Raw genomic sequence first — 115,343 nt, forward strand, 5'->3', positions numbered from 1 at the left:
ATTTATAATGCGGCTTCTGTTGATGGTAAAACGGCAGACAAGGTAAGTTGGCAAGATTTGGTTAATGACCCTACCAGCAGTGGCGTGCAGCTTACCGATGAGCAGCGTCAACAACTGGCTAATTCACTGAGTGCATCAGATGGTGAAACACCTTACGATTTTGGTCACAATGGCTTAATTTCACCAATGGCAAAAGATAACGAAGGTGAAGAGTTACGTTTCAAACTGACTCACAACATTTACTTAACCGATAACCTGTTTTTAAACCAACAATTGCAATACCGAAATTATGAAACCAGTTTTGCTCGCCAAACTGGCGCGTATAACTACGTGTATTGGGAACGAAATGGCATCATTAACCAAGACCCACGCGCGCCGTTAGTTGAAGATGAAGTGTTATATCCTTACGCCGCTCGCCGTCAGGAGTATCGTAAAGTTTCTGCCGATGAACAATCTTGGCAATACTTTGCTGACTTACGTTACGACTTTGACATTGGCAATATCGAAAACGAACTACTGATTAATGCTAACTTTGAAGACCGCACAATTCGCTTCAAACAATACTCAATTTGGGATGCCGATTACGTATTAAAAGACAGCAATGGCGATGTATCTTACCAAGGTACCCTGCCATACATTTACGATATTCGTAACCCCAACTGGGCCGAAGGCGAATTTGAAGATTACGATCCATTACTGACCAGTAATTACAATAAAACCGTCACCGCATGGGGGTTAGGCGTACAACATGTCGGATACCTTGGTGCTGGCTTTACCAGCCGTATTGGGGTGGCATTTAATGAAATTAAGCAAACCTATGAACATCTCGGTGTTGATTCCCGTTACAGCTCAAGCTTAGCTGAGCCACAACCAGAAGCGGACACAACAGATAACGGAATTACCTTCAATCTTGGCTTAACGTATATGCCAACGGATGATGTTTCAATTTTCGTTAATCACTCTAAAGGTCGTACAGCCTACAGTGTGTTGGGCGATGTTACCGGCAATGAAGCCGACCGCGAAGACTCAGAATCGGTCAGTAATGACTTAGGCGTGCGTTTCAAAGCGTTTGATGATCAACTATTAGCCTCATTAGTCTTTTTTAAATCATCACGGACTAATATTGCCTACAGTAACCCTGACTACGACAGCAGTGCGGTAACCTCTACAATAGACCCTTATTTTTACGACGGCAGTGAAGATACTAAAGGCGTCGAGCTCGATTTAAATGCCAATTTAAATGAACAGTGGAAAGTGAACGTTAATGGCGTTTACCAAGATGCTCGCGACAATCAAGATCCTAATAGCAGTGATTATGGTCAACACCAGAAAGGCGTGCCATACCTTACAGCAAGTGCCTGGGTGACTTATGCAGCAGAACTGAGTTTACCCGCGCCAGTATCGGTAAGCTTAGGGGCTGAATATGTCGGTGAACGCAGCACCAACTCAAGCTCATTTGGTATTCCAGACGGTTATGTGCCAAGTTACACCGTATTTGACACGGCCATCAGCTATGATGTTGAACGGTATAAAATTCAGCTCAATATTAATAACTTACTTAACAAGTCATATTACGACAAAGCCATGTTCCTAGGCGGTTTACCTGGCGAAGAACGTAACGCTAAGTTAACGGTAACCTACCGTATCTAATCAACACCACTCAACACAACACAACACACTGCCAGCACGTGACCGTGCTTGGCAGTGTTTTTGTTTATGGGGGTATTACTTTATGATGACGGGCATTAATCAACCTGAACTCAGGTTAATCAATAAAGAGGGATAATCTACTCCCCTTCATTAAGGACAATATTTAATGGCCGACAGTTTAGTTAACTCATATACCTTGCCTAACGGTGGCATCATCCCTAACCGTGTTGCCAAAGCCGCCATGGAAGAAAATCTTGCCAATGCAAAACAACAACCTGATAGCGCGCTGCTTGCACTTTACGATGCGTGGGCAAAAGGTGGCGTGGGTTTAATGATTACCGGTAATGTCATGGTTGACCGTTATGCCATGACAGGTCCTGGTGGCGTCGCGTTAGAGGCCGATAGTGATATAGCGCCATTTACACAGTGGGCCAGCATTGCTAAGCAAAAACAGGCCCGAGTGTGGATGCAAATAAACCACCCTGGCAGACAAGTGTTTAAAGCCATGGGCGGTAAAAACCTAGCGCCGTCGGCTATCGCATTAGATTTAGGCAAGCATTCATCGATGTTTTCACAGCCTAAAGCCATGACTCATGATGATATTTATGATGTGATTAACCGCTTTGTGACCACAGCGAGTTTGGCCCAACAAGCAGGCTTTGATGGTGTGCAAATCCATGCTGCCCACGGTTATTTACTCGCACAATTTTTGTCACCGCTCACTAACAAGCGCAGCGATGAATGGGGCGGCAGTCTTGAAAATAGATCAAAGTTACTGCTTGAAGTGGTTAAGCAAGTCAGGCTGCGCTGCGGAGATAAATTTGATATCGCAGTTAAGCTTAATTCAGCTGACTTTCAACGAGGCGGTTTTGATATTGACGATGCCGAAAAAGTCATTGCTATGCTGGCGCAATATCAGGTTGATATGGTGGAATTATCTGGCGGCAGTTATGAAGCACCGGCCATGCAAGGCAGAAGTGCAGACGAACGAACCCTCGCCCGCGAAGCTTATTTTCTCAGTTTAACCAGCCAATTAGTGGCAAGTTCGCCCATTCCATTAATGTTAACCGGAGGCATTCGGCGTAAAGCCGTTGCCGAACAAGTGCTCGATGCAGGCTTTGCATTATGTGGCATTGCCAGTGCACTGGCATTTTACCCTAGCTTAGTAAACACCTGGCAAACTCAGCCCGACTTTACGCCAGAGTTACCGAGAGTCGACTGGCAAAGTAAGCCGTTGGCGGGATTAGCGACGATGGCCATCATTAAACGTCAATTAAGACGTATGAGCCAGGGACACACACCACAAACCGATGATTCACCAGTGTGGAGTTTATTGGTCGATCAATTTAAAACCAAACAACGGACAAAACGTTATCGCAAGATGCTCGGGATCACTCACGGGTAAATCGATGCACAATCTGATTACTGCTTCCGCGCCACAATAGCGCGGGATCAGCATTTTCTTGCTCAAACTTACCGTCAATCAATACATCAACAAGTGCAACCACAGCTTGTTGCGCCTCGCTTAACTCATCAAGCTGATAACCGCTCCACAGCCAAATGTCTTTGTCTGGACATTCTTGCCTAACCCGTTTAACTAATTGGAGTATGGTTTCAACATTAACAGGATGCAGTGGATCGCCACCGCTCAACGTTAAGCCTCGACGCTTTATGCGGTTATCATTTAAATCTGCAATAATTTGATCTTCAAGCGCTTGAATATATAGGTGGCCAGCATCAGGTCGCCAGGTGTTTTGGTTATAACACCCTTTACACGCATGTTCACACCCACTGACAAATAACGTACAGCGGGTGCCCTCGCCATTGACTACATCAACACTGTGATAAGCACTGTAATGCATTACAAATGTTTCACTCTGCGTTTAACTTCTTCTTGTTTACCAAAATTAAATGGTCTTGCATCTGGGCTGCCTAAATAGCCACATACCCGGCGAGTCACCGACACACGGCTCGGCTCATGGTTGCCACACTTGGGGCAAACAAAACCTTTGCTGGTACAATTAAACTCACCAATAAAGCCGCAATCATAACATTCATCAATGGGAGTATTGGTGCCGTAATAAGGCACTCGGTTGTAACTGTAATCCCACACGTTTTCTAATGCTTCAATGTTATGTTGCATATTGGGGTATTCGCCGTAGCAAATAAACCCACCATTAGCGATTGCCGGATAAGGCTGTTCAAAATCAATTTTATCGAACGGGTTAACTTTTTTCTCAACATCTAAATGGAAGCTATTAGTGTAATAGCCTTTATCGGTCACGCCCGCAACGACGCCAAATTGTGCGGTATCAAGCTGACAAAAACGGCTGCATAGATTTTCGCTTGGGGTGCTGTATAGGCTAAAACCATAACCGGTTTCTTGTTTCCAGGATTCGGTAGCTTGCTTGAGCTTACTGATAATCGCCACCGCTTTATCGCGAAGTGCAGCATCATCAAACACATGTTTATCAGCACCATAAATGGCATTGATGGTTTCGTGCAAACCAATAAAGCCTAATGAAATAGACGCGCGGCCATTTTTAAAAATTTCACTGACATCATCATCCGCTTTTAAGCGAACGCCACACGCACCTTCCATATATAAAATCGGTGCAACACGGGCTTTAACGCCTTCTAAACGGGCAATACGGGTATCGAGCGCTTTACGAGCGATTAATAAACGTTTTTCAAGTAACTGATAAAAACGTTGCTCATCGTTATCTGCCTCTAAGGCAATACGCGGTAAGTTTAAGCTCACCACGCCGAGGTTGTTACGCCCTTCATGCACCAGTTGCCCGTTTTCTTCATAGGCGCCTAAAAAGGAGCGACAACCCATTGGAGTTTTAAACGAACCGGTGACTTTGACCACTTGCTCATAATTTAAAATATCGGGGTACATGCGCATACTTGAACATGTGAGCGCCATTTTTTTAATGCCGTAATTAATGTCAGTTGCTTTATGGTTAACGCCATCTTTAATCGCAAATACCAATTTAGGGAACACTGCTGTTTTGCGGTTTTTTCCAAGGCCAGCCATGCGCACTGTGAGCATCGATTGTTGGATTAACCGCGATTCCCATGAGGTCCCTAATCCAAAGCCAAAGGTCACAAAGGGTGTTTGTCCGTTAGCGGTATGTAAGGTGTTGACCTCATACTCTAAAGACTGGAAGGCATCGTGACATTCTTTCTCGGTTTGCGTCATCGCAAAACCTTCTTCATCGGCTACTTGCCACTTTTTCGCCACTGCAAGGTGTTTTTGATAACTTTTTTGCACAAACTCAGCTAACACTTCATCGATGCGATTAATGGTTGTGCCACCATAAATATGGCTCGCCACCTGGGCAATAATTTGCGCCGTGACCGCTGTCGCAGTCGAAATGGATTTAGGCGTGTCAATTTCAGCATTACCCATTTTAAAGCCATGAGTTAACATGCCTGCTAAATCAATCAACATACAGTTAAACATCGGGAAAAATGGCGCGTAGTCTAAATCGTGATAATGGATTTCGCCTTTTTCATGGGCGGCGACCACATCTTTTGGGAGCAAATGCGTTTTGGCGTAATGCTTAGCCACAATTCCGGCTAACAAGTCACGTTGAGTGGGAATCACCTTGGCGTCTTTATTGGCATTTTCGTTTAAAATGGCACTGTCAGACTGTTCAACTAAGCCACGAATAGCGCAATTTAATTTACTTTGTGCTTCACGGTGTTTATCGCGATCATGGCGATATTCAATGTAATGGCGCGCAACAGATTTGAATGGACCCGACATTAACAAGACTTCAACGGCATCTTGTAAGTCATGAATATCTACCTGGGCTTTATCAGCCATTTGCGCTTGTACCGTTTCAGCCAATTCAAGTGCATATTTGTGATCTGCTTGCCCCGCAGAATCCATTGCAGCCACTACCGCATCTTTAATACGACTTGCGTCAAACGCAGTACGGCATCCGTCCCTTTTCACCACAACAAGCATACAATCCACCTTTTCAGAATGCCGCAACAAACACCATATATCGGCGCAGCAGTATCAATAAACACTATATGCTGTGTATTAGGCGCTATATTGGGCGAAGCTTCTTTGATCCAGATCATAAGAAAGCAGACTGATGGGTATAACATTAAGCGAGGTAGTCAAACACTAAATTGGCGAGAGGCAGGCCACCTCACTACCTGTGGCCTGCTGTAAGAAATTAATGTCCTGCTAACGTTGCTTTAAGTAAATGGGCAATATCGTGTACCGCGGCCTCACCCGCTTTAATGGCTTCTTTAGCACGATGAAACTCCATTGTGCCAATATCAAACACTTCAGGCACGATGCAAATATCTGGTGGCTCACCCATTAAACGAGACCGTTTATGGCGCTGCTCTAAAATGTCCATCGACTGTGACATCACCGCGATCATTCCTGGATGAGACTTGCCTCCTCCGAGCGAAAATTTATCGGTCAAGCCGCTCATATAATCTTTGCCTTTGCCCCACAAATCCATAAAGCCTGATTCTAACTGCTTTTTCTCTTCTATCGGTTCAGAAGGTTTAGGCACGCGGCTTTTGACTTGTTCAGGCAACATGTGCATATGGCCGCGGCGATGACCATTTAAGTCAACTGCAATAACAATATCGACGCCCATGGCACGGCACAAAGACACCGGCACAGGATTAACCACCGCACCGTCGACTAACCAGCGGTGGTCTTGTTGTACTGGTGGTAAAAAACCCGGCATCGAGCACGATGCTCGCACGGCATGGCGTAAATCTCCTTCTCTAAACCAAATTTCCTGACCAGAATATAAATCAGTCGCCACTGCGGCAAAGGGCCGCTTGAGCTGTTCAATGTTAAGATCGCCAATACGGCCCGCTAAAACATCAAACACTTTTTCACCACTGATTAAGCCGCCTTTACGCCAACCTAAATCCATTAATCCGAGCACATCCCAACTAGAGAAACCGCTCACCCAGGTTTCAAGTTCGGCTAAATGATCATTTGCGTATGCCGCGCCCACTAATGCGCCCACAGAGCAACCGGCTATTTTATCTGGATAAATATCTAATGCGGCTAAGCCTTTTAAGACCCCAATATGCGCCCACCCTTTTGCGGCGCCGCTGCCTAATGCTAATCCTACAGTCAGCTTTGTCATCGTTAATCCTTTCAAGCGAGGAATTTATTCACACGTCATTACTCATTGAATCACTTGTTGATGTTCAAAATCAAAATTTCAACCTAAATGAGTGATGTCAAAAAATAGCATAACCAAAGCGACTCTTGTTGGCTATAGCACAGTGAAACCGCTATAATCCGTGGCTATCATTTTTTAGGGGATTTACCTTTGCAATTTACCGATTTTCAATTGGACAAGCGTCTGCTTGACAGTTTAAAGCACCTTGGCATTACCACGCCTACCGATGTTCAAGCGCAAGCACTGCCCATTGCCTTATCTGGTAAAGATTTAATGGCCTCGTCTAAAACGGGTTCAGGTAAAACCTTAGCGTTTTTATTACCCGCTATGCAACGCGTTATCTCGACTCGCGCCTTGTCTAAAAAAGACCCACGCGTATTGGTATTGTTACCCACTCGCGAATTAGCTCAACAAGTATATGGTCAACTGCGTTTATTGGTGGCCAACACCCAATACAAAGCAATCAGTGTATTAGGCGGCGAAAACTTTAACGACCAGGCTAAAGCATTGGCTCGCGATCCGCATTTTATTGTCGCTACGCCAGGTCGTATTGCCGATCACTTACAGCAACGTCACCTCTTTTTAAATGGGCTTGAGCTGCTGGTACTTGATGAAGCAGACCGTATGCTCGACTTAGGTTTTGCGCCGCAGTTAAAAGCCATTAACGATGCTGCCGATCATAAGCGTCGACAAACGTTGATGTTCTCTGCCACGCTAGATCACGACAGCATTAACGAAATTGCTGCTACGTTGCTTAAATCACCGAGCCATGTGGCCATTGGTGAGTCTTATTCTGAGCATAAAGACATTGAACAGCGCATTATTTTGGTAGACCATTTAGACCATAAACAAGCATTGCTGCAGCATATTCTGAAGCAAGAACAACACAAGCAAGTGATTGTGTTTACTGCAACACGCTCTGATACCGACCGTTTAGCAACATTATTAGCTGCAGAAGGTTTTGCCACCTCTGCATTGAGCGGTGACTTAAAGCAATCTGCACGTAATCAGATTATGGACAAGTTTGCTCGGGGACAGTCACAAATATTGGTTACTACTGACGTCGCGTCTCGCGGTCTTGATTTAGTCAACGTGTCATTAGTGATTAACTTTGACATGCCAAAATTTGCTGAAGAATACGTACACCGTATCGGTCGTACTGGCCGTGCTGGTGCTAAAGGTGATGCGATATCATTTGTTGGCCCTAAAGATTGGGACAGCTTTAAAAAAGTGCAGCTATTTTTACGTAAAAACTTTGATCTGACTGTCATTGAAGGCATGAAAGCTAAGTTCAGTGGCCTAAAAGACAAACCTACCACAGGCAAAGCGGACAGCGTACAACCTCGTGATGCGGTGAGCGGTAAAGCAAAAGTGGCGAAAAAGGCCAAAGCAGCACCTAAGCGTGATAAACGCTTTATTACCGGTGTTGACGTAGGTGATGCGCCAATGCGCCGTAAAGCCAAACCCATTCAAATTATTGAAGAAGACAACAGCTCAGAAGACTAACTATCTTAAACTTGGGATAATAAACGTCTTTTAAGTAAACAACATTAAGGGTTGCGCATCACCATTTGTGCAACTCAATGCATAACGACACGTTCGCTATACGCCTACGTGCAGTACAAAACAGTAAGGATTAACATGAAAATTTGTGGTGTAGAATTAAAAGGCGGCGAAGCCATTATCAGTATGCTGACCTATGAAGGTGAAACCTATAACGTGCCAGCATGCCGTAAAATCTCATTTAGCGTATCAAACTCTAGCGAAACAGAATCTATCCGTGAATTTCACTTTGCTTTTCATAAGTTGATGGAAGATTACCGAGTCGATCAAATTGTGATTATTGAGCGTGAACAAAAAGGAAAGTTTGCTGGCAGTGCGACCAGCTTTAAACTTGAAGCGTCAATTCAAATCACTGACCTTCCAGTACACCTTATTTCACCTGTTGCCATTAAAGAACAGTTAAAGCGTAATCCACCGCAGGTTGATTTTGAATCGTTAGACTTAAAGCGTGTACAACAAAACGCATTCGATGTGGCTTATGTACAACATAACCGCATTATTTTTGGTAAAGCGTAAGCCTGTCACATTATGGCGTTACTGCAAATTGATCAGTAACGCCACTATCATGCCTTTATCATTCGCTGCTCATTTCATTTAATGACTCGCACCATTTAATTAGCACCCAAGTTGCCCTCATGTCAGACAGCAAACCCAAAAGCCGCCAAGCTCCGCCAAAAATGCCACTTAACGCTGCTAGTCAAGCATTAAAGCCCAAAACAGATATGAGCAAGCTCATCACCAGCGCCGACATTAAACAGCGTCAAAGTGAACTTAGTGCATTACGCTTTTTGAGTGGTTATCGCGCTGACATCGTCGAGCAAATACGACAATTGGTTGATACCAATGCATTAGGCGCACACTTTTTAAGTCGCTACCCGCGCGTGCACGATATCCGTACTGACAAAGCCTTGTATGATATGACCATCGAGTTGAAAAACACTTATATGCGTCAATCAGATCCATTAGCAAAAGTAATTTTTGATGAAAAAATTAATGTCAGCCATCACGCACTTGGGTTGCATTCTTATGTCAATCGCCGCCAGGGCAACAAAGTTAAAGCTAAAAATGAAATCCGCATATCTTCACGTTTAAAGCACATCCCTTTTGAACTGCTGCAAATGGTGGTGGTGCATGAACTCGCTCACCTGCGTGAAAAAGACCACAATAAGGCCTTCTATCAATTATGTACTTTTATGCTGCCAGACTATCACCAGTATGAGTTTGATATGCGGGTATGGCTGGTCGCCGAAGAAGCGGGGCAATCTCCTTACGCGTAAGCCTCGCGTATTAAGCACCCCTTCACACCTTGTAAGGCCAACTGCCTGCTAACAATAATCCTCTCACTAACACCTATCTCTTATTTGCACACTTAACTCTAATGAGTGACATCTTCGCTTAACATTTGGTTATAAATACCCTTGTTGCTGTGTCGTTAGACAGCTTATTGTGGAGCTATTTATCCATAATGATTGGACGATATGAATATGTCTATTCGGCGTGATGACCTTTATTATCCACACAACTTAGAAAGCAACAGGCTTTAGTTCGCTATCACTATTCGTTTATAAAACATCAAAGTGTGTGCTTAAATATTAATGTGGAGAAAAACATGTCTCATCAAATCATTCAAGATCTTAACAACCGCTATACTGCAAAAAAATATGACCCAAGCAAACGTATATCTGTTGAAGATATGGACGTGCTAAAAGAAGCAATGCGTTTATCTGCCTCTTCAATTAATGCACAACCATGGAAATTTATCATTATTGAAAGTGATGAAGCCAAACAGCGTTTTCATGACACATATGCCAACATGTATCAATTTAACCAACACCATGCAAAAGCGGCATCACATATTATTTTATTTGCTTACAATCCTCGTTTTACTAAAGAACAGTACAAAAAAGTAGTGGATATCGAAGTCAGCTCAGGCCATTTACCGGCAGAGATGTTTGATAATATGCTCAATGGTGGGTTTACCTTTGCAGAGGTAAATACTGATGAAAGTGGTTATAACGGCTACTGGACTAAAGCACAAACCTACATAGCCTTAGGTAATACTTTGCATGTACTGGCACGTTTAGGGATTGATTCAACCCCGATGGAAGGTGTCGATGCCACCTTAATTGGTAAAGAGTTTGAACAGGAATTAGAGGGTTATGTATGTGACGTGGCCTTAGCAATGGGTTACCACATGGATGGCGAAGACTATAATCACGGTCTACCTAAAGCACGTTTAGCACTTGAAGATATCTTCATCGAGTTATAACTGATTATGATGGGGTTAATGCGACAACACATCGCTTAGCCCCTTATTAACATCACGATAACGTCATTACACCTAACCACAACGCATTATAGTAAACTCTGGTAGTGGCTCGCTCCGGTTTATGAATTAACTCGCCAAGGCGGATTTAAACGATTTTCACCCGCCCAATAAAGCTTTAGCTTATTGCCACTCGGGTCAAACAATATCGCCTCACGCCATAAATAGGCTTCATCTTTGGGTAACTGAGCAAACTCAATGCCTTTTGCTAGCAAGTCATCTACCCAGCTATCTAACTCAGCATGTTCGAAGTAAATCACCGCGCCATTCATCGTCGATTCAGGCGCTAATGATAACGAAAACGAACTCTGCCCCATCGGGCATTCAAAGCGCGCATAATGTGGCGTATCAACGATTAAGGTAAACCCCAATAATTGATAAAACGCCACCGCCTTATCCATATTTGACACAGGTAATGTCACTTGATTGAGATTCATAGCTTCCTCAAATTAATTGTTTTTTGTAAGATGAAGGTTAGGTAGACATCTGTAAACCAACAACTTCATAATGGTTACTTCATGACTATCGCACCTTAATAAGCAGTAGTTCTAAATGCCATTATGGTTTGATAATCGCATTCATAACCGGAACAAAATGCAGTTGTCCACCAATGAAAATCACTCTCTCTTTATTCGCAAGTGCCGTTTTAAGCTTTGTCACAGCGTTAAGATCTCTAAACTCATTTATACGGTCTTTAATTGCTTGGAACTTCGAGAACTCAATAGTGTTAAGTTGAGCATCGAAAATATCAGCCGTAGTAAACTCATTCCATGAAATCGTTTTACCAACCATTGACGATAACATACTGTTTAGCTGTTCAATTGAATGTGGCTTCGAAAGGATTTGATACTCTTGAGCAGGAAAACCAGACTCTCCCAATAATGACGTCATTTTCTCAGTCGCCTCAGCAAGGTTAGCATGGTTAAATAATTGAGGAGCCTGTCTTAACAGATAAAAAATCTTCACGCTTTCACTATCAAATTTATCCAAGATAAACCGAGCTTCACTTAGACTATCACCTTCCCAAGTTGATACTTTGACATTATTATTTTTCGCTAAAAACTGTATAAAACCCATTTCACCACAGCACTCAACTGCGGCTGACTGGCTCGCTTTATCTGGCCAAAATCCGCCCTCTAAAAGGATTAACGAAGGATTAAGTTCATAAAATAAGTTTTCGATATCAACTAATTGAAGATCATTGATATTGTTTGTATGCGTTGTACCAATAATCATATACCCAGCATCTAATGACCTTAACAACGAAATATTTGATTGTGGTTTATAGTTATCTCCCGCTAAAGCCGGTCCAGTCAATATCCAAAATACCCATAAAATTAATGATTTTCTCACTTTCACTTCCCTGTACATAAAACGACTCATAAAAGGTTTTTGATAAACCATCCTACTGGTTAATATCGCCGCTATAAGCTTCAATTTCAATAACCAATGTTCATATTCCCTGGCTTAAATGATTCATTATGCGTGTGACTATATTGCTCAATATAAGTGCAATATAAATAAAATCCCTACCGAGTTGGTGCTATGAAGTTAATCTCATCGTGATAGTCAAAAACTAATCGTCTGATAATATTAAATAAAAAGCAATCCCAATAGTTGGCATAAATCTTCCAACCTTAATGAAGCTGATAAGCTCATCTAACAGTAGCAGTCGCTTATTAGCTCGCTAGTCATAGTCGAGTTGCACAACAATAGCATCAACATAGCAACACACAGGATTAAAATCCGCTTAGAAAAACCTGAATTTAATACTACAAATATTGGCTCACCGTATACCAGTGTATATGCCATAGCAGCCTTTGGAGTAACATGTTAAACGCGTTAATCCCAATTTCAGCGTTACTGATATCGAATGCCTTCCTATTACTGGGCCATGGTTTATTACTTACTTTACTGCCCATTGCAGCGAGTGAATTAGGATTCAGCGATACGCAAGTGGCATTAACCGGTTCTGCTTACTTTCTAGGTTTTGTCTCAGGTTGCTTAGCAACACCGTACATGCTGAAGCGAGTGGGCCATATACGTAGCTTTGCAGTGCTCGCAACATGCTACTCCGTGGTCATATTAGTATTCCCTTTATTACCAGAGTTTTATAGTTGGATGTTGTTACGATTCCTGATTGGAGTGGTGATTTCTGGCTTGTATATGATTATCGAAAGTTGGTTAAACGGTACATCTACAGCAAGTAATCGAGGTTCAATACTGTCTATTTACACCACATTAAATTTAGTCATGGTGATGTGTGGTCAGCAGTTGTTTAACTTGGGCAGTGCAAGGGAATCCATGCTGTTCGGTTTAGCGGCTATATTCATATCCATTGCGATAATCCCAGTATCATTGACTCGTTCATCTGCGCCCGCGGTCGTAAAACAAGTGACCTTAAATATGGCCAAAGTGTGGAAACACTCTCATGTCGCGCTGATTGGCGCCGTAGTAGCGGGGTTTGTTACTGGTGCATTTTGGGCTTTGGCCCCTATTTACGCTAAAGATAATGGTTTTGACAGTATTCAATTAGGCGCATTTTTATCCGCTACCGTGCTTGGTGGGGCCTGCTTTCAAGTGCCATTAGGTAAATTATCTGACCGTTTTGATCGACGAAGTGTATTGATGTTTACCGCGCTAGCCGGTGCTTTTGTGTCATTATTATTTATCGGTCTTCCCTATGTTGTCAGTACCTTTGGCGGCTGGCCGGCAGCTATTTCGGCCTTTTTTTGGGGAGGAACCTGTATGACGTTGTACGCGATATGCTTAGCTCACGCTAACGACAACGCGACCTCAGAAGACTTTGTTGAAATAAGCAGTGCCATGCTCATCACACTTGGCTTATCGTCTGCCATCGGGGCACCAATCGCATCACTTGCTATGGGGCTAATAGGTGCTCAAGGGTTATACGCCTTTACCAGCATATGCCTCGCCACCTTTTTTATCATCGTGTTATTGAGACGCCGTAGCCACACACTCTCTTCAACGCTCGAAACCAAAGAAAGCTTTCGCGCTGTGACAGATATGGCCAGCCCAACGGCTTATGAAATGGATCCAAGAACAGAAGCAGATGCAGAGAATGTTAGGCCATAAATGCAGCGGATAAACCCGTAATCTGAAATGACAATGTATGAATAATATTGTAGCAAGAACAATGGATAAATAGCATTACAGGTTACAGGCAGCAATCAGTTGATACCTACCTTTTTGCCATTGGATGATCAGGATTTAGCTGAAGTAAATCCCATAAATTGCCGTATAAATCTTCAAACACCGCAACGGTACCGTAGTCTTGTTCTTGCGGCTCACGCACAAAGTGAATACCAATCGATTTCATCCGCTTGTAATCGCGCCAAAAGTCATCGGTATTCAAAAAGATGAACACACGGCCGCCAGTTTGATTACCAATAAAATCCTGTTGTTCAGGCTTTGAAGCCTTAGCCAATAATATCGCAGTGCCATGTGAGTTTGGCGGCGCGACAACAACCCAGCGTTTATCTTGTTCCGGCTGATAAGTATCTTCGATAAGCTCAAAGTTTAATTTGTTTACATAAAAATCGATTGCGTCATCGTAATCTTTTACCACGAGGGCAATATGAACAATATTCTGTTTCATTGTGTTACCTAACGTTGCCCTTTAGGGACGAGTATTGAAATATTCACACTAGAACCGTTCTGCTATTGCGACAATGTTAGCCCACAAGAGTTACCGCTATATTTGGGGTCTGCTTTGTTCTTTGTTCTTTGTTCTTTGTTCTTTGTTCTTTGTTCTTTGTTCTTTGTGCACTAACATAAATCGCACTCTGGCTTTTGTCGATACTAATACCGAGCCGATGGCGGCAGTGTGAAAAACCGACATAAAAAATGCAGCACTTAGGCTAATGCCGTTCACTTAAGGTGAGCGGCATTTTTTCTTTTTGCCACCGGGTAGCCATTTTTACTGACTTTTAGGCACCTCGGATAACTTCTTTCTCGTCTACCTTCTAGCTTAAACTGTTTAGCATTTCTCTCTATGTCTAAAATAAATCTCGGGACATTTCCTGGGGCATATAACGGCATATTGGTGAGCTGATTGATAATATGAGATGAGGCATCTCGAAAGCTCAGTTGATTTGGAAATACGCTTTTAAGCGACTTGGCCATTAAAATCATTTTATAACGTATTAAATTATAAGCTAATAATAACCCCCATAACTCCTGGTGTATCAGCTCTGGAAGGTTGCTTCTCAGCGTAAATCGACTTTCAAGCATATACTGCTTCATCTCTCGATATCCTAGCTCTATTTCCCAGCGGTGAGCATATAAATCAACAATTTCAGCACTAGGATAAGCCATCGGGTCAAGCATTGAACTCAGGATACTGACCTGTTTACCTTTTATCTGACGAGTCGTTAATCTGGCTTCGATTGTGAATGGTAAATCAGGACGCTTCTTTCTCGATTGGGGTGTTGTACTTAGCCTGACAAGCTTATCGTGTTTACCTAGACTGCGGATTTCTTCGTATTGAGTGCCTTTTTTTAACGGTAATAACCAATGGCAGTTGACGCCTTTAGCGCGCCAATCGTGTAATAAACCCAGCGAGTAAAAGCCTTTATCAAACAAGGTTAAGCTGTTGTCGGGCACGCTTTTGATAAGCTTAGCGGCTAAATTCATTTCATTTTCAGCCACACTGTCAAATACACTATCAACAAGCAAGTGACTACTCAGTTCCATCATACAAACCATGCGAACTTGAGGGTAACCTGATTCACTCGCTTTGTTTGCCGTACGTGCAAAAGCCGCACTATTCTCTTTCGTTTCAGGAGTCCTCCAGACTACACCGTCAACGCCATATAGGTTCAAACCACACCAATGAGGATGTTCAGCACGTTGATGCCAAGTGGCGGCAGAACGATGGAATATATCGCGAACGACATCACTTCCCAGTTTTTTTCTGGCCTGTGTGACTGCACTTCTTGCGACATAATCAACCTCTTGTGGCAGGACAATATCAAGCTTATTAATCAATTGACGAACGGATTCATTGCGAAATAAAGACATACCAATAACAGCCCAAACCATAGCGTCCATAGGGAGTTTTCGTCGTCTTAATGTGGCAACACCGTTAGAGTCTAGGCAAGATTGAATAATATCGGGCTCAAGGACATCAGCAAGGCATGAGAACTCTGTTAGGCGGTTAATTGAAGTGCGGGCTAATGCTTCTGAAAGTTCCATAAAAAAATCCGATAATGAAGATTATCGGATTTTGGCAGACTAAAAAGATCGGTCAATAGATCGGTATATTTTTTATAACTTCAGTTCTTAACTGATCGGCATTAAGCACTTAGGCTGCATTTTTATATTGTTTTCATCATGATAATAAACAGCAGAGTTATTGAGGATTCATTAACCCAGGTCCATCATCATAGTGCGGCTACGCACTAGCGCCTGAAACTCTTGTAATTGCTTTTTCGGCAACACTTTTGCTTCTGCAATATTGGCTTTCATAGCATCAACTGGGCGACCATTTACAATGAACTCATAATGTAAATGTGGGCCAGTAGATGCGCCGGTATTACCCGATAATGCAATAACCTGTCCGCGAGTGACTCGTTGACCTTTTTTGACTAAAAACTTCGACAAATGCAGGTAGCGAGTACGCACCTTGTTGTCATGCTCAATCACAATGTAGTTACCGGCGAACGCATGTTTGGTGACCATAGTGACAACTCCCTCACCAGGAGCCACAACTTTAGTTCCGATAGGTGTCGCGAAGTCAGTACCATTATGAGGACGAATACGACCGGTAATGGGATGCTTACGTGTTGGATTAAAGCGCGAACTTAAGCGTACTTTGCGATCTAAAGGAATACGTTGGAATGCAGGGGCTAAGCTTTGACCATTAATATCGTAAAAATTACCATCAACATTTTGAAACGCAGTAATGTCTCGACGGCCCGTATTGATGCGAATGCCTTCAATAGAGGTCATGCCTGTTGGCTCGCCTTCTACAAATTGATCATTAACCAATACAGAAAACGTATCGCCAGCACGAAGCTCACGAGAAAAGTTTAACTTGGCTTTTAAGAGTGATTCAACTTTTTGAATTTCGCCGGCACTTAAGCCTGCATTTTTTGCAGAAACATAAAAAGAGCCGTTGATTTCACCACCGACAATACGATTTTGCCAAATACCATCAATGTTGATGTCTTTTACTTCAAAGCTACCGTCTTCAAAACGGGTGAACACCACTTGATGTGCTGGATTAAAATATAATTCTAATTTTTCTAACTCGCCGTTAGCGTTATCCCAAAACTGGATGCGGTTACCTGGCAATAATGTATCTAACGCTAACACTTCTAAGTCGGCTTCTAGCACTTTATACATGGTGCGCTGGTCGATACCGGCAAGCTGAAACAAATGACTTAAGGTGTCACCCGTTTCGATAACACGGTCTAGAATAGGGGTAACTTGATGAACAGCAACTGGGGATTGATCCTGTAGAGCGATGTGTGGCAATAACGAATCGATATCAATTGCCACTGGAATACGTTGTGATGAAAACTCTTGTTGGGTGGGCCATAACAATGCGGCTCCAACAACAAACACACTTGCAAGCAATAGCTTCTTGTGCAAGTTAGGTAAGTTCAACGAACTTACGTCGGGCCTTTGAAAGCCCATAATTTTACTCGTTAGCAATGTCTAATCCACCCTAAAAGATGACGCTTTATATTTTTTGTTTTTCTTTTACTGCAAATTGTTATTGCGAGGCAGAGATTAAACGGATTAATACTGTGCCTACACGTCGTTTTTGTTATCAATATGACCCAATATTTGATACTACGGCGTCCGGTAAAACTGTTTAAAACACGGACTTTTGCACTCAAATTGCATATCAACGCTCTTTTATATCAAAAAAAAATCATATTACAAATATAAAATGATATTTATTTAATAATTTGTTTGAACTCGATTGCAGTTATCACGGGAGCTTGAAGCAGATCAAACTCAATTAACGGCATATTCATTCGGTAATTTGCTAATTCCAAGCCCGTTCATTTTATTCACTTTTATCTGTACGCTGATCCGCTCTTTCATCGCTTCGATATGGCTAATTACACCAATCATTTTGCCTGATGCATTTAAGTTATCGAGTGCATCTAATGCGGTATCTAAGGTTTGGCTGTCCAACGTACCAAAGCCTTCATCTAAAAACAGTGAGTCAATGCTCGTTTTATGACTAACAAGGTCAGAAAGTGCTAACGCAAGGGCTAAGCTGACTAAAAAGCTTTCGCCGCCAGACAAGGTTCTGGTGTCACGCACAGCGTCGCCCTGCCAGGTGTCGAGCACTTGTAGCTCCAATGCATCGGATTCTTTACGCTCTAATAAATATCGACCTTGCAGCCTATCTAGTTGACGATTGGCTAAAGCAACCAAATGATCCAAAGTGAGGCCTTGAGCAAATTTGCGGAACTTATCGCCTTTTTGTGATCCAATTAACGAATGTAAGTAGGCTAAGTCATCGTAATCTTGTTGCATTTGAGCTTGTTCAATCAGCAGTTGCTGCTGCCCTGCTCGTTTACTTGCATCTTGTTCGAGCTCGTGAGTTAAGCGCCACAGCGTTTGTTTATCTTGTTGCTGCTGTGCGGTTAATGTTTGATGTTGTTGCTCTGTGTCACTATAACGTTGGGCATTATATTGTTGCTGCTCACCAAGTTCCATGAGCTCGGTTTGACGCAGACTGGCTTGCTCAACAATTGTGCTTGCTTTAACAATGTCATTGTCGAGTTGTTGCTTAAGTTGTTGTAACCTTTGGCGCTCTTGTGGAGTGAGTCGTGCTTGTTTAAACGCCGCTTCATCGGCAAAAGGACTGTCTTGCAGTGCTGACTGCCACTGTTGCAGCAGGTGTTGGTAATCTGCAGTGGCTTCATTGGCCTGCGCCGTAATGCTTTGCTGCTGTGCTTGTAAACTGGCAAGTTGTTTATCGGCAAGTTGTAATTGCTGTTCCACCGCCAATAAAGCCTGTTGGCGCTGTGCTAACTGATGCTGGCTGCGTGACTTTTCATCTTCTATCACTTTGTCAGCAAAAACGGATTGGCGCTGTGTTTTAACATTATCCAGCTGAGTTTGCGCGTGAGACACCTGCTCTGTTATCGACGCCAACTGCGTTGTAACTTCTGTCATATGCTGTTGGCTTGCGGTGAGTTTTTCACCGGTGATGGTTAACTGCTGTTGATTATCAACCGCTTGCTGTTGCGCTTGTGTCCATGCATCAAGTTGTTGTTGTAATTGCGTTAACCACTTAGTGGCATCCGTAATATCCGGCGCTGTCAGCCCGCTGGCGTTAATTTGCAAGGCAACGGATTCAAGCGTGTCTGCTTGTTGCTGGTTAAGCGTATCAAGTTGTAGCTCCTGCTCTTGCAATGTTTGCTGCACATTATTGCGTTGTTGCTGCAACAAACCTTGTTGGTTAACCCATTTGCTTAACGCTTGCTCTGCTTGCACACAAACTTGTTGATGTTGATGTAAGGTTTTTTGGCTTTGATTTAGCTGACTCAAGGTTAACGCGAGTTGCTGTTGCTTATGTTCAATCTCAGCGATATAAGTGGTTAATGCGTCTTTGTATTGTAAATCTAATTGCAGCGAGATGGATAACACTTGTGTTTGTTGCAGCCATTGCTCATGGGTTGCTTGTAATTGGGTTTGAGTCTGGCTTAGTTGTTGCTGCGCATGCTCAAGTCTAACGTGTAAAGCCGTTTGCTGGTTTTTAAGCTGCTCACCCTGCTGTTTAATTGCCTCTAATTCCGTTTGCAATTGCAGCGCTCGCTGCTCGGTTGCTGATACATTAAGCGTTTCATAACGCTCAACTAACGGATGCTCCGTTGAGCCACACAAAGCACAAGGCTCGCCGGCGATTAACTTGGCTCGCTCCAAGGTCAAATTGGCAATTTGTTGTTCTTGCTGCAACAGCATTTGCACGTCTTTGACCTGCTGACTTTTCTCACTCCACTGCGCCCTTACCCTTGTTAGCGCTTGTGCTAATGCCTGTAATTCTGTCTCACATTGCGTGGATTGTTGGGTTAGCGCTAGGCATTGCTGTTGTTGCTGCTCAAACTGGTTAAACAACTGACTTAATTGATAGCGGCCAGTTTGCTGCTCCAGTAATAGCTGATACTCAGCATTAATCTGCGCCTCATCTTGACCCGCTAGCAAGGTGGTTAACGCATCTTGACTGGTTGCTTGTTGCGCAGTTGCTTGGGTTAGCGATGCCTGAGCCTGACTTATTTGCGGAGTAAGCTCGCCTAAGGTTGCGTCTGTTTGGTTTATCGTGAGCCGTTGTTTGGCAACATGTTGATTAATGTGTTCACGTTGCTGGTTTAATTGCAGTACCTGCTCATATTGACTCTGCCAAGCAGCGAACTTTTTAGCCACTTCCCCACCTTGTGGCAGGCTATCGAGCTGTTGTTGAATCTGTTGTTTAGTTAAGGTCAGAGACTCTTGCTGCACCTGTAATTGTTGCTGCTGTTGAACCGCGTTTTGTTGCTGTTGCTCAGTATGTTGATGGGTAGAAACCACCTGCGACAATTGATAACTCAACTGTGCGATTTGTTGGTCTAACGGCTGCACTTGTTGATCAATTAACGTGAGTAAGGCTTGGTGCGCCTGAGTCACCTCGTCAAGCTGTTGCTGACTCGCACTTTGCTGTTGTTTGTGGCGGGTTAACACCGTCTCAGCTTGTTGCGTTTGTTGTGTCAGCGAAGTCATTTGCGCGGTTAAACTCACCACTTTGGCTTGGGCCGTTTGTTGTTGTTCAAACAAAGGTGATATCTGCTGGGCAGGTTCGCTGTGCTCTAATTGAATAAGCTCAGCAAGATGACGTTGTTGTAGCAACAGTGCTTGCTGATGTTGCTCACTCGCCTGTGTGAACGCGTTTTTTGCTTGCGCACTGTTATCAGCCCAGCTTAAAAATGCACTTAATTGCGCTAGCTGCTGTTGCTGCGCGTCTAATGCCTGGTTAAGTTGTTGTATTTGCAGTTCCTGAGTGGCGCGCTGAGAGTCATCTAATAGCTCAACGCTGCCTAATTTGGCCTCTAACACTTTTAAGTTGGTTTTAGCCTCACTAAAGTGTTGGTGCACTCGCGCCGAAATTAAGCCATAAATTTCGGTGCCAGTCAGCTCTTCTAATAGTTCGGCTCGATCATTGGCATCGGCATTTAAAAACGCCGCAAATTGCCCTTGAGACAACATCATCGATTTAGTAAAACGCGCAAAATCAAGGCCAGTGATTTCTTCGACTAATTCGGTTTTACGTTTAATTTGGCTGGCGAGGATTTTACCATCGCTTAATAATGCCAACTCAACTTGTGCATCTTGCAAATTACCGTCGGCTTTATCACGCGAGCGACGTTGGCTCCAAAAAGCGCGATATGCCACGCCTTTGACTTCAAACTCGACTTCAGCTAAACATTCTGCTGTGCCGCGTGTCATCAACTCATTAGTGGTTTTAGAGATATTATTTAATCTTGGTGTACGATGATAAAGCGCTAAACAAATGGCATCTAAAATGGTGGTTTTACCCGAGCCAGTTGGGCCAGTAATCGCAAACAAGCCATTTTCGGCAAAAGGTGATTGAGTAAAATCAATTTTCCACTCATTTTTCAGTGAATTAATGTTTTTAAAGCGAAGGCTTAAAATCTTCATGCTTGCTCACCTTCTTGCGCATCATCTATTGTGTTCGCGGTCATGTGTAGTTTGTGAGTAGATTCTTGCATTACATGGCTTGCTGAGGTTTCAGGACGATTACGCTCTGACTCAATCTCGGCGACCACTTGATTAAAGCAATTGTGAATCCGGCTAAGCTGCACTTGTTGAGCTTCACTATCAAATTGCTCTTGAGCTAATCTGCGAGCAAACACCTGGCTGACACTAAGCTCTGATAAGGTTTCATTATCAAGTTGTTTAATATGCTGCTGACGTTGACTGCGGGCACGTTTTAACTGCAATACCTCAACGGCTTTATCTTGAGTGAGTTCGGCAATGCGCGATTGCAGATCAGATAAGTAGTCTTGCTGCGATATCTCAATACTTAACCATATCGTTTGCTCGCCTGTAAGCTTGTCATCAAACGCAGATAACTGCTGTTCAATACTGGCCAAATCACCTTTTAGCACTTGCATAGCTTGAAACATTGGCACCATTAATGGCGTAACGGTGCTGAGTTTTGCATCAGTAAACTCAACGAGAAAAACAGATTTATTGCCTTGATGTTGACTCGATAATTCATCAAAACTTAATGGAATAGGTGAACCGCTATAACGAATATGTTCAGACTTAGCCACCACTTGAGGGCGATGAATATGGCCCAGGGCAATATAATCAGCTGGCGGAAAATGCGAGGCGTTAAAAGCATCTAAACTGCCGATATAGATATCACGTACCGACTCAGATGTGCTGGCACCGACTGTGGTTAAGTGGCCAGTTGCCACTATTGCCACCGGTGTTGCTAACGTTGCATTTAATGCACAGGCTTGCTCAAAACACTGCTGATATAAATCACTAATGGCGTCACCCAGTTTGCGCTGCTTGTCTAAAGACGATTCTCCTGACTCACTGAGCACCATGTCGCGCGGTCGCAAAAACGGCAGTCCACACAAGATAGCACCCACTTCACCTTGACGGTTTTTAAGCGGAATAACATGCTCACTTATACTGTCAAATGCCCCGGGGATAACGGTGGTGTTAAGGCAGGCTAACAGGTGTCTTGACTCATTGAGGGTCGACACTGAATCATGATTTCCGCCCAAAATAATCAGTTGGCAACCGGTTTGTTGAATTTGCACAATAAATTGATTGTAGAGCGCACGGGCATAGCTAGGCGGTGTGCCAGTATCGAAAATATCACCTGCAATAATCAGCGCATCGACTTGATGCTGCTCAATTTGGCTCAGTAGCCAATGCATAAATGCTTGATGCTCTGCAGCGCGGCTTTTGCCGTAAAAATATTGGCCTAGGTGCCAATCTGATGTGTGAATAATGCGCATAACATCCCTTTAATTTGAAGTATTGCTTAATGCTAAATAGATTGACGTTTTACCGCTTACAACAGTGCATTTACATATATTGTGACCACAACAATTTGATGCTCATGCCCAATGACATAATCACCACCAGCGGCTTAATAATTTTAACACCTTTGGTGACCACTAAACGTGAGCCCAGTGTTGCGCCAATAGATTGCCCTACCAGCATAATTAGCCCTAAAACGATAACGACTTGACCACCAATTAAAAAAAAAATTAATGAAGCAATGTTGGTAGCAAAGTTTAGTAATTTGGCGTGAGCCGTTGCTTTAGCAAGTCCAAAACCGGCAAGTGATACAAAGGCTAAGGCAAAAAAGCTACCGGTACCTGGGCCAAAAAAACCATCATAAAGGCCAACACCTAGCGCAGCAGTAAAAGCAAACATAGTAGGCGTAAACACTTGCTGGCGATCATCTTCACTGATCTTTTTAGAAAACAAAAAGTAACAGCCAATCGCTAAAATTAAAAATGGCAGCACTAACTCAAGAAGCTTTGCATCAATCATTTGCACAAAGATAGTACCAATGGCCGCACCAACAAAAGCACATACTAACGATAACTTAATGCTGCTTAAATCAACCATGCCTTTGCGGACAAAATACAAGCTGGCAAAAAAGCTGCCACCACAGGCTTGGAGTTTATTGGTGCCTAACGCAGCGGCAGGAGGTAACCCGGCCCACATTAAGGCAGGTATAGTGAGTAACCCACCGCCACCAGCTATTGAATCAATAAAACCCGCAATTAAAGCAACAGCAAATAAAATAAGCGCAAGTTGGAGCGTGAGTTCAAACATGGAAATTCTCGTTATTAGCGACAAATGTACTGTCTGTATGACAATAAGCAAGGCAGTATTAGACAATCTTTAACGTCAAAATACAAAGCGTTCCGGTAATTTATTCTCGTTGGCTTAACTCACGCCATGATTGCGGTTTAGCACTGCATTGGTATAGTGACCAGCTTAGTGAATATTTGCCATAAGGTTTATTATGATTGTTATTACTGGCGCCAGCAGTGGCCTAGGTGCAGCCCTGACTCAACAATATGCAGCAGATGAATGCTCACTGCTCATTAGCGGTCGCAGCGAACAAAAACTGGCAGCGGTAACCGCTAAGCTTACCCCTACTCAGCAAGCTAATGTGGTAACCCAAGTCGCAGACTTATGCATAGCAGAAGATGTGCATCATTTATTTTCGAAATTGTCAGCACCACCAACAACGGTAATTCATTGCGCGGGTAGTGGTTACTTTGGCCCTATTGAACAACAAAGCCCGCAAGCGATTAATCAACTCATTAACAACAACCTGACATCAAGCATTTTGGTATTACGCGAGCTCGTCAGTCGTTATCGTGAACATAAGGTTAATGTGGTAGTGGTAATGTCAACGGCAGCACAAGCGGGCAAAGCCAATGAGTCAACGTACTGCGCTGTAAAATGGGCAGTAAAAGGTTTAGTTGAATCATTGAGATTAGAGTTAAAATCAAGCCCAATGAAGTTGATTGCGGTTTATCCTGGCGGAATGGCAACCGACTTTTGGTCAACAAGCGGTAAGGACATCGACACATCAAGTTTTATGACGGCCGATGAAGCAGCACAAATGCTAAAAAATGCTTTAGTCGCAACTCAGCACGGCTATGTATCTGATTTAACCATTAACCGTGGTTAACTTGCGTCAATATTAGCGCAACATCCTTACGGATTTGCCACTCACGAGTGCGCGAGGTTTATTCTTTAGGCAACATTGGCTTTGTTGACCAATACCAGCAATATATCCAACCAGCTGGCGCAAAAATAACATTGAGCAAAATGGCATAAAAGCCAATTAACGGTAAGTTTGTCGTTTTGCCCTTGGCAAATCTCAAGGTAAAAAATACCATGATAACGGTGATAACAAATATAATTTGGCCAATTTTTGTGGCATTAACATCCATGGTATTCCCTTAATTTTTCCCTGTATCATCAAGATTATTATCGTTAAAGTAAGCAAATGATACGTTTAGCACTCATTTATAACAGGCTACTACAATGTATAAAAAAGTCATCTTAATATTAGTCCCATTGAGTATTATGCTGTGCTTATCAGCATGCGCAGAATTAAAACAAACGGGCAAAGAAATAGGTCACACGACAAAAAAAGTCACCACCGCCATTGGGCACGGCACACGCGACACAGTGAAAGCCATTGGCCGAGAAACCAAAGAAGTCGTTGAAGAAATCAAAGAATAGCTTGTTATACTATTTCCATTAATCCATCAGTTGGTTAGTCGATTGATGAGCTGACAAGTTAAAAATAAAAAAGCCGTTAATGCTGGGCATTAACGGCTTTTTTATTCAATGAGGGATGACTCAATGAATAGGTAAAACGCGGCTGTACTAGTGGTGGCAATGCTCACTGCATTCGTGATCATCTTCATCATCAGCAAACTCGTCGTCGCCATGTTGATGCTGCATAACACCCCAACCGTCTGAAACACCATCAAACTCTTGTGCAAACGTATTCAATTCGGTTTCTTTGGCAACAAGTGCTTTATATTCTGGCACCATGTGAAGGCATACAATCACTTCCCACTTGGTACTTTCTTCGTCGAAATTAAGCTCTAGCTCACCGTTCATGTCGGTTTTACTTAACGCTTCGATAGCGGATTCAGCATCACGTTGATCGTCAAATACCAAAAAGAAATCAACTTCGAGTGATTGAGTTAAATCAATACCGGCTTCAGCCATAGCCGCCAGCATTTGGCCGTTGTCATCATCTGGGAATTGCATGTATTTGTCCTTTATTGAGCAGCAACAATTTCAATGTTTGCACCGTTAAACGAAATAATATCGCCAACAACGCATTTTTTACGTTTACGCGTATCAACGTCACCGTTAACGGTCACTTGTCCTTCAGTAATGACGTGCTTGGCATCGCCGCCGCCATTGACTAGGCCTTGTACTTTTAATACTTTGTACAGTTCTACGAATTCATCACCTGGAAGTAATGCAAACGCTTGAGTTTGAGTCGTCACAATAATTGCCTTTTATTCAAAATATGCCGGCTATTATAGCCTATGCTTGTTTAGCAAGCATCAAGCATTTTGAGTGGATTGGGTTGACGATACACATAACCTAAATCACGACAAATTAACTGGCCATCAATCACTTTACTCGGTTGTGATTGTTGATTAAATTCTGGCGCAGTTAACCCAAGATGCTTTGCCGCTGCAACATAAAACTCACCACGAGTAGGATGAATTGGCGCCGCTAGATTATAAATGGGTAATGTATCCTGTGTTGATAAAATTAAACTAACGGCAGCGATACAATCCTCAAGATGCACTAAATTAACCGCGACATTCGCACCACTGACATCAGATTTACCAGCAAAGAAACGTCCTGGGTGACGCTTAGGACCAATCAAGCCAGAGAATCGAACAATACAACTGTTAGCCATTGAAGCAAACATCGACTCGGCTTGTAATAACGTCTCACTCATGCCATTAAATGCACTGGCATCATCTTCGTTCGCTGTTTGGTCAAGCGAGGGATAGACACCCGTAGTGCTAATAAATATCACCTTTTGATACTGCCTCGTACCCATTAGCGATTTAAGCTCGGTTAAATAAGCAATGTAGTCAGATTCTCCACGGCGTAACCCAGGAGGAATATTTATCACAATGGCGTCGGCATCAAACAATGATGAAGCTTTAGCATCAAGGGTGACATTGGCTAAATCTAGCTGATAACCTTCAATACCCATTTGCGGTAATGAAACTAAATCATCAACATGACGTTTTGAGGCTTTAACCTGAAAACCTTGGTTTATGAGGTGCTTTGCCAAAGGAAGCCCAAACCATCCACATCCAATAAGGGTTATTGTATTCATTGAGCCTCGAGCCGTTTTAGTGATTAAAATGATTAAAATAAAAGCTAATTGAATTATTGGCCTGGAGTGTTTTAATTGCACCTTCCGATAACTCTTCTAACTTAATGACTTCTTTAACCTGCACATCTTCGTTAATTAAAAACCGAAAACTGGCCTCGCCGCCAGTGATATCACAAGACCATACATGCGGTTGTTTAACGTCAGCGGTGGTCATCATGACTTTAGCGATGCTGTCATCGGTTAAGCGCACTATGGTACCTGGCGGATAAATACCTAATATTTTGACCAATACCGAAATGAGTTTATCACTGTGCTTACTACTGTGATTTTTAAATAAAATCCCCAGTGCTATTTGTGGCGTGTGGTATTTGGACAATAACGTTTCGTAATCGTTGGCCAATGACACGACTTGGGTAGTGATTAACAATTTGACTTCATTTAAACCATCGGGATAGCCGCTGCCATCAATAAACTCATGATGATGCAAAACAATATCGAGCATCGCATCTGGAAACAACCCGCTTCGTTTTAACATTTCAAAACCAAAGTTCGGGTGTTTTTTGAGAAAGTTAGCTTCAACATCCGTTAATTCACCGCGCTTACGCCTAATGTCTTCTGGCACTTTAAGCTTACCGATGTCGTGAAATAAACTGCCTAATGCAATGTCGCGCACTTCGGCTTTTGACAGCTCCAGAGCATGGGCAATCATCATGGCCAATACTGCCACTGAAATGCCATGATGTGTGACACTCTTATCGGCTTCGCCACTGCCTACAAGAGTTAAGTGCGGGGTTTCACTCTCGTATAAATGTTCAACTAAGTCTTCAACTAAGGTTGCCGCTTCACGATAAGTGCCTTCAGGATCGCTCACCACTTTTCCAAACACGGTACGACTGTCATTGACCGATTTAACAAAACGTTGTTGGCTAATTCGCATACTTTTTTTAACCAGCGGGCGGTAATCCACTTCTTGAACGGGTTCTTCTTGCGGTTGTTCTATTTCGATAGGGGTTTCAATGACAGGCAATAAATCATGGCCAGCAATCACATAAACAAAATCAACATCGAGACCTTTAATCATCTCAATTTGTACTTGTTGTTCTAATTTCACTTTACTGCGGAAAAATGGATGGCTGGTCCACGACAAAGGCAGCTTCACGGTTAAACCAATAACCATTTGAGAAACAGGTATTTGTGTTAATTCTGCTTTAGCCAAAGTCGTGTTCCTTTCACATTCGCCAAGTCGGGCCTGAGTGATAATGTCATTATTACACTAACATTGTCGTTATCTATGTCGTTTATATCTCATAATTTGGGTGCTGACATTGCATATAACTCCGTCATTTCACTGCTAAATCGCTTACAACGACGTGTTTGTATCAGTGTCGGTTTTCGATGCATGAGCCACATCGCTATCTTCTAAGCTCCAATCTGCAAAGTAATAATGCAACCGCTTTGATTTTAGTACATAAATCACAGACCAAAATAAAAAAAGTGCATCAAGCGAGTAACCCACTTTAAATAAGTAATCGTCATGTACTATCCGTTGCATTAAAAACACCGCATCTAAAATGAGTAAAGCCCATAACAACCAAATACTTCGGCTAAATAAGGGCCTTAACATTACCCAGCTGCGTTTTCGCTCTGCTATCACTAATCCATAGAGTAATACTGCACCCACTCCAGCAATTAATGCCAGAATAAAATCGCTTTTTTCTGGGTAAAACAAACGCACTAAACCTGAACGGTCATTAAATTGAGTCAGTGAAGCAATAAAGATACACCAACCACGCGCTAAAAAGACCAAAATCAAATATAAAAATAATGGCGGTTTAATGTGGCCGCGCTCATCGAGCCAGGTAATATGACTAAAATTCACAATAAGCTCTTATCGGCAGCCAAAGACATCAATACAGTGATCATCTTGAGTAAATTAATTGCTTGCATTGAGTAAGTCTAATAACCCTTGCTCATCGATCACTTTAACACCTAACTCTTGCGCTTTAGCCAATTTTGACCCCGCGGCTTCACCTGCAACTACGCAATCGGTATTTTTAGACACACTGCCAGCCACTTTGGCTCCCAAAGCTTGTAGCTGTGCTTTAGCATCATTGCGGTTAAGTTGCGTCAAAGTGCCCGTTAACACCCACGTTTGGCCTTTAAGGCTTAATTGTGATTCATCTGCTTTCTCTATCGCTGGCCAGGTAATGCCCGCGGCAAGTAATTGTTCAATGACTTCAATATTGTGTGGTTGTGCAAAAAACTGGCTAATGTGTTTTGCCACAATATCACCGACATCGCTCACTTCCAGTAGCTGTTCAACATTGGCGCTGCGGATACGTTCAAAATCGGCAAAATGTTGAGCTAAGTTCGCAGCGGTGGCTTCACCAACCTCACGAATGCCCAAACTGTATAAAAATCTCGCCAGCGTAGTGGCTTTGGCTTCTTTAATGGCGGCAACTATGTTAGTGGCCGACTTCATGGCCATGCGGTCAAGCATAGTGATAGCCGATGCAGTGAGTGAAAATAAGTCCGCGGGGGTTTTAACGAGCTCTTTATCAATCAGTTGTTCAACAATCTTATCGCCCATACCATCAATATTAAGCGCTTTACGCGAAGCAAAATGTTTAATCGCTTCTTTGCGCTGCGCTTCACAGAATAAGCCGCCACTGCAACGCGCAACCGCTTCACCTTCTAATCGTTCAACAATACTTTGGCACACCGGGCAATGCAGCGGAAATACAATCTCTTTGGCATCTTCAGGACGTTGTTCTAACACAATCGCGACAATTTGTGGGATAACGTCGCCTGCACGGCGAATGATGACTGTGTCGCCAATTTTGACCCCAAGACGGGCAATTTCATCTGCGTTATGTAATGTTGCGTTTGACACGGTTACGCCACCAACAAACACCGGTTTTAACCGTGCAACCGGTGTCACTGCGCCCGTTCTGCCAACTTGAAAATCAACGGATTCAAGTAAGGTCATTTCTTCTTGTGCAGGGAATTTATAGGCAATGGCCCAACGCGGTGCTTTAGCAACAAAACCTAAAGACAACTGCTTAGTAATGTCATTAACTTTGATGACGACGCCGTCGATTTCATAATCAAGCTGACTGCGACGAGTCATAATATCTTGATAATAAGCAAAGACTTTTTCAACACTGTCACAAACTTTCACTTCTGAGCTCATCGGTAACCCCCACTGCTTGAGTTGGGTTAACTGGCCAAAATGGGTCATTTGCATTGGTTGCGATTCACCTTCAACAACCCCAAGCGCATAGGCGTAAAACCCCAAGGCGCGTGACGCGGTGATTTTGCTGTCTAATTGGCGCAAACTGCCTGCTGCGGCATTACGCGGATTAACAAAGACTTTATCACCTTTGCTCATTTGGCGTTGGTTGAGTGCCTCAAATGCGGCTTTAGGCATAAACACTTCGCCGCGCACCTCGACTAATTCAGGAAAACCTTCGCCGCGTAGTTTTAATGGGATAGAACGAATAGTACGCAAGTTTTCGGTAATATCTTCGCCAACTGAACCATCGCCACGTGTCGCGGCCCGTTCAAGCATGCCGTTTCGGTAGGTAATCGATACCGCTAAGCCATCTAGTTTAGGTTCGCAAACATAGTCAACCTGGTCGACTTTATCGGTAATGCGTTTATTGAAAGCGTCAAAATCGCTTTGCTCAAAGGCATTATCTAAACTCAGCATGGGCTTTAAATGGGTGATTTGAGCAAATTTTTGCAATGCTACACCGCCCACTCGTTGGCTAGGCGAGTCTGGCAAAGTCAATTGCGGATATTCACGTTCAAGCGCGATCAAACGTTGCATTAATCTGTCGTATTCAGCGTCAGGGATCGAGGGGGCATCATCAACATAATAGCGAATATTGTGCTGATTGATGGTCTGAGTCAGTTGATCCATTTCGGTTTGAATTGCGTGCATTTGGGTATCCGTCGTCATACAAGTTGAACGTAAAGTCGTTTTATCACATAGCGTGAGATGTTATGCCAATAAAGGGGTAAAACAATTAAGGCCGCTGCTGCGGCCTTAAAGCGGTGTTAACACAACAAATTCCGCCTTATTTACGCGGCGTTAACACGTCTTATATAGTCTTTTTTAATGGCATCTGACCAGGGTTGACGTTGGCCATCGAGTAACTCAGCGCCTAGGTCATCAGCAATTTGATAGGCCGAGTTAAGCATAATGGTAAAGTTCATCATTGGGTCGCCAAAAGCGGGTAATGTCATAAATAATACCACCCCCTGGGTGACAAATTGCTCCATGTTGTCTGGGTCAAATATGCCAGGTTTTAACATGTTGGCTAATGAAAATAACACCTTGCCAGTCCCTGCATTATCAATATGACGATGGAAGATATCCATATCGCCAAACTTAAAGTTAAGTGACAACAAACTAGGTAATAATTCTGCGCCATGAATTTGCTCACCCGGCTTTGCCACAATGTGCAGCACTAATACATCGGTAGGTTCAATAGGCTCATCGGTTACCGTGGCTTTGGGCTCAGCGTTTACCTGTACAGCTTCAGTAGGCTTAGCCTCAACGCGAGGTGACTGCGTTACGGGTTCAGCTGTTGCGTTAACGGCTGGTTGGCTTGGCGTTTGTACTCGTGGCTTAGCAGGCTCTGCGTGAACAGGTGCAGATTTCACTGGTTCTGTTTTTGCTGGCAAGGGTTTACCGGTATAACTTTCTAATTTTGCCGTGCTGGTTGAGGTATTAAAAATCTTTTTCGGTAAACTCATGGCTGAGCTCACGCTTTGGGCCACGCTAGGCGGTGTAGGTGTTGGTGCATCATTTTCAACATTTAGCGTTGGCTGAACAGGTTGTGTCACTGTGACGGGTTCTGGTTGGCGTAAAGAATCCTGTAACGGTGTGTTACTTTGAGTCATCTGGGGTGAGTTAAGCGGTTTTTGGCTTAAATTAGTTTTCAGAATAGGCTTATTCACCGTTGCTTCAACTTCGTCAGCATTGCGTACGCGAACTTTGCCAATACCATCCGCATCGAAACCTTCAGTGTCACGACGTTGAGCTTGGTTTTTATAAAATCCGGCCATCGGACTTTGCTTCATTGATTTAGGTTGTTGTTTTCTAATTGACCAAAAACCATGCACTAACACCGCAATAATTGCGATCGCGCCTAATACAAACAACACCAGTTGTAGATCTTTCATTAGTATCCCTGTCTTTCTAATTTATACCGCATCGGCTAAGGCAACTGCGGCTTCAATGTCCACTGCGACTATCCTTGAAACGCCCGGTTCATGCATAGTAACGCCAATGAGTTGATCAGCCATTTCCATCGTTATTTTATTGTGACTGATATAAATAAATTGCACGCTTTGTGACATTTCTTGCAATAAACGACAAAAACGTTCGACGTTAGCGTCATCCAAAGGTGCATCAACTTCATCTAACATACAAAAAGGTGCTGGATTTAGTCTAAAAATAGCAAAGACTAATGATAAAGCGGTTAACGCTTTTTCTCCACCACTAAGTAAATGTATGGTGCTATTCTTTTTACCCGGTGGTTGGGCCATGATAGTGACCCCCGTTTCGAGTAAGTCATCATCGGTGAGCGCCAAATACGCTTTCCCCCCACCAAACACTTTAGGAAATAATTGCCCTAAATCGTGATTTACCGCTTCAAATGTTGCTTTAAAGCGGGTTTTCGTTTCTTTGTCGATTTTTCTGATTGCATCTTCCAGCGTAGACAATCCTTTATTTAAATCATCATCTTGACTGTCTAAATAGTCTTTACGTTCACGCTGGGTTTCAAATTCTTCAATTGCTGCAAGGTTAATAGCGCCTAAGCGAACAACTTTTTGTTTAACCTTTTCTAGCTGTTCTGCCCACACGTTTGCACTCGCATGTTCTGGCATATCGGCAACCACCTGCTGCAACTGAATTTGTTGCTCTTGCAGCAATTGTAGCTGTGCATTGGCCTGCCCTTTTAAACCCTCACGACGTAACTTTAACGCGCTTATCTTTTGAGTCAAGTCCTGTAACACTACAAGCTGTTGTTTTTGCATCAATACTGAGCTATCTACACTGGTTTGCAACTCGGATTGCTGAGCACGATTTTGTTGCAATTGTCGCTGCAGGGCTTGCTGTTGCTCAAGTGCGTCAGTCAGTTGAGCGGATAATTGTGCTAATTGATGCTCACCACGCTGATGTTGATTGTCTTGCAACATTTGTTGTAACTGAGCGTACTGATTTGATAATTCAGTCTGTTTTTCAGTTTGTTGTTGTAATTGTTGCAAGCTAAGCGCTTGTTGAGTGGCATGTTGTTGTCGCTGAGCTTGTTGCTGTGTTAATTGACTTAGGGCTTCTGCACGCTTACTTTTGGTTTCTCTCAGCTTTGCCTGGCTGTTTTGCCATGCATATTGCGCGACTTCATGTTGATTAATGGCAGTCGACAACGCATCTTCTTGAGTGAAAACTTGCGCTTCGTAAGCTTCTATTTGCATTTGTTTATCACGATAGACTTGTTCAAGCTTGGTAAGCGTATCCTGGCACTTTTGTTGTTTTTGTTGTTTATCGCTGAGTTGCTGTTGAACACTGGCCACTGTCGATTGCAGCTTTGTTTGGCTAATTTGCAATTGATGACAGTGTTGTTGTATCTGGCTTAATTGTATTTGCTGCTCAGCGGCTTGTTGGGTCTGTTCACTTAACGCTTGCTGCGCTGATGCCAACTGTGAGTCTAACGTTAACAATTGTTCGCTTAACACTGCACGCTCTTGGCTAAGTACGATGGCAGATTGCCCTGCTTGGGTGTGATTTAATACAAAACCGTGGCCCACGAGGTAACCTTCTTGAGTGGCAATGTACTGATTATCATTAATTTGTGGCAGTAGTTGTGTTGCTTCATCAAGATTTTGTGCCCAAATGACCGACGACAACCACGGCGCTAAATTAGCCTTTGTCGTAAAGGCATCATTGTTCAGGTTGGTTTGTTGAGCAAAGCCAATCAATGCTTGGCTAGGCGCTTCATCTGCGGATAAAACCGGTAATTGGCTTAATCCGTGCAATACCATATCAACGGCTTTTTCCCAGCCTGGTTTTACTTGTATTACTTGCCACAATTGTTGGCCTGACGATTGTGTGTGTCCGGCAAGCAATTCATCAATAAGCTGTAAACGAGCTTGGCGATGAGCCATGGTTTGCTTAAGCGTTTGGTAAGTATCTCTTTGTAGCTCTAGTGCATGTTGCGCGGTGCTAAGTTGCTGCTCACCTTGTTGTTGCTGGGCAAATGTTTCAGCTAACTGCGTATCAACAAGACTTAGTTGTGTTTGGGTATCACTTAATTGCGAGTGACTTTCTTGTTGCTCTAGCGCAGCTAACTCTTGAGTTAGTTGCACCTTTTGGCTTTCGTCTTGCTGCAAGCTTTGTTGCTGGTGTGCTAAGCTTGATTGCGATAAGGCCAGTTGCATTTTATTAGCCGCAAGAGTTTCAGCATATTGTGTGAGCTGTAATTGCTGATCATCACAAGCCTCTTCTACCACAGATAATTGTTCATCAATTAATTCAAGCGCAACTTGAGCTTGCTCGCAATGCGGAGTTAAGGCATCTGCTTGTGCAACTAACTGTTGGTAGTTGTCGTTCAAACTCGCAATAGCCAACTCACCTGCGGCTAATTGTTGTTGCAAAGCCGTGATTTGCTGTTGCAGCTGCGAGTCTTGCTGTTGCTGATGCTTAAGCTGTTGCTCGAGCTTAGTAATGTTATTGCCGGTTAAATAGTATTGCTCAACTAATTTATGCTCAGCATCGCTTAACTCAGCCAATTGCTGTTTAAGCTGCGTAACACTGGTGTCACTCTGTTGGGCGGTGCTTTGCTGCTGTTCAGATTGACTCTCTAACCCGCTTAATTCCGCTTCAAGTTTATCGGTTTGAGCAAGTTGCTCTTGATAACGAATAACCAGTAATTGGCTGTGCAGTTGACGTTCGCTATTTTTAAGTTCGCGGTATTGTAATGCGGCTTTGGCTTGTTGTGATAACTTGTCGAGTTGTGCGCCTAATTCAACCCTAATGTCATTTAAACGCGCTAAGTTTTCACGCGTATGACGAATGCGATTTTCGGTTTCTCGGCGGCGTTCTTTATAACGTGAGATACCGGCTGCTTCTTCGATAAACACCCGCAGCTCTTGCGGTTTAGATTCAATTAAACGGGAAATCGTTCCCTGTTCAATAATCGCATAGCTTCGCGGCCCAAGCCCGGTGCCCATAAATAAATCAGTAATGTCTTTACGGCGGCACTTTTGACCGTTTAAAAAGTAAGTTGATTCGCTGTCGCGATTGACTTGACGTTTAATTGATATTTCTTGATAACTCGCATATTGCCCAGCTAAACGCCCTTGAGTGTTTTCAAAAACTAATTCAACTCCGGCTACAGAAATAGGCTTGCGTGAAGATGAGCCGTTAAAAATAACATCGGTCATCGAATCGCCACGAAGATTTTTAGCGCTACTTTCTCCCAGCACCCAACGCACAGCATCAATCACGTTGGATTTGCCGCAGCCATTTGGGCCAATAATTGCTGATAACGCGTTATCAAAAGGGATTTTAGTTGGGTCTACAAACGACTTAAATCCAGCAAGTTTTATTTGTTTTAATCTCATGTTGCCAGTTCAGGTACGCATTAAAAGGAAAAAGCAGCTCACTTTAGCAATTGAGCCGCATTTTGTAACGATTTTTATCCTTTTGAAACAGTTTATCGCTTGTTTTATTGTCTTTGCCTAGTCAAAATCAATGTCATGAGTCACAAAATAGGCGAGTTACATGGTAAACAACACTCAGACCGTTAAAAAGAGCGGTGTAAATTATTTTATGCAAGGCTTTCAATTAATTAAACAGCCAGGGTTACGCTCATTTGTGTTTATCCCGCTGATGATCAATTTAGTGCTTTTTGCTGGAGCGATGTATCTTGCTGTTGGCCAACTGACACAACTTTTTGACTGGATGGATGGCCAATTACCCGATTACCTGAGTTGGTTGCATTTCTTTTTATGGCCCTTGGCAGTGCTGACTATGTTAGTGGTGATGTCGTTTATATTCAGTTCGGTAATGAACTGGTTAGCCGCCCCTTTTAATGGCTTACTCGCTGAAAAAGTGGAACAACATCTTACCGGCAAAAACTTAAACACTGGCACGTCTATCGACATGGTTAAAGATTTACCGCGTGTGCTCGGACGGGAATGGACAAAGCTTAAGTACTATCTACCCAGAGCATTGCTATTTTTGGTGTTATTTTGGGTTCCCGTCATCGGCCAAACTGCAGCGCCGATTTTATGGTTTTTATTTACCGCCTGGATGATGGCGATTCAATATTGTGATTACCCATTTGATAACCATAAAGTCAGCTTTGATGACATGAAGTTTGCCCTTAAAAACACCAAAGGTTCGAGCTACAGTTTTGGCGCATCGGTCACTTTGTTTTCAATGATCCCGATTGTGAACTTTATTGTGATGCCTGTGGCAATTTGTGGTGCAACCTCAATGTGGGTCGACAAATATCGCGAAGCCTATAAAAACCCAATGATTGCACCTGACTAGTGTGTTAATCGCTGCGTTTTAGCCGGTATGATGCAATGTTCCACAATGAGCCCGTTCTGTTGAACGGGCTTTTTTATGCCTGCCCAACATTCTGTAACAATTCATTGATATTTTTATTACATGTCAGACCTACCCTGAACCCACTTTTTTGCGACAATGGCCAAAATAACAATAAAGAGAAACTGTGGTTGTGATTAACTTTTTTCGTGGTGTATTCATTGCAAGTATTGTGTCTGGGGTTATGTCCGGTGCTATATCGCAAGACTGCTTTGCCGGTTCTAGCCAACAATTTCATTTAGATATTCCAACTATCAATCAAGAAGTTGAAATCGATGGTGACTTCAATGAGCCTGTTTGGCAGCAAGCAGCACAGGTAATGTTAAAATACGAAACCTCTCCAGGGGAAAATATTGCCGCCCCAGTCAATACCTATGCCAAAGTATTTGCCTCTGAAACTAGCTTGTATTTTGCCTTTATCGCTCACGATCCATCGCCAGAGAATATCAGGGTAAACCTGAGAGACCGAGATAAATCCTGGGGCGACGATATGGTCGGTATTAAGCTCGACACGTTTAACAATGCCCGTCTAGCCTACCAATTTTTTATCAATGCTTATGGGGTACAAAGTGATTCAATTGAAAACGAACTCACTGGCCAGGAAAGTGATGCCTGGGACGGTATTTGGTACAGTAAAGGTAAATTGACCGAGCAAGGCTATCAAGTTGAAATACAACTGCCACTGCGCTTGTTTAACTTTGATGACAGCCACCCTTTGCAAACGTGGGGGATAGAATTAGTCCGTTTTTATCCTCGTAATGAAACCCATCGATTATCGACTCATCAAATTGATCGTAATGTAGCATGCCAGCTTTGCCAATTAGGTACAGCCTCTGGCCTTGCTGGAGCGACACAAGGTAAAGACCTCCAAATAACGCCATCTTTTGTGGCTGACCAAAATCATCAGCGAGACATTGCATCAACAGGCCCGTGGCAAGATAATACCAACGTGGAAGCGGGTGTTGACCTACGTTGGGGGATCACCCCAACGACGTTACTTAATGCCACCATTAACCCCGATTTCTCACAAGTTGAAGCCGACGCAGGGCAATTAGATGTTAACAATACCTTTGCGCTATTTTTCCCAGAGAAACGCGCGTTCTTTTTAGACAATAAAGACTATTTTGATACTCAATTAGATTTACTGCATACCCGTAATATTGGCTCGCCAGACTATGGTTTAAAGCTCACCAGCAAAACTGACGATCATACCTTTGCAATGTTGGCGGCTAATGACATTCAAAGCCAATTTTTAGTGCCTGGTAACCTAAGCTCCGATATTGCTGTCATTAATGAGCAAAGCCATAACGTTGCAACGCGATACCGATTTGACCCGAGTAAGCAATTTTCGATTGGTGGTTTAGTCACCTTAAAGCAAGCGGATGATTACCATAACTATTTAGCAAGCGTTGACGTTAAATATCAACCCACGAAGCAAGACACGTTTACCGCGCAATATGCCCACTCGCAAACACAATACCCAGATGAATTTTTCAATCAATTTTGCGGTAGTGACGATTGTAGTGATGCTTTAGATGGCTGTGAAATAGGTGATTGTGCCATTAACGAACGAGTATTGCGCACCAATAAAGACGATAAATTTGATGATAGAATGTACAACATTGCCTATCAACACGAGCGTCGGAGCTGGTATGTCTCTACTAATTATGAATCAATAGGCAGCGATTTTAGAGCCGATTTAGGCTTTATCGATAAAGTTGATTTAGCTAAATTTGTGTTTGGTGGCGGTTATATTTGGTATCCGGACAACAGCTTTTTTAACCGCATAGAATTGGGCGGAGACTGGGATATTACCCATAGCCAAAATAATGAACGCCTCGAACAAGAAACCGAAATGTTTATTGAGTTTGAAGGTGGCTTACAAAGTTATATTGCGACAGGAATTATTCAGCGCGAACGAGTGGGCAGACGTCATAACCCGAGCATCATTGATATTAACGATAACACCACCCTGTTTGAAGAAACCTTAGGCTGGTTATATACCAATTTTACCCCAGTAGGCTCACTCAAGCTCGAATTGGATATGTACTTGGGTGATGATATCGATTTTGCCAACAACCGCCCTGCTACAGTACACATGTATAATCCGGGTATTGAATGGAAGATAACAGAGTCGTTAGTGCTCGATTTTTCACACCGTTACCAAACCTTAGATGTTGCCGATGGCCGTTTATTTACCGCCAACCTCAGTGATGTACGCTTAAATTGGCAATTAACCCTCAATAGCTTTATCCGCTTAAGCAGTGTATATACCCGCATTGAACGCGACCCTAATTTATATCTGTACCAAAATCCAGATAAGCTCTATCAAGACTTAGGCAACGAATTGCTATACGGCTATAAGTTAAATCCGCAAAGTGTATTTTATGTGGGGTATTCTGACGCATTTGTGGCAAACGATGACATAGATTCGTTAACGCAACATGAGAAAACCTACTTCATGAAGCTGAGTTATGCCTGGTTGTTATAAAGCATGCCAATAAATTAGCCACACAAAAACGCCGTTGATAAATATGATCAACGGCGTTTGTGTGTGTATCTTAGGGTTAAACAATAAGTATTACTGACTCATCACCTGGTTACGCCCTGCCGCTTTGGCTTGATAGAGTAACTCATCGGCGCGCTGTAATGCATGATCGAGCGTTTCGTTATCTCGGGTCGATACGCCGCAACTGAATGACACCTGTAAATCCCCCGCCGTGGTAGATATAGGGCTTATGGTACATTGCTCTCTAAACTTATTCACTAACGTACTGGCTTTAGTGCTGTCCAAGCCTTTAAAGGCAATCACAAACTCTTCACCACCAAAACGTGCAACAGTAAAGTTTGCTGCAAAAGCATTTTCTAATCGCTGAGCAAATTCAATTAACACTTGATCGCCAACATCATGACCATGGGTATCGTTAATTTTTTTGAAAAAATCTAAATCTAACAATGCCACCGACAATAATCCGTTATCAGAGTCTTTGCTATTATGCTGACTGAAAAAATACCGACGAGTGTAAGATTGAGTTAAATAATCACGATTAGCCTTAGCCCATAAATTGCGCATCATATCGAGCGCATCTAAAGTATTAAGTACCCGGCAATGAAACTCTTCATGGACAAACGGTTTTTGCAAGAAATCATCGGCACCGTTTTTAATAAACTTGGCCGATAAGCTTTCGTCGTTGTCATTCGATAAGCCAATAATCGCGATATCTTCGCGATTATATTTCTCGCGTACCCGCAATATTAATTCTACACCATCAATTTTTGGCATGTTGTAGTCAGTAATCAACAACTGAATATCAGGCTCTTGCTCAAGTACCGTTAATGCTTCTTCACCGTCCTTTGCTTCAATCACTTGAAACAAATGATGTTCAAGCAACATACGCACAAATTTACGGCTAACCACTGAGTCATCGACCACCAACACTTTAACCTGTTGATTGCGATACAACCTGTCGATAAGTTTAACCACGTATTGATAGCTGTATCGATTATCTTTAGGAATATAATCAACAATACCAAGCTTGAGAATTTCCCGACGCTGGTGAGCATCTAAATTACTGGTGAGCACAATACAAGGCGTTTTATAAGACGTTAATACCAGACGCACAATGTCACCATTGGAGGCGTCTGGCAGGTTTAAGTCTGCGACGACGACAAAGTATTGATGTTGCTCTAATAACGCCAATGCACTAGACATATCTGGCGCAACGTCCACATGATAACCAAGATCTTGTACAATTAAATGCTTCAAGATTTTAGATATGGTAGTGCTGTCTTCAACAATCAATACTCGCAATACTTTCACCTTGTTAATTATTATCGGTGCACTAATGAGTTAGCACTTTTCGAGCACTATACTACCTATCGAATAGCCAGCGCCAAATGAGCACAATAAACCTAAATCGCCCGTTTTAAAATCTTGATTGAATTTATGAAATGCAATCACTGACCCTGCCGATGCTGTATTAGCATATTCATCAAGTACGATAGGTGCTTGTGATGGCTCAACATTATCACCAAGAAGCTTCTTCACTACAAATAAATTCATGTTTATGTTGGCTTGATGGAGCCATAAACGCTTAAATTCTTCAGGCTTTATTTGTTCATCAGAAAATTGTGCGTCAAGGTGCTGATAAATCATCGGCAGCAACTCTTTAAACACTTTGCGCCCTTGTTGGTGAAATAGTTTATCTGCGCTGTTGGCCTGCGCAGGATCGCAGCGGTTAACAAAACCGAAGTTGCTGCGAATATTACTTGAGTAGTCAGTGACACATCGCGTCGATAACACACTAAAGGCATGCTCTGAGGTTGAAAGCTCAGCACGCTCAACCACCACGGCCGTCGCCACATCACCAAAGATAAAGTGGCTATCGCGATCGCGGAAGTTAATTTGTGGTGAAGTCAGCTCAGGATTAATCACTAACACACGATTAGCCGTACCACCGCGGATGGCATTAACCGCATTCACAATAGCAAACGTCGCAGACGAACACGCCACTAACATGTCATACGCAAAGCCTTTAGTGCCCATAGCTTGTTGTATTTCAATCGCAATGGCCGGGTACGCTCGCTGGGTATAAGCACAGGCGACAATGACTAAATCAATATCGTCTGCGGTTAAATTGGCTTGCGCTAAGGCTTGCGTTGCCGCTGCAATCCCCATTTCAGCTTGCATTGATAAAGCATCAGAAGGTTTGTCGGCAATCAAGGGCATCATGATGTCTGTATCTAAAATACCGTCTTTTACCATCACATAACGACTTTTAATACCTGATGCTTTTTCAATAAACTCACTCGAAGAGTAAGCCAATGCAGCAGTAGTGCCTGCTTCAATGTCTGCAGCATGCTGTTGGTTAAATTGATCAACATAACTGTTGTAACAGGTCACCAATTCATCGTTAGACACGCTATAAGGAGGGGTATATAAACCACTGCCAGAAATCACAACTTTATTCATTTTGCTCTACCATTATTAGTGAGTAAGTGAGTTAATGCTCATCAGCAACCAGACATTCCCATGATGCGAGTGAAGTATGATAATGCTATCGCAATAATCACGCTCGTCATCTGCCTCGTTACATTTCAACCGAGCTGAATTAACTTATTGCAGCTATTCTAGTATTTTATATTTTGTTTTCGTCATACTAAATTAAATTTGCATGATGGTCGGACCATCGAATGGTGTTTATTTGGCCGAAAAGCCCGAAAACCCGCCAAAAACTGTCGTTTTAGTATAACAGCATTAACGCTAATAACTAAAAGGAATAAAGAAGAACAAACTTTCACTTCTAAATCCTGCCAAGCAGATTATGATTGAGCAATGCAACCATAGGAGCAAATAATCCATGAGCAAAATTTTCGAAGATAATTCATACACTTTAGGTAATACCCCGTTAGTTCGTTTAAACCGTGTCAGCAATGGCAAAGTGTTAGCAAAAGTAGAAGCCCGTAACCCAAGCTTCAGTGTTAAGTGTCGTATTGGCGCGAACATGATTTGGGATGCTGAAAAGAAAGGTCTGCTAACCAAAGATATCGAGTTAATTGAACCGACTTCGGGTAACACAGGTATTGCACTTGCTTATGTTGCTGCTGCACGTGGTTACAAGTTAACCCTAACCATGCCAAACACCATGAGCCTTGAGCGTCGCAAACTGCTTAAAGCATTAGGTGCAAACCTAGTGTTAACAGAAGGCGCCAAAGGCATGAAAGGTGCCATCGATAAGGCTGAAGAAATTCGCCAATCAGCGCCAGAAAAATATTTAGTGCTGGGTCAATTTAGTAACCCTGCTAACCCAGAAATTCATGAAAAAACCACCGGCCCAGAAATCTGGAACGATACCGATGGTGAAGTTGATGTGTTTGTTGCCGGTGTAGGTACTGGCGGTACGTTAACAGGTGTGAGCCGCTACTTGAAAGCGCAAGGTAAAACCATTACTTCTGTTGCCGTAGAGCCCGTTGATTCACCGGTTATTGCCCAAGCGTTAGCAGGACAACCGATTCAACCAGGTCCACACAAAATTCAAGGTATCGGTGCTGGCTTTATTCCTGGTAACTTAGATTTGTCGATTATTGACCGTGTTGAAGCTGTAAGTAATGAAGATTCAATTGAAATGGCGCGCCGTTTAATGAAAGAAGAAGGTATCCTAGTGGGTATTTCTTCTGGTGCAGCTGTAGTGGCTGCCAACCGTATCGCCGCATTACCTGAATTTGCAGATAAGACTATTGTGGTTATTTTACCTTCTGCAGCAGAGCGTTATTTATCATCAGTATTATTTGCTGGCGAATTTAGCGACAGCGAGAACGTACAGTAATACAAAACTTGGGCCTGAAATAAGGCTAAAGCAATCCTAAAATGCCAACAATGAACTTGTTGGCATTTTTTATTGCTTCTATTTTGACTAACCTTCTATTGTTTCTACTTTTTAAATCAACAAGAGCAAAACAATAAAATACAAAGTTTATTGCATGTCCAAGATTCAACTTAATGTGATATTCTTGTCTACACGCAAAACTCACTAGATAAGCAATAAATAGTGATATTTTCTGCATAAATACCGCATAAATGAATCTATTAGTGATTATGACTCACTGATTTGAGCAAATTAATCGAAGTGAAAATATATTGAATCCAATATTCAATCTGACTGTTTAACGTCATTTTTATATTAAAAGATCACATCGTTAAATAAATTCATCTAAATTGTGAAATAATTCACTTTACATATAATCAACAAGATTAGATTGGTCATTCACCTATAACCCATCAAAAACGCCTCAATCGATACAATTCCGTAACAAATTCAGCTTTTGTAAATTATCGTCCTGACAAATTTGTATTTTAGTCACTCACTTGTTGATTATTTGTTTATTAAAATGACGACATGAGTTAACGCTTATTTTTAAATACCTAATCTTTATAGTGTTGTTTTTTATTGAATTTATCGTTATACCCATGCTCGTGTAATGTTATGTCAGCCTACTCTGCGAAGTGCTGCAATTAATTACATCATAATAAAAAACATTTCTGGGAGTGATAAAATGCAAGTTAATTCAAAATTAGCCAATGCGGTTCGCATTGCGTTAATGAGTGGTGTCGTGTTGTCTGCCACCACATCAATCAATGCCATCGCTGAAGACACCGCGGCGTCAAATGTAGAACGTATTTCAGTCACTGGTTCACGTATTATTCGTGAAGGTGCAATTGCGCCAACGCCTGTGACAGTGATTACCGGTGATGAATTATTATCAACAGGTGTAACCAATATTGGTGAAGCGCTAAACCAATTACCTGCACTTGGTAATACTTTCTCATTAGCGAATTCAGGTAATTCAATTGGCACATCAGGGCTTAACATACTTGATTTAAGAAGCATGGGTACCGCCAGAACATTGGTGCTTGTTAATGGTAAACGCCATGTATCAAGCTCTGCGGGTTCATCGTCTGTAGACGTTAACACCATCCCAAGTGTGTGGATTGATAAAGTAGAAGTGATCACAGGTGGCGCATCGGCAATTTATGGTGCAGATGCGGTAACCGGTGTTGTTAACTTTATTTTAAAGAAAAATGTTAACGGTTTAGATGTATCAGCCACCAAAGGCTGGGCCGATGATAGCGACTTTAAAAAAGATCGCTTTTCGTTATCTTACGGTAAAGACTTTGCACAAGGTGATGGTAACGTTGCTTTTGCGGTGGAATATAGCTCTCAGGAGCAATTACGTGCATTTGACCGTGATCAAACCTCAACTGCTTTTGCCAGTTTAGCCAATACAAGTCGCACAGAAGACAATAACGACCCGGCTAACCCAGACAAAATCCTGACACCTAATGCTGGCCATTACAGCATTAGTAACGCCGGTACGATTTATTTAGATGGTTGGAAAACCTTTAATGCCGACGGTTCAATGAAAGATGTGTATTTAGGTAAAAATGTTGATGGTATCCGTTGTGCTGAGTGTGATTTCACTAACTTAAATCAGTTTGTTACATTGCAACCAGAATTTGAGCGTTACAACGTTAACTTTAAAACCAACTATCAACTGAACGATGACCATAATGTGTATTTTGAAGCTAAATACGCTAATAGTCAGTCAACCGGTGAAAGTCAGCCTGCATTCTTCTTTAGCAACCCAGTGAACAACGTTAGCATTGATAACGCCTTTGTCAGCCCTGAACTGGCAAGCCTAATGCGAGACAATAATACAGACACCATCAATGTTCGTCGCTTTATGACTGACTTAGGTGCGCGCATTGAAGATGATACCCGTGAAACTCAACGTTATGTTTTAGGCTTAGACGGTATTGTTTTTGAAGATTGGGACTACGATCTTTATGCCGTTTATGGTCAGACTGATCTTGAACGTATTAATAAAAACAACCTTGTATATAGTAACTATAGCAACGCACTTGATTCGATTTTAGTGGATGGTGAAGCTGTGTGTCGTGACGAAACGGCAAGAGCGGCAGGTTGTGTTGCGGTTGATATTTTTGGTTATGGCGCACCAAGCCAGGAAGCCATCGATTATATTAATACCACGTCTACAGGCACATCTGTTATTAAGCAAACGGTGTTAGGCGGCAGCATGACAAACTCTGGTTTGTTTGAATTGCCAGCCGGTTATGTTGGTTTCTCTACGGGTGTTGAATACCGCAAAGAAGAAAGTGAAGTATTTGAACCTAATAATGCTGAAGGTACATTCTTTAACGTACTAGGCGAAGATAAAGGTGAGTTTAACGTTCGCGAAATATTTGCTGAAATGACCTTACCGTTACTTGCTGATTTACCCATGGTTCGTCAGTTAGATCTCGACCTTGCTATCCGTTTTGCTGATTACAGCACCATTGGCAATGCAACAACGTGGAAAACAGGCTTAAGCTGGGAAGTAGACGACGAAATTCGTGTCCGTACCACTTACTCTGAAGCCATTCGTGCACCTAACATCAGTGAGCTTTACGGCGCAGAAAGCCAAACCTTCTTCAGTGTAGAAGATCCTTGTCGTGCAACCAGTTTAGGCGAGCAAAATGATTCAACAATCCGCCAAGCAAACTGCACAGCTTTAGGTGTGGCAACGGGTTTTGATTCTGATTATGACGATGAAACCCTTGACGGTGTCAGCAGTGGCAATGAAGAATTAGAAGCAGAAGAGTCTAAGAGTTACACCTTAGGCGTGGTTTATCAGCCAGGCTTTATCGATGGTTTATCGATTACAACTGACTATTGGAACATTGAAATAGAAAATGCCATTAGTGTTGTAGATTCACAAAATATTCTTAACCGCTGCGTCGACTCAAAAAATGGTATTGATAATGAGTATTGTAAGTTAATTACTCGCGATTCAAGCACCAGTGAAATTACCGAAATTAGACAGCAATCATTAAACATCTCTGCACTTGAAGCCGCGGGTATCGACTTTGATATCAGTTATACCTTTGAAGCATTTAATGGTGATGTTCGCACAAATATTGTTGCAACTCGTCTATTAAAACGTAAAGACTTCTTGTTCCAAGATGAGCCAGATGCCTTCGAAGAATTTGCCGGTACTGCAGGTTATGCTAAATGGCAAGCTAACTGGAGCATTAACTATGCTATCGATAATTGGGACTACTCGTGGAGAACCCGTTACATTCAGGCGGTAGATTTATACACTAACTACACCCTGGACAACAACGCGAATCCTAGCAGCGCGATGGCATATGGTGATTACTACATCAGCGATGCCTCTGTGTCTTACAGCTTCGATTCTGGTATTTCATTAAAATTTGGTATTGATAATCTATTTAATCGTGACTTACCTTACGGCACAACAGGGACTAGTGCAGAAAGTTCTGCTTATGACAACGTAGGCCGTTACTTCCACACAACAGCTACATACAAGTTCTAAATATGGATAGCTAATCCGTATCATTGATCGATATTCGAACGGCATCTTAGGATGCCGTTTCTTTATTTATAATCTATTTACGCCAGTCCTTATCCTGAGTGAACGTAAATTACTGCTAACCTCGCCACAAAACCAACATTAAGCACTGTACCAAACCACAAAAATAAACGACGATTAACCAACATAAAAATTTAAAGCTCGAATAATCAATAGGTAACTTATGCACTATACACTGAAACAAATCGCTGTTTTTGATGCTGTCGCCAGTTTCGAAAGTGTTAGTGCTGCGGCCAAAAAATTATCGATGAGTCAATCTGCGGTCAGCATGTCGTTAAGCCAACTAGAGCATTTATTAGGACGGCCGCTATTTATTCGCCAGGGAAATCGGCTAATAATGAGCCACTGGGGGCAATGGCTGCGCCCAAGAGCACAAAAGTTATTGCAAGATGCGCAACAAATTGCCTTAGGCCTGCATGACCAACATATTATTAGCGGCACGGTTAAACTGTGTTCAAGCCAGACAGCAGCAGAACATTTATTGCCTAAGCTTATCAGTAAAATTGATAATGATTTTCCTGAGCTGAGGATTGAAATAGCCGTTGAAAATAGTGACCACGTCGCCAAAGAAGTACTTGATTACCAATTTGATTTAGGGATTATTGAAGGTCGTATCGATGACAGCCGATTACACCAAGAGCCCTGGATTGACGATCACCTTGTGGTCGTAGCCTCACCGCATCATCCATTTGCCAAACACAAACAAACCAGTGTGTCGCAATTAGAACAAGCAAAATGGGTATTAAGAGAGCCTGGAGCTGGCACAAGACGCATTTTTGATGCCGCTATTCACGGATTAATCGTTCAATTAAATGTTTGGAAAGAATACGAACATGTCGGCTTATTAAAAGCATTAGTCAAAAATGGCGTATATTTAAGTTGCCTGCCCTATTTAGATGTTGAAAAAGACGTCGCCAAAGGGGAATTAGTGGTATTAACCACGCCGGAACTAAACTTAAAGCGCCATTTATCGTTTATTTGGCGTCAAGACACGGGTGATAACCCATTACGCAATTGCCTCATTGCTGAAGCGAAAAGATTAACTCGAGAATAATGCGCCACGGGTTAATCTGCCCTCCTCTGACATACTGATTGCAGACTTAAGTATTACCCCTGTTAAACCCAATAGTTTCAGCATGTTGAATCAAGTAGATTGCGGCGATTAAATTGCTGTCGCAACCTACGCTATCCAGCCCTTGTATGAATCACGTTGCACTTGAGCCGACTCGGTTAATCACATTGCAATATCGTGAAGTCATTACTTAATATTAATGGCTTTGTCCGTAAAAAATCAGCAACACCACTCTCCCCCTTTTGCGCCCTTTATTAGGTAAAACCTTCGCTTATTAATGCGGATTGCGATAAACCCAATCAAATGAATAAACCCAATCAAAGTTAAACGTATCGTTATCTGACCAAGCGAGCCCTCTACGCTGAGTTTCTAAGTCAAAAGCATGTTGCATTATTTAATGATGCTTTACTGGCTCTGCAAACGAAATATAAGCTGCGTGAACATCTAAATTTGGGCCCCAACTACGCTAAATAAAAGTGTCACACTCGATCAGTAAAATTGATACTGAGTATCAAGCTGTACATTTTTTGACTTTTTGACTCGATTTAAGCTGTATTTATTGATCTAATTTTGCCATCAACTTGTTAACCAGCTCCCACTTAGCGTAAACAAAACATCAACTTTATTGATAGCAAGTGATGACTACGCAAGCCTATGCTAAAATCAACAGGTAAATTGGTCTTACCAAGAAAGTGAAAGCACAAAATAAGCATTAACTAAGCCGTAAATATGGACATCACTGTGATGCAATTTAATTACAATGCATCACAGTCGAGTAAAGTGATTAGAGCTGATTAAGCTCACTGGCAAGCTGACCTAATGGACACCCGCCATCACTTCAATGGAACACACTCAACTTCATCAATTGATGAAATAACCTGTTCTTTTCGGAGAATGAGAAATTATGTCAGATAAAGCCAGTCATTCAGCCACACCCGATACAGAAGCGAGTTACAGCGAACTTCACCGCCCAGCCAGTGAATTTGCTACTCGTGATGCCTACTTAGAAAACGAATTAAAAATAATGAAACCAAGGCGTTGGGGACTTAACCTTCCTGGACGTGATTTTCGCTTTGAATGGGAAGATTTAGTCCCTGCCATCGCGGGTACCATTGGCATTACTGTTATGTACTCGGCAGTAATGGCAGCATGGGCTTCTGGCTTAAGTGAAAAGTGGGATCATGTGAGTCTAGGTGCCGAATTTGCTATTCAAATTGTGCGCGTAGAAATGCTCATTCCTGCCTTACTCTTTTGCATTATTAGTTCGGGATTAATTAATCCACGCGCCAATCTGGGTGGTAACCACGGCCCCATGATCCCCCTCATTGGTACTATCGCCCTTGCCGGTGCGCATCCTCTAGCACTTGCCATATTAATCGGTATATTTGGATTAATACTCAGTTACTTTAAAGGCGGCTCAAAACTGGTCAATCTTACCAGTAGCGGGGTTGCTGGAGGGTTGTTAGTCTTCCTCGGTTTTATGGGGGCAAAAAGCCAAATTGGCTCCTTGTTCGACTGGGCTGGCGGCTTGCAAGCTAAACACAGTTTAGATTATTCATTGGGTTATGTTGCCTTTATTATTTTGGTCATCAACGTGATTATCTACGCCTCGTTAGCCAAATTTGGCAAGCGTTGGTTAGCCATTCCATTATGTTCAATTGCCGCCATTGCATTAGCATTTGGTCTTGGCGCCGGGCTTGACCTGCAATTTACCACCGCCCCTGGTATTCCTAATCTAAACCCTGTGTATTGGTGGGGCTCTACCGAACACGGTTGGATGTTAGGCTTACCGAATATGGCGCACTTTATTGCCTCGTTACCGTTTGCTATTTTAGCGGTTGCCATGTGGTCACCAGACTTTCTCGGTCACCGTATTTTCCAAGAACTGAACTACCCTAAAGGCGCTGAAAAAGTCTTGATGGATGTGGATGACACTATGACCACATGTTCAATCAGGCAGATGGTCGGGACCGCTGTGGGTGGGGGTAATATCACCTCATCTTGGGGGACATACATGATCCCAGCCGCTATCGCTAAACGTCCAATTCCAGCGGGTGCAATTTTACTTGGCAGTTTATGTATTATTGTGGCGATTGTGGGTTATCCGATGGATATCACCGTGTGGCGTCCTGTGATGTCAATTGCGTTACTGGTAGGGGTATTTTTACCGTTACTTGAAGCCGGATTACAAATGGTAAAAGATACCACTAGCAGCCAAGCTGCAGGTATTTGTATTTTTGCCGCATTTGTTGCCAATCCAGTATTAGCCTGGGCATTAACCATGTTATTAGATAACAATGGCTTAATTGGTGATAAAGAGCGTCCTAAAACATTATCATTTGCTGACCGTATCGTGATCCCTGGGCTTGCATTTGTGATTTGTTTAGCCGCCATGCTTGCTGTGGGTATGATTGAAGGCATCCCTGCGTTGTTGTAATTTTAACCAGCGCATAGCACTATCAAAAAGGCGAAACGGATCTGGTTTCGCTTTTTTATGCCCGGCTGACACCAAATAATAAACGGGATTGTTAACCAGTTAACACTTTTACCAATCCATTAACGAATTCTGCCGAAAATAGTGAAGTCTTGTGCTATTATTAATGCATGGATAAATGGTCTTACCAATTTAAACCATTAGCCGGTTACTACATCTGAAGCGTCATTAAGTGAGTTAGGCACACAAGTTGCCAAGAATGTCGCAGAAGCGGTAAACGACTCAGTCTAGCGAATGTTCCTAGACATTGAATGTACATACTCAACGGATAACAACGCCAGTTTCACTTGCAATCGAATCCGTAGTTAAACAACCAGAGGGTTAAGTAAATGACAGATAAAACCGAACTATTTGCCAACGCGTGGGAAGGTTTCGTAGCAGGCGATTGGAAAACTGAAGTTAACGTACGTGACTTTATCCAGAAAAACTACACTCCTTATGAGGGTGACGAGTCATTCTTAGAAGGTGCTACTGATGCTACTTTATCGCTATGGGATAAAGTAATGGAAGGCATCAAATTAGAAAACCAAACTCACGCCCCTGTCGATTTCGATACAGACATGGTGTCGACGATTACGTCGCACGATGCTGGTTACATCAACAAAGATCTTGAAACTATCGTCGGTTTACAAACAGAAGCGCCGTTAAAACGCGCAATGTTACCTAACGGCGGTATTCGCATGGTTGAAGGTTCTTGCCAGGCTTATGGCCGCGAGCTCAACGCTGACGTGCAATATACTTATTCAGAATTACGCAAAACCCACAACCAGGGTGTGTTTGATGTATACACACCTGAAATCATGGCATGTCGTAAATCAGGTATCTTAACCGGTTTACCTGACGCATATGGCCGCGGTCGTATTATTGGTGATTACCGTCGTATCGCGTTATACGGTATCGACTATTTAATGCAAGATAAGTTTAACCAATTTGCGTCATTACAAGCTCAAATGGAAGCGGGTGATGATTTACAAAGTGTTATCCAGCTTCGTGAAGAAATTTCAGAGCAACATCGTGCACTAGGCCAAATGAAAACCATGGCCGCTAAGTACGGTTGTGATATTTCTGTACCCGCTAAAAATGCCAAAGAAGCCATTCAATGGACTTATTTTGGCTACCTTGCTGCAGTAAAAAGCCAAAACGGTGCGGCAATGTCATTAGGTCGTACATCGACTTTCCTCGATGTGTTTATTGAACGTGACCTCAAAAGTGGTTTATTAACAGAACAACAAGCACAAGAAATGGTTGACCATTTCGTGATGAAACTCCGTATGGTGCGTTTCTTACGTACTCCTGAATACGATGAATTGTTCTCAGGCGACCCTATTTGGGCAACAGAATCAATTGCTGGTATGGGCATTGATGGTCGTACATTAGTGACTAAGTCTAGCTTCCGTTTCTTGCACACCTTATACAATATGGGGGCAAGTCCAGAGCCAAACATCACCGTATTATGGTCAACAAAATTACCACAAGGTTTTAAAAGCTACTGTGCCAAAGTGTCTATTGACACCAGCTCTATTCAATATGAAAACGATGACCTAATGCGCCCTGACTTTGAGTCTGACGATTACGCTATCGCTTGTTGTGTGAGCCCTATGATTGTCGGTAAACACATGCAGTTCTTCGGTGCTCGTGCCAACTTAGCTAAAACGATGCTTTATGCCATCAACGGTGGCGTTGACGAAAAACTGAAAAAACAAATTGCACCAAAAGCAGAACCTATTACCTCTGAAATACTTGAGTTTGATGATGTCATGTCTCGCTTAGACGGCTTAATGGATTGGTTAGCGACTCACTATGTGACAGCGCTAAACGCCATTCACTTTATGCACGATAAATACTCTTATGAATCTGCATTAATGGCCCTGCATGACCGCGATGTTCGCCGTACTATGGCCTGTGGTATTGCCGGTTTATCGATTGCAGCTGACTCATTGTCTGCGATTAAATACGCAAAAGTTAAACCAATTCGTGACGAAGACGGTATTGCAGTTGACTTTGATATCGAAGGTGATTATCCAAAATTTGGTAATAATGACCCACGAGTTGATGACATTGCCTGTGACTTAGTTGAACGCTTTATGGCTAAAATTCGCGATAAGAAAATGTATCGCAATGCAATTCCAACACAGTCAATCTTAACCATCACCTCTAACGTGGTTTATGGTAAGAAAACCGGTAACACCCCTGATGGTCGTCGCGCTGGTGCACCATTTGCTCCAGGTGCTAACCCAATGCATGGCCGTGATGAAAATGGCGCAATTGCTTCACTAACATCGGTTGCTAAACTGCCTTTTGCCCACGCTCAAGACGGTATCTCTTATACCTTCTCTATCGTGCCAAATGCACTAGGTAAAGATGACATGGGTCGCCGTACAAACTTAGCATCATTAATGGATGGCTATTTTGTTAGCAAACCAAATCGTGAAGGTGGCCAACACTTAAACGTTAACGTGATGAACCGTGAAATGCTTGAAGATGCCATTGTGAACCCAGATAAATACCCACAATTGACCATCCGTGTGTCAGGTTACGCAGTGCGCTTTAATGCACTGACGCCTGAACAGCAGCAAGATGTTATCACGCGTACTTTCACTAAAGGTCTGTAGTCTCTGCTAAAATTGGCTGTATCGAAGAATCAACACTCTCGATACAGCCTTTTTTTTATCGACATTTAAGGAACAACCATGACGTTAGGTCGCATACATTCAGTGGAATCTTTCGGTACAGTTGATGGACCGGGTATCCGCTATATCGCTTTTATGCAAGGTTGCCTAATGCGCTGCCAGTATTGTCATAATCGTGATACATGGGATCTAGATGGCGGCAAACTCATTTCAGTTGACGACATAATGAGCCAGCTGGTTGATTATCAACCTTTCTTAGACGCCAGTGGCGGCGGTATTACAGCCAGTGGTGGTGAAGCCATACTCCAGGCGCAATTTGTAAGCGAGCTGTTCCAAGCCTGCAAAGCTCAGGGCATTCATACTTGTTTAGACACTAATGGGTTTGTGCGTAAATACGAACCTGTCATAGACGAACTGCTCGACAATACCGATTTAGTCCTGCTCGATATTAAACAAATGAATGATGCCAAGCACATCGATTTAACCAAAGTCAGTAATCATCGCACCTTACAATTTGCTCAATACCTTGCCAAACGCAACATTAAAACCTGGATACGTTACGTGGTGGTAGCTGGATTTACTGAAGATGTTGAGTCTGCAATTGAATTAGCCGAATTTATTAAGCCAATGCAAAACGTTGAAAAAGTAGAATTACTGCCTTATCACGCATTAGGTGAACACAAGTGGCAGTCATATGGTGACGATTACACGTTAGCCAATGTGAGTGCGCCAAGCGCACAAACAATGCAACAAATACAGCAAGTGTTTTTAGACCGTGGCATAAAAGCGACATATTAAACAAGATTGTGGTCAACAGCACTAAATTAGCGACCGCTTAAGCAAAAGATGACTTATAATTCATCCCAATATTGTCGGTCTAAACGTTCAAAAGCGAGTTTTAAAATGGTGGCCATGTCTAGGTAACAGGCCTTGGCACCAAGAGGTTGGCAAGCAACCCCCATCTCAGTCAATGCTGAACTGAGTTGATTGCCCCAATCGAATAAAGACAATGGTAATGGGTGGCGAGCTCGCCATCCAAGCCACAGCAAACCTTGTATAGGCAAACTAATAAAAAAAAGTAATACAGTGATGGCTTGCGGTAAAAAGCTCCAACCTAAAACATACAGCTGGCTCGAAGCAGCAATAATGCCAAGCACTGGCATCGATATCATGGCTAATTGGGTAGCCTTGACGACTCGATATTCAGGGAAATACAGCCCCAGTTGTCGCACCATTGGCCAGGTCTTCATATAACGACGACCATCAGCAAATAACGTAATCAAATTCATGTTCAATATGGGTACCTAAACAGCCTAGTACATGGAATTAACAGTAACATAATACAGTGTATTGACAAAAATACACTGTTGGATTGGTCGCGCTTTGCAGCAGCAATCAATTCGGTAAGAACACTCAGTGTGAAGTTTATGAATGATCATAAACCTTAGCCAAAATGGATTTTATTATTTCATTTAGTTTCATTGACTTATAAGGCGTTAACATGTCAGACAAATTAGTACTCGTGCTCAACTGCGGTAGCTCTTCATTAAAATTTGCCATCATTGATGCCCAATCAGGCGATGAACAAATTTCTGGTCTTGCGGAATGTTTTGGTTTAGAAGATTCACGCATTAAATGGAAATTTAATGGCGGCAAAAACGAAGCGAAACTCGGTGCATTTACCGCTCACCGTGAAGCAGTTGAATTTATCGTTGATAAAATTTTAGCCGAACAGCCACAATTGGCCGCACAAATTAAAGCCATTGGTCACCGCATCGTTCACGGCGGCGAAAAATTCACTCGCTCTGTCATCATTACCCCAGAAGTCATTCAAGGCATTGAAGATTGTGCTTCACTTGCTCCTTTGCACAACCCTGCTCACTTAATTGGTATTCGTGCTGCTATTGCCTCGTTCCCAGCGCTACCGCAAGTCGCAGTGTTCGATACCGCATTCCACCAATCAATGCCAGAAAAAGCCTACGTGTATGCCCTTCCATACAAGCTCTATCGCGAGCACGGTATCCGCCGTTATGGCATGCATGGTACCAGCCACTTATTTGTGAGCCGCGAAGCTGCAAAAGTATTAGGTAAAGACATTAAAGACACCAATGTCATTTGTGCTCATTTGGGCAATGGTGCTTCAGTGACGGCGATTAAAGGCGGAAAAAGCGTTGACACATCAATGGGCTTAACCCCATTAGAAGGCTTAGTCATGGGCACTCGTTGTGGTGATCTAGACCCGTCAATCATTTTCCACTTAGTGAAGCAACTGGGTTACACCCTGGATGAAGTGAATAACTTACTTAACAAACAAAGTGGTTTATTGGGCATTTCAGAGCTAACTAATGATTGTCGTGGCATCGAAGAAGGTTATGAGGACGGCCATAAAGGCGCTACGTTAGCCTTAGATATTTTCTGTTACCGTTTAGCCAAGTACATTGCATCATACACAGTGCCATTAGGCCGCCTAGACGCCGTTATCTTTACAGGCGGCATCGGTGAAAACTCCAATCTTATTCGCGAAAAAGTGCTTAACTTACTTGAGATCTTCAACTTTAACGTTGACGACACACTCAACAAAGCTGCCCGTTTTGGTCAGCAAGGTGTAATTACTAAAGCAGGTAGTACAATTGCAATGGTGATCCCAACGAATGAAGAATGGGTTATCGCTGAAGATGCTATGAAGTTAATAGCCGTAAAATAACCAAGATATTGTTTTTTGATTAACCCATATTTAAGAGGTCTTCATGTCTCGTAATATTATGCTTATTCCCATTGGTGTTGGCGTTGGTTTAACCTCGCTGAGTTTAGGGATGGTTCGCGCCTTAGAACGTAAAGGCGTTAAAGTGCAGTTCTTTAAACCTATTGCACAAATTCGCTCTGGTGACAAAGGGCCTGAACGTTCAACCACTATTTTAAGTACATCGCCTTCAGTAAATCCTTTAGAGCCGTACAGCATGGAACATGCTGAAGCGTTAATCCGCTCTGAGCAGCAAGATGTATTAATGGAGCAAATTATTGCTCGCGCGGCGGAATGTGCAAGCAATACTGAAACCCTCATCATTGAAGGTTTAGTGCCAACACGTAGCCACCCTTTTGCTGACGACATCAATTATGAAATCGCTAAAGCACTTGATGCCGACGTGATTTTTATCGCCACGCCAGGTGTTGACACCCCAAATGGTTTAATGAACCGTCTAGAAATTGCTTACAACTCTTGGGGTGGGCAAAAAAATAAACGTCTTATCGGTGCCGTCATCAACAAAATTGGTGCGCCAGTAGATGATGAAGGTCGTACACGCCCAGATTTATCTGAAGTATTTGATGATAAACAAATTCATGCGACTGACAGCTCAGGCATGTTCCAATTGCCGGGTAAAAGTCCGCTGCGTATTTTAGGCAGTGTGCCATACAATTTAGAACTGATTGCGCCTCGCGCTTCTGATTTAGCTAAACACTTAAATGCTAAAATCATTAATGCAGGTGAAATGCACACTCGCCGTATGCGCCGCGTGACATTTTGTGCCCGCAGCATTCCAAACATGTTGATGCATTTTAAAGCCAACTCATTACTGGTGACTTCTGGCGACCGTTCGGATGTCATCGTATCGGCCTGTCTTGCTGCAATGAATGGCGTAAAAATTGGTGCCCTTTTACTTACCGGAGGATACCAGCCAGAGCCAGAAGTGATGAAGCTCTGTGAACAAGCCTTTGAAACCGGCTTGCCTGTATTTTTAATTGAGTCTAACACCTGGCAAACATCGCTTAATATTCAACGCTTTGATCATGAAGTGCCTGTTGATGATGCTGTGCGTATTGAGCGTGTGCAAGAATACGTGGCTAGCCATATTGATCAAACCTGGATTGAGAGTGTGACTCAAGACTCTCCACGTGAGCATCGTTTGTCGCCACCTGCCTTCCGTTATAAGCTTACTGAGCTTGCGCGTGCAGCACGTAAAACCATTGTGCTACCTGAAGGTGAAGAGCCGAGAACCATTAAAGCTGCCTCTATTTGTGCAGAACGCGGTATTGCTCGTTGTGTATTAATCGGTAACCGTGAAGAAATTTTACGTGTAGCGTCACAACAAGATGTTGTTTTAGGTGACGGCATTGAGATTATAGAACCAGAAAGCATTCGTGAAAAATACGTAGCACCGATGCTTGAGTTGCGTCGCAGTAAAGGGTTAACTGAAGTGGTAGCCCGTGAGCAACTAGAAGATAACATGGTACTGGGTACCATGATGTTAGCTGAAAATGAAGTAGACGGTATTGTGTCTGGGGCTATACATACAACGGCTCACACAATCCGCCCACCATTGCAGTTAATTAAAACCGCTCCAGGCTCAAGCTTAGTGTCATCAATTTTCTTCATGTTGATGCCAGATCAAGTGTTGGTTTATGGTGACTGTGCGATTAACCCTGATCCAGATGCTGAACAACTTGCTGATATCGCTATTCAGTCAGCAGAATCTGCAAAAGCATTTGGGATTGAGCCTCGTGTAGCGATGATTAGCTACTCTACAGGTACCTCAGGTACTGGTTCAGATGTGGATAAAGTGCGTGAAGCGACTCGAATCGCGAAAGAAAAGCGCCCTGACTTGATCATCGACGGCCCATTACAATACGACGCAGCGGTAATGCCAAATGTGGCAATGTCTAAAGCGCCAAACAGCCCTGTGGCTGGTAAAGCAACCGTGTTTGTATTCCCAGACTTAAATACCGGTAATACAACGTATAAAGCGGTACAGCGAAGTGCAGACTTGATCAGTATTGGCCCAATGCTACAAGGCATGGCCAAGCCTGTAAATGACTTGTCTCGTGGCGCATTAGTTGACGATATCGTTTACACCATCGCATTAACGGCTATTCAAGCTGCGCAAAACAGCAAAAAGTAGCGGTAACTGAAAATGTAGCAAAAAAAAGCACTGATCATTATCAGTGCTTTTTTATTACAATTTTTTATTGTCATTTTTATTGCGACAAGAAACTAAAACTAAGATTGAAATTGACGCATAACTACAGAAGCGGCACTTTTTAACCGCAAAAAAAACAATATATTTTACAGTGAGTTAAAATAACAACTCACAGTCATCAACAAACTTGTCCACAGATTCTGTGGATAACATTAACTTTTTTGACGCCTGTATTCGTTATAAAACTACAACGACAAGCATCACGGTCAATAGGCCACGTTTACTGTATTAACGTAGCGATCAAATATGATCTAATTAACTAATATATTCATATATGACACGCGCTGTTTGAATCGTCAAGTAAATGTACCGCTAAGCCACAGAAATAGTGACTAACTGCGCAAAATATAACTGCCCAGCGTTTAATTTAAGTGATACTAATATTTTTTTGCACCCAAAATCACGACTCACCTCATGTCACCTATTGATGCGGATGGGTATAAATGCAAATCGATTAAAGTGCAGCGAGTAAAACCATCATCTTATGAATGGGTATGTGAGTGAGGTAGTGAGTGGATAACTCGGATTGCCCAGCCACTCACTATTTATATAAGGAGGAGATATCACAATGAGCTGCACTTACCCATTGTCTCAGTGCATAGCTTTTACACACTTAAACAATTAAATAACCACTAAGCTTGTCACTCCAGCCATAAACCGAGATACTAAGTTAATATAATAAATCTAAATATTGAGTAGTCATTCGCCGATGTTAAACATAAAACCGATTTCTTTCCTTACCCTACTATTACTCTTCTTTGTCAGTGCATGTGATCAATCACCAGAGGAAGCGCCGCAACTCAAAATGAGTCCAGAGCAAGTGTCACTCGGCTTTTTTCAAGCGATTTATATTGATAACGATGTAGAAAGCGCCAAACAGTTTGTCGCACCCGACATAAAAGAAGTGATGGAGCATTACCATATTGCTTCAGCAGTGCAACGTCATGTACTGGGTTTATCAATGAAAGATGTCACTATGTCGATCGATGAAATTGATATCGACTTTTTCCGAAAATTTACTGACGACGTTACCGTTGTCGTTAAGATGGAAGGATTAAAAGGCGGTAGACAATGGATAGATGACCGCACAATACGTTTACACAAAAAAGGCAGCACTTGGGTAATTGTCGAAATTCTACCTGAAAAAGGCAGAATCGAACGTTAATACAGAGCTGGATAGTCCCTTTACAATCAACACTATAATTGATGTTGCAATAGACTTGTTATCGACAGTCAAATTAACTCGGTCTTGGTGGAGTCGTCTTTTACAACTAAGTCCGGCTTAAATTTTATCGCTATGCTGATAGCTAATAGCCAATAAAAATAGCAGCCTAGGCTGCTATTTTTATATTCGGTGTCGGAGTATTTAATGCGATGACGCACAGGTCAGTACATTAATATGCTCGTTCAAATGTCTTATTCTTCGTCAGAAGGTAAAGACTCTAACACGTCATCTTTTACTTGATAGTAAGCATTTTCGTATTCATGAACTTCCATAATAACTCCAATCTTCTTTAGGTCGTTTTGTAGGGGGAAGGCCTGTCTTATTTTTCAACAACTTAATCTTAATGACATCGTGCTAGTAGCATAGTGTCGATAACATTACTTTGTCTCTGGGGGGTGACATTTACCTAACAGAGAGAAAAGCACAATCACTTTCTTCTTGCCGGAGAGTATATCAATACTCATGCGACTTTCAAACCTTAACCACCGATAAATTACGAAAAACTTTCAGTTTGGAATATAAAAACAGCTTAAAAACACAGAAAACAGTGTTTTACAGAGAAAAAACTGAAAGTCTTTCATCGGGAAACAAAAAAGCCGATGCAGTGCATCGGCTTTTTTTGAGCATAATAACGACTTAAACTTGACTGATATGATTAAGAATACGTTTTTCTGAAATAGGATATGCTGTACCCAATACTTGAGAAAAACATGATACTCGATACTCTTCTATCATCCACCTTGCTTCAATTAACAACTCAGGCACTGGTTGCGAGCGTGGCACTTTGGCGAGTTGTGCCGTCAGTGTCTCTTGTACCTTACTGATACTGTGCATATGCAAACGGTCTCGCGTAGGATCAACCGGCAATTTCTCTAAGCGGTTTTCAATCGCTTTGAGGTAGCGCGCCACATCTGCCAGGCGTTGCCAACCACAATCTTCGACAAATCCTTTATACACTAAGCTGTCTAGTTGTGTTTGAATGTCACTCATTGCAAAGGCAATATCTAAACTAATTTTGCCCTTTAAGCGTTTTTTAATCCGCTGGTAAATGGTTAACACCTGTTCAACGTTTAAGGCTATTTGCTCAGCCGTTGGATTAAGTTCTTGGCGCACCCACTCTTTGGCTTGTTCAAATTGCGCCTCATTACGAATATCTAACTGCTTTTGATCGAGTAACTGTTGCACAGCCGCATTAATGATATCTTCAATCAATATTTGCACTTGGCCAAACGGATTAAAGTACATTGCGAGTTTAGCTTTATTGGGTAACGCTTGCTGCAAGTGTTTAACGGGCGACGGAATATTGATTAGCAATAACCGACGTAATCCGACTCGATGATGACGTTTCGCTTCATGCTCATCATCAAATAGCTTAATTGACACATCGGTTTTGTTATCGATAAGGGCCGGATACGCTTTAACCTCGTAGTTGCCTTTACGTTGCTGGTATTGCACTGGCAAGTCACCAAATGTCCAACTGGTGATAGCTTGCTGTTCAATGCCCTTATCAGCCACTTTACGTATCGCTTTGGCAACCACTCCTTGCAACTGCCCTTTCAACGTTTCTAAATCTCGCCCTTGAGCCACTAAGCGACCTTGATCATCTTCAATCTTAAAATTCATTTTAAGATGTTCAGTGATTTGGGTTAAATCAAAATCGTCAGCTGAAATCCGCACACCACTCATACGCAATAATTGTTTGCACATCGAGTCGAGCATTGATAATTCAAACGGTTTCATTGCTTGATAACAGGCACGAGCATAATCAGGCGCTGGCACAAAATTACGGCGTAAGTTTTTGGGTAAAGACTTAATCAATGCCACCAGCTTTTCTTCACGCAGCCCTGGGACGAGCCAATCAAAATCGCTGTCGTCGATTTGATTGATCAACGCAACAGGAATATGCACCGACACCCCGTCGTCGACATTGCCAGGTTCAAAGTGATAACTCACTGTTAAGGCTAAATTGGCTTTATGCCATACTTCAGGAAAGTCCAACGCTGAAATATGATCGGCGCTGCGCTGCATTAATAACGCTTTGCTGTAATCTAATAAATCTGGGGTGTGTTGACGGGCTTTTTTCCACCAGGCAAAAAACAACGGCGCGTTATAAATGCCTGCTGGAATAAGGGGTTCATAAAAATCCACCAGCACTTGCTCGTCGACCAAAATATCGCGGCGACGTGATTTATGCTCGAGTGATTCGATGTCGTTAAGCAGTTTTTGGTTATTAACAAAAAACGCTTCTTTGGTTTGCAACTGTCCTTCAGCTAAAGCGCTGCGCACAAAAATCTCGCGAGCTTCAACGCCATCAATTGGGCCATATTGCACCCGGCGGCGATTCACAATAATTAAGCCGTATAGCACTTGATTTTCAAGTGCGACAACACTGCCCGCTTTGGCTTCAAAATGCGGTTCGAGGTAGTTCTTCTTCACTAAATGCGCGGCGAGAGACTCTGCCCATTCAGGTTCTATTTTGGCGCAGCAACGGGCAAATAAACGTGATGTTTCTGTGAGCTCGGCAGCCATTATCCATTTAGGGCCCTTTTTAGCTAAAGGTGAGCCAGGGAACACAAAGAACTTACGGTTACGGGCACCTAAATACTCGTTGTTTTCGCCTTTAAAGCCAATCTGGCTTAATAAGCCAGACAATATGGCTTTATGTAATTGCTCATAACTGGCGACATTGTCACTCACACGCCATTTAAGTTCGTGGACAGCTTGTTTCACCTGTGTGTATAAGTCTTGCCATTCACGTACGCGTAAATACGCTAAGTATTCATCTCGACATTGTTTTCTAAACTGACTGGCCGACAACTCATGCTTTTGATCTTTAACATGATCCCACAGCTTAACCCAACTGACAAAGTCTGAATCTTTATCGGCATAACGACGATGACACTCATCTGCAGCTTGCTTTTTATCGATGGGACGCTCGCGCGGATCTTGAATAGATAAGCCCGAGGTAATCACTAACGCCTCATGCAAACAACCTAATTTATTGGCTTCGATGACCATTCTGGCTAAGCGTGGATCAAGTGGTATTTTTGCTAAATCTTTACCCAGTGGGGTAAGCACTAAATCGTTGCGCTGCTTTGTAACGGCTTGTAATTCTTCGAGCAGTAAAAAACCATCGCGAATGTGTTTTTGATCTGGCGGCTGAATAAACGGAAAACCGGCAATATCACCCAATCCAATCGCCAGCATTTGTAAAATAACCGAGGCTAAGTTGGTGCGCAAAATTTCAGGATCGGTAAACTCTGGACGTTGAATAAAGTCCATTTCATCATAAAGACGAATACAAATACCAGGCCCTACACGGCCACAACGGCCTTGGCGCTGATTAGCACTGGCTTGAGATATCGGCTCAATTGGCAAGCGCTGCACTTTAGTGCGGTAGCTGTATCGACTAATACGTGCGGTTCCCGGGTCAATCACATAGCGAATGCCCGGCACAGTTAATGAGGTTTCAGCCACGTTGGTGGCCAACACTATGCGCCGGCCAATATGGCTTTTAAACACCTTAGATTGCTCGCCGTAAGACAAACGCGCATACAACGGTAAAATTTCAGTGTCGCGATATTGTTGCTTACGCAGTAAATCGGCAGTGTCACGAATTTCGCGCTCACCGTTCATGAAAATCAAAATATCGCCGGGGCCTTCAGCAATCAGCTCATCAACCGCGGAAAATATACCGTCACTGAAATCTAAGTCGGCATCATTATCACGCACCAGCGGTCGGTATCGAGTTTCAACCTCATAGGTACGCCCTGACACTTCAATCACGGGAGCATTGTCAAAATGCTTTGAGAAACGGTCTACATCAATGGTCGCCGAGGTGATAATGACTTTTAAATCAGGGCGTTTTTTGAGGACTTGTTTTAAGTAGCCTAAGATAAAGTCAATGTTAAGACTGCGCTCATGGGCTTCATCGATAATGATGGCATCGTACTGATTTAAAAATCGATCTGAGGTGAGTTCTGCTAATAAAATACCGTCAGTCATTAACTTGATATAAGTGTTATCACTAATGGCATCGGCAAAGCGGACTTTAAAACCAACGACTTCCCCAAGTGGGCTGTTGAGCTCATCAGCAACGCGATTTGCAACACTTCGGGCCGCTAAACGGCGCGGTTGAGTGTGGCCTATAAGCCCGCGAGTGCCTAAGCCTAATTCTAAGCAAATTTTAGGTAACTGAGTGGTTTTACCCGAGCCTGTTTCACCTGCAACAATCACCACCTGGTTATTGGCAATAGCAGAGGCAATGTCTTCTCGCTTTTGCGAGACAGGGAGCTCGTCTGGGTAATTAATGACAGGTCTTGATTGCAAACGTTGCTGCGCTTTAGCGTAAGCTTGTTTTGCAGCCTCTGTAAGCTGGGCTAAGGTTTGAGATTTTTTTTCAGACTCAGTCTCTTTATTAATACGAAATAAGCGACGACGGATTTTAGCCGCATCGGTTTGATAACAAAGATTGAGATACGCCTTAGAGAGCGGGTGAAGGTCCGAATTCAAATCTGATTCCCTTGCTTACATCGAAAAAAAACGATCCTAGCAAGGAAAACAGCATAATGATAATGATTTTGACGATTGTTATGCCGGAGATAAGTAGCATTGCTGCATATAGGTATTCATTGCGTTCAGTACATTGGTACGGTTAATGGTGCCAATCACTTTACCACTGCTCACTACAGGATAAATTTTAGGTTTAGCACCAAGCATTTGTTCAGCTAACGCTAAAATGCTGTCATCTGGTGCAACCGTCAATGCAGGGCTTTTCATGCAATCGGCCACGGTACTGGTCATATCACAGTGGTAACTGCTTTTAAGCATCACAGCTAAGCAATCTTGCTGTGATAGAAAACCCATTAACTCACCTTTTGCATCCACAACAGGAGCACCACTTTTATTGCTCGCCAGTAACTGCTCTACAGCAATGGCTAATGACATATTTGCGGTTAATAAAACTGGACGTCTATCCATGTGGTCTTTAATTTTTATCGAATCCATATTACCCCCAAGTGCACAAATGACTCACGTGCGAAATAAACTTAATTTGTACGATTGTTATCAATACCCATTAAGTTTAGTCAAGATTGGTTAACTGGACAGTAAAATTACACGATTATGTTAGTCGGCTATGTTGCTCACATTTGTCATGTTATTGCTGACTATTATTTATCTCGCCAAATCATCACGTTTGCGGCTTGACCATGAACTCGACTGGCCCGGTACATACCACTGGTGTTAAATGGTGTAGCAATATTACCTTGCTTGTCGATAGCAATCACACCACCGGTACCACCTGCATTCACCAAGGTTTGATTAATCACCTCGTCAGCGGCTTGAATAATCCCTTTTTGCTGGTATTTCACTTTGGCACAGATATCACCGGCAACATGGTAACGAATAAAATATTCACCATGACCTGTCGCCGATACTGCACAAACACCATTTTCAGCATAGGTTCCTGCGCCGATAACCGGTGAATCACCAATACGGCCAAAACGCTTCGCGGTCATGCCGCCGGTTGAAGTGCCTGCGGCTAAATTGCCTTGTTTATCCAGAGCAACAGCACCTACAGTTCCGTATTTATAATTGTCGCGTAATTGGTTTACTGACGCTTGATAATCGCCGCCATTAGTTTGCTCGGCCTTAATAATACTGGCTTTAGCATCAAGTAGTTGGGCATAACGATGCGGTGTATCAAAATGACTGTTTGCCACTAAATTGAACTGCTGAGTCAGGGCGAACTCTTCCGCGCCTTCACCATATAACATGACATGAGGCGACTTGTGCATGACGGTAATGGCCAAATCAATCGGGTTTTTAATGTGTTTTACCCCTGCAACGGCACCTGCATTTAATGTTTTACCGTCCATGATAGAAGCATCAAGTTCATGGCCGCCATCAAAGGTATATACCGCACCAACACCAGCATTAAATAACGGGCTGTTTTCTAAAATGTTAATCGCCGCTTTAACGGCCTCGATACTGTCGCCACCGTTTTGCAGCACATCATAGCCACTATCAATGGCTTGAGTTAACTTATCTCTGATGGCTTTTTCTTGTTCAGCCGTTAAATCAGCAGCATTAATGGTGCCCGCACCACCGTGTATCGCAATCGAAAAAGGGCTGTTGTCTTGTGCTATGACCTGTGCTGAAGTCATCCCTAAACACAGCGCTATTGTTAAATATAATTTATTCATGATCGGCAAGTCCTTGAAAGGCGTATATCTTTGTAACCATTTACCCATGTTATTACAATCATATTGTTGCGACTTTTCATCTTTATAGCGACAATAGTCATATTGATATGGTGACAAGCATCATTAGCCCTATTTTTGGAAAATTTGCCTAATTTGTCCTCTAAACGACTTAAACTTAGCCAGTTATTGTTATTCTCGTTGACCCTATTGATGTCAGGCTTTGTGCTTGCCGAGAATAGTTGGCTTAACGTTCGTATTGATGGTGTCAGTAAAAAGCTTGAAAAAAATATTACCGCCCATTTAGGTACCCTGCCTGAATCTGGCGTGCAGCGCAGAGCCTTTTTGTTTACCGTTGATGACAATACTCAAGACGCTTTAGAATCCATGGGTTATTACCATGGCATTATTGATATTGACGTACAAGAAACCGAATCAGGCCCTTGGAAGCTTAACCTCAATATCACCACAGGGGATCCCGTTATCATTCAGTGGGTCGACATCAATTTTAGCGGCGATATGCTGCAAGATGACAGGTTTGCATTGTGGTTAAACAGTCTCAAAATTAAACCCGGCGATACCCTAAATCACGGTGTTTACGATGCTTTAAAATCTCAATTAGTCACTTTAGCGTTAGCGCGTGGTTATTTTGATGGTCGCTACACTAAATCTGAAATTAGCATTAACCGCGACTTTAATACCGCGCAAATCAATATCCAATTTGACTCAGGCAAGCGTTACTTATTTGGTGACGTTGATTTTGCAGGCAGCACGTTGAATGATGATGTTATTGAAGCGTTAATCCCGTTTGATGCTGACGCGCCTTATGCCACACAACAACTTACCGAATTTAACCGTAACCTGCTCGATACAGGCTACTTTAGTAACATAAAAGTATTGCCTCAAATAGATAAAATCAGCGATGGCGTGGTGCCGATAAAAGTGGAACTAAGCCCAAGGCCAAGCCACTTAATTGAGGTCGGCTTAGGTGCTGATATCGGCAATAGCACTGAAGACACCTTTGAGCCTCGAGTGCGAGTCACGTGGCGTACGCCACAAATTAACCGTTATGGCCATTATCAAGAAACCAGCGCTGAGTGGTCACCAGATAGGCCCAAAATATTAACAACCTATACCATTCCACTGAGTCACCCATTAGATGACCAACTGAAAATTAAATTGGGCATATTACGTGACACTTACGGCGTGACCCAAGACTATGATGAAGAAAGCCGCTCGTTCGACAATACGGGCGAATTAGAGTCTAAAAAATATTTAATTGGGCTTTCTCGTCAACAACGCTCTGAAAGTAATTGGTTATACGGTTACTCAATTGAGTCGATTCGGGAGTTTTATGAACAACTTGATACCGAGTACGATCCACGATTTTTATTAATGGGCTATAACCTCACTAAAACGGTTCGCGGTGACAACACATTGGATCCAAAATCGGGTTTTCGGCAAACGTACAGCATGGAATATGCAGACCCATCACTGGGTTCAACCATTCGCTTAGCACGTTTTCAAGCACGGTTTAAATGGATTGAAACCTTTTTTGATAAACACCGTTTTGTCGCACGCCTCGATTTAGGCGCAAACATTGCCAGTAGAGATGACATTAGTTTTATTCCGCCGTCACTGCGCTACTTTGCCGGTGGAGATCAAAGTATTCGCGGTTACAGCTACCAAGAACTTGGCCCCTATATTGACTACACAAACAGCGATGGTGGCATATCGCGCCAAGTTGTTGGTGGACGATATTTAGCTATTGGCAGCCTAGAATATCAGTATTACTTAACCCCAACGTGGCGCGTCGCCAGCTTTGTTGATGCGGGTAATGCCTTTGACACCGGACAACTCGAGCCAGTGGTTGCGGTGGGCGGTGGTGTCCATTGGATATCGCCAATCGGGCCTATTAAACTTGATTTAGGTTTTGGGTTAAAAGAAACCGAAACCGTAGCGCGCTCATTCCGTTTCCATCTCACCATGGGGACAGAGTTATGATAGACAACAATACACCAAACGCACAAAACCCAGACGAAACGCCTAAAGCACAAGCTAATTCGGCCAAAATACCACCTGCCCCCTTGAGTATTCAAGCTAAGCTGTGGCGCAATTTTAAGCTCTATACCCGTATTTTAATCTATGTGCCTTTAATCATCTTAATGCTCGTAGCGGTGTCGATAGGCACACCGTTTGGCAGTAAAACCACGGTGATGTTGGTCGATAAATTAGTCAGCGATATCGGCTTAGAATATCAATCTGGTACCCTTAACAATGACCTCAAATTACATCGCCTATCATGGGCAATGAAAGGCATTCAAGTCGAAGCTAAGGATGTTGAGCTTGATTGGGTACCCACTTGCCTTATCAACCGGCAAATTTGTGTGACGAATCTATCGGCAAGCAAACTCAAAGTAGATATTGTCACGGACAATATTCCCGCCAGTGAGCCAAGCGCACCAGAAATCGCGGATGAGACCCCGCAAGAACTGACGCTGCCGATAAGTATTAGCCTTAATAAAGCCCAGTTTAGCCGAGTTGATGTCACTGTTAACCACATGAGTTATCACGCAGACCAACTTGCCACAGAAGCCATTTGGAATGACAGTGGCCTGCAAATAGAAACCTTAACCAGCCAGGGGTTGGTGGTTAACATTCCCACCACAAATAACGACAGTCCCGATACACAAACAGCTGAAACAAATAATGATTGGCCTTTAGCAAAATTACCGGCCATCTTTATGCCTTTTCCAATAAAAGTGAAACAATTTGAAGCCGTTGACACGCAACTGAATATCGCTGAGCGCCAAGATAATTTTAGCCATATCGTGTTAGCGGCAAGTTTTCGTCAATATCAATTAGGTATCACCCAACTTGATATTCAACATGACTATGGTGATGTCAATGTGATTGGTGATATTGCCTTTTTAGACCATTACCCGCTGACGTTAAAGCTGCAAGCCAATATTGACCATGTGACCGAGGTCCCTGGGCTGGCCAAGCAAACATTAAGACTCGATTTAACTCAAGACTTAAGCCAACTCAATATCAATGCAATAGCAAAAGGCAGCAACGCTTTTACATTAGCGTCAACCATCGACTTAACGTCTAAGCAACTCGCTTATCAAGTCAGCTTAAATGATGCTTATTTGCAATGGCCATTACAAAAACCTGAATACATTGCGCAAATCAAGCAATTTACCAGTAACGGCAACCTAAGCGATCAAGTGGCTAAACTTGAGGGCCAACTGACAACACCTTTTAACCCTAACCTTATTGTTCGTGCCGACATTGATAACCGCCAACAACAATTAACGATTAAGACTCTTAATATTCAATCTATTGCGGGCAATATCGACTTAGATGGACAACTTTCTTATAAAGACAATGTTGTGTGGCAAGCCAATGTGCGCACTGATAATATTCAATTGCAGCATATTGACTATCTGACCCAATTTAACCCGCTCAAAAGTCAATTTAGTGGTACCTTTTCCAGCCAGGGCAATATTGGCGCTAAAGACTGGAAAGTCGCCATTGAACAGGCAAACTTAGCCGGTAGGCTCAATGGTTACCCGTTAAATTTACAAGGTAATATTGCCATTAACCAGGCATTTGCCATTAATGCAGACAATCTTCAAGCCAACGCACTTGGTGCTAACTTACTGATTAACGGTACTGCCGATACCCTTTGGGATATTGACGCTGAAGTGAGTGTGCCTGATTTAAGCCAATGGCTGCCGGGCGGTCGAGGTAATATTTTTGCTAAGGTTGATGTCAGTGGCAATAGCGCCAATCCAATTGTCGATGTCGATGCTCAAGTTAATAAATTCAGCTATAACGGCAGTAAAATAGACAATACCACGCTAGTAGCAAACTACCGTCCATTTGAGCAACACCGCTACCGAGTCGAACTCAAAAACAGCTTATTATTTTGGAACAATAATAAGTTGAGTCAATTAACCCTCGTGAGCGAAGGTGACCAACAGCAACAACAAACCACCTTAACCACCCAAGGTGACGTGGTAATCAACACGCAATTAGCGACTAACAGCAATCTCGACAAGCAACAATTTAATGGTAAGTTTACCCAACTCAACCTGTCAAATGTGCTCGGAGCATGGCAACAAGACACCCCGATTACCTTTGATTGGGACCAAGTAAAACAACGCGGTAATATTAGCCGTTTTTGTTTAGTGCACCCACACAATAAACTCTGTCTGGTAAACGACATTAGCTTAGGCAGCACAGGCCAAGCCAACATTAACTTCAGTGGCAATCCTGGGCAATTACTGGCACCTGTTCTGTCTAAAAAAATCACCTGGGATGGGCAAGCAGCGTTAACCAGTCAAATCAATTGGGCTAAGGGTAAAAAACCAACTGCCGATTTACAATTTACTTTAATGCCTGGCAACATTACCTTAACTCGAGCAAAGACCAAGCCCGTGAGTATCGATTATCAACAACTATTACTGCGAGCCACACTGGATGAAAAACAGGTCACGAGCACGTTGAGCTTTGATTCCTCTGGTATTGCAAACTGGCAAAGCCAGCTGAGTGTGAACATTACACCAGACAGAACCTTGCAAGGGGATATTAATATTAATGAGTTAAATCTTGCCCCCTTTGGTGAGTTTTTCCCGCGGCTTGCTACGTTAGAGGGGTTATTATCGAGCCGACTAACACTTGCAGGTTCGTTAATGGACCCAAGTGTTTCGGGTAATATTAAATTAAGTGACGGTGCTTTTGCATTGTCGAGCAATCCCACACTCATAGATAAGTTGTACTTATCTTTAGCCCTTGAGGGCCAGCAAGGCCAACTAAACGGCCAATGGCATATGGGCGATGGCGAAGTGGCAACACAAGGCACCCTCGCCTGGCCGCAAGGCAACTTTAGCGGCGACATCAACATTAAAGGCAGTAATTTAGCGGTTATTCAGCCACCGATGGCCATTTTAAATGTCTCCCCGGACATTAATATGACATTTGATCAACAATTGTTTGCCGTTAAAGGTCAAGTCAATGTGCCTTCTGGGCAAATCAAGATTGTGCCACTCGCAGAAGGTGGCGTTGCGGTATCAAATGATGTGGTCTTTAATGATTCGATTTCTGAACAAATCGTTAAAACCAGTCCTTATGCCATTACCGCAGACATCAATGTTAATGTGGGTAAAAACCTCACTATCGATGGCATGGGCTTAAAGGGTAAGCTGCAAGGTAACTTAGCGCTAAAGCAGCAGGCTTTTAAACCGCCTATGTTATTTGGTGATATTAAGGTGACTAAAGGGACCTATAAATTTATGGGGCAAACTCTCACCATTGATACCGGTGAAGTGCAGTTTGTTGGCCCTACAAGTGTGCCTAATCTTAATATTGAAGCCACTCGAGACATTAAAGATGAAGACATCACCGCGGGTGTTAGGGTAACGGGCACCCCAATGCGTCCTGTCGTCACGCTGTTCTCTAATCCCGCCAAAGAACAAGCCGAGGTGTTATCTTACATTCTCACAGGTAAAGGTTTCACCTCTACCTCAAGCGAGCAAAGTAACTCACTAATGATGGGTGCGGCACTTAGCTTAGGGGCCCAATTTGACGGTGGCGCCATGAATAGCATAGGCAGCACTGCGACAGGGTTGATTGAAAAGTTTGGGTTTTCTAATGTACAGCTTGATACTAACGATGACGGTAAAGTGGCTGTTAGTGGTTATATTGGCGAAGATCTCATGATCAAATACGGCGTGGGCGTCTTTAACCCAGGTTATGAAATGACGGTGCGTTACTACTTGTTATCGCAGCTGTATTTAGAGAGTGTATCGAGCACCTTAAGCCAGTCGTTAGATATCTATTACAGCTTCGAAATCGACTAAAGGTTCTAGGCCCCGTCCCCAAATGCTTATATTGGGGATCCAGGTGTTGCTTTAAGTGCTAGGTGCTAGGTGCTAGGTGCTAGGTGCTAGGTGCTAGCATAAAATTAAGACACAAAAAAAGCGCCCTTAGGCGCTTTTTTTCAAATTAGCGATTAAGCGAATTTGAAGTCAATGTGTTCAATCATTGGCTTGAAAGCGTGACGCTGTACAGCTTGTACACGTACTTTGATTTCTTTACCTTCTACAGCGATAGTTAAATCAGTAGTGTAGAAGTCATCGTTTAACTGGATGTTAATGATGTCTTTGTGTTCAAACTTGATTGATACAGGCTCATTGCTTGGGCCATAGATTACAGCAGGCACTTGACCAGCATGACGTAGGCGGCGGCTCGAACCTTTCCCGATTTCAGTGCGGGTTTGTGCGTTGATTGTGTAAGACATTAGTCACTCACTTAATAAATAATAAAGTATAAAGGCGTCATCATTTTCGACCAACGATGACTCAAATAAAGCGCGCGGATATTACCATAACTACCTACATCTCACAAGAAGATATAAAGACTATTAACCCCAACGCCTTACGGGACCACAATCAACATGAATAAAACCATCTCGAGGATAAAAACCCACTCCACCTAATTTTAATGAAGCTGCTGCATCACGAAGGTTTTTAGTGCTCACACCCGGAATGGCAATGTCCATTGCCATGCCTTTCATGTGATAACTTTTTTTAGCGACACCGTTACTTTTCGATGCCAGCATTTGATTCGTTTTTGGTGAACGATAAGCAGAGATTACATGGATTTCGTCTTGATTATCTAAGGTAAGCTGTAATTTATACAAATACTCAAATAATCGTTTATCAATCGGTGCCGCCACATTTTGGCGATGGTCGCGTAATACTTGATTAAAATCAGTCAACGTTTCAGCTTGATATTGGCCATCAATCCAAAAGCTACCTTGACTTCTTTCACCAGTATGGCGATTAAAAAAATGAAGGTCTTTAACACCATGAGTAGAACGGCTTGCTTGCGCGGTGTTAGGTAGCATTGTTGCTACAGCGACACCGCTTAAGCCTAATAAAATTTGTCGACGAGTTAGGCACTCAATTGTCATTTTTACACCACTTAATTTATCGATTTACATAATTTATCGGCTTAAAGCACGATTTCATCTTCACAATGGGCATAAGCACCATTGTTGGTTTTTTATCCAGCTGACCAGTAAATTAAACATTAATGACTATAAATGCAAGTGGGGATATTTTTTACTGTGCAATAAACACACAGTAAAAATACAGGAGTGTGATGTGCCTCAAGTGCTTATGAGTAAAATAGACAATAATTAACTTTACTTCATCAGCTAGGGTTTTATGTCGTTTCACAATGTTGACGCATTATTGAACTCGTGCTTGAGGTTGCGTTTTTTGACTTAATAAATTCACGGGAGTAACCGGAGCTAATTGGTAAATATCATCGCGGTATTGTGCAACATGTTCATCATCCACCCAAGCGCGCCAATACACCATGTGCACTGGTAATGTGTCCGATAAAGCAAACCATTGTGTTTTGGTGTAATTGTTCTGCAATCGGCTCCAGGTACGCTTATCAATAACTAAATGGTTAGCAAACCAATCGGCAAGTTGTTGTACTTTTTCAATCCGTACACAACCTGACGACAAATCTCTGTCGGATCTTGAAAACAATGATTTGCTTGGCGTGTCATGTAAATAAATACTTTGGTCATTATTAAAATGGAATTTATAACGGCCTAACGCATTATCACCACCAGGGCGTTGCACCACACGGTAAGGAAAACGCCCTACAGCCGCCTGTTGCCATTGTTGTGGGGTTTTATCGACTCTATTACCTTCAAAATCAAACACATCAAAATGTCTGTCATTAAAGTAATGACCATTTGATTGGATTTGCGGCAAAATATCCTGGCGTAACAGTTGCCTCGGCACAGTCCATGTTGGGTTAATAATGATATTAGAGATTTGCCCTGTCATAACCGGCGTTTGCCGATAAGATTTACCGACAATCACTTTTGACGCCAACACCACTTGATTGTTCTCGACTAATACCATTTGAAACGCCGGAATATTAATCAATAAATAGGGTTGCGGTAATTGGCTTAAATAGGTGGTTTTTTCGACAAAACTTTTAGCGAGTAATGTTGCTCTTTGTAGCGGGGTTTGATTGAGCCAAAATAAGGTTTTAGGCCCAATGACGGCGTCAGAGGTTAACCCATGCCTAGATTGAAAACGCTTCACGCTTTGCGCTAGCGCAGGTAAATACAACACTTCATCGGCAAGGTATTCATTGCCATCACCAAGTAACCATAAACGCTGGTTAATTTGCTTAATACTCGGATGGCCATCTCCAGGTCGCAACAATCCTCCGGGCTCAATCGCGTCCCAGTCTTGTGTTTGGGTTAGCCACATTAATTTTCGTAGATAATTAATCACGCCAAGGTAGTCTTCAACTGCAGGTTCGAGGGCAATATTTTTAGCAATAACAGACGCGCTATCGTCTAAAGTATCATAGGCCAATGGAACCTGTTTTTGATGCCAAAATGTGGCGACGCTTTGTTGAATACTGTCGATGTATTCTAGCTGTTCTGCATCTGATCCCGATTGTAATATCGCTAAGTATTGTGCTCGCTGCGCTGTAGGTTCAGCCAAATATTGTAATTGCAGATGCTGGATGAGATTGTCGTAATGATGTGGTTCACTCGCCAAAGAAGATGGCGATATACACAAGAGTAATACACCGATGATACTGATATGAATAGATCGCGCAGCTTGACTCAACATGCTGTTCCCCATAGCCTTCGACACCTCAATATTGTCACGTTTACCCTTGCAGTGAAACGAATATAATCATTATTGCAAATAATGGCCTACTTTGGATGACAGAAACATTTTAACAACAAAAGTTAATACCAAAGCGTTACTTCAACGTTCAATTTTCAATCATTTATATAAAAAATAGCCAGTTAACATTAAATTATCTACAGACAACTAGGAACACAGATCTCGAATTGTTATAAGGAGCGCTTGACGCATTCAAGCAGTAGAGATCCCTATGAATAAAAAGCAACTCATCCAATCCATGGCAAAAAAAATGGACACCTCTCAAGTTGAGACGAAACAGCATCTCGAACAGATATTACGTGTTATTCATCAAGGTTTAGCGGAAGGCGAGAAAATTTATATCCCACAATTTGGTACATTTGAATTACGCTTCTATTTACCTAAAACAGGCCGAAACCCTCAAACGGGTGAAGCGATGGAAATAGCAGGATTTAATCAGCCAAGCTTTAAAGCTTCACCAGCATTAAAAGCATTGATAAACGATTAGCCGAGACACTAAATGTAATAAACACTAGCGGCTAGAGCGCTTCGCTGCTAGTGACTATAACTGCGGCTATCCTGCCTTACTTCGAATAACTGAAATAACTCGCCCTTATAGCCGTGTAGCGAACTCGCAGGAAAACGTCCACCCTAGCATCTGGACTCATTATCTCTCATCGCTCGTTACCGTTCAAAACTCCAAATATCAGACATAAAAAAAGACCAGCAGCATAAGCAACTGGCCTTTGATTAACAGCGTCAACGTATTTTAGCGCAAAACAATTCTCTATAAATAGAGATTATAATGGTACCCGAGGCCAGACTTGCGCTTGCACGCCTGATGTTCAACCAGAGCTGCTTTAGGCTTTAAACCTTAACGATAAAACCCAAATTTCAGACGTAAAAAAGCCCCAACTTATGTTGAGGCTTTTTTACACCACTCCCTATTGCTAGCAGCTCGAATATCAATAATGGTACCCGAGGCCAGACTTGCGCTTGCACGCCTGATGTTCAACAAGAGCGCGAGGGATTTTGCCTTTAGCCTTTAACCTTTAGCTTAAAACCCAAATTTCAGACGTAAAAAAGCCCCAACTCATGTTGAGGCTTTTTTACACCACTCTCTATAAATAGAGATTATAATGGTACCCGAGGCCAGACTTGAACTGGCACGCTTATTCAGCGAGGGATTTTAAATCCCTTGTGTCTACCGATTCCACCACTCGGGCAAAACTTGTTGTGTTTTGATATCAAATATCAAGGCACTAAATTTTGATTTTCACTACGTTAATCTGGTGCGTTTTTCACGTCCCGTTTAACTTGGTGCATACTTTACTGTTTTTTTGACCTCAAGCAACAAAAATATTTACTTGAGCGAACCGAACGCTTCAAAATTCGTCAATTCGATTTAAATTACAGCAAACTGAGTGAGTTAACAGCAACCCACTCATGCTTAATACTCACAAAAAATACCACAAAATACGGAATAAACAGTAAGATTAATTAGCTCTAACCGGTGTTAAGCCTTTACTGCGATTGGTCACTGCATCTTCAATTTCAAAGCCCGCTTCAGACCACACTTGTGCTTCTTCTACATTAAAAGACTCTTTAGCCCAAATAGTTGCGGTATCTAAACTGAAGTTAGCTTGAACCCAACCATCAGCTTCCGTTGCACCAAAACCACGAACGCGCCAATTTTGAGCTTGAGTGGCATCAAAACCAATCGATTTCCACTGGCTAATTTCACGCTCTGACATGCCTTCCCAGCTTGGCGCTGATGCACAACCAACAACAAATAACACCAATAAACCAGCAAACAATTTCTTCATCATGTTCAATGACTCACAATAATACCGAAGCCCCATAAAGAGCTTGCGCGGAACGTTTTAATTAATGGTGCGGATCATATCTGAGATTGGACTTTAAACAAGCAGAATTACATAAAATTACAGTCAATAAAAAAGGCCGCTTTCGCGACCTTTAGAGGTAAAACCGACATCATGTGATTAGTCACGTTGACGTGTTGGTTTTCCGTGGTTTGAACCCACTTTATGTTTACGTACCGCACGACGAATTTTAGCACTTTTCACTTTAGAGCGAGCGACACTGTGTTTGTCAGAACCCAATAATGAACGTGTTTCAGGCTCAAGTCCTGCAAGTTGACGTAAATAGTTAACCTGGTCAATTGGCAATTCAATCCAACCGCCACGTGGCAACGTTTTTGGTAACTCAACTTGACCATAACGCACACGGATCAAACGGCTCACCTGCACTTCTTGTGATTCCCATAAACGACGCACTTCACGATTGCGTCCTTCACGTAATGTCACGTGCCACCATTGGTTAATGCCTTCGCCGCCAGCCGCTTTGATGCTGTCAAACTGCGCTGGACCATCTTCTAAGGTCACGCCGGTGCGTAAACGTTGTACTGCCGCTTCTGGCACTTCACCAAAAGTACGCACAGCGTATTCACGCTCAACTTCGTTTGATGGGTGCATCAAACGGTTAGCGAGTTCACCATCACAGGTAAACAGCAATAAACCAGAGGTATTAATATCTAAACGACCTACCGCAACCCAGCGAGCATCACGCACTTTAGGTAAACGTTCGAACACAGTCGTACGACCTTCAGGATCTTTGCGCGAGCAAATTTCACCTTCAGGTTTATGATAAGCCAACACACGACAAACGATGTCGTCAGCTGACTTTAATGAAACGGCACGGCCATCAATACGTATTTTGGCATCAGCCTCAACACGATCGCCTAAACCAGCAATTTCACCGTCAACACTAACTCGGCCTGCAGCAATCCATGCCTCCATCTCACGACGGGAGCCATGGCCTGCACGGGCCAAGACTTTCTGCAATTTTTCACTCATTAGCGGGGACTCTTTAAAGAAATTCGATAGAAAGCAAAAGGTTAATAACTTTTACTTTATTGTCTTTTTAGGATTGTACCCGCCTGTGACGCATACAATTAGAAAAGTGCCAAGATTATACGCTGAATGTGACAAACGAGCAAAAAAAACCGCCGACACGGTTAAATGTGTCAGCGGTTTTATCATGAGCCTAACGATAAACTAATGTGCAGTAATATCTTGGCGGTCAAAACGGATGTTAAACAATAAGCTGTACATCACAGGCAATACCACTAGAGTCAGTAATGACGCAAAGCCAAGACCAAAGATAATAGTAATAGCCATTGATCCAAAGAAGGCATCGCTGATTAACGGGATCATCCCCAACATGGTGGTGATGGCTGCCATCATGACAGGGCGAACACGGCTGACACAAGAATGCACTAATGCATTCGTCGGTGCTGCGCCATCATGAAGCTCGAGGTTTATTTGCTCAACCAATACAATACCGTTTTTAATCACCATACCTGACAAGCTCAGTAAGCCAAGCAAGGCCATAAAACTAAATGGCGCGTCAAACAGCAGTAAGCCGGCTGAGACACCAATGACAGCAAGTGGCACAGTAAACCAAATCACTAACGGTTGCCTTACCGAGTTAAACAGCAATACGGTAATTAAAAACATCGCTAAGTAACCGAGCGGAATAGAACTAAATACCGCCGTTTGTGCTTCACCAGCAGATTCATACTCGCCGCCCCACTCAAAGCGATAGCCAGCAGGAAGTTCAATGGCCTCGACTTTCGCTTTCACTTTACGATGCACCGAGTCTGCCGTTTCGTCTGAACCCAATTTAGGATCGCCTAATACGGCTAACATGCGGATTCTGTCGCGGCGCATCACCAACGGGTTTTCCCAGTCAGTGGTAAACTCACTGACCACCTGAGTCGCTGGGACAAACGTATTGTTCTCGGCACTCCAGATTTGCATTTTCCACAAGCTATCAGCTTGTAAACGCTCTTCTGCCGGCGCCCGGGCAACAATAGGCAGTAAGTGACTGGTTTCACGATATAAGCCTATCTGCTTACCGCTAAAGTTAAGCAATAAGGCGTTATCCAGATCTTGTTTACTGATACCGGTTTCACGTGCTTGCGCATTCAATAATTGCGGGCGGATCACTGGCACTTGATTGCGCCAATCATGGCGAACACTGTCCATTGAGGGTTCGTTATTGAAAATCTCTTTGGCCTGGGTTGCTAACGCACGTAACACTTGTGGGTCTTCACCATAAAAGCGCGCTTCAATTTTTGCGGCTGGCGACGGGCCATTCTCCATCATCTTCATACGATATTGCGCTTGCGGGAAGTTCTGCGCTAAAAAACGCTCAACCTCAGGCATATACGCTCTAACCGCATCTAAATCTTCCATTTCAATGATGATCTGAGCAAACGCGGCATAACCTTTTTCAGGCTGGTAAGGTAAAACAAATCGTTGTGCACCTTGACCTATCACGCTCGACAAATGCACCATACCCGTGCCATTTTGCTTATCTTCTGCAATAAGCTTGTGCTCAATTTTAGTCACAAAACGCTCAGTGGCTTTAATGTCTGTACCTTCTGGCATCCACACATCGACAAAGAAAATAGGTGTATTCGACGCAGGGAAAAACACATTCTTAATATAGCCAAAGCCAAATACCGCCGACGCCAACATCACCAGCACTAACAGCAAGGTCGCTATTCTGTATCGCAGTACAATGGATAATGTGCCGCGGTATGCAGTAAATAACCACCCTTTGTAGGGATCAACTTCTTCGTCAGTGGGCTCTGCATCTTTAAACAACACATTACAAAAGAATGGCGTTAAGGTAATGGCCGTGATCCAGCTAATGAACAACGAAATCATCAACACCTGGAATAACGAGCGACAAAACTCACCGGCGGCATTTTGCGATAAACCAATAGGAGCAAAGGCAATAATGGCAATCACTGTTGCACCGAGTAATGGCCACTGAGTTTGCGACACAATAAGCTTTGCGGCGGCTAAGCGCGTTTTGCCACGTTGCAAGCCAATCAATACCCCTTCGGTAATCACAATCGCGTTATCGACCAACATCCCCAGCGCAATAATTAATGCCCCTAGTGAAATAAGCTGTAGTTCGATACCCAGCACCTTCATCATAATGAAAGTACCTAAAATGGTCAGTAACAGGATAAGTCCCATTAATAAGCCCGAACGCAAGCCCATAAATAACAACAAAACAGCGATAACAATCGCAATCGATTCAAGCAAGTTAATTAAGAAACCTTGAACCGTGCTATCCACTTCATGACTTTGGTTGTATACCGTATCTAACGCCATGCCAATGGGGCGCTGTGATTCCAACTGCTCAAGACGTTCGGTGACTTTTTCACCCACATCAACCACGTTGACGCCGCCTGAGAATGAAATCCCCAAGCTCAATGCCAATTGCCCGCGGTTGTGATAAATCACACTTGGGGTTTCATCAAACTCTTTAGCTATACGAGCAATGTCACCTAAGTAAATCAGCTCGGTACTGCCAGGTGAACTCACCACTAAACGAGACAATGCGTTAACCGAATTAAATTCGCCGGTGGGGTGCAGTCGAATACGATTGTCACCAATCACAATGCTGCCTGCATTAGACACCACGTTTTGGTTGTTCACTAAGCTGTATATGTAATTTTGATCTAACCCTAAAGCAGACAATTTTTGCTGTGATATTTCAATGACAACTTGCTCAGTAATATTGCCGATAACTGACACTTTCTTTACACCGGGAACCAATACCAGTTCACGGCGTAAATAATCAGCATAATTGCTCAGTTCACGGTTACTGAAATCATCACCCGATAAGTTAAGCAAAATACCGTACACATCGCCAAAGTCATCTATCACTTGCGAAGAAGACGAACCTGGCGGTAATTGCCCTTGAGTATCACTCACTTTACGACGCATTTCGTCCCACACCTGTGGCAAACGCTGTTTGTCGTAACTGTCTTTAATCTCAATTTGAATTTGTGATAAGCCAGCACTGTTGATTGAGGTAATGTGTTTTACCCCATCAAGTTGTTGTAATGCATTTTCAAGCGGTAAAGTGACCTCTTCTTCCACTTGCTCAGGTGAGGCTCCCGGATAAGCAGTAATCACCAATGCTTGTTTAATGGTAAATTCTGGAAACTCAAGCTGGCCTAAACCGGTAAATGCAACGCTACCGCCAATGAGCAGTAACAGGGTAAACATCCAACTAATGACTTTGTTGTTAATAGAGTACTCAGCAACACTCATCGCTTATACTCCTCGCTGCCAGCGTAATGGTTTTACTTTTAGGCCAACAGACAGTTGTGATAAACCAGCAGCCACAAGAAGATCGCCTTTTTGTATACCCGTTAACACTTCTACACCTTCATTACTCACACGCCCGAGAGTCACATTTACCGGACTCACTTCACCGCTTTGCGGATCATACTTCCACACCACAACATTGGCGTTAGTGTCATCTTTATCCACAGCGGTCATCGGTACCACTGCGGTAAATACGCTTTGGTCGTGGGTTGTTTGTGCAATGATAAGTTCAGCGCTCATGCCCGGCAGCAATTGCACATCTTGCGGTTGTTCTAATGAAAACACCACTTCGTAAGCCTGTGTACCAGGGGTTACCTGGGTAGAATATTCTTTAAAATAGGCATCAAAAACTCTGTCGTTCATGGCGCTAAAACGCACTTTCGCTTTTAAAGCATGAGTGACCGTTTGGGCATACTTGGCCACTATCGCTTCAGGCACTTGAATGCTGATGTCGAGTAAGTGATTATTTTGCAGGGTTAACACCCCTTGATTAGCTTGGACGATTTGATGATTGTCGACCATACGTTTCGCAATAGTGCCACTGAATGGCGCTTCTAAACGGGTGTAGCTGAGTTGATCCTTCGCGGCTTCTAATGCCGCTTTAGCGGTTTTCAATTGCGCTTTACTGCTGTCAAACTCGGCCTGAGATATCAGTTGGCGACTAAACATTGCTTGGTTACGGGTAAACTCTGCCGATAAAAACTCGTAATTTGCTTCACTGGTCATTAAGTTATTTTTCGCATCGCGATCATCCAATTTAGCGAGTAAAAAACCTTGTTTAACCACTTCCCCTTCAACAAGCTCGAGATTCACCAATTGACCTGAGACTCGAAACGACAATTCAGCACGGCTATTGGCTGTCACTTTCGCAGGAAACTTATGCACTTGATTAGCGGCTGACTCAGTGATTTCAAATAACTTTACTGGGCGAATGACTTCTTTCTCTACGGCCTTTTCTGCTTGAGAGCAGCCAGCAAAAAGCACAGTAGCAAGCAATGTTAACGGTAACATTGAGTGATATTTCATCGATAAATCCTTGGAGTTAGGCAGATAACAGACATAAAAGAATGGTATTAAATGATTGATAATTAATTCTGACAATAATAGGTAGACGATACGCTGATTTATGGTTGCAATAAATGGGTTTGTTTGGGAACATCAATCCCATTATTTGAGTTTGACTTAACGATTAATCTACGAGTAATTACTATGAAAACCGAAGACATTGCCTTGTTTCATCGAATTGTAGAAACAGGCAGTATATTGGAAGCCGCTGATTTGCTGAATTTGCCTAAATCAACGGTAAGCCGAAGGCTACTGTCGCTTGAAGAATCATTAAATATCAAGCTGTTCCATCGCTTAAGCCGCGCGATATCGCTCACCTCTGCCGGCAGCCAGTTTTACGAAAAAACCTTAGTGATGTTAGCCGAGCTTGATCAAACCATCGCCGATATAACCGACAATAAAGCTGAGCTCACGGGCCATTTACGCATTTTGATGTTTCCGGTGCCGCAGATAATGCAAATTGTGAACAAAATATTTGCCTTTATGGATGAAAATCCTAAGTTCACCATTGAAATTATTACCAGCACCGAGCCTTTGCATATGGTGCGTAATAATATTGATATCGCGTTTATGGTGAATGAAACATTTACCGAACTCGATATGGTGGCAAAACCAGTGCTTTATGAAGAAATGTGTTTCTTTGCCAGTCCTGAGTATCTTGCAAAAGCGGGTACGCCAAAAAGCATAAGCGATATTGAACAACACAATTCAATTTTGTTTCGTTTCCCCAATGGTAAAACCTTTAGCGAAGTACCATTAGCCAATGATGTGCTGCAGGCGGTAAAAGGCAATTTATGCACCAACAGTATTCAACTGGCATATGAAGCCACTCGCCTAGGTCGAGGTATTGGTTACTTACCGCATGGGATTTGTGTTGAGGATGTTGAACAAGGCAAGTTAATTCGGTTATTTAACGAGTTACAACCATATGTTGGTGTGGTGTTTTTAGTCTATCCATCAAGACGCTTTTTAAGCTTAACGGGCCAACGATTAATCGATTACATGCTAACTGAAATGCCCGTTCAAACCAGTAAGGCTGCTATCATCAATAATAAAGTGTGGACATAAAATACTAAACCTTAACGAGAGATAGTAGGTTTACGTGCTAGCCTAATGCGTAAAGTGGTTATCACTTGGATCGACAGTGTCATCGCTTGAGTCATTGTCTAAGTCATTATCTAAGTGATTGTCTAAGCCATCATTTGAATCATCGTTTAACTGATTAACTTCAGTGTCGTGCTCATTGTTAGCGTTTTCAATGGTGTCACTGCCATTATTATCAATGCGCGTTTCTGTATCATTATCGCTGCTATCATCTTCAGAGTTATCCAAGGCTATACTGGCTTTATCAAATAAGGCTTGTAACGATGCAACATCCGTTAAAGCAGGTAGATCTGCCAATTTTTTTAAGCCAAAGTAATCTAAAAATTGATTCGTGCTGGCATATAGCGCGGGACGTCCCGGTACTTCTTTATGGCCAACGGCCTTAATCCAATTGCGATCAAGCAAACTTTTAATGATATGAGTGCTGATGGCTACACCACGGATTTGCTCAATATCACCACGAGTCACCGGCTGCCTATAGGCAATGACCGCAAGGGTTTCCATGGTGGCACGTGAGTATTTAGGGGTTTTTTCTTGCCATAAGGGTTGTAAGAATGGACTGAGGATTTCTTGGGTTTGAAAACGATAACCACTGGCAACCTTAACCAGTTGCACTCCGCGATCTTGATAATCGAGCTGAAGTTCATCGAGGGTTTCTTGAATGCGCACCCGTGACACGTTAAAGTCAGCCAATACGGTTTCTTTTAAGACTTTTATTGATAGTGGTTTACCCAGTACAAATAAACTGGCTTCAATTAATTGTTTAAGCTGGATAGCATTGATTTGATTCATAGTGCTAATGACTCATTAAGATAAACGCTAAAAAGCTTTAACATAGATAGGCGAAAACGGTTCATTTTGCACTAATTCCACCAGCAACTCTTTCACCAGTTCCATTAACGCTAAAAAGCTGACAACCACACCGGCACGACCTTCACTGACATCAAACAAATGCTCAAAACCAAGATATTCAGTGCTAGACAGCTTTGCTAATATTTGGCTCATGCGCTCACGGGTTGATAATTGTTCGCGCTTAACATGATGGTCTTCGTTAGCATCTATACGTTTTAACACTTCGCCAAAAGCGCGGGCTATATCGGCTAACGACACTTCGGGTGGCACAACGACTGGTTTAATACCTGGGGCTGCAACCACAGAGGCTTGAAACACATCACGCTCAATTCGCGGCAGTTCATCTAAATCTGCTGCGGCTTGCTTAATCACCTCGTAGGCTTTTAATTGGCGGATCAACACCACGCGAGGATCTTCTTCCTCATCGTCTTCATGCGCCATTTTGGGCAACAATAAGCGTGATTTAATTTCAGCTAAGGTCGCGGCCATAACCAGGTAGTCAGCGGCTAATTCAATCCGTGCCTCGGTCAATATCTCAATATAAATTAAATATTGCTGCGTAATTTGCTGAATAGGTAAATCAACCACATCCAGCTTTTGCTTACGAATTAAGTACAGCAGTAAATCCAGAGGTCCCTCGAAGGTTTCTAAAAAGACTTCAAGTGCCTCAGGCGGGATAAACAAGTCGAGTGGCATGCTGTCCATCGCTTGACCGCGCACCACCGCGAGTGGAAGGCTCTGTTGAATGCCCTGCATGGTTATCCCTTTGGACTCAAACAAATCGCGAGCTTATTCAAATGCACTGGTATCGCCTGCGCCGTAACGCAAAATAACCACTTCATCTTCTGACATATCAATGACGGTGGTTTGCTTCTCGGGTAAATAGCCGCCGTGAATAATGCCATCAACTTGGTGTTCTAAAATATCGCGGATATGCTCAGGATCTGACTCTGCTGCTTGCTCGTTTGGCATAACCAAACTGGTGGTCATCATTGGCTCATCTAAGGCTTCAAGTAAAGCAAGTGCAATTAAGTTGTTCGGCACACGGATACCAATGGTGCGTTTCTTATCGCACTGTAAACGGCGCGGCACTTCTTTGGTCGCTTTAAAAATAAAGGTATACGGCCCTGGTGTGCAGCTTTTAAGTAAGCGGTACGCCTGGTTGTCTACGCGAGCAAAGTTGGCCAGCTCAGATAAATCACGGCACATTAACGAAAAGTTATTGTCGTTTTCAATCTTACGGATACGCACCATGCGTGTCATGGCATTTTTGTCGCCAATCATACAACCTAATGCATAACCCGAGTCGGTAGGATACACAATCACCCCACCTTGTTTAAGAATCGCCACGGCTTGGTTTATTAACCGCGCTTGTGGGTTTTCATCGTGAATATAGAAAAATTGACTCATGTCCGTTCCATCCAATTTTGAGATTGCCAAACCCACTCAACACCTTGGGGTTGGTATAAGTTTTTGCCTAGTTCAATCCAATTACTAGGAAAATGAAAATCACTGCCCACAGACGCAAGCAGGTTATTAAGTTTACTCAGTGCAATAAGATTATTTCGGTCGTCCAGCGTTTGCTGCCCCAAAATAACTTCCATCGCATCGCCGCCCGCTTCTGCATATTCGCGCACTAAGCGCTTAAGCCACTTTGCCGACAATTTATAACCACTTGGGTGGGCAAGCACCGCAACACCGCCCGCTTGATGAATATGTTCAATGGCATTGGCCATGTCGCCCCAATTATTGGGCACATAACCAGTTTTTCCGCGGGCTAAATACTTTTTAAACACACTGGGCATATCTGTCGCATGGCCATGATCGGCTAACCATCTTGCATAGTGGCCACGACTTAATGCCGCATCGCCTGCAATGGCTTTGGCGCCGTCATAAGCCCCTTCAATACCTGCTTTGGCTAAACGCTCGCCAATTTCTTGGGCGCGCACTTCACGTAATTCGCGTTGTTGAGTTAAAAAGTCTAATAAGCCCGTATGGGTAATATCGACGTTAAGGCCCACAATATGAATATCAAAACTGTTCCAGCGCGTCGAGATTTCACAACCGTTGATAAGCTTCAATGGCGTTGCATGCGCAAGGTTTGCAATGTGTGCTTCTGCTAAACCGCCAACGGTATCGTGGTCGGTAATCGCAAACATCTCTACGCCCTTTTCAATGGCGCGAGAAATTAATTGAGTTGGTGTAAGTTGACCGTCTGATGCGGTCGTGTGGCTGTGAAGATCGGCCAATAGAGTCTCTGTAATCATCTGTTTATTGTACAAGAATACCAATAAAAATACTGCTGGGATTAGTGAATTAATTGTGTCAAATAATAACTATTTTTAGCGTGAAGCAGCGCTTTGCGTTCAATAAATCAACAATAGACACTACTGGATACATTTTTCAGTGTTTTTGAGTAATATTCAATTGACTTTATAGCCCAGCTGGGTTTTCCTATAGGCACGAAATACAGAACTCAATATAGCGATTAACAATGACACACTCATTAGCTTCATTACACATTACTTGGTGGTGGCACTTCCCAAATTAACGGGTGGTGTGAAGCGTTGTGCTCATTTTTAAGAGACAAGATTTTACCAGAAAGCCCGCAGAGATGTGGGCTTTCTTGTTATTTGGCCCATAGGATTACTCGGGTTAAACAGCAGTTAAGGTGACCAGATGATAAACATTAATACACAAGGAGCGACAGCATAGTGACGACTACAGTGATCACACCAAACCAACTCGCTCAGGTTAGCACGCAAAAACAAGCGTTAACCTACCATACTGATCCGTTAAATCTGTATCAGCATGTTACCCAAAATGCGCCGCATACTATGCTGCTAGAATCTGCGGAGGTCGAAAGTAAAGATCATCTTAAAAGCATCGTGTTAACCCATGCCGCCATGATGATCCGCTGTGACGGTTATCAACTGACGTTTAGTGCATTAACTGAAAACGGCGCCAGCTTAATAGAGCCGATTGCCACGTTCTTTAGTTACGCCGATTTACAGCGTCAGCCAAATCAATTAATCGTTACATTACAAAAAGCCACCGAGTTACAAGATGAAGATGCGCGCTTAAAATCGACCTCACCGCTTGATGGTTTACGGATGTTTGTACAGCACATTCACACTAACCATGCAGTTAAGTTTGAAGACTTATTTTTAGGTGGCGTACTGGCATATGACTTAATTGACACCGTAGAGCCGCTTCCTTCTGCACCTAATGCCAATAACGACTGCCCAGATTATTTGTTCTATCTAGCAGAAACCTTGATATTAATTGATCATCAAACTCAGCAAGCTGACATTGTCAGTCATCAATTTAATCAAGACCCAACGATTACAGCTCAGCTGCAAACACAAATCGACACGGTTAGTCAGCAATGTAAGACTTTGGGCGATGTCGCTGCATTAGCACCGATTGACGCAGAAGCTGAAGTGAACATCAGCGACGAGCAATTCAAAAAAACGGTCATTGATTTAAAAGAACACATTGTTGCTGGCGATATTTTCCAGGTCGTGCCCTCTCGTTGTTTCAGCTTGCCTTGCCCGAATACATTAGGAGCATACCGCGCACTAAGACTGACCAACCCTAGCCCGTACATGTTTTATTTCCGCGGCCCGGATTTCACCTTATTTGGCGCCTCACCAGAAAGTGCCTTGAAATACGATGCTGCAAGCAATCAAGTAGAAGTGTATCCGATTGCCGGGACACGTCAGCGCGGTAAAAACGCCCAAGGCGAAATCGACTTTGATTTAGACAGCCGTATCGAACTTGAGTTGCGTTTAGACAAAAAAGAGTTGTCTGAGCATTTAATGCTGGTCGACTTAGCCCGTAACGACATTGCCCGTATTAGCCAAAGCGGTAGCCGTAAAGTGGCCGAATTACTTAAAGTTGACCGTTACTCACACGTAATGCACCTTGTGAGTCGTGTTACTGGTCAGTTACGCAGTGATTTAGATGCCCTGCACGCATATCAAGCCTGTATGAACATGGGCACCCTAGTGGGTGCGCCAAAAGTAAGTGCATCGCAATTGGTGCGTGAAGCAGAACAAGCTCGTCGTGGCAGTTATGGTGGCGCGGTAGGCTATGTTAACGGTTTAGGCGACATGGATACCTGCATTGTTATCCGTTCAGCGTTTGTTAAAAATGACGTTGCTTACATTCAAGCCGGTGCCGGCGTAGTGTTTGACTCAGACCCACAAGCCGAAGCCGATGAAACTCGTCAAAAAGCCCAGGCGGTGATTTCTGCCATTAAAATGGGAGGTGGCCTATGAGCAACACGAACCCACTAGCGAGCGCTAAAATGAAATTATACTTACTCGATAACTTCGACTCATTTACCTACAACCTCGTTGATCAATTCCGCAGTTTAGGCTGTGAAGTATTGATTTATCGTAACGATGTTAGCGCCGATTATTTGGCTGAAAAACTGATTAATGAAACTGGCAAAGCGGCCTTAGTGCTATCACCAGGACCTGGCGCGCCACACGAAGCTGGCTGCATGATGGAACTTATCGGCAAGGTTGCCGGCAAAGTGCCTATGCTAGGCATTTGTTTAGGTCATCAGGCGATGGCGGAATATTACGGCGGTAAAGTTGAGCGCGCCCCCTTTGTAGTACACGGCAAAGCCAGCCCGACGTTTCACAACGGCCAGGGCGTGTTTGCTAACTTACCGTCTCCGCTGCCTGTTGCCCGTTACCACAGCTTAGTGGCCACTCGCGTGCCGGATTGCCTCGAGGTTATCGCCACGACAGATGACATGCCGATGGCAATATTACACCCACAACATCAAGCTATTGGATTTCAGTTTCATCCAGAGTCAATTTTAACCACCTTGGGTAGCCAATTGTTAACGCAAACACTGGCTTATTTAACCCAAGACAATACGGCTACAGGAGGCGCATAATGGCTAATTTACAACCTTTATTCGACCAACTCTATCAAGGTCAACACCTCAGCCGTGAACAAACATCAACGTTGTTTAGCACCATTATTCAAGGTGACATGGAACCGGCCACCATGGCTGGAATGTTAGTAGCTCTTAAAATGCGCGGCGAAACCATTGACGAAATCACCGGTGCAGCAGATGCATTAAGACAAGCCGCTAAGGCGTTCCCTCGCTCTAAAGCATCGATTGACACAGGGATTGTCGATATTGTCGGTACTGGCGGTGATGGTTATAACACCATTAATATCTCAACCACAGCAGCGTTTGTAGCCGCAGCTGCTGGCGCTAAAGTGGCCAAACACGGCAACCGCAGTGTATCGAGTAAATCGGGTTCATCTGATTTACTGTCTCATTGTGGTATCGCGCTCACGATGGCACCAGAAGCGGCAAGCCAATGCTTGGATGATCTTGGATTATGTTTCTTATTTGCGCCGCACTATCATGGTGGCGTAAAGCATGCGGTACCGGTTAGAGCAGCATTAAAAACCCGCACTATTTTCAACGTGCTTGGGCCATTAATTAATCCAGCTAAGCCTGAGTCAATGCTACTTGGGGTTTACTCGCTCGAATTGATTGAACCGATTGCTCAAGTGCTCAATGCGCTTGGGGTAAAACGCGCCATGGTTGTGTATGGTAGCGGCTTAGATGAAGTGGCATTACATGACATTACCCATGTAGCAGAACTAAAAGACGGCGCGGTACGTACTTATCAGCTCACGCCAGAAGACCTTGGGGTCACGCGTGCTGATATCACCGCGCTAACAGGCGGCGAGCCCAGTGACAATGCGCTGATTACTCAAGCCATTTTACAAGGACAAGGCCAGAGCGCCCATCGTGATGCGGTTGCCATCAATGCGGGTTGCGCCCTTTATGTCAGCGGAGTTTGTGATTCGGTGCTTAAAGGCACACAGCTCGCGTTAGCCACCTTAGCCACAGGCAAAGCCTACACACTTTTAACCGATTTAGCCGCTGCTAGCCAAGCTGGAGAAAACAATGAGTAACCCAGAAAGTAATGTATTAACACGCATTGTTGATACTAAAGTTGCCCATATTGCTGCCCTCAAACTGCGCTTTCCTGAAGCCAGTTTGCAGCCTAAAATATCTGATCGCAGTTTATACGCGGCGCTTAAAGCGCCAAATGCACAGTTTATTTTTGAATGTAAAAAAGCCAGTCCATCTAAAGGACTTATCCGCCCCGATTTTAACGTCGAAGCGATTGCCGATATTTACAATCATTATGCTGCGGGTATTTCGGTGTTAACAGACGAAGAATTCTTCCAAGGCGACATGGATTACATTCCACGGGTTCGCGCTCGAGTGACTCAACCTATTATCTGTAAAGATTTCTTTGTCGACCCATATCAAGTGAAACTTGCCGCCCATCAAGGCGCTGATGCCATCTTATTAATGCTGTCGGTGCTCGATGATAAGCAATATCGCCTGCTCGCCGACGAAGCCGCTAAGTATCAACTTGATACCTTAACGGAAGTCAGTAATCAGCCAGAACTCATACGCGCGATTGATCTTAATGCGCCGATTATTGGTATTAATAATCGCAACCTGCGCGACTTAAGTACCGATTTAGCCACCACTGAACTTTTAGCGCCGCAAATCCCAGCTGATCGAGTGGTAATTAGCGAGTCAGGTATTTATAACCACCAGCAAACACGTCGCCTTAACCCGTTAGTTGATGGCTACCTTGTTGGTAGTTCAATCATGGCACAAGATGATATTGACCTTGCCTGTCGTCAGCTTATTTATGGCAATAACAAAGTCTGTGGTTTAACGCATATTGATGACATTGCAGCCGCAGCTAAGGCGGGGGCCGTATTTGGCGGATTAATCTTCCATCCTAAATCGCCACGAGCCGTCAGCGCAGAAACCGCCGCCGAACTCATTACCCAAATGCAGCAACAACACATTGCACTCAATATGGTCGGGGTGTTTGTTAACGAACAGGCTGAAACCATTGCCAGTTTAGCGCAAACACTCAAGCTATTTGCTGTGCAATTACACGGCAATGAAACTGAACTTGAAATTGATGCCCTGCGCGCACTGTTGTCGCAAAAGCAGCTCAGTACACAAATTTGGAAAGCGGTTGCTATCGACAGTCAAACCGGTGCAGTGGCAAACAAACCGCAAGGTGCTGACCGATATTTGTACGACAGTAAATCGGCCGAGCAATTTGGCGGCACAGGCCATACGTTTAACTGGCAAGCTGACATCGACAATAAAGCCGATGCCATGTTGGCCGGCGGCTTAACACCAGATAACGTTTACCACGCCAGCCAGCAAGGCTTTTATGGGGTAGACATCAACTCTGGTGTAGAATCAGCACCTGGCCATAAAGACCATCAAAAACTGATTGAAGCATTCACCCAATTACGCCGTAACTAGTTTGCACATTACGACACAATTTTTAGCGATAATACGATTACTCGAAGGGAACATTTATGACCGAGCTCAAGCTTAACCCTTATTTCGGCGAATACGGTGGTATGTACGTACCACAAATTCTAGTGCCAGCATTAAAGCAACTTGAATCCGCCTTTGTTGACGCGCAGCAAGACGAAAGCTTTCAAGCTGAATTTACCGACTTATTGAAAAACTATGCGGGTCGCCCAACAGCATTGACCTTAACTCGTAACTTAAGTCCGAACCCAATGGTAAAAATTTACCTCAAGCGTGAAGACTTACTCCACGGCGGCGCGCACAAGACTAACCAGGTATTAGGCCAGGCATTATTGGCTAAACGCATGGGTAAAAAAGAAATTATTGCTGAAACTGGCGCGGGTCAACACGGTGTCGCAACCGCCCTAGCCTGCGCGCTCTTAGGTTTAAAGTGTAAAGTCTACATGGGCGCGAAAGACATTGAGCGCCAGTCGCCAAACGTGTTTCGCATGAAGCTAATGGGCGCTGAAGTTATCCCAGTTACCTCTGGCTCATCAACCCTAAAAGATGCCTGTAACGAAGCCATGCGCGACTGGTCTGCCAGCTACGACAAAGCCCATTACTTATTAGGTACCGCCGCGGGTCCACACCCATTCCCAACAATTGTGCGTGAGTTCCAGCGTATGATTGGCGAAGAAACTAAAAAGCAAATTCTTGAAAAAGAAGGTCGCTTGCCAGATGCCGTTATCGCCTGCGTCGGTGGAGGCTCAAACGCCATTGGCATGTTTGCAGACTTTATCGACGAGCCATCAGTTGAGTTGATTGGTGTAGAACCTGCCGGCAAAGGCATCGACACCCCAATGCACGGCGCGCCGCTTAAACACGGTAAAACCGGTATATTCTTTGGTATGAAGTCACCGTTAATGCAAGACAGTTCAGGCCAAATTGAAGAATCGTATTCAGTGTCTGCAGGGCTTGATTTCCCGTCAGTGGGACCACAGCATGCACATTTAAACGCCATTGGCCGTGCTCGTTACGAGTCAGCCACCGATGATGAAGCGCTAGAAATGTTCCAAACTTTGGCACGCTGCGAAGGGATTATTCCTGCATTAGAATCAGCTCACGCACTGGCGTATGCCGTTCGATTGGCAAGAGAAGCCACCAAAGAAACAATACTCGTGGTTAACTTATCGGGACGTGGTGATAAAGATATTTTCACCGTGGCAGATATTCTAGAAGCCAAACAAAAGGAGAGCGGCAATGAGTAACCGTTATCAGGCAACATTTGCAGCCCTTAAAGCCCAACAAAAAGGCGCGTTCGTTCCGTTTGTCACCATTGGCGACCCTGGCCTTGAGCTGTCATTAAAAATTATTCAAACCTTGGTAGATAGCGGCGCAGACGCCCTTGAATTAGGCTTTCCGTTTTCAGACCCACTTGCTGACGGGCCCGTCATTCAAGGCGCCAATTTGCGTTCATTAGCCGCAGGCACTAAACCTGATGATTGCTTTGAGCTAATCGCCAAAGTCCGTGCACAACATCCAGGTTTACCTATTGGATTATTACTGTACGCCAATCTTGTATTTGCTAATGGTATTGATGCATTTTACGCCAAAGCAGAAGCTGCGGGCGTTGATTCAGTATTAATTGCCGACGTGCCTGTTGAAGAGTCAGCACCTTTTAGTCAAGCGGCTAAAGCACATGGCATAGCACCGATTTTTATTGCTCCGCCTAATGCCGACGCCGACACGTTAAAACTGGTGAGTGAGCGTGGCGAAGGTTACACCTATTTGCTATCGCGCGCTGGCGTAACGGGTACTGAGTCAAAAGCAGGCCAACCAATTGAAAATATTTTAGCCCAGCTTGCAGAGTTTAATGCCCCACCGCCGTTGCTCGGTTTTGGTATTGCAGAGCCTGAGCAAGTGCGTGCCGCTATCAGCGCGGGTGCTGCTGGTGCAATTTCAGGGTCTGCTGTGGTAAAAATCATTGAAGCGCATCAACATGACGAGGCCACACTGTTGGCTAAGCTTGCTGAATTTACCCGCGCGATGAAAGCGGCAACTTAACGTAGCCGTTTACGCCCAGTTGTACGCGTTTTAACAAATCAGGAGTACCTCGGTATTCCTGATTTTTATTATGCAGACTGTAAATAACGATAATGTGATTTATCAGCTAGCGTGCCACTTGCTGTCGGTAAGGCAGATGTGAAACAAACAGTTAAACTAATAGTGAGGCGAATGGAAAGGTTGATAGTGGAGCTCCTAACCTGACTCTAACTTATGCATCCATGTTGTCATATTTAGACAAGATCTAACGAGGCATAATGAGCGTTGAACATCACCGTTATCTCATGAGATGAGTATGAAGAGAGATTCACCTAATCCTCCTTGTGTAATGGTTCAAAAAAATCTGCCCGTCATGTACAATCTGCCATTAATAAACTAGCGACAATCGTTCTCCTTTTTCCTTGCCTGAGATATTTATGAAGCAACTGTTAGATTTTTTACCTTTAGTGATCTTTTTTGCCGTGTATAAGTTTTACGATATTTACACCGCAACGGGCGTATTAATCGCGGCAACGGCGATTCAATTAGTCGTCACCTATTTATTGTATAAACACATTGAAAAGATGCATCTAGCCACCTTTGCAATGGTGACCGTATTTGGGTCGTTAACCTTATTTTTCCATGATGACGCCTTCATCAAATGGAAAGTCACCATCGTTTACGCTTTATTTGCGATTGGATTAATTGTGTCACAAGTCATGGGAAAACCTGCGCTGAAAAGCATGTTAGGAAAAGAAATGACCGTAGACGACAAAATCTGGACTCAGGTCACATGGTATTGGGTCAGTTTTTTTGTATTATGTGGCATTGCCAATATTTATATTGCCTTTAGTTTACCACTTGAAACATGGGTGAACTTCAAAGTGTTTGGCCTCTCCGCCCTCACGTTAATTAATACTGTCATTACCGTTGTTTATCTGTATAAAAATATGCAAGAAGAGCCGATTAAACCAGAAGATGGTCAGTGATCATCAATTCGTATTTCAACAAGGAAGCCGTCAATATGTGGTACATGATTTCATCTCAAGACGTAGAAAATAGCCTAGAAAAACGTTTATCAGTTCGCGCCGACCATTTAGCTCGCTTACAAGCTCTAGCTGATGAAGGTCGCTTATTAACGGCTGGACCGCACCCAGCGATTGACAACGAAAACCCAGGTGAAGCAGGCTTTACCGGTTCACTGGTGGTTGCTGAGTTCCCGTCTTTAGAAGCAGCACAAGCCTGGGCCGATGTTGACCCGTATATTGCCGCGGGTGTTTACAAAAGCGTTATCGTTAAGCCATTTAAGCGAGTATTGCCTTAATGAAGATTGTCTCATTTAACATTAACGGTCTTCGCGCACGCTTGCATCAATTGCAAGCGCTGATCGACAGCCACTCGCCAGACATTATTGGCCTACAAGAGACCAAAGTGCACGACGAGGCCTTTCCACTGGCCGATGTTGAAGCCATGGGTTACAAGGTGCATTATCATGGTGGTAAAGCCCATTATGGTGTGGCTATGTTGTCAAAAGCGGAGCCGCTTAACATTATTAAAGGCTTTGAAACCGACGATGAAGATGCCCAGCGCCGCTTAATCATTGGTCAATTCAAGCAAGATAATGGCCGTACGTTAACCGTGTTCAATGGTTATTTCCCGCAGGGTGAAAGCATTCATCACGAAACAAAATACCCTGCTAAGCGTAAGTTTTATCAAGACTTACAATTACATCTTGAAAAACATCACACCCCAGATGAAGACATCGCGATTATTGGTGATATTAATATTTCACCCACTGATTTAGATATCGGCATTGGCGATGTGAATGCAAAGCGTTGGTTAAAAACCGGTAAATGCAGCTTTCAGCCTGAAGAACGTGAATGGTTAGCGCGTTTACAACAGTGGGGATTTGTTGACAGTTTCCGTCACTTACACCCAACTCGCACTGAGCGTTATTCGTGGTTTGATTATCGCAGCAAAGGTTTTGATGATAACCGCGGTCTGCGAATTGACGTGATTTTAGTCACTCAACCTATGGTAGCTCGCCTTGTTGAATCTGACGTTGATTATGATTTACGCGGTATTGAAAAGCCGTCTGATCATGCGCCAATCTGGACCACATTAAGTTAAGCAGTCTTGTGACTCTGACAGTCTAGCTAGAGCTTGTTCAACAATAAAATGCTACGCCATTATCGGTGTAGCATTTTTTATTGGACCTAAAAAAAGTAGCGGCTGGAAACTTGCCATTGCTGCTCAACCTGCTCGATAGGTTGATTGATATAACGCCTGGCTGGGCGAGTCGAATCAATGACATTGTATTCAAGTTGAATAAACCAGGGTTTATCCAGCTGATATTGATAAGCTACAGTCAACGACTGACCATCCTCATTGTTATCATCCTCTGGGGTATCGTCGTTATCTGTCACAGAAAAGTCTTCTACACGCAAGCTTACACGGTGCTGCGACCAACGTTTACTCACCATGACATAACCCGAGTGGAAATCATTATCGACCACAGGCAAACCGTCGGTATTGGTCATTAAGGTGTTGCCTTGCATATACTGACTGATGAGGCTAACACCATAGGGTAACAACCATTTGGCACCTACATGACCAAATTTGGTTAACCACACATATTGCCCTTGCTTTACAATAAGCGTGTTGGCGTTATTGTCATAGTATCCAGCCTGTACGCTACCTTTATTTCGCCACGTCCACTTAGCCACAACATGGGCACCAATACGGTCATCAAGTTCGGTAAAGGGATCTGAGTTGGCCGCTTGATCTGCGAGCATACCGTCAGGTTGCATTGCGGGTATGGTCGTAATTGGAAGGGTTTCTTGTAGAAGAGTCTGCCTCGATGTTTGCGTCCAACCATGCCACGCGAGCATGGCGCCCGTGGTGTCATTAAACATAAACGCTTCGGCGGTTAATGAAAAGTCATGCGCCGATTGACGGTATTTGCCTAAAGACTCTATCGTGGTTGATAAACCAATATGCCGGACTTCTTCAGCAAGCCAACTGTTAATGGTCGAATAGGTTAAGCTATAAGGCGATGCCCACGCGGTGGCGACGTTTTCTAATGATATTTTGGGATACATTAAACCAAATTCAACATCGAGACGAATACCCGACTCGCTTGGAATGTCGCGATAACGCACTAGTGCCTCGGTTAAACCAAGGCCATTATTGATGCCATCAATATAGCCATTCGCGACAATACGACTAGACCACGCGTCGCCCCATTGCGTCTGATAACTGAGTCCTAATTGCGACAACGCTATCTGCGAACCATTATTGGCACTAAATTTACCTAGCCCGCCGCTTAAATATGAATCGCTGCTGTCGGCATACCCTATTCGAGTATCTACTACACCACTGACATGATGTTCAACCTCACTCCACGCCATCGACTGGGCGCTTGAGTGAAAAGTTAACACCGATAAACAGATAAAGCGAAATATTAAACGGTCAATAACAGTCAATAATCATCACTCCTATATATAAGCAGACTGGCTTAACCAATCGTTAAACTGCAACTCTGGCAGTGGCCGTGACAAATAAAAGCCCTGGCCCATTTCACAGCCGCGCTCAGTGAGCCATTGTAAGGTCTCTTTATCTTCAATACCTTCTGCAACGACTTTAAGGCCAAGGTTATGGGCTAATTGTAAGGTTGATTGCACAATAATTTGGTCTGCATTTGTCTGCAGTAACTTTTGCACAAATGACTTATCAATTTTTAGTTCATCGACAGGTAATTGTTTTAATTGCGCTAATGATGAATAGCCCGTGCCATAATCATCAATAGACAAGGTTAAGCCATTTTGACGCAATAAAGTCAGTTGCTTAACCGCCAGCTCAGGGTCTGACACCACGGCATCTTCGGTGATCTCAAGCGTCATCGCCGACACTGGGACATTATGTTGTGCCAAGGTATCGATCACCCAGTAGCAAAACTGCTCATCTTTTAAATTTTCGGCTGAAATATTCACCGCTATGCACATGTCTATACCTTGTGCTTGCCAACGATGATATTGCGCCATAGCCTCGGTAATAACCCAACGAGTCAAAGCATCCATTTGCATGGTTTTTTCAGCAATAGGAATAAACGTATCTGGCGGAATAATCCCTCGAGCAGGATGGTTCCAGCGCACTAATGCTTCAACGTGAGTAATTTTTTGTTTCGCTAAATTCAGTTTCGGCTGGTAATAAAGCACCAATTGATTTTGCTCAATAGCGACTTTTAATTCGTTAATTAATTGAAAACGCTCAATGCTATTTTTATCTATATTGGCATCATAAATTTGATAATCACGCTTATTCATTTTAGCGTGTTGCAACGCGGTATCGGCCTGGCGTAACAAGGTCACAATATCAATACCCGGCTGATAAAAGCTGACTCCAGCGGTAAATTGTAAATGCAGTAAAATATCTTGGTAGTGATAATCTTGGCCAATTTTTGCTTGTAACATGGTCAAGAACACTTCAAAAGATTCATGTTCATATTCTTTAAACGCCAACACAAACTCATCGCCAGACAAACGACACGCCAAGGCGTTCGGGTTGATATGACAAAGCCGCTTAGCCACCTCTTTAATCACTTCATCGCCAACCGCATGGCCTAACGTGACATTCACCTCGGTCATACGGCGGATATTAATTAAACAAATCGCCATGGTTGAACCTTCAACGAGCCAAGGCTCACAGACTCGTTGTAAATGGTTACGATTGGCTAAATTGGTGAGCGGATCATGAAACGCCTGATGTTCAATGGCTTTTTCACGCGCCACAATAGCTTGTTGCATCGAGGTAAATTCACTGGCGAGTTGTTGTAACTCAACGCTTGAATCTACGCTCACATGAGAATGATAATTACCTTTGGCGATAAAGCGGGCTTGTTCTATTAATTGTTTAATTGGCCGGGTAATACTGCTCGAAATCCAAAATGCCAACAGCAATGATACTGGTAACATTAACAGTAACACCGCCACTTGCTGTAACCACTGAGATTCGATTGATGCTAATAAATCTGAACGCGACTTGTACATATAAGCATGCAAGGATTTATCATCTACATGACCTAAAAATTGTTTCCATAAAATAAAGTTGCTGTCGGCTTGGTCTGCAACAATATATTGGGTCACTAATTGCGTTTCATGGCGCTCGAGCGGAAAACCAGAGTGACCCACTGGGGTAATAACCTCTTTTTCTAACAACATAAAACCGCTGTTTAACCCGGTGAGTTTTTGCAGGGAGTTTGCTAGTGAATCGCCAATGAGAAAACCAAAACCCACCCAGCCAATCACACTATTTCCGCCACTGGTTAGCGGGGAAAACTTAATTTGATATAATTTGTTATCGAGCAGATAGAAAGGACTTATTTGATCAAACTCAGTGTCGAGTTTATAACGAAAAGGTTCATGTTGTTCCGAACCAAGCGCTACCACTTCTTGACCGAGCTCATCTTGTGAGGCCACCAATTGGCCAATCACTTTACCGTCACCCGACACCGCCATCGCGAGTGAAGCATTGATACGGCCACGATGATTATTGAGTGCCACTAAAAAACTACGATTATCACCATCGATAAAAATATCTTTTAAAGCGAAGTCTTTAGCCGCAGTAGATGCAAACGCTGCTAAATAATAGTTACGATTATCGTATTGTGACTCAAAGACTAAACTCGCCACCTCGAGTTGGTTAGCGACATACTGTTGTTCGAGGCGTTGATTGGATTGATATGACAGCCAGAAAGACAAGGCCAGTACCGCAATAATAACCAGTACAAAAAACGCAAAAATCCGTGTCTGCAGACGATTAAACAATACCAATATTAGTATCCTTCTAGGAATTCAAATTCATCTAAACTTTGTTGTTTAGGAATACTATCAAATTCAGCCTCTAAAGTGATCACTATTGGCTGCTTATTGGGTAAATGAAACGTCTGTAATTGCTGGTTATCGTTAAGCTTTAATTGTGGATGCCAGACACTCACAGTAAAGTCATCTTCAGGTAATGCGTTAAACACTACCTTGCCTTGGCTATCGGTGATGGCATAAAACGGTGTATCAACCACCAGCAAATGTCCCGACATCCAGTCGTGAATATTACAGCCCATCGACACATGACCCGCTGTTTCAAACATGATTAACTGTTGCGCTTGTTCGTGGCGTAACTTAAATGAAAATCGTTTTGGGCCTAATGCAGAATAAATATGATGAGTTATATCATCTTCATTAACAAAAGCGACCTCTTGGCCTTTTTGCACCACGGTAATATAAGGTGAAAACTGTTTGTCTTTTTGATGCACTTCAGCTTTGGCAGGCTGCGCTGTTACAACCCGATTATCCGCGTTGTTGGGTTGTAAATACACCACCACATTGACCGCAGCCTGGCCTTGTTGATTAAGTATCAACAACTCCTGAGCGCTGACACTTTGAGCAAATAATTGACTGGCGAGTTGAGTCAATAACAGCAAAGTGGTTAGACTTAGCAGCGACCTTAAGCTCATCTTTTTCTTGTCACGATTTATGCTTACACCAATCATCTACACTCCTATTGTTAGCATGTTAATCAGCAAAATTGTCTAAGTACCTCTACAAGACCTCACCAAAAGCTGTTTTATTTCACCCATCTTAAATTTTATATTGGCTTAGCATAGCGGCTAATCCTTTTGATGAGTCATTGAGCTCTTTTGCTAATACGCTAGACTGTTTTGCGGTGTTGCTGATGATTTCAGATTGTTGACGAATATGATTAATTTGCGATGAAATATCCCCAGCAGACATGCTTTGCTGCTCAGCAGAAGCGGCAATTTGGCTGCTCATATCAAATACCGAGTTAATCGACCCTGCCATTTGAGTAATATCATCACCCACGGCTTTAATGCTGGCGCTGCCTTGATCGGCTTGCTCAACTATCACATTGGTAATACCGGTAAGATTTTTAGTGCCTTTTTGTAGGCCTTCAATCATTTTCTGAATTTGCACTGTTGCTTCTTGAGTTCGGCCCGCTAGCGTACGCACTTCATCTGCCACTACCGCAAAGCCTCGACCTTGTTCGCCTGCCCTTGCCGCTTCAATCGCAGCATTAAGTGCTAACAGATTGGTTTGCTGCGATATGCTTTCAATCGTGGTCACCGCATCATTAATTTGGGTGGCATCAAGAGACAATTGCTCAACCGACGAAAATGATTCTGCAATTCGTTCTGATAAATAGCGAACCCTTTGTACAGCATCGGCAATTTTGTGCTGACTTTGGTCCATTTGCTTAGCATTTTTTTGGGTATGCGATGAAGTTTCACCGGCATGATGCGACACATCAGCAATGGCAGAAGTCATTTGCTCCATCGCATGAGATACCGCATCTAAAAAATGATGTTGTTGGTCGATAAGATCTTTATTAGTGTTCGCCTGACTATTAAACTCATCAGCCGCAACAGACAAGGTTCGAGCATTATCGCGAATGGCCTTGACCATTTCACTCATGTTATCAGCGCAGCGGTCAAGGTCGGTCGCGATTAAACTGAAATCATCAGTGCCAAAAAAGTTAAGCCTAAAGCTTAAATCACCATCGGCCAAACGCTTGATGGCCATGTACATATCCCACAGGCCGCCACCTAATGAGGTTGAAATCCAGTAACTGAGTTGAAACAACGGCAACAAACCCACTAATGCAATGATCAACATAAACTGAGCATCGCCTTTTGCATCTTGCTCCCACGGCGACACATTCTGGCTTTGGCTTATATATTGATTACCGACATTGGCTGATGCTATTACGGTATCGCCATTACGCCCGGTATTATCACGCGCAGAGACTTGCAATTGGTTGTCTGAAGCAAATTGTTGCAGCTGCGCGTCAGCTAAACCTTGATTATTAGCCACTGTCGCAAAACTTTGCACACTGGCTTTCACTCTCTCTTGAGATGCCTGTGCGATAAAATCGTTCGCTTGTTGATAATTGAGTAGTGCAATTACGCTGGTTATCGCAGCGACCATTGAACACACTATCCAAAATTTGCCGTTTAGGCTGAACTTAATCATGATTGCGTCAATCTTTCTAAACTGGATTTGCTTCATCTTTACGCTTCCTAAGGCAATTTATATCAAACATACATAGTATAGCTGAGTGAATCTGTTCAATGATGAACAGCGGCTAAAAAAATAAAATGCCTAAGTGCAACACACTTAGGCATTTAGCTTTATTATTATCGACTTAAGCGTGTAAAACTTAAGTGCTAACGCTCACAATTTTTATCGATTAAACTTATACCGATAACACCTTGTTAAGCGGTAAATCACGATACCTTTTGCCGGTAGCGGCAAATATTGCATTGGTTAAGCTTGGCGCAACAGGCGGCACGCCAGGTTCTCCGACACCTGCGGGGTTAGCAGTCGACTGGATATGAATCACTTCAATATCCGGTGTTTGTGGTAAACGCAGCAGGGGATAATCATGAAAATTTGATTGCTGTACTTGGCCATCTTTAAAGCTAATTTCACCCATCATGGCTAAACTTAAGCCGAAAATAATCGCCCCTTCTGTTTGCGACTTCAATCGGTCTGGATTAACCACTAAACCTGCATCAATCGCGGCGATACTTTTAAGTACTTTAAGGTTGTCATCTTTCACTTCTACTAACGTTGCTATGGCTACATAGGTTGTAAAACTGCGATGAATAGCAAAACCCCAACCTTGATTTTTCAACAGTGGAGCTTGCTTAGCCAGTTTGGCCTCCATGATATCTAGCACATTATGATAACGGCCAACATCAATAGGATGGTCTTCAAGTGTTTCGCCGTAATTACCGTACTCGAAACCTTGATCTGCTAAGGTTTCTTTTCTGGCTTCACCGAGCATTTCACGCCACATTTGTAAACAAGGCTTATTAGCTTTAACGGCCAATTCATCCACAAAACTGCCGATGCCGAATGCATGTTGAATATTACACACCGAACGCATCCAACCAATACGGGTATGGGCGTTAGCTTTTACTGCTTCGAGCTGTATTTGTGGCAACGCCAATGGCACATCAACAAAGCCTAAATCAAGTTCACCAGCAGAGGGTAAGTCGACCCCTTCAGCAAAAGTAGAACTAATAGACGGAAAACCCGTCCGGGCTAACATGGCTTGAGGTTGATTGTTTTTGTCTAGCTTAGCTTGATAAAATTGCGCACTTATCGCGTGGTAATAACCGTTTTGAATTTCATCTTCTCGGGTCCACGACACTTTAACCGGCTTATTAAGCTTTTGGGATAACATGGCCGCTTCTACGCTAAAATCGGGTTTGGATTTACGTCCAAATCCGCCACCTAATAGTGTCACGTTCACTTTGACTTTATCTTCTGCTAGCCCTAAAACACCTGCCACATTTTGCTGAGTACTTTGTGGTGTTTGAGTTGACGCCCAAATTTCGCATCCATCCGCTGTTACACTTGCGGTAGCCACGGGTGGCTCCATCATGGCATGAGTTAAATACGGCACGGTATAAACCGCATTAATTGTCGACTCAGCAGGCCATGAATCGACACTGGCACCTAGTTGGCGCATCACTTTGCCAGGCTGTTTAACTCGTTCAACTAAATCGGCCAAATACTGAGTGGTATCGTGGCTATCATTGACAGATTTTGTCCAGGTGATTTTCAGCGCTTTACGCCCTTCCATCGCACTCCAGGTGTTGCTGGCAATAACGGCTACACCGCCCAATGCTTGAAATAAGGGTGCGCCTTTAGGCACAGGTAACTGAATAATATCCAACACCCCCGCCACTTTGCGCGCTGCGCTATCATCTAACGTGGCCACATCGCTGCCAAGTACAGGCGGGCGAGTGATGCTGGCATACACCATGCCATCAACGTTAATGTCATAACCAAACATGGCTGTACCCGCTAATATGTCATCCATATCAACGATAGTTTTGGGCTTACCAATAAAATTAAATTCACTGTCAGGCTTGAAGGTCAGTGTTTCAACATCGGGCACGTTAATGGCCGATGCTGCTACCGCTAATTCACCAAAACGTAAGCTTTTGCTTGAACCTTTGTGATGCACTCGACTTTGTTTGGCATACACTTCTGTTAACGGCACTTTCCATTTATCGGCTGCTGCTTGCTCAAGCATGGTTCTGGCCATGGCGCCCATTTGACGCATTTTTTTATATTGCTTACGAATACTTCGGCTACCATCAGTATTTTGATCGCCGTAAGCTTTGTCGCCTAAGCCTTGAACAACAACAATTTTGTCCCAGTCGGCTTCTAATTCATCAGCTAAAATTTGTGGAATACCGGTACGAATCCCTTGCCCCATTTCAGAGCGATGGCATGTTAAATACACCTTATCGTCTTCGCCAATGGCAACAAACAAATTCATCGTGGCTTGCTTGTCTTGCGCTAGCGCCATTGGGCTCCAGGCCAAACTGGTACTACCAAGGACTAAACCACCGCCAACGGCACCAAACAATTTAAGCACGTTACGACGGCTGATATTTTCAACTGCGGTAAATGTCGTCATGATTATGCCTCCGTCACTGATTTGATCGCCGCTTTAATGCGGGGATAGGTCCCGCAACGACAAATATTGCCCGACATCGCATCATCAATTTGTGCGTCGGTAGGCTTAGCCGTGGTTTTTAACAGTGCAGCAGCAGACATTAATTGCCCTGCCTGACAGAAGCCACATTGAGGCACATTGTGCTGTAACCACGCATCCTTGAGTTTTTGAGCCTCTAGACCTTCAATGGTGGTAACTTGTTTGCCCTGCACTTGCTTAAGACTGGTTAAACAACCGCGCATTGGGCTGCCATCCACATGGATAGTACACGCACCACATAAGCCCGCGCCGCAACCAAACTTGGTCCCAGTAAAACCTAGGATGTCACGCAAAGCCCATAGGACGGGCATATTTGGGTCGGCATCAAGGGTAAAGTCCTTACCGTTGACCAGTAGTTTTTGTATTGTGGTTGTCATAATCACTCCTTAATTAGGCAAAAGTCTTACTGATATAAACTTAAGAACAAAAATGCAGTTACTTGTATTTATTGAAATAGCTTGTATTTGTGGCAACAGCTTACGGATATCGTCGTAGACAGGTTTATTAACGTTACTTGAATTAGATTAAACTTAACTGAACTAGCTCAAGTTCAGTTAAACGAATTATTGTTGATGCAACCACAAGGCTAAATCGGCAGGTGTATCAATATCAAATTGGGCATTTTCCATGGGCAATATATTTAAACTATTCTTTTCGGCATGGCGTTTTAACACGCTCTTAGCGCCCTTATCGCCGTCAATCGACAGTAAGCCAGTAAAGTCGTCAGCAATAAAAATAGCCGGTACACCGACATCTTGATGATAAAAACTGCAGCTAGTGTGGCCATTGTGCTGATAAGCCTCAATCAAGCCCACATAATCATCCACCGTTAAGGCAACCTGGTCGGCTAACACCAACAATAATGCATCGGCTTTTGCCTCAATAGCATAGGCCACAGCTTGTTTAACCGAGCTTGATAAGCCTAACTGCCAATGTGGATTAATTATCCGCGGAGTATCGGCGGTAATCGCCATCACCTCATCACTAATATGCGCGCCCAATATCACCACGGGCGCGGCGATATTGGCTGTTGCACTGAGTAGATTAAGCGTGGCGATACTATGGGATAGCACACTTTTACCGTCTTGAATTTTAGCGGTGATTTTACTGCCGTTAAAGCGACTGCTCGCACCTGCGGCTAAAATGACACTCACAATATGAGGCGATGACGAGATAGTCATCCTTACAGCATCACGCAATCAAGGCTGGTCAATTTGCTGTGATACAACACACCATGACACTGAGATAAAATACTTAAGGCGACTGAACCGGGTAATTCACCACCTAATGCTAAACCTGCTGGTGCAGAGAAATAACCACTAAAGTCATCAACACTTAGCTCAGCGATATCGAGCACTTTATCGCGCCGATGAACCGGTCCTAATAACGAAATATACGCCAATCCCAACGGTTGCAACGCTTTTAAGGTTTTGGCATCAATTTGCAGATTATGGCTCATCACAAAAGCCGCATCTAACCCCTTGAGTACATCTTGCGAAATACTTGGCGTTGGATGTTTAATAATTTGGCAACCAGGGAAGTCATAAGTACGGGCATAAGCGGTGCGTTCGTCAAATACCGACACTTTCCAACCCATAGTTTGTGCCATTTGCGCTATGGGTTGAGCATCTAATCCACCACCAAAAATACCGATATGCACCGGCGGTCTAAGAGGGATATTCAATACAGTATTGTGCTGTTGCTGCTCTTTTTGAGTTTTAGTGTTTAGGGTGATCGCAGTTGGCGAGCCACTTTGTTGTTCAACAAACAATCCCGACACCGCGTGGCTTGACGCACCATCCTCGGCAATATTGAGCTGATAAGTACCACTATCACCACGCATTAGCGCGTCATGAACTTTAACGAGCCCGAGGTAATTATTCGCTTTATTCAGCGACACCATCATAATATTGACAATGCCTCCACAACCTAGCTGATAACTGGTATCAGACTCGTCTGTGGCATCGTAGGTTAATTGCAGAACTTGTTGGGTTTGAATCGCACGTTGAGCATGGCGGCGAAGATCAGCCTCAAGGCAACCGCCACTGAGCATGCCCAGGCTTTTCCCCATGGGATGAAATAACATGATAGCGCCGGGCTTACGGTATGAAGACCCTTGCACTTGAGTTAAAACCGCTAAAACCCAATCTTCTTGATATGTAGGTAACCAGGTATCGAGTAAATCAACAAGGTGTTGAACCATGAAAACTGTCCATCTTAATAAACGCAGTCTACTAAGCTAACAGACTGCCTTTACAATGCAAAGAATCATTAGTTTCAATTTATGTATAAATACACGTAAAGGTTAAAAAGTAAGTAATTTTAACAATGACTTAACCAAACTGCTGGCATAGTGTTAACGCAGTTATCAATCAAATAACTGATCCGCGACAAACGGATTATGCTGGCGCTCATCAGCAAAGGTCGACATCGGCCCATGGCCAGGAATAAAGCTGACGTCTTGCCCTAAAGGCCACAATTTAGTGGTAATGGAATGCAGTAAGTCTTGATGATTAGACTGCGAAAAGTCGGTGCGGCCAATAGAGCCTCTAAATAACACATCACCAACCCAGGCTAACTTAGCTTGGGCATTATAAAACACAATATGCCCGGGTGTATGACCTGGGCAATGCAACACACTGAGGGTCTGCTCGCCAATAGTCACCTCATCTCCTTCATTAAGGTATTGCGTTGGTTCAAATGCTTCAGCCCGCGCAAAGCCAAAGTTCTGACTTTGCTTAACGAGGTTATCTAACCAAAATTTATCGGCTTCATGCGGACCAATGATTGGTACTGATAATGTTGCCGCTAAACTCGCCGCACCGCCTACATGATCGATATGCCCATGAGTCAGTAAAATTTTCTCCACGCTCAAACCTAACTTAGTGATCTCAGCCATGATCCTTTCAATATCACCACCAGGATCAACCACCGCGGCCTTTAAGGTTTTTTCGCACCAAATAACACTGCAGTTTTGCTGGAAAGGAGTAACGGGGATAATTTGATACTTCATCGACAACCTCACGCTTATACTCATATGTTGATTATCCGTTAATTTTACCTAGGCAGTATTGATCTAGATAGCTTTTTAATGTGATACCCATCAAGCTTTACATTGTTGATGTACAATCTATAAATGCGATAGCGCCCAATTTAATCACCCATGGGTAATTAACGAGCCGCTTGCTCAGTGCTAAGCACTTAATTAACTGAACCGATATAACAATAATCGTGCAGTTCACAGCGACTCGTAATGCTTCCCACAGACTTAGTAGGATATGTATGCACATTGATATGACTTTATCAGACATCAAAGCTCGTAAACATTTTTTCTCGGTGCCACTGGATTACCAACAAAGTCCCAGCAAGCAAATTACCGTATTTGCCCGAGAGTTGGTTAGCGTTGAAAACCAACACAAGCAACTGCCTTACTTAGTCTTTTTCCAGGGAGGCCCGGGCTTTGGCGCAGTAAGACCTCTGAGTAATAGTGGTTGGATTAAACGCGCACTAAAAGAATATCGGGTACTGCTACTAGACCAACGTGGCACAGGGTTATCGACTCCCGTTAATGCCACTAGTTTAAGTTACATGAGCGCCACCGATCAGGCCGACTATTTAAGCTTTTTCCGTGCCGACAACATTATTCGCGATGCTGAGTATATTCGCACTAAATTATCTCCAGGTGAGCCCTGGAGTATTTTAGGCCAAAGCTTTGGCGGCTTTTGTGTATTACATTATTTATCTGCCGCACCAGAAGGTTTAAAAGAAGCCTACATCACAGGGGGCATCCCCTCATTAACCCGTCCTGCAGATGAGGTTTACCAGGCCACTTATCAGCGTGTTATCGCCAAAAACAATGACTTTTTCACCCGTTTTAGCGATGCCAGAGTCTTAGTCGACACACTGGCTAAATACCTGTTCGACAATAAAGTGTACCTTGGTACGGGTGAGTTATTAACCGTAGAAATGCTCCAGCTATTAGGCATTAACCTGGGCATGGAACAAGGGCCCGAATCTGTTTATTATTTGCTGGAACAGGCCTTAATAGACACGCCTCATGGTGTTGATGTAAACCCGTTGTTTTTGCATCAATTTAGTCAATTTCTCGATTACAACACCAACCCCATTTTCGCATTAATGCATGAGTCAATTTACTGCCAACAACAAGCATCCGCCTGGGCTGCGCATAGAGTGCGTGCGCAATACAGCCAATTTAACTACAGCCCAGGTAAATCCTTATTCTTTACCGGCGAAATGGTGTACCCATGGATGTTTTCTCAATTTGAACAACTTGAGCCACTGCAACAAGCGGCCAATTTAATCGCCGCGAAAAAAGATTGGCCAGCCCTGTACAATCTTGAGCAACTTGCCGCCAATAAAGTGCCCGTTGCCGCCGCGATATACAGCGAAGATATGTTTGTTGAAATGCAATACAGCTTAGAAACAGCCAAGCAAGTGGGTCATCTTAAATATTGGCTCACCTCAGAGTATGAACACAACGGCATTAGAATCGACGGCGAGCGGGTGTTAGACAAACTCATTAGCCTTAATCGCGGCCATTGTTTGCGTTAATATTTGATAAGAAATAAGAATTAGACATAAGAAATAAGAAAGAATAAAAAAGGGGCATAAGACTAAATCTTATGCCCCTTTTTTTATGGGGATGATACCGTTTTATAACGAAACGGCCATTACAATACTTGCAATACCTGCTCAGCAGCTAGGCGAGACTTAGGCAGTTTAGCGTTATAGTCTTCATCTGAGTGGTGATAGCCAAAGGCTAACGCCACATCACAGACATAACCGTCTAATTCTTTTGCAAAAATTTGGCCTAACATTTCACTATCAACACCTTCCATCGGCGTAGAGTCAATGCCAAGACGTGCTAGCGTGTGCATGGTGTTACCCAGTGCTAAATAAGTTTGCGACTTAGTCCAGGCAGCGTTATTGCCCGCTTCATCGGTGTTTAAATCAACAAATGCCAATCCGCCAAATGCACCTTCACGATCTTCAGGCTTAGTGCGGCCGTCAATAATGCCCTGGTCTACCACTTTGGCATAATCTTCACGCGTATATTTAGGGTTATAGGCAAACAATACCGTATGTGAAGCTGCTTTCGCGTGTGGCTGGTTAAACTGAAACTTATTGGCAAATGAGTCATGTAGACGTTGCTTAGCTTCATCACTTTCAATCACGATAAATTTCCATGGTTGAGAGTTAATTGATGAAGGTGACAACACCATTGCATCATAAATAACAGCCAAGTCAGCTGCTGATACGCGTTTAGTCGCATCGTAGCGTTTTGCGGTGTAGCGTTTTTCTAAATCAGAAATAATAGCGTGAGTCATGTGATGCTCCATAAAGATAAAATAAGACGTTTTCAATAAATTAAATGATTAACAATAAATTCGGCTGATATGTATTTCGCATATATTGTGCTTAATAGTGTGTTTTCAAGGGCATTAACGCCATTTAATTGAACAACCCATACTGGCGGTTTGCTGTTTAGGCCCTTTACCGATGGCAGCAATTAATTGCATAGCATTCACCAACTCTGGGACACGATTAGGATCATTTTGTAACCTGGCATCATCCAGGCGGCCACGATATTGCAACTCACCCTGGGCATTAAAGCCAAAAAAGTCTGGGGTACACACCGCACCATATTGTTGACCTACATGCTGGTCTTCATCCACTAAGTACGGGAAAGTAAATCCATGCTGCGCGGCAAAACGAAGCATGTTTTCTGGCGAGTCAGAGTCAACTTGATGATAGTCATTTGACATCACAGCAAGGACATTAATGCCCTCTGCCATCAACAGTTTGGTGTCCTTGGCTAAGCGAGTCGCAATGGCTTTAACATAAGGGCAATGATTACAAATAAACATAATCAATAAACCTTTATCACCTAAATGTTCACTCATGGTAAACGCCTCACCAAGAGGGTTTTTTAAGGTGAAGTTGGGTGCTTTCCAGCCATAATCACAAATGGGTGTATCAAGTAACATAACGCGTAACCTTAAAAACTGAACTCGGGATGACCCAAATTAACATAACAACTCCGGCATACCTCGGCGTAAACATATTGCAACGAGGTATACTTAATGTCGTTATTGTACGCTTAACTTTGGTCGCCATATACAGGGTAAAAATTGAAACATTTTCAATTTTTTATTAATAATGAGACATACCGATTAACAGCTCAAAACAAAACAGCCAACCTCAGTTGACTGTTTTTTAAGTGACCATCACATCAGGTTATTTTAACGTCGGTCCGCTGACCACTGCCCGATAGCCTTGCTGGGCATCATCTAGCACAAACTCAATGTAGTGCTCAATACTATCAAGGCTATCTTGTTGATAATGTGACACATAAAGTAATTGGCTTAACTGTTCTTTGGCTATCAATTCAAGAGAGTTTCTAATCAGCCTACGGCCTAAATAATCTAAACCCTGGTAGGGCTCATCGAGGATCAACAAGGTTGGCTGCTTAACAATAGCCCTGGCAATTAACAATAAACGTTGCTGGCCATACTCTAATTGTTTAAATGCGGTTTTAGCTAAATGTCCCATATGTAACATAGCTAACCATTCGGTTGCGATAGCCACTTGCTGTTGCGTAGGCTTTTGGTACAAACCGATTGAGTCATAAAAGCCTGACACAATCACATCTAGCGCACTGCAATTAACCCGATATTGCATATGCAATGCTGACGACACCATGCCAATATGTTGTTTGATTTCCCAAATGCTCTCGCCCGAGCCTCTCTTTTTACCAAAAATATCGATATCGTTGCTGTAACACTGAGGATGATCACCAAAAATAAGCCCTAACAAGGTACTTTTACCACAGCCATTTGGGCCTTTCACTTGCCAGTGTACGCCATTATCGATACGCCAATTCACCCCAGAGAAAATCACTTTATCGCTGTATGCCACTCGGCCATTGTGTAGTTCAAATACCGGGTCGGCAAACTTGGCACTGTGACGATGACGTCGAATAAGTGCTAATAATTCTTCACTTTGCTGCCCAGACTGTGCGGTTAACTGGTTAATAACGGGGTGGTTATCCCACTCAGGCTTGCTCATCACACTGTCTAACTTACCGTGACTAAACAAGGCAACATGCTCAATCCACTGAGGTAAATCTTCTTCCCGAGACACAACAACTAAGATTTGCATGCTATGCGATAACTGTTGTAAATATTCAGTTAAGGTGTGTCGATGATTAACATCGAGCCCAGCATAAGGTTCGTCTAGCACTAAAAAAGGCACTTGGGTGGCAACGGCGCGAGCCAGCATGACTCTGCGCCCTTCGCCTGTCGATAATTGAGTAAAACTGCTTTGGCTTAAATGGGTTAAATCAAGCTCTTGCAACAACTTGTGCGTCATGGCGTTATCATGGCACTGCCCATAAATCACTCCAAACACCGTGGTTTTAGGGTCTGTGTAACCGAGTGACTCACTGTCATCTTGCTCAAGAATATCTTCAAGCAGCGCTTGTTGTGCCAGCAAAGACACCACGGCGACCTGAGACGGATCTGCACCGATAATATTGCCTGAGTAATCGAGTGGTTGATGGTGAGGCGTGTGGGTTAATAGTTGGCCTAATATTGCCCCAACATCGCCTTCGGTGCTAAATACACCCCACGATTGTTGCGATGCGATTAGCCATTCATCAATCGCCAGAGTAACACTCGATGAACGGCATTGCAGTTGTGTAAATCTAATGTCCATCTTAATACCATTCCGCGTTAGTAAGTGATCTCTCAGCGAGAATTTAAAAGGGCTTAAACAAGGCGAATGACTGAATGAATAGTTATTCTCTTTCGAAGTCATGCAACGCAGTGTAAGCCCTTTTAAAACTCGCCACAAAGGAATGCCCCAGCGGCTTTTGCTCTGCGTTCTCGCTATTTGAAAGGGAACTACCATTACTACATAGCGACGCCTTAATCAAAAACCGCTGGACGCATTCTGATTGGTCACTTATTAATGTGGAATGGTATAACTAGCTACCTGTAGTTTACATCACTTGAGTGTCTCACAAGTTGCTGAAAAAAATCGACAAAAAAAGCAGAACATTTTACGTTCTGCTAAGAGAGGCTAAAGGACAAACATAAAAAACTAACTGATAACACTCATTTCGTTAAGCATCGACTCAACAATACAATCTTTAGTGGCTGCCACAAAATTAGCGATATGCTGATTGCCCATGTGAACTTGCCATAATTCACGGCTTTGCCAGTTTTCATAAAACATAAAATGCGCTGGATTTGCATTATCTTGATGTAAATCGTAGTTAATACAGCCTTCTTCAGCACGAGTCACATCAACCAATTTCAATAATTCGGCTTTCACTAACTCGATTTTATCTGCTCTGGCGGTAATATTGGCAACGATAGTTAACTGAGACATGTTGAATCCTGTTTCAAATAAATAATATAAAATAAACAATCAAATCTAACGCAAACAATTAAAACCCTTCAAGTACAATCTTACCGATTGATTTGCCTGTTTCTAACGCTTGGTGCGCTGCGCGTAAGTTAGCGGCGTTAATTTCGCCCATGTGTTGGCCTAATGTGGTTTGAATATAACCCTGATCAACAAGATCTGCGACGCGATTGAGTAAGCGACTTTGCTCTTGCATGTCTGCCGCCTTAAACATTGAACGAGCAAACATAAACTCCCAGTGTAATGACAAACTCTTAAGCTTAAGTTTAGTGACATCCAGCGCTTGAGGATCATCAATCATGGCGATTTTACCAAAGGGTGCAAGCACTTCAGTGTAACTTTCAAAATAAGTGTCTGTGCTGTTTAAGCTTGCTACGTGCGTTACAGGCCCAATATTTAACGCCTCAATTTGCGCCGTCAGTGGCTTGGTGTGGTCAACAACATAATCTGCACCTAACTTTTTAACCCAATCGCTTGAGCTTTGGCGTGATGCGGTTGCAATAACAGTGGCTCCGGTAATGGCTTTCGCAATTTGGACAAAAATAGAACCCACACCACCCGCGGCGCCAACCACTAAAATCACTTCGTTAGATTTATCAGTTAAGCCAGGGCTTTGCTGTTTAATGGTTAAGTGCTCAAACAATAACTCCCATGCAGTGATAGCTGTTAAAGGTAACGCTGCGGCTTCTGCATTTGATAAGCTCTTAGGCTTCATACCCACTAAGCGTTCATCAACTAACTGATATTCAGCATTGCTACCAGGTCGGGTAATGTCGCCCGCATAATACACCACATCACCGGGTTTAAATTGACTTGCCTTGTCACCTGAAGCAATCACTTCGCCAACCGCGTCCCAACCAATCACTTTAACTTCCCCATCAGCAGGAGGCATGTTTAAGCGCACTTTATAATCGGCAGGATTGACTGCTATGGCGCTCACTTTAACCAATAAGTCATAACCTGTAGCAATAGGTTGCGCTAACGTGACATCGATTAATGATTCAGGGTTTGTGATAGGTAAAGACTGCTTATATCCAATGGCTTTCATAATGTGGTTCCTGTTGTGCAAATCGGCAAATGATGTTCAAACTGAATGGAACTATATTAGCGCTTGTTTTATCTCACATAAACAGCATAATAATTGAAACATTATCAATTAAAAATGGGCAATCATGCTTTTAGAAGACTTACAAGTGGTGATAAAAGTGGCTGAGTTTCGCAGTATTACCGCTGCTGCAACCAATTTAGACATGCGAACAGCCACAGCCAGTGCGGCTTTAAAGCGAGTTGAAGCCCATTTAGGTGCGGAGTTGTTTATTCGCACCACGCGTCAATTACGCTTATCGAGTGCAGGTGAAAAGTACATTCCGCAATGCGAACAAGCCATGTTGATGCTTGAGCAAGCCAAACAGAATATGAAAGGTGAGCTAGACATTGTTGACGGCGACTTACGGTTATCGGTGTCATCCGATTTGGGCCGTAATGTGGTTACCCCTTGGATTGACGACTTTATGGACACTCACTCAAAAGTGAGCTTACGTGTCAGCATTAGTGATACTAACGTTGATTTTTATCGAGATTCAGTCGACTTAGCACTACGTTACGGTTCACCTAATGATGCAAATTTATATGGGTTTAAAATTTGCAATGTGCCAAGGTTAATCTGCGCTTCACAAACGTATTTAGACCAATATGGCACACCTAAACACCCGCAAGATTTAGCCGAACATAATGCGCTACTGTATCAACTACAAAACTTAACCCACGACATATGGGAATTTAACCAGGGCGAAGACAGTATTAAAGTGAAAGTATCGGGCAATCGAGTCGCCAATGATGCTGACTTAGTCAGGCGTTGGTGTGTCAGCGGCAAAGGCATCGCCGCAAAATCATGCTTAGATTTAGCACATGATTTACTGGCCAATAACCTTGTTAGCATCATGTCAGACTACCAGGTCAAATCCACTGAATTGTGGTTAATATTTCCAAGCAGACAGTCCATCACCCCTGCCACTCGATTATTACGCGACATGCTCAAGCAGCAGACCCGCGCGTTGTTACAAAAATTAATCGCTAAAGGCATTTTAGATAAAAGCGTGTTGGATTAATCTTTATACCCAATCAGCATGGTCTGTGGCTATAAAGGTCAACAGTCACAGGCCATCAAAAAACCTAATGTGTCGCTTTATCACCCCAAATCTCTGCTAACCTTTTGTCTCTGCCGCAGTTCCAGCGATAAGCATTATATCTAATAGGGTTGTTTTTATAGTAATCCTGATGGTAACTCTCATCGCCTTTTATCGGATAAAATATCGACGTATTTAAAATAGGCGTAACCACTTTATTATTAGGAAACTGCTTTTCGACTTTGCTTTTAGACTGTTGTGCAATCGCTCTTTCAGTGTCGTTTGCCACAAAAATGGCACTTAAATAGCTCGAGCCTTTATCGCAAAATTGCCCTTGTGCATCAAAAGGGTCAATGTTAACCCAGTAATGTGCTAACAATTGTTCGTAGCTCACTTTGTTAGGGTCATAAGTGATTTCAACCGCTTCATAATGACCTCGGTGGTTACCGTTATAGATAGGGTCTTTAATGTTTCCGCCGGTAAATCCTGAAATCACATCAGTAACACCATCAAGCTTTTCAAAATCAGACTCCATACACCAGAAACATCCACCAGCCAAAATGGTTTTATCTGCAGTGGCATTAGACGCATAAGACAATAAACTTGCGGCCAAGATGGTTAACAATAATGTGCTTTTCATACACCCTCCTTTAATTTGTATCTATATCTATATTTGTATACTTACAGTATGTAATTAATGACATAAAAGTTCACTCTGACATTGACACTGTGCAATTCTTTTATCATACCAATTAACACCCTAAATTATTTCACTTTTGCTTTGAGCTTCTTTTTATACGGCTTTTTAAAACTCCGTTTTGGTGCCGCACTCGCGACACCTTGTAATGCCGAAGGTAACTGGCTCGATGCCTGGGTGATTAAACCATCTAACTGACTGAGTAATGGTTGCATAAAGGCATCGTACTTTAAGCGTTTTTGGCTGATGGCATCGAGGCTGTTTTCCCATAATGCAGTCATGTCGGGTGTGGTGGCCGAGTCTGGCAAACTACGTATTAAGCCAACGCCCACTGGCGTCGCTTTAATGGCTTTGCCCTGACGAACTAAATACCCGCGCTTAAACAGTAATTCAATTATGCCTGCACGGGTGGCCTCTGTGCCTAAACCATCGGTTTCTTTAAGGATTTTTTTAATGTTGCTATCTGTGACATAACGGCTAATGCCCGTCATGGCGCCTAATAAGGTGGCATCGGTAAAATGCTTTGGCGCTTGAGTCATTTTTTCTAATAATTCACCACGCTCACATTGGAGTATTTGGCCTTTTACCAGCGGCGGTAGCGACTGTACATTATCGTCGTCATCGTCATTGTTGTTTGAATGATTACTGCTTTGGTTTGCAGTTGTTCGCTTGAACAATTGCTTCCAACCTAACGTTTTATCTTGGCGCGCTTTGGTGGTAAATAAGCCGCCAGCAATGGTCACTTCAACGGCGGTTTCTGCATACACATAAGCGGGATAAAATTGTGCGAGATATTGGCGAGCCACATGCTGATACAACTTAGCTTCGTTACTTGATAATGCTGATAAATTAGCCACTTTTTCGGTGGGCACGATTGCATGGTGAGCATCGACTTTAGAGTCATCCCAGGCTTTCGATTTAAGCTTAGCATTTGGCGCATCGCAGCCTTCAACTAACCCAGAAGCGCCTTTAAGCACGGCATCTAATACTTTGGGGGCTAATGCAAGTTGATCTTTGGGCAAATAACGGCTGTCTGAACGTGGGTAAGTAATGAGCTTATGGCGCTCATACAAACTCTGACAAGTGTCTAGCACTTCTTTAGCTGACAAGCCAAAACGTTTAGCAGCATCGATTTGCAGTGCAGATAAACTGTAAGGCAATGGCGGATTTTGACGCTTGTCTTTGGCTTCTAATTTAGTCACTTCAGCCGGTTTGCCATTAATACGAGCAACCACATTCTCGGCTAACCCTTTGGCTAATACTCTGCCATCTTCGTCCATATAAGGTTGGCATGCATCGCTCG

Annotated in this window: 87 protein-coding genes, 1 tRNA gene and 1 pseudogene (2 of these 89 cut by a window edge); 35 read left to right on the top strand and 54 right to left on the bottom strand. The window is 43.2% G+C overall.

Annotated features, from left to right (window positions below; translation table 11 throughout):
• Both AC19MX_RS00280 and AC19MX_RS00285 read left to right on the top strand, forming a co-directional pair.
• A protein-coding gene (locus AC19MX_RS00280; RefSeq protein ID WP_432402730.1) for a TonB-dependent receptor crosses the window boundary here: on the top strand, positions 1 to 1,650 show its 3' portion. The gene continues 801 nt to the left of window position 1, outside the view; only the last 1,650 of its 2,451 coding nucleotides appear in the window; its start codon lies beyond the left edge, outside the window; it ends in the stop codon at positions 1,648 to 1,650.
• A gap of 166 nt (positions 1,651 to 1,816) precedes the next feature.
• Positions 1,817 to 3,055, top strand: coding sequence for an NADH:flavin oxidoreductase/NADH oxidase family protein (locus tag AC19MX_RS00285; RefSeq protein WP_432402728.1), 1,239 nt, complete (start codon positions 1,817 to 1,819; stop codon positions 3,053 to 3,055).
• Here the strand turns inward: AC19MX_RS00285 and nrdG are convergent.
• From nrdG to rssA, 3 genes are all read right to left on the bottom strand, one after another.
• On the bottom strand, positions 3,042 to 3,512 hold the full coding sequence (gene nrdG / locus AC19MX_RS00290) for an anaerobic ribonucleoside-triphosphate reductase-activating protein (protein ID WP_432402726.1): 471 nt from the start codon (positions 3,510 to 3,512) through the stop codon (positions 3,042 to 3,044). The genes AC19MX_RS00285 and nrdG overlap by 14 nt on opposite strands.
• Positions 3,512 to 5,629: an anaerobic ribonucleoside-triphosphate reductase gene (gene nrdD, locus AC19MX_RS00295; RefSeq protein WP_432402724.1), complete on the bottom strand. Its 2,118-nt coding sequence runs from the start codon at positions 5,627 to 5,629 to the stop codon at positions 3,512 to 3,514. Before nrdD ends, nrdG begins: the two co-directional genes overlap by 1 nt.
• 217 nt (positions 5,630 to 5,846) lie before the next feature.
• Positions 5,847 to 6,791, bottom strand: a complete 945-nt coding sequence (gene rssA / locus AC19MX_RS00300; protein ID WP_432402722.1) for a patatin-like phospholipase RssA — start codon at positions 6,789 to 6,791, stop codon at positions 5,847 to 5,849.
• 189 nt (positions 6,792 to 6,980) lie between these two features.
• Between rssA and AC19MX_RS00305 the strand changes: the two genes are divergently transcribed.
• From AC19MX_RS00305 to AC19MX_RS00320, 4 genes are all read left to right on the top strand, one after another.
• The gene (locus tag AC19MX_RS00305; RefSeq protein ID WP_432402720.1) at positions 6,981 to 8,336 is read left to right on the top strand and encodes a DEAD/DEAH box helicase; all 1,356 of its coding nucleotides are present in this window, start codon (positions 6,981 to 6,983) and stop codon (positions 8,334 to 8,336) included.
• A 135-nt stretch (positions 8,337 to 8,471) separates the two neighbouring features.
• On the top strand, positions 8,472 to 8,909 hold the full coding sequence (locus AC19MX_RS00310; protein ID WP_432402718.1) for a DUF3010 family protein: 438 nt from the start codon (positions 8,472 to 8,474) through the stop codon (positions 8,907 to 8,909).
• 206 nt (positions 8,910 to 9,115) lie between these two features.
• On the top strand, positions 9,116 to 9,670 hold the full coding sequence (locus AC19MX_RS00315; RefSeq protein WP_432402839.1) for a YgjP-like metallopeptidase domain-containing protein: 555 nt from the start codon (positions 9,116 to 9,118) through the stop codon (positions 9,668 to 9,670).
• Positions 9,671 to 10,002: 332 nt separating this feature from the next.
• Positions 10,003 to 10,662 (top strand): nitroreductase family protein, encoded by a 660-nt coding sequence (locus AC19MX_RS00320; RefSeq protein ID WP_432402716.1) that lies wholly within the window; start codon positions 10,003 to 10,005, stop codon positions 10,660 to 10,662.
• 119 nt (positions 10,663 to 10,781) lie between these two features.
• Here AC19MX_RS00320 and AC19MX_RS00325 read toward each other — a convergent pair whose 3' ends face one another.
• Positions 10,782 to 11,156, bottom strand: a complete 375-nt coding sequence (locus AC19MX_RS00325; protein WP_432402714.1) for a VOC family protein — start codon at positions 11,154 to 11,156, stop codon at positions 10,782 to 10,784.
• Between the two features lie 121 nt (positions 11,157 to 11,277).
• Positions 11,278 to 12,072, bottom strand: a complete 795-nt coding sequence (locus AC19MX_RS00330; RefSeq protein WP_432402712.1) for a hypothetical protein — start codon at positions 12,070 to 12,072, stop codon at positions 11,278 to 11,280.
• Positions 12,073 to 12,549: 477 nt separating this feature from the next.
• On the opposite strand from AC19MX_RS00330, the gene AC19MX_RS00335 reads away from it, so the two are divergent.
• Positions 12,550 to 13,815, top strand: a complete 1,266-nt coding sequence (locus AC19MX_RS00335) for an MFS transporter (protein ID WP_432402710.1) — start codon at positions 12,550 to 12,552, stop codon at positions 13,813 to 13,815.
• A gap of 106 nt (positions 13,816 to 13,921) precedes the next feature.
• Here the strand turns inward: AC19MX_RS00335 and AC19MX_RS00340 are convergent, their stop codons facing one another.
• From AC19MX_RS00340 to AC19MX_RS00365, 6 genes are all read right to left on the bottom strand, one after another.
• Positions 13,922 to 14,338, bottom strand: a complete 417-nt coding sequence (locus AC19MX_RS00340) for a VOC family protein (protein WP_432402708.1) — start codon at positions 14,336 to 14,338, stop codon at positions 13,922 to 13,924.
• 272 nt (positions 14,339 to 14,610) lie between these two features.
• Positions 14,611 to 15,936 carry an IS4 family transposase gene (locus AC19MX_RS00345; protein WP_432402706.1) on the bottom strand — a complete coding sequence of 442 codons (1,326 nt, stop codon included), beginning with the start codon at positions 15,934 to 15,936 and terminating at the stop codon, positions 14,611 to 14,613.
• A gap of 171 nt (positions 15,937 to 16,107) precedes the next feature.
• Positions 16,108 to 17,382 carry a peptidoglycan DD-metalloendopeptidase family protein gene (locus AC19MX_RS00350; protein ID WP_432402704.1) on the bottom strand — a complete coding sequence of 425 codons (1,275 nt, stop codon included), beginning with the start codon at positions 17,380 to 17,382 and terminating at the stop codon, positions 16,108 to 16,110.
• Between the two features lie 327 nt (positions 17,383 to 17,709).
• A complete protein-coding gene (locus AC19MX_RS00355; protein WP_432402702.1) occupies positions 17,710 to 21,402 on the bottom strand; it encodes an AAA family ATPase in 3,693 nt (1,230 codons plus the stop codon).
• Positions 21,399 to 22,742: an exonuclease subunit SbcD gene (gene sbcD / locus AC19MX_RS00360; protein WP_432402700.1), complete on the bottom strand. Its 1,344-nt coding sequence runs from the start codon at positions 22,740 to 22,742 to the stop codon at positions 21,399 to 21,401. The genes AC19MX_RS00355 and sbcD overlap by 4 nt, the downstream gene beginning before the upstream one ends.
• Positions 22,743 to 22,812: 70 nt before the next feature.
• The gene (locus tag AC19MX_RS00365; RefSeq protein ID WP_432402698.1) at positions 22,813 to 23,574 is read right to left on the bottom strand and encodes a TSUP family transporter; all 762 of its coding nucleotides are present in this window, start codon (positions 23,572 to 23,574) and stop codon (positions 22,813 to 22,815) included.
• Positions 23,575 to 23,767: 193 nt separating this feature from the next.
• On the opposite strand from AC19MX_RS00365, the gene AC19MX_RS00370 reads away from it, so the two are divergent.
• Positions 23,768 to 24,445: an SDR family NAD(P)-dependent oxidoreductase gene (locus AC19MX_RS00370; RefSeq protein ID WP_432402696.1), complete on the top strand. Its 678-nt coding sequence runs from the start codon at positions 23,768 to 23,770 to the stop codon at positions 24,443 to 24,445.
• Positions 24,446 to 24,503: 58 nt separating this feature from the next.
• Here AC19MX_RS00370 and AC19MX_RS00375 read toward each other — a convergent pair whose 3' ends face one another.
• Positions 24,504 to 24,710, bottom strand: coding sequence for a hypothetical protein (locus tag AC19MX_RS00375; protein ID WP_432402694.1), 207 nt, complete (start codon positions 24,708 to 24,710; stop codon positions 24,504 to 24,506).
• Between the two features lie 94 nt (positions 24,711 to 24,804).
• On the opposite strand from AC19MX_RS00375, the gene AC19MX_RS00380 reads away from it, so the two are divergent.
• Positions 24,805 to 25,005 (top strand): hypothetical protein, encoded by a 201-nt coding sequence (locus AC19MX_RS00380; protein ID WP_432385170.1) that lies wholly within the window; start codon positions 24,805 to 24,807, stop codon positions 25,003 to 25,005.
• Positions 25,006 to 25,152: 147 nt separating this feature from the next.
• On the opposite strand, the gene AC19MX_RS00385 is transcribed toward AC19MX_RS00380, so the two are convergent.
• The 8 genes from AC19MX_RS00385 to smc form a co-directional block, all read right to left on the bottom strand.
• On the bottom strand, positions 25,153 to 25,545 hold the full coding sequence (locus AC19MX_RS00385; protein ID WP_432402692.1) for a ribonuclease E inhibitor RraB: 393 nt from the start codon (positions 25,543 to 25,545) through the stop codon (positions 25,153 to 25,155).
• Positions 25,546 to 25,556: 11 nt separating this feature from the next.
• Complete coding sequence (locus AC19MX_RS00390; protein ID WP_432402690.1) at positions 25,557 to 25,790, bottom strand: RNA-binding S4 domain-containing protein; 234 nt, start codon at positions 25,788 to 25,790, stop codon at positions 25,557 to 25,559.
• Between the two features lie 50 nt (positions 25,791 to 25,840).
• Positions 25,841 to 26,647 carry an NAD(P)H-binding protein gene (locus AC19MX_RS00395; RefSeq protein ID WP_432402688.1) on the bottom strand — a complete coding sequence of 269 codons (807 nt, stop codon included), beginning with the start codon at positions 26,645 to 26,647 and terminating at the stop codon, positions 25,841 to 25,843.
• 16 nt (positions 26,648 to 26,663) lie between these two features.
• Positions 26,664 to 27,863 (bottom strand): cyclic di-GMP phosphodiesterase, encoded by a 1,200-nt coding sequence (locus tag AC19MX_RS00400; RefSeq protein ID WP_432402686.1) that lies wholly within the window; start codon positions 27,861 to 27,863, stop codon positions 26,664 to 26,666.
• Between the two features lie 144 nt (positions 27,864 to 28,007).
• Positions 28,008 to 28,526: a DUF2919 domain-containing protein gene (locus AC19MX_RS00405; RefSeq protein WP_432402684.1), complete on the bottom strand. Its 519-nt coding sequence runs from the start codon at positions 28,524 to 28,526 to the stop codon at positions 28,008 to 28,010.
• Between the two features lie 54 nt (positions 28,527 to 28,580).
• On the bottom strand, positions 28,581 to 30,593 hold the full coding sequence (gene ligA, locus AC19MX_RS00410) for an NAD-dependent DNA ligase LigA (RefSeq protein WP_432402682.1): 2,013 nt from the start codon (positions 30,591 to 30,593) through the stop codon (positions 28,581 to 28,583).
• 140 nt (positions 30,594 to 30,733) lie between these two features.
• Positions 30,734 to 31,840, bottom strand: coding sequence for a cell division protein ZipA (gene zipA, locus AC19MX_RS00415; RefSeq protein WP_432402680.1), 1,107 nt, complete (start codon positions 31,838 to 31,840; stop codon positions 30,734 to 30,736).
• Positions 31,841 to 31,861: 21 nt separating this feature from the next.
• Positions 31,862 to 35,284, bottom strand: coding sequence for a chromosome segregation protein SMC (gene smc / locus AC19MX_RS00420; protein WP_432402678.1), 3,423 nt, complete (start codon positions 35,282 to 35,284; stop codon positions 31,862 to 31,864).
• A gap of 160 nt (positions 35,285 to 35,444) precedes the next feature.
• Between smc and cysZ the strand changes: the two genes are divergently transcribed.
• Entirely contained in the window at positions 35,445 to 36,218 is a 774-nt protein-coding gene (cysZ, locus tag AC19MX_RS00425) for a sulfate transporter CysZ (RefSeq protein WP_432402675.1), read from the top strand.
• A gap of 241 nt (positions 36,219 to 36,459) precedes the next feature.
• Positions 36,460 to 38,766 carry a carbohydrate binding family 9 domain-containing protein gene (locus AC19MX_RS00430; RefSeq protein ID WP_432402837.1) on the top strand — a complete coding sequence of 769 codons (2,307 nt, stop codon included), beginning with the start codon at positions 36,460 to 36,462 and terminating at the stop codon, positions 38,764 to 38,766.
• Between the two features lie 90 nt (positions 38,767 to 38,856).
• On the opposite strand, the gene AC19MX_RS00435 is transcribed toward AC19MX_RS00430, so the two are convergent.
• Positions 38,857 to 40,086, bottom strand: a complete 1,230-nt coding sequence (locus AC19MX_RS00435; RefSeq protein WP_432402673.1) for a response regulator — start codon at positions 40,084 to 40,086, stop codon at positions 38,857 to 38,859.
• A 39-nt stretch (positions 40,087 to 40,125) separates the two neighbouring features.
• Positions 40,126 to 41,247 (bottom strand): beta-ketoacyl-ACP synthase III, encoded by a 1,122-nt coding sequence (locus AC19MX_RS00440; RefSeq protein ID WP_432402671.1) that lies wholly within the window; start codon positions 41,245 to 41,247, stop codon positions 40,126 to 40,128.
• A gap of 388 nt (positions 41,248 to 41,635) precedes the next feature.
• Between AC19MX_RS00440 and cysK the strand changes: the two genes are divergently transcribed.
• The 6 genes from cysK (at position 41,636) to pflA (ending at position 53,220) form a co-directional block, all read left to right on the top strand.
• Positions 41,636 to 42,601: a cysteine synthase A gene (gene cysK / locus AC19MX_RS00445; RefSeq protein ID WP_432402669.1), complete on the top strand. Its 966-nt coding sequence runs from the start codon at positions 41,636 to 41,638 to the stop codon at positions 42,599 to 42,601.
• Positions 42,602 to 43,328: 727 nt separating this feature from the next.
• Entirely contained in the window at positions 43,329 to 46,169 is a 2,841-nt protein-coding gene (locus tag AC19MX_RS00450) for a TonB-dependent receptor domain-containing protein (RefSeq protein ID WP_432402667.1), read from the top strand.
• A gap of 220 nt (positions 46,170 to 46,389) precedes the next feature.
• A complete protein-coding gene (locus AC19MX_RS00455) occupies positions 46,390 to 47,280 on the top strand; it encodes a LysR substrate-binding domain-containing protein (RefSeq protein WP_432402665.1) in 891 nt (296 codons plus the stop codon).
• A 922-nt stretch (positions 47,281 to 48,202) separates the two neighbouring features.
• A complete protein-coding gene (locus AC19MX_RS00460; protein WP_432402663.1) occupies positions 48,203 to 49,735 on the top strand; it encodes a DUF3360 family protein in 1,533 nt (510 codons plus the stop codon).
• Between the two features lie 386 nt (positions 49,736 to 50,121).
• Positions 50,122 to 52,404 carry a formate C-acetyltransferase gene (pflB, locus tag AC19MX_RS00465; RefSeq protein ID WP_432402661.1) on the top strand — a complete coding sequence of 761 codons (2,283 nt, stop codon included), beginning with the start codon at positions 50,122 to 50,124 and terminating at the stop codon, positions 52,402 to 52,404.
• A gap of 78 nt (positions 52,405 to 52,482) precedes the next feature.
• The gene (pflA, locus tag AC19MX_RS00470) at positions 52,483 to 53,220 is read left to right on the top strand and encodes a pyruvate formate lyase 1-activating protein (protein WP_432402659.1); all 738 of its coding nucleotides are present in this window, start codon (positions 52,483 to 52,485) and stop codon (positions 53,218 to 53,220) included.
• Between the two features lie 53 nt (positions 53,221 to 53,273).
• Here the strand turns inward: pflA and yfbV are convergent, their stop codons facing one another.
• The gene (gene yfbV / locus AC19MX_RS00475; RefSeq protein WP_432402657.1) at positions 53,274 to 53,711 is read right to left on the bottom strand and encodes a terminus macrodomain insulation protein YfbV; all 438 of its coding nucleotides are present in this window, start codon (positions 53,709 to 53,711) and stop codon (positions 53,274 to 53,276) included.
• Positions 53,712 to 53,923: 212 nt separating this feature from the next.
• On the opposite strand from yfbV, the gene ackA reads away from it, so the two are divergent.
• The 3 genes from ackA (at position 53,924) to AC19MX_RS00490 (ending at position 58,560) form a co-directional block, all read left to right on the top strand.
• Entirely contained in the window at positions 53,924 to 55,126 is a 1,203-nt protein-coding gene (ackA, locus tag AC19MX_RS00480) for an acetate kinase (protein WP_432402655.1), read from the top strand.
• A 43-nt stretch (positions 55,127 to 55,169) separates the two neighbouring features.
• Positions 55,170 to 57,317 carry a phosphate acetyltransferase gene (gene pta, locus AC19MX_RS00485; RefSeq protein ID WP_432402653.1) on the top strand — a complete coding sequence of 716 codons (2,148 nt, stop codon included), beginning with the start codon at positions 55,170 to 55,172 and terminating at the stop codon, positions 57,315 to 57,317.
• Between the two features lie 796 nt (positions 57,318 to 58,113).
• On the top strand, positions 58,114 to 58,560 hold the full coding sequence (locus AC19MX_RS00490; RefSeq protein ID WP_498296416.1) for a hypothetical protein: 447 nt from the start codon (positions 58,114 to 58,116) through the stop codon (positions 58,558 to 58,560).
• A 696-nt stretch (positions 58,561 to 59,256) separates the two neighbouring features.
• On the opposite strand, the gene hrpA is transcribed toward AC19MX_RS00490, so the two are convergent.
• The 3 genes from hrpA to AC19MX_RS00505 form a co-directional block, all read right to left on the bottom strand.
• Positions 59,257 to 63,132, bottom strand: a complete 3,876-nt coding sequence (gene hrpA / locus AC19MX_RS00495; protein ID WP_498296175.1) for an ATP-dependent RNA helicase HrpA — start codon at positions 63,130 to 63,132, stop codon at positions 59,257 to 59,259.
• Positions 63,133 to 63,210: 78 nt separating this feature from the next.
• Positions 63,211 to 63,627, bottom strand: coding sequence for a CBS domain-containing protein (locus tag AC19MX_RS00500; RefSeq protein ID WP_432402649.1), 417 nt, complete (start codon positions 63,625 to 63,627; stop codon positions 63,211 to 63,213).
• A 164-nt stretch (positions 63,628 to 63,791) separates the two neighbouring features.
• On the bottom strand, positions 63,792 to 64,787 hold the full coding sequence (locus AC19MX_RS00505) for an isoaspartyl peptidase/L-asparaginase family protein (protein ID WP_498296418.1): 996 nt from the start codon (positions 64,785 to 64,787) through the stop codon (positions 63,792 to 63,794).
• 249 nt (positions 64,788 to 65,036) lie between these two features.
• Between AC19MX_RS00505 and AC19MX_RS00510 the strand changes: the two genes are divergently transcribed.
• Both AC19MX_RS00510 and tamB read left to right on the top strand, forming a co-directional pair.
• Entirely contained in the window at positions 65,037 to 66,827 is a 1,791-nt protein-coding gene (locus tag AC19MX_RS00510) for an autotransporter assembly complex protein TamA (protein WP_498296420.1), read from the top strand.
• A complete protein-coding gene (gene tamB / locus AC19MX_RS00515) occupies positions 66,824 to 70,690 on the top strand; it encodes an autotransporter assembly complex protein TamB (protein WP_498296177.1) in 3,867 nt (1,288 codons plus the stop codon). Before AC19MX_RS00510 ends, tamB begins: the two co-directional genes overlap by 4 nt.
• A 152-nt stretch (positions 70,691 to 70,842) precedes the next feature.
• On the opposite strand, the gene rplY is transcribed toward tamB, so the two are convergent.
• The 3 genes from rplY to AC19MX_RS00530 all read right to left on the bottom strand — a co-directional run bounded on the left by rplY (position 70,843) and on the right by AC19MX_RS00530 (position 73,507).
• Positions 70,843 to 71,130 carry a 50S ribosomal protein L25 gene (gene rplY, locus AC19MX_RS00520; protein ID WP_432402644.1) on the bottom strand — a complete coding sequence of 96 codons (288 nt, stop codon included), beginning with the start codon at positions 71,128 to 71,130 and terminating at the stop codon, positions 70,843 to 70,845.
• A gap of 123 nt (positions 71,131 to 71,253) precedes the next feature.
• The gene (mepK, locus tag AC19MX_RS00525) at positions 71,254 to 71,805 is read right to left on the bottom strand and encodes a peptidoglycan L,D-endopeptidase MepK (protein WP_432402642.1); all 552 of its coding nucleotides are present in this window, start codon (positions 71,803 to 71,805) and stop codon (positions 71,254 to 71,256) included.
• 280 nt (positions 71,806 to 72,085) lie between these two features.
• A complete protein-coding gene (locus AC19MX_RS00530; protein ID WP_432402640.1) occupies positions 72,086 to 73,507 on the bottom strand; it encodes a L,D-transpeptidase family protein in 1,422 nt (473 codons plus the stop codon).
• A gap of 271 nt (positions 73,508 to 73,778) precedes the next feature.
• Here AC19MX_RS00530 and AC19MX_RS00535 point away from each other — a divergent pair, with 271 nt between their 5' ends.
• Positions 73,779 to 74,054, top strand: coding sequence for an HU family DNA-binding protein (locus tag AC19MX_RS00535; RefSeq protein ID WP_432402638.1), 276 nt, complete (start codon positions 73,779 to 73,781; stop codon positions 74,052 to 74,054).
• Positions 74,055 to 74,686: 632 nt separating this feature from the next.
• Here AC19MX_RS00535 and AC19MX_RS00540 read toward each other — a convergent pair.
• The 5 genes from AC19MX_RS00540 to AC19MX_RS00560 form a co-directional block, all read right to left on the bottom strand.
• Positions 74,687 to 74,772, bottom strand: a tRNA-Leu gene (locus AC19MX_RS00540).
• A gap of 270 nt (positions 74,773 to 75,042) precedes the next feature.
• Positions 75,043 to 75,375, bottom strand: a complete 333-nt coding sequence (locus AC19MX_RS00545; protein WP_498296179.1) for a hypothetical protein — start codon at positions 75,373 to 75,375, stop codon at positions 75,043 to 75,045.
• 174 nt (positions 75,376 to 75,549) lie between these two features.
• A complete protein-coding gene (gene rluB, locus AC19MX_RS00550; RefSeq protein WP_432401180.1) occupies positions 75,550 to 76,422 on the bottom strand; it encodes a 23S rRNA pseudouridine(2605) synthase RluB in 873 nt (290 codons plus the stop codon).
• A 201-nt stretch (positions 76,423 to 76,623) separates the two neighbouring features.
• Positions 76,624 to 79,707: an efflux RND transporter permease subunit gene (locus AC19MX_RS00555; protein ID WP_498296181.1), complete on the bottom strand. Its 3,084-nt coding sequence runs from the start codon at positions 79,705 to 79,707 to the stop codon at positions 76,624 to 76,626.
• Between the two features lie 3 nt (positions 79,708 to 79,710).
• Complete coding sequence (locus AC19MX_RS00560; protein ID WP_498296183.1) at positions 79,711 to 80,790, bottom strand: efflux RND transporter periplasmic adaptor subunit; 1,080 nt, start codon at positions 80,788 to 80,790, stop codon at positions 79,711 to 79,713.
• 183 nt (positions 80,791 to 80,973) lie between these two features.
• Here AC19MX_RS00560 and AC19MX_RS00565 point away from each other — a divergent pair, with 183 nt between their 5' ends.
• Positions 80,974 to 81,897, top strand: a complete 924-nt coding sequence (locus AC19MX_RS00565; protein WP_498296184.1) for a LysR family transcriptional regulator — start codon at positions 80,974 to 80,976, stop codon at positions 81,895 to 81,897.
• A gap of 234 nt (positions 81,898 to 82,131) precedes the next feature.
• On the opposite strand, the pseudogene scpB reads toward AC19MX_RS00565, so the two are convergent.
• The 4 genes and pseudogenes from scpB to rnm all read right to left on the bottom strand — a co-directional run.
• A pseudogene (gene scpB, locus AC19MX_RS00570) lies at positions 82,132 to 82,725 on the bottom strand (SMC-Scp complex subunit ScpB); the annotation flags it as partial.
• Between the two features lie 27 nt (positions 82,726 to 82,752).
• The gene (locus tag AC19MX_RS00575) at positions 82,753 to 83,541 is read right to left on the bottom strand and encodes a segregation and condensation protein A (RefSeq protein ID WP_432401188.1); all 789 of its coding nucleotides are present in this window, start codon (positions 83,539 to 83,541) and stop codon (positions 82,753 to 82,755) included.
• A 33-nt stretch (positions 83,542 to 83,574) separates the two neighbouring features.
• Positions 83,575 to 84,195, bottom strand: a complete 621-nt coding sequence (locus tag AC19MX_RS00580) for an L-threonylcarbamoyladenylate synthase (RefSeq protein ID WP_432401190.1) — start codon at positions 84,193 to 84,195, stop codon at positions 83,575 to 83,577.
• Positions 84,192 to 85,052: an RNase RNM gene (gene rnm / locus AC19MX_RS00585; protein WP_498296186.1), complete on the bottom strand. Its 861-nt coding sequence runs from the start codon at positions 85,050 to 85,052 to the stop codon at positions 84,192 to 84,194. Before rnm ends, AC19MX_RS00580 begins: the two co-directional genes overlap by 4 nt.
• Positions 85,053 to 85,496: 444 nt before the next feature.
• Between rnm and AC19MX_RS00590 the strand changes: the two genes are divergently transcribed.
• The 9 genes from AC19MX_RS00590 (at position 85,497) to xthA (ending at position 94,306) form a co-directional block, all read left to right on the top strand.
• Entirely contained in the window at positions 85,497 to 87,068 is a 1,572-nt protein-coding gene (locus AC19MX_RS00590) for an anthranilate synthase component 1 (protein ID WP_498296422.1), read from the top strand.
• A 29-nt stretch (positions 87,069 to 87,097) separates the two neighbouring features.
• The gene (locus AC19MX_RS00595; RefSeq protein WP_188957056.1) at positions 87,098 to 87,700 is read left to right on the top strand and encodes an aminodeoxychorismate/anthranilate synthase component II; all 603 of its coding nucleotides are present in this window, start codon (positions 87,098 to 87,100) and stop codon (positions 87,698 to 87,700) included.
• Positions 87,700 to 88,743 (top strand): anthranilate phosphoribosyltransferase, encoded by a 1,044-nt coding sequence (trpD, locus tag AC19MX_RS00600; protein ID WP_498296188.1) that lies wholly within the window; start codon positions 87,700 to 87,702, stop codon positions 88,741 to 88,743. Before AC19MX_RS00595 ends, trpD begins: the two co-directional genes overlap by 1 nt.
• A complete protein-coding gene (gene trpCF, locus AC19MX_RS00605) occupies positions 88,736 to 90,139 on the top strand; it encodes a bifunctional indole-3-glycerol-phosphate synthase TrpC/phosphoribosylanthranilate isomerase TrpF (protein ID WP_498296190.1) in 1,404 nt (467 codons plus the stop codon). Before trpD ends, trpCF begins: the two co-directional genes overlap by 8 nt.
• Before the next feature lie 56 nt (positions 90,140 to 90,195).
• Positions 90,196 to 91,401: a tryptophan synthase subunit beta gene (gene trpB / locus AC19MX_RS00610; RefSeq protein ID WP_432401199.1), complete on the top strand. Its 1,206-nt coding sequence runs from the start codon at positions 90,196 to 90,198 to the stop codon at positions 91,399 to 91,401.
• Positions 91,394 to 92,197, top strand: coding sequence for a tryptophan synthase subunit alpha (gene trpA, locus AC19MX_RS00615; protein WP_498296192.1), 804 nt, complete (start codon positions 91,394 to 91,396; stop codon positions 92,195 to 92,197). The genes trpB and trpA overlap by 8 nt, the downstream gene beginning before the upstream one ends.
• Before the next feature lie 416 nt (positions 92,198 to 92,613).
• Positions 92,614 to 93,165, top strand: coding sequence for a septation protein A (locus AC19MX_RS00620; protein WP_498296194.1), 552 nt, complete (start codon positions 92,614 to 92,616; stop codon positions 93,163 to 93,165).
• Between the two features lie 35 nt (positions 93,166 to 93,200).
• The gene (locus AC19MX_RS00625) at positions 93,201 to 93,500 is read left to right on the top strand and encodes a YciI family protein (RefSeq protein ID WP_432401205.1); all 300 of its coding nucleotides are present in this window, start codon (positions 93,201 to 93,203) and stop codon (positions 93,498 to 93,500) included.
• Positions 93,500 to 94,306, top strand: a complete 807-nt coding sequence (xthA, locus tag AC19MX_RS00630) for an exodeoxyribonuclease III (RefSeq protein WP_432401207.1) — start codon at positions 93,500 to 93,502, stop codon at positions 94,304 to 94,306. Before AC19MX_RS00625 ends, xthA begins: the two co-directional genes overlap by 1 nt.
• Before the next feature lie 86 nt (positions 94,307 to 94,392).
• Here xthA and AC19MX_RS00635 read toward each other — a convergent pair whose 3' ends face one another.
• From AC19MX_RS00635 to AC19MX_RS00675, 9 genes are all read right to left on the bottom strand, one after another.
• Positions 94,393 to 95,661, bottom strand: a complete 1,269-nt coding sequence (locus AC19MX_RS00635; protein WP_498296196.1) for a hypothetical protein — start codon at positions 95,659 to 95,661, stop codon at positions 94,393 to 94,395.
• Positions 95,662 to 95,673: 12 nt separating this feature from the next.
• Complete coding sequence (locus tag AC19MX_RS00640; RefSeq protein WP_498296198.1) at positions 95,674 to 98,007, bottom strand: bifunctional diguanylate cyclase/phosphodiesterase; 2,334 nt, start codon at positions 98,005 to 98,007, stop codon at positions 95,674 to 95,676.
• Positions 98,008 to 98,009: 2 nt separating this feature from the next.
• On the bottom strand, positions 98,010 to 98,723 hold the full coding sequence (locus AC19MX_RS00645; RefSeq protein ID WP_498296200.1) for a cupredoxin domain-containing protein: 714 nt from the start codon (positions 98,721 to 98,723) through the stop codon (positions 98,010 to 98,012).
• A gap of 88 nt (positions 98,724 to 98,811) precedes the next feature.
• A complete protein-coding gene (locus AC19MX_RS00650; RefSeq protein ID WP_498296202.1) occupies positions 98,812 to 100,257 on the bottom strand; it encodes a methyl-accepting chemotaxis protein in 1,446 nt (481 codons plus the stop codon).
• Between the two features lie 187 nt (positions 100,258 to 100,444).
• A complete protein-coding gene (locus AC19MX_RS00655) occupies positions 100,445 to 102,688 on the bottom strand; it encodes a xanthine dehydrogenase family protein molybdopterin-binding subunit (protein WP_498296204.1) in 2,244 nt (747 codons plus the stop codon).
• A gap of 2 nt (positions 102,689 to 102,690) precedes the next feature.
• Positions 102,691 to 103,143: a (2Fe-2S)-binding protein gene (locus AC19MX_RS00660; RefSeq protein WP_498296206.1), complete on the bottom strand. Its 453-nt coding sequence runs from the start codon at positions 103,141 to 103,143 to the stop codon at positions 102,691 to 102,693.
• A gap of 186 nt (positions 103,144 to 103,329) precedes the next feature.
• Complete coding sequence (locus tag AC19MX_RS00665) at positions 103,330 to 103,947, bottom strand: nucleotidyltransferase family protein (protein WP_498296207.1); 618 nt, start codon at positions 103,945 to 103,947, stop codon at positions 103,330 to 103,332.
• A 2-nt stretch (positions 103,948 to 103,949) separates the two neighbouring features.
• Positions 103,950 to 104,969 carry an XdhC family protein gene (locus AC19MX_RS00670; protein ID WP_498296209.1) on the bottom strand — a complete coding sequence of 340 codons (1,020 nt, stop codon included), beginning with the start codon at positions 104,967 to 104,969 and terminating at the stop codon, positions 103,950 to 103,952.
• 165 nt (positions 104,970 to 105,134) lie between these two features.
• Entirely contained in the window at positions 105,135 to 105,779 is a 645-nt protein-coding gene (locus AC19MX_RS00675; protein ID WP_432401225.1) for an MBL fold metallo-hydrolase, read from the bottom strand.
• Positions 105,780 to 106,048: 269 nt separating this feature from the next.
• Between AC19MX_RS00675 and AC19MX_RS00680 the strand changes: the two genes are divergently transcribed.
• On the top strand, positions 106,049 to 107,338 hold the full coding sequence (locus AC19MX_RS00680; protein WP_498296210.1) for an alpha/beta fold hydrolase: 1,290 nt from the start codon (positions 106,049 to 106,051) through the stop codon (positions 107,336 to 107,338).
• Positions 107,339 to 107,457: 119 nt separating this feature from the next.
• Here AC19MX_RS00680 and AC19MX_RS00685 read toward each other — a convergent pair whose 3' ends face one another.
• The 5 genes from AC19MX_RS00685 to AC19MX_RS00705 all read right to left on the bottom strand — a co-directional run bounded on the left by AC19MX_RS00685 (position 107,458) and on the right by AC19MX_RS00705 (position 112,265).
• Positions 107,458 to 108,114, bottom strand: a complete 657-nt coding sequence (locus AC19MX_RS00685; RefSeq protein WP_432401229.1) for a nitroreductase family protein — start codon at positions 108,112 to 108,114, stop codon at positions 107,458 to 107,460.
• 114 nt (positions 108,115 to 108,228) lie between these two features.
• Complete coding sequence (locus tag AC19MX_RS00690) at positions 108,229 to 108,774, bottom strand: thioredoxin family protein (protein WP_498296211.1); 546 nt, start codon at positions 108,772 to 108,774, stop codon at positions 108,229 to 108,231.
• 250 nt (positions 108,775 to 109,024) lie between these two features.
• Positions 109,025 to 110,503, bottom strand: coding sequence for an ATP-binding cassette domain-containing protein (locus tag AC19MX_RS00695; protein WP_498296213.1), 1,479 nt, complete (start codon positions 110,501 to 110,503; stop codon positions 109,025 to 109,027).
• 387 nt (positions 110,504 to 110,890) lie between these two features.
• Complete coding sequence (locus AC19MX_RS00700) at positions 110,891 to 111,181, bottom strand: putative quinol monooxygenase (protein WP_432401235.1); 291 nt, start codon at positions 111,179 to 111,181, stop codon at positions 110,891 to 110,893.
• Between the two features lie 58 nt (positions 111,182 to 111,239).
• Positions 111,240 to 112,265, bottom strand: a complete 1,026-nt coding sequence (locus AC19MX_RS00705) for a zinc-binding alcohol dehydrogenase family protein (protein WP_432401237.1) — start codon at positions 112,263 to 112,265, stop codon at positions 111,240 to 111,242.
• Positions 112,266 to 112,389: 124 nt separating this feature from the next.
• Here AC19MX_RS00705 and AC19MX_RS00710 point away from each other — a divergent pair, with 124 nt between their 5' ends.
• Positions 112,390 to 113,325: a LysR family transcriptional regulator gene (locus AC19MX_RS00710; RefSeq protein ID WP_432401239.1), complete on the top strand. Its 936-nt coding sequence runs from the start codon at positions 112,390 to 112,392 to the stop codon at positions 113,323 to 113,325.
• Between the two features lie 64 nt (positions 113,326 to 113,389).
• Here the strand turns inward: AC19MX_RS00710 and msrA are convergent, their stop codons facing one another.
• Complete coding sequence (msrA, locus tag AC19MX_RS00715) at positions 113,390 to 113,983, bottom strand: peptide-methionine (S)-S-oxide reductase MsrA (RefSeq protein ID WP_432401241.1); 594 nt, start codon at positions 113,981 to 113,983, stop codon at positions 113,390 to 113,392.
• Between the two features lie 125 nt (positions 113,984 to 114,108).
• Positions 114,109 to 115,343, bottom strand: the 3' portion of a protein-coding gene (locus AC19MX_RS00720; RefSeq protein WP_432401243.1) for a DNA topoisomerase III. Its footprint extends 724 nt past the window's final position; the window shows 1,235 of its 1,959 coding nt (coding positions 725-1,959); its start codon lies beyond the right edge, outside the window — the gene reads right to left on this strand; its stop codon occupies positions 114,109 to 114,111.

It is taken from the genome of Shewanella sp. MF05956 (assembly GCF_059758055.1).

Coding starts and splice junctions, on each gene's coding strand:
- AC19MX_RS00675 (WP_432401225.1), bottom strand. CDS start 105,779: ATGAAGTATCAAATTATCCCCGTTACTCCTTTCCAGCAAAACTGCAGT.
- AC19MX_RS00380 (WP_432385170.1), top strand. CDS start 24,805: ATGTATAAAAAAGTCATCTTAATATTAGTCCCATTGAGTATTATGCTG.
- AC19MX_RS00545 (WP_498296179.1), bottom strand. CDS start 75,375: ATGATGAAGAAATTGTTTGCTGGTTTATTGGTGTTATTTGTTGTTGGT.
- AC19MX_RS00345 (WP_432402706.1), bottom strand. CDS start 15,936: ATGGAACTTTCAGAAGCATTAGCCCGCACTTCAATTAACCGCCTAACA.
- AC19MX_RS00695 (WP_498296213.1), bottom strand. CDS start 110,503: ATGGACATTAGATTTACACAACTGCAATGCCGTTCATCGAGTGTTACT.
- trpCF (WP_498296190.1), top strand. CDS start 88,736: ATGAGTAACCCAGAAAGTAATGTATTAACACGCATTGTTGATACTAAA.
- AC19MX_RS00705 (WP_432401237.1), bottom strand. CDS start 112,265: ATGAAAGCCATTGGATATAAGCAGTCTTTACCTATCACAAACCCTGAA.
- AC19MX_RS00535 (WP_432402638.1), top strand. CDS start 73,779: ATGAATAAAAAGCAACTCATCCAATCCATGGCAAAAAAAATGGACACC.
- AC19MX_RS00595 (WP_188957056.1), top strand. CDS start 87,098: ATGAAATTATACTTACTCGATAACTTCGACTCATTTACCTACAACCTC.
- msrA (WP_432401241.1), bottom strand. CDS start 113,983: ATGAAAAGCACATTATTGTTAACCATCTTGGCCGCAAGTTTATTGTCT.
- AC19MX_RS00505 (WP_498296418.1), bottom strand. CDS start 64,787: ATGACTTCAGCACAGGTCATAGCACAAGACAACAGCCCTTTTTCGATT.
- AC19MX_RS00510 (WP_498296420.1), top strand. CDS start 65,037: ATGTCAGGCTTTGTGCTTGCCGAGAATAGTTGGCTTAACGTTCGTATT.
- AC19MX_RS00395 (WP_432402688.1), bottom strand. CDS start 26,647: ATGAATACAATAACCCTTATTGGATGTGGATGGTTTGGGCTTCCTTTG.
- AC19MX_RS00325 (WP_432402714.1), bottom strand. CDS start 11,156: ATGAATCTCAATCAAGTGACATTACCTGTGTCAAATATGGATAAGGCG.
- AC19MX_RS00370 (WP_432402696.1), top strand. CDS start 23,768: ATGATTGTTATTACTGGCGCCAGCAGTGGCCTAGGTGCAGCCCTGACT.
- AC19MX_RS00685 (WP_432401229.1), bottom strand. CDS start 108,114: ATGACTCACGCTATTATTTCTGATTTAGAAAAACGCTACACCGCAAAA.
- AC19MX_RS00625 (WP_432401205.1), top strand. CDS start 93,201: ATGTGGTACATGATTTCATCTCAAGACGTAGAAAATAGCCTAGAAAAA.
- AC19MX_RS00350 (WP_432402704.1), bottom strand. CDS start 17,382: ATGGGCTTTCAAAGGCCCGACGTAAGTTCGTTGAACTTACCTAACTTG.
- AC19MX_RS00340 (WP_432402708.1), bottom strand. CDS start 14,338: ATGAAACAGAATATTGTTCATATTGCCCTCGTGGTAAAAGATTACGAT.
- nrdG (WP_432402726.1), bottom strand. CDS start 3,512: ATGCATTACAGTGCTTATCACAGTGTTGATGTAGTCAATGGCGAGGGC.
- AC19MX_RS00580 (WP_432401190.1), bottom strand. CDS start 84,195: ATGAGTCAATTTTTCTATATTCACGATGAAAACCCACAAGCGCGGTTA.
- AC19MX_RS00335 (WP_432402710.1), top strand. CDS start 12,550: ATGTTAAACGCGTTAATCCCAATTTCAGCGTTACTGATATCGAATGCC.
- AC19MX_RS00440 (WP_432402671.1), bottom strand. CDS start 41,247: ATGAATAAAGTTGTGATTTCTGGCAGTGGTTTATATACCCCTCCTTAT.
- AC19MX_RS00375 (WP_432402694.1), bottom strand. CDS start 24,710: ATGGATGTTAATGCCACAAAAATTGGCCAAATTATATTTGTTATCACC.
- rluB (WP_432401180.1), bottom strand. CDS start 76,422: ATGAGTGAAAAATTGCAGAAAGTCTTGGCCCGTGCAGGCCATGGCTCC.
- AC19MX_RS00680 (WP_498296210.1), top strand. CDS start 106,049: ATGCACATTGATATGACTTTATCAGACATCAAAGCTCGTAAACATTTT.
- AC19MX_RS00565 (WP_498296184.1), top strand. CDS start 80,974: ATGAAAACCGAAGACATTGCCTTGTTTCATCGAATTGTAGAAACAGGC.
- mepK (WP_432402642.1), bottom strand. CDS start 71,805: ATGACAATTGAGTGCCTAACTCGTCGACAAATTTTATTAGGCTTAAGC.
- AC19MX_RS00620 (WP_498296194.1), top strand. CDS start 92,614: ATGAAGCAACTGTTAGATTTTTTACCTTTAGTGATCTTTTTTGCCGTG.
- AC19MX_RS00500 (WP_432402649.1), bottom strand. CDS start 63,627: ATGGATTCGATAAAAATTAAAGACCACATGGATAGACGTCCAGTTTTA.
- AC19MX_RS00650 (WP_498296202.1), bottom strand. CDS start 100,257: ATGAAGCAAATCCAGTTTAGAAAGATTGACGCAATCATGATTAAGTTC.
- AC19MX_RS00665 (WP_498296207.1), bottom strand. CDS start 103,947: ATGACTATCTCGTCATCGCCTCATATTGTGAGTGTCATTTTAGCCGCA.
- AC19MX_RS00655 (WP_498296204.1), bottom strand. CDS start 102,688: ATGACGACATTTACCGCAGTTGAAAATATCAGCCGTCGTAACGTGCTT.
- AC19MX_RS00315 (WP_432402839.1), top strand. CDS start 9,116: ATGAGCAAGCTCATCACCAGCGCCGACATTAAACAGCGTCAAAGTGAA.
- yfbV (WP_432402657.1), bottom strand. CDS start 53,711: ATGAATTTGATTACGTTATTTGCTGATGGTCGTCGTTATATGAAGACC.
- cysZ (WP_432402675.1), top strand. CDS start 35,445: ATGGTAAACAACACTCAGACCGTTAAAAAGAGCGGTGTAAATTATTTT.
- AC19MX_RS00660 (WP_498296206.1), bottom strand. CDS start 103,143: ATGACAACCACAATACAAAAACTACTGGTCAACGGTAAGGACTTTACC.
- pflA (WP_432402659.1), top strand. CDS start 52,483: ATGACGTTAGGTCGCATACATTCAGTGGAATCTTTCGGTACAGTTGAT.
- AC19MX_RS00670 (WP_498296209.1), bottom strand. CDS start 104,969: ATGGTTCAACACCTTGTTGATTTACTCGATACCTGGTTACCTACATAT.
- AC19MX_RS00700 (WP_432401235.1), bottom strand. CDS start 111,181: ATGTCTCAGTTAACTATCGTTGCCAATATTACCGCCAGAGCAGATAAA.
- AC19MX_RS00430 (WP_432402837.1), top strand. CDS start 36,460: ATGTCCGGTGCTATATCGCAAGACTGCTTTGCCGGTTCTAGCCAACAA.
- smc (WP_432402678.1), bottom strand. CDS start 35,284: ATGAGATTAAAACAAATAAAACTTGCTGGATTTAAGTCGTTTGTAGAC.
- AC19MX_RS00455 (WP_432402665.1), top strand. CDS start 46,390: ATGCACTATACACTGAAACAAATCGCTGTTTTTGATGCTGTCGCCAGT.
- zipA (WP_432402680.1), bottom strand. CDS start 31,840: ATGAAAGATCTACAACTGGTGTTGTTTGTATTAGGCGCGATCGCAATT.
- xthA (WP_432401207.1), top strand. CDS start 93,500: ATGAAGATTGTCTCATTTAACATTAACGGTCTTCGCGCACGCTTGCAT.
- cysK (WP_432402669.1), top strand. CDS start 41,636: ATGAGCAAAATTTTCGAAGATAATTCATACACTTTAGGTAATACCCCG.
- rplY (WP_432402644.1), bottom strand. CDS start 71,130: ATGTCTTACACAATCAACGCACAAACCCGCACTGAAATCGGGAAAGGT.
- AC19MX_RS00285 (WP_432402728.1), top strand. CDS start 1,817: ATGGCCGACAGTTTAGTTAACTCATATACCTTGCCTAACGGTGGCATC.
- tamB (WP_498296177.1), top strand. CDS start 66,824: ATGATAGACAACAATACACCAAACGCACAAAACCCAGACGAAACGCCT.
- AC19MX_RS00575 (WP_432401188.1), bottom strand. CDS start 83,541: ATGCAGGGCATTCAACAGAGCCTTCCACTCGCGGTGGTGCGCGGTCAA.
- AC19MX_RS00690 (WP_498296211.1), bottom strand. CDS start 108,774: ATGTTACTTGATACACCCATTTGTGATTATGGCTGGAAAGCACCCAAC.
- trpD (WP_498296188.1), top strand. CDS start 87,700: ATGGCTAATTTACAACCTTTATTCGACCAACTCTATCAAGGTCAACAC.
- AC19MX_RS00355 (WP_432402702.1), bottom strand. CDS start 21,402: ATGAAGATTTTAAGCCTTCGCTTTAAAAACATTAATTCACTGAAAAAT.
- AC19MX_RS00560 (WP_498296183.1), bottom strand. CDS start 80,790: ATGAAATATCACTCAATGTTACCGTTAACATTGCTTGCTACTGTGCTT.
- AC19MX_RS00645 (WP_498296200.1), bottom strand. CDS start 98,723: ATGATTGGTGTAAGCATAAATCGTGACAAGAAAAAGATGAGCTTAAGG.
- AC19MX_RS00365 (WP_432402698.1), bottom strand. CDS start 23,574: ATGTTTGAACTCACGCTCCAACTTGCGCTTATTTTATTTGCTGTTGCT.
- ackA (WP_432402655.1), top strand. CDS start 53,924: ATGTCAGACAAATTAGTACTCGTGCTCAACTGCGGTAGCTCTTCATTA.
- sbcD (WP_432402700.1), bottom strand. CDS start 22,742: ATGCGCATTATTCACACATCAGATTGGCACCTAGGCCAATATTTTTAC.
- AC19MX_RS00555 (WP_498296181.1), bottom strand. CDS start 79,707: ATGAGTGTTGCTGAGTACTCTATTAACAACAAAGTCATTAGTTGGATG.
- trpA (WP_498296192.1), top strand. CDS start 91,394: ATGAGTAACCGTTATCAGGCAACATTTGCAGCCCTTAAAGCCCAACAA.
- AC19MX_RS00460 (WP_432402663.1), top strand. CDS start 48,203: ATGTCAGATAAAGCCAGTCATTCAGCCACACCCGATACAGAAGCGAGT.
- AC19MX_RS00450 (WP_432402667.1), top strand. CDS start 43,329: ATGCAAGTTAATTCAAAATTAGCCAATGCGGTTCGCATTGCGTTAATG.
- pta (WP_432402653.1), top strand. CDS start 55,170: ATGTCTCGTAATATTATGCTTATTCCCATTGGTGTTGGCGTTGGTTTA.
- rssA (WP_432402722.1), bottom strand. CDS start 6,791: ATGACAAAGCTGACTGTAGGATTAGCATTAGGCAGCGGCGCCGCAAAA.
- AC19MX_RS00310 (WP_432402718.1), top strand. CDS start 8,472: ATGAAAATTTGTGGTGTAGAATTAAAAGGCGGCGAAGCCATTATCAGT.
- rnm (WP_498296186.1), bottom strand. CDS start 85,052: ATGATTACAGAGACTCTATTGGCCGATCTTCACAGCCACACGACCGCA.
- trpB (WP_432401199.1), top strand. CDS start 90,196: ATGACCGAGCTCAAGCTTAACCCTTATTTCGGCGAATACGGTGGTATG.
- AC19MX_RS00710 (WP_432401239.1), top strand. CDS start 112,390: ATGCTTTTAGAAGACTTACAAGTGGTGATAAAAGTGGCTGAGTTTCGC.
- ligA (WP_432402682.1), bottom strand. CDS start 30,593: ATGCACGCAATTCAAACCGAAATGGATCAACTGACTCAGACCATCAAT.
- nrdD (WP_432402724.1), bottom strand. CDS start 5,629: ATGCTTGTTGTGGTGAAAAGGGACGGATGCCGTACTGCGTTTGACGCA.
- AC19MX_RS00320 (WP_432402716.1), top strand. CDS start 10,003: ATGTCTCATCAAATCATTCAAGATCTTAACAACCGCTATACTGCAAAA.
- AC19MX_RS00385 (WP_432402692.1), bottom strand. CDS start 25,545: ATGCAATTCCCAGATGATGACAACGGCCAAATGCTGGCGGCTATGGCT.
- pflB (WP_432402661.1), top strand. CDS start 50,122: ATGACAGATAAAACCGAACTATTTGCCAACGCGTGGGAAGGTTTCGTA.
- AC19MX_RS00530 (WP_432402640.1), bottom strand. CDS start 73,507: ATGTTGAGTCAAGCTGCGCGATCTATTCATATCAGTATCATCGGTGTA.